We start from the raw sequence: 101,377 nt of genomic DNA on the forward strand, positions 1-101,377 counted from the left end.
CGGGAACGACGCCGACGCCGACCGGCACGGCATCGTGACGCCGGACGCCGGGCTGATGAACCCGAACCACTACCTCGCCGTCGCCATCGACTACCTGTACGCCCACCGGGAGCGGTGGCCGGCCGCCGCGGGAGTCGGCAAGACGCTGGTCTCGTCGGGGATGATCGACCGGGTCGCCGCCGGTCTCGGCCGTCAGCTGGTCGAGGTGCCGGTCGGCTTCAAGTGGTTCGTGGACGGTTTGGTCGACGGCTCGATCGGGTTCGGCGGCGAGGAGTCCGCCGGGGCCTCGTTCCTGCGCCGCGACGGTTCGGTGTGGACGACCGACAAGGACGGCATCATCCTGGCGCTGCTCGCCTCGGAGATCCTCGCGGTGACCGGCAAGTCCCCCTCCGAGCACTACGCGGCGCTCACCGCCCGGTTCGGTGAGCCCGCGTACGCCCGGATCGACGCTCCCGCCGACCGTGAGCAGAAGGCGGTCCTCGCGCGCCTCTCCCCCGAGCAGGTCACCGCCGACACACTGGCCGGTGAGCCGGTCACGGCCGTGCTGACCGAGGCGCCCGGCAACGGCGCGCCGATCGGCGGCATCAAGGTGACCACCGAGAACGCCTGGTTCGCGGCGCGCCCCTCGGGCACCGAGGACGTGTACAAGATCTACGCGGAGTCGTTCCTGGGCGCCGGTCATCTCGGCCGGGTGCAGGAGGAGGCCAGGGCCGTGGTCTCCGCGGCGCTGGGGTCCTGATCCGGGCCGGGGCGGCCGGCGGGCCGCCCCGGGCGCGACCGCGCGGGGTTCACCGGACGGGGGTGTTCACGGCGTGACGATGGCGAAGCCGGGGTCGGGCTCGCCGAGGTGGCCCAGCAGTTCGTCCACCTTCGCGAGGTCGCCGTCGGCCTTCGCCCTCCCCTGCTCCACCAGATCGGTGACGGGTGTCTCACCGAGGAGCAGTTCGCGCAGTGCGTCCTCGTCGAGCGTCACCTCGACGTCCGGCTCGCAGGACGCGGGACCGGTGCCCGTCACATGCGTGAGCACACCGTTGCGCAGCCGCATGCCGACGGGGTCCTGGTCCTTCACGTTCCAGCGTACGCAGATGTCGGCGTCCCAGCTGCGGGGTCCGTCGACGCGGACGGCGAGGGCGTCGAAGAGCTGGTCGAGCGTCAGGGCGCGCAGCAGGTCGGGGGCCGCGGTGGTGGTCGGGGTGCCGACGGGGCCATGGCGCAGTTCCCGTGCACCGGTGAGGTAGAAGTTGCGCCAGGTGCCGTTCTCGCTGCCGTAGCCGAGCTGCTCCAGTGCGTCGGCCTGCAGCTCGCGGGCCTCGGTGTTGTCCGGGTCGGCGAACACCACATGGTTGACGACCTGGACCACCCAGCGGAAGTCCCCGGCCGCGAAGGACTCGCGCGCCCGGCGCAGCACCTCGTCGGCGCCGCCCATGAACGCGACGTACCTCTCGGCGCTCCCGACCGGCGGGTGCTCCCACAGGTGCGCGGGGTTGCCGTCGAACCAGCCCAAGTACCGCTGGTAGACGGCCTTCGTGTTGTGGCTGACCGATCCGTAGTAGCCGTGGGTGTGCCAGGCCCGTTCCAGGGCGGGAGGCAGCTCCATCGCCTCCGCGATCTCCAGGGGGGTGTGGCCCAGGTTGAGCATGCGCAGGGTCTGGTCGTGCAGATAGGCGTAGACGTCGCGCTGCTCGGTGAGGAACTCGACGGCGCGCTCGCGGCCCCAGACCGGCCAGTGGTGCGAGGCGAACGCCACATCGGTGCTGTCGCCGAAGAGGTCGACGGCCTCCGTAAGGTAGCGGGCCCACTCCCTCGGGTCGCGCACCTCGGCGCCGCGCAGCGTCAGCAGGTTGTGCAGATTGTGGGTGGCGTTCTCCGCCATGCAGAGCGCCGCGTGGTCGGGGAAGTGGATGTTCAGTTCGGCGGGGGCCTCGGTGCCGGGCGTCATCTGGAAGACCATCCGGATGCCGTCCACCGTCTCCGTCTGGCCGGTGCGGGTGACGTCCAGCGTGGGCGGGATCAGGCCGACGGAGCCCGTCGACGTGGTCTGGCCGAGCCCCGCGCCGATCTGGCCCCGTTCGCCCTTCGGCAGCGCGGCGCCGTACATGTACGCGGCGCGGCGGGCCATCGCCGTACCCGCGTAGACGTTCTCGCTGACGGCGTGCACCAGGAAGCCCCTGGGGGCGATGACCGGAACCCCGCCCGCGATGTCCTCGTCGCTCACCACGCCCCGTACGCCGCCGAAGTGGTCGACGTGGCTGTGGGTGTACAGGACGCCGGTCACCGGGCGGTCCCCCCGGTGTTCGCGGTACAGGGCGAGGGCGGCGGCAGCGGTCTGGGCGGAGATGAGGGGGTCGATGACCAGGACGCCCCGTTCGCCCTCCACCACCGTCATGTTGGACAGGTCGAAGCCGCGTATCTGGTAGATGCCCTCCACCACTTCGAACAGCCCGTGTGCGGCCGAGAGGCGGCTCTGGCGCCACAGGCTCGGGTTGGCCGTCCCGGGGCAGTCCCCGGTCAGGAACCCGTAGGCCCCGAGGTCCCAGACCGTGCTGCCGTCGGCGTCACGGATCACCGTCTCGGTGGCGGTCCCCATGAACCCCCGGCGCGCGTCGTCGAGGTCGCGGGTGTCGTCGAAGGGGAATCGCCGCAGGATCGCGGAATTGCCGTCCACTACGGGCTGCTGTGCGGGCTTGGCGTCCGGGTTCCGGGTCATCTTCTCGGTCTCCCTCTCGCGTGATCCTGCCGGTCCGCGTACGCGGACGCGTCCGGCCCACCCTCCTCCGGCATGCGGCGCGGCACGATCGGGCCTGCTCCGAACGGGGGACGGCCCTCGGGGCGGTACCGGAACCCGGTGCCGTAGCGGGCGTCGTCGCCCGACCGGAGCTTCGCGGCTTGTGGGACCCGGGGCGAAGTTCCACGATGGCGGTCCTGGATGCGACGGCATCGGGGACGGACATGGCTGACGGGAGGGGCATGAGCAGCGTCGCACCCGCACCCCGCCCCGCGTGCTCCCCGCGCGTCCCACGATGACGCCGCCCGTCCGCGCCCGGGGCCCCCGCCGCAGCAGGGGCTCCCACCGGGCCCGCAACCTGCGCAGCCGCGCCGCGGCCGTTCTCCTGGTCGTGCTCGGCGCCGTCCTCGGGTGGGCCGTACCCCTCTGGGAGCGGCATCTGCCGACGGCAGGACTGGGGTTCGACGCGTCCACGGCGCAGGCGACCCTCGCCGCCATCGCCGGCGGCATGATCACGCTCGCCGGTTTCATCGTCACGGCGATCACGCTCGTGATCCAGACCGTCCAGTCGATGTCTCCCCGGCTGGTCGCGGCGCTGGGACACTTCAGCCGGTACCTCGTGCTCTTCGGACTCCTGATCGGCACCGCCCTGTACGCGCTCGTGGCCCTCAGCCAGGTGCGGGAGTCCCATGTCCCCCGGGGAGGCGTCACCTTCGCCGTGGGGCTGGTGCTGGTCGACTCCGTCGTGGTGCTGCGCCTCCTGGCCTCCCTGCGGCACGCGGTGACCGGCGGCGGGCTCTCGCGCGCGGTCGGGGAGCGGCTCCGCACCGTCATCGACCAGGCGTATCCGCCGGGGCCCGCGGTGCCCGCGCCGCCCACCGGTGATGCCGACCGTGCCGACCGCGTACCTGTCATGCGCGGGGGCAGGCCGGCCGTACTGCTCTCCGTCGACGAACCGAAGCTCGTACGGATCGCCGCCCGCCACGATCTGCGGATCCGCTTCGTCCACACCATCGGGGACTTCGTCGGGGCCCACGACACGGTCGCGTTCCTGGAGCCGGCCCACGACCGGGGCGTCGGCGCGGGCACCCGCCTGGCGAAGCACGTCGCCGCCTGCGTCCGGTACGGCCCCAGCCGCACCGTGGAGCAGGACGCCCCGTACGGGTTCCGGCTGCTGGCCGACATCACGGTCAGGGCCCTCTCTCCGGCCGTGAACGACCCGACGACGGCGGTGCAGTCCCTGGACCAGATCGAGGACGCGCTCCTGAAACTGTCGCAGCGCTCCCTGGGCGACGCCTGGCTGCTCGACGCGACCGGCGCTCCCCGGGTGTCGTACCCCTCGCCCGGCTGGGCGGACCTCGTCTCGCTCGCCCTGGACGAGACGCTCATGTACGGGTCGTCCAACCCGCAGGTCGTCCGGCGCCTGCGGGCGTTGCTGGAGCGCGTGAGCGCTGCCGCGCCGCCGTCGCGCCGAGAGGAACTCGCCCGGCGCACGGCCGCGTTGGAACGCCTGTCCTCGGCGGCCCTCCCCGATCCGCTGCTGTCGGCGGTGGCCGATGTACCCGATCGCCAGGGGCTGGGCGGATCGTCGCCCCGGGGCGGTTCCCCCGGCTGAGGCCGAGGGCGGACGATCACCCGTCGGATCACGGGGCCGCCGGCCGGCTGTGGCCGTCCATGGTGTCGTCCGGAACCAGGGAGCGGATGCGGGGTATCGGCGAGGGCAGCAGCCAGAGCAGCGACAGGGCTCCGCCGACGGCCGCGACGAGGAGGGTCGCCCGCAGGCCGATGAAGGTGGCGAGCAGCCCGCCGACGACGGCGCCGACCGGGCGTACGCCGTAATTGATCGTGCTGTACGCGCCGGCCACGCGACTGCGCATGCCGTCCGGGATCACCGTGGCCTGGAGGGAGTTGAGGTTGACGTCGAACAGCATGACGCCGAAGCCCGAGAGGAACTGGGCGGCGGCCAGGGCCCCGGCCCGGAGCCAGAGCGGGCCGTCCGCGGCGGCGGCGATGGCGATCGGCGCCGGGAACAGCACCGAGCCCATGACGATGCCGCGCCCCACACCGAAGCGTCGCGAGAGCCTCGGGGCGAGCACGGCGCCGAGGAGGGAACCGGTCGCGCCGGTCCCGAACGCGATGCCGATCACCGCGGCGGAGAGCCCGAGGGTCCGGTCCGCGAACAGCACGAACAGCCCGCTGCCCGCCACGAAGGTGAAGAAGTTGACGGTTGCCGCGCAGCCGAGTCCGGCCCGCAGCACCGGGTGCCGGACGACGAAGGTCAGGCCGTCCCTGGCCCGCCTCAGCAGCAAGGACGCCTCCGTGGCAGCGGGCGGTGGTTCCTCGACCGGAACCCTGCCGATCAGGACCGCCGACACCAGGAAGGTCAGGGCGTCCACCACGACGGCCACGGGCGCGGTGAGCACCTGGACCAGGGGGCCGCCGACGGCCGGGCCGACGACGTACGAGGCGGACCGCGCGGCGCTGAGTCTGCTGTGGACATCAACGTAGGACGCGCGCGGCACGAGACGCACGAAGAAGGGCGGCCAGGCGGTGTTGAACAGCACCCCGGCGGCACCGGTCAGCAACGCCACGACGTACAACTGCCCCAGTGTCACCGCGTCCAGGAGGTAGGCCGCCGGGAGGCTGAGCAGCACCGCGGCCCGCGCCAGGTCGGCGAGGATCATCAGACGGCGTTTGCGGGTCCGCTGGTCGACCCAGGCGCCGAGGACCATGGCGAGCAGGTTCGGGGTCCAGACGAGCGCGGTCAGCCACGCCACCTGGTTGGCCGTGGCGTCCAGGGCGCCGACAGCGATCAGGGGCAGGGCCAGTTCGGTGATCCGGTCACCGAACTGGGAGACCGACTGACCGGCCCAGAAGCGGCGGAACCGCAGGTCCCGCCACAGCGATGGCGGGGCGCTCCGGTCCGGGGCGGTCACGGTGTCCGTCCGGTCTGCTCCTCGGCGCCTTCCGGCAGGACGTAACGCAGCAGCCGGACACCGCGGGCATCGGCGGGCCGCTCGTCCACGTCACGGGTGACGTACGGCGCGAGCACGCGCTCGATCCCCTCCTCGATGGCGGCGAGCTCCTCGGCGGAGACGACGACGCGGGTGTTGGCCAGCCCGGCCTGGCCGAGCCACGCCGGATCGAGTGCGGGTTCGACCTCGGCGGCCCACCGGGCCGGGAGGTCGGCGGAGCGCCGGAACATCTCCTGCGACAGCGCCCGTGCGGCCGACCGGCCCTCCTCGTCGGCCGGGTCCTGCGGCGTCCTGAACCGGAAGCCGCCTGCCGCCGCCTCCCATCGCCGTTGCCGGCGGTCCGGGCCCGGCTCGCTGTCGCGGACCAGTCCGAAGCCCGCCAGATGGCGCAGATGCCAGCTGGTCACGGACGGCGTCGCGCCCACGTCGGGCGCGAGCTGGGTTGCGGTCGCGGGCCCGTGCCGCCGAAGGCGGTCGAGGATGGCCAGCCGCACCGGGTGCGCCAGCGCCCGCATGGCCTGTGGATCGGTGATCTCGATATCGCCCAGGCGATCAGGGGAATCCATGACGTGAGAGCTTCCTCTCATATTTTGTGAGAGTCAACTCTCACATCTTGCTCCGCAGGCCGCGGGCGGTCCTCCGGTGGCGAAGTCCGCAGGGTGCACCGACGCTTGTCCCTACCTGCCGATCCCGGTAGGGGCGGAGTCTGATAGGGGTGAATGCGTGTCGGATTCCGGTGCACCCGTCCCCGAGTCGGAAGGGACCGACGCCATGGGGGCGGCGATCCTGCACACCTTGTTCGCCCAGTCCGCCGTGGGGCTGCATGTACTGGACACACAGCTGCGGGTGGTCCGGGCGAACCTCCTGCCCGACGACGTTCCCGCCGAGCTCCTCGCGGGGCGGTACTTCACCGACGCGTACCGGCTGGAACGGCCGCACGAGGCGGAGCGGGTGCTGCGCGACGTGCTGGACAGCGGGGCGGCCGTGCGCGGTCTCGTGGTCCGCGGCCGGCTCGTGGACGGGGCCGGGCCCGACCGCAGCCTGAAGGTGTCCGTGAACCGGCTGGACGACGCGCGGGGGCGGACGCTCGGGCTGCTGGCCACGGTCGTCGATGTCGACGAGCAGGAGAAGGCGCGCACCCGGTCGGCGTGCCTGGCGGCGGTGCGTACCCGGGTGGGCAGGTCGCTCGATGTGGCGGCCACCTGTGAGGGGCTGGTCGCGGCCGTGGTGCCGGTCTTCGCCGACCTGGCCGTCGTCGAGGTGGTGGACGAGGTGCTGCGGGGGTCGGATCCGCCGCCGGGGCCGCTGGGGCACGACGTGCCGCTGCGCCGCGTGGCCCTACGGGGGCACGGTGCGGACGGTCACCGCGACGGGCTCGTCGGCGAGATGCGCCGGCTGCCCGCCCGTACGCCCTACGCGCTGGCCGTGTCCGACCTCCGGCCCCGCCTGGTCCGGCTCGGCCCCCGTACACCCTGGCTCTCCACGGCCCCCGAGAGCGCGCGGCTGATCGAGGCGACCGGGGCCCACTCCATGATCGTGGTGCCGCTGAAACTGCACGGCGCGGTCCTCGGCCTGGTGAGTCTCTACCGGTGCCGGGATTCGGAACCCTTCGTGGAGGACGATCTCCCGATGACGCTGACGGCCGCCGCCCACGTAGCCCTCAGCATCGACAACGCACGGCAGTACGAGCGCGACCATGTGATCGCGTCCACGGTCCAGCGCCGGCTCCTGCCGCAGCGCGACAACGGCAACGTCGCCCTGGACACCGCACATGTCCTGCTGCCCGGACGCAACAGCGGGTCCTGGTTCGACACCATCGGCCTCTCCGGTGCCCGCACCGCCCTGATCGTCGGCGCCGTCGACGGACCCGGGCTCCAGACGGCCATCACCATGGGCCAGCTGCGGACCGCCCTGCACGCGTTGGCCGGACTCGACCTGGAGCCCGACGAGGTACTGGCCAGGCTGGCCGACACCACCGAACGCCTCGCCAGGGAACGGGAGGCACTGCCGCCCATGGACCGGCTGCTCGGACAGACCCTCACGGGCACGTGCATGTACGCCGTCCACGACCCGTTCGCCGGTACCTGCACCATCGCGCGGGCGGGGAACGCGACAGCGGGCCTCATCACCCCCGACGGCACCACGGCCCCCCTGGACGTACCCGAGGGGCCCCGGCTCTTCTCCGGCGACAGCGCCCTCTTCGCCACCGCCACCTTCGCCCTGGACGAAGGCAGCGTCCTGGCGTTCTTCTCCGGCACCCCGATACCCACGGGCCGGCAGCCCGCCGGTCTGCGCGAGGCCCTCGCCAGGCCCGGCCGCAGTCTCCAGGACCTGTGCGACGACGTGGTCTACAACCTGCCGGCCGACGCGCACCCCGAGGGCGCCGCCCTCCTCCTGGCCCGCACCGGCGTCGTTCCGCCGGACCGGTTCTCGACCTGGGACCTGCCCAGCGACCTGACCTCGCCGGGCGTCGCCCGCACGCTCATGCGCGACCGGCTCGACAGCTGGCACCTCGACGAGGAGACGATCGAGGCGACCGAACTCATCGTCAGCGAACTGGTCACCAACGCCGTCCGTCACGGCGCCCCTCCGCTGCGGCTCCGGCTGATCCTGGACCGCACGCTCACCTGCGAAGTGCACGACGGCAGCTCGGTCGCGCCCCATCTGTACCACGCCCGCACCGTCGACGAGGGCGGGCGCGGGCTGTTCATCGTCTCCCAGCTCGCCGCCCACTGGGGCACCCGGTACGGCGCCGACGGCAAGACCCTGTGGACCGAGCAGGAGATCGGCTCCGCCACGGACGACCACTGACCGGCGCGGCACGGCCGGGCCCGTGCGAGGCGCCGGGCCCGTGCGAGGCGCCGGGCCCGTGCGAGGCGCCGGGCCCGTGCGAGGCGCCGGGCCCGTGCGAGGCGGCTGGGCGCACAACGGGTGCGCGCCGGGCCATTGCCCCCGGACAGCAACAGTGGTTGGCTGGACAACAAAAGATATGAATCGGGGTTCAGACCATGGCCTACCGACCCACCGCCCGTACGGAGGCGACCCGGCTCGCCCACCGTGAACGGCTGCTCGACGCCGCGCGGGAGCTGCTGGCGGAGGGCGGATACTCGGCGGCCGGCGTCTCCGCGCTCGCCCGGCGGGCCGGCGTGGCCACCGGCAGCGTGTACAACCACTTCGCCTCCAAGCAGGAACTGCTCGCCGCGGTCTTCCGGCACGTCGCGGGCCATGAGCTCGACGCGGTACGGGAGGCGGTCCAGGCACGGCGCGGCGCCACCGATCAGCTGCGCGCGCTCGTCGAGGTCTTCTCCCACCGCGCGCTGCGCAGTCCGCGCACGGCCTGGGCGCTGCTGGCCGAACCGGTCGACCCGCTCGTCGAGGAGGAGCGGCTCACCTACCGGCGCGGCTACCACATGCTCGCCGAGACGGTCATCGTCGCCGGGATCGAGGCAGGCGAACTGCCCCAGCAGAACGCCCGGTTGTCGGCCGCCGCCGTGATCGGGGCGGTCGGCGAGGCGCTGCTCGGCCCGCTCTCGCCGGTCGGCGCGCGCACCGACCCGGGGCCCGTCGTGGAGAGCATCACCGCGCTGTGTCTCAGAGCGGTCGGGGCCGGCGGTACCTGACCCGGGCCGCCCACCCGCCGTACCGGCCCGCCCCGGTTCGCTTCCCTCGCCGCCCCGACCGTCTACCAGGACAGGATCACCCGCCATGACCGTCACCCCGCACCGGACCGACCTGCGGCCCGGGGCCCCCGCTCCGCACCCCACCCACGAGGTCACCAACCAGGCACCGCCCCGGGTGGACCTGGACGAGTACGGCACCAACCTGCCGCTCGCCGAGGCCGTCCGCGCCTTCGGGGCGGCCTGGCACGAACCGGAGCTGCACGAGATCGGCGCCCTGGTCGGCTCCGAGCGCTTCCAGACCGCCACGGAGCTCGCCCACGGCTCGCCGCCCGTCCTGCGCACCCACGACCGGTACGGCAACCGCGTCGACGAGATCGAGTTCCACCCCGCGTACCACGAGATCATCGGCAAGGCCGTGCACCACGGCACGCACACCGCGGGCTGGGCCGACCCGAAGCCCGGGGCTGCCGTGGCACGGGCGGCGTCCTTCATGCTGTTCGCCCAGATCGAGCCCGGCCACGCCTGCCCGATGTCCATGTCTCATGCCGTGGTCCCGGTGCTCCAGCGCGATCCGGAGGTGGGCCGGGACTGGCTGCCGGGTCTGCTCAGCCGTGCGTACGACCCCCGGCTGATCGCCCCGGGCGAGAAGTCCGGGCTCACCTTCGGCATGGGGATGACGGAGAAGCAGGGCGGCTCCGACGTACGCGCCAACACCACACGGGCCGTCCCGCTGGCCTCCGACCCCGAGGGCCGGGCCCATCTGCTGACCGGGCACAAGTGGTTCTTCTCCGCCCCGCAGTCGGACGCCTTCCTGGTGCTCGCCCAGGCCGAGGCCGGACTCACCTGCTTCCTCGTGCCGCGGGTCCTGGCCGACGGCACCCGCAACACGGTCCGGATCCAGCGGCTGAAGAACAAGCTCGGCAACAAGTCGAACGCCTCCTCCGAGGTGGAGTTCGACGGCACCTGGGCGGTCCGGGTCGGCGAGCCGGGCCGCGGAGTCCCGACCATCATCGAGATGGTCAACCACACCCGGCTCGACTGTGTGCTGGGCACCACCGCGGGCATGCGGCAGTCGGTGTCCGAGGCGATCTGGCACGCCCGGCACCGCAGCGCCTTCGGTGCCCGGCTGGCCGACCAGCCGGCCATGACGGCGGTCCTCGCCGACCTGGCGCTGGAGACGGAGGCCGCGACCTGGACCTCGCTGCGCCTGGCCCGCGCGTACGAGAACGGCAGCGGCGAGTCGGAGGAGATGTTCCGCCGGCTGGCCACCGCGGTGTCCAAGTACTGGATCTGCAAGCGCGGCCCGCACCACGCCTACGAGGCGCTGGAGTGCCTGGGCGGCAACGGCTACACCGAGGACTGGCCGCTGGCCCGGCGCTACCGCGAGCAGCCGGTGATGGCGGTGTGGGAGGGGTCGGGCAACGTGATCGCCCTCGATGTGCTGCGGGGCATCGGGCGTACACCGCAGTCGCTGGACGCCTTCTGGGCCGAGCTGGAGACCACGGCCGGTGCCAGTTCCGTACTGGACGCGCATGTCCGCCGGGTGCGCCGGGAGCTGGCCGACGACCTGCGCGACCCGCTCGCGGCGCAGACCCGGGCGCGGGCCTCGGTCGAGGGCATGGCGCTGGCCCTGCAGGCCTCGCTGATGCTCCGTCACGCTCCCGCCGCGTCGGCCGAGGCGTTCGTGGCCGCCCGGCTCGGCGAGGGCCGCGGCCACCAGTACGGCATCCTGCCGCGCGGCACCGACGCCGCCGCGATCGTGGAGCGGCACTTCGGCGCCGCGGACTGAGCCGTCGGGGGTGTGCGCGGGCGGGCGGGCCGGGGCCGGGCCGGGCTCCCGCCCCCCGCTTGCCGGCCGGTCTAGGGTTGGCCGCATGGAGTCGAGACCCCGCACCCTGTGGCTGCGTACCGAGCCCCTGCACGCCGTGCTCTACTTCGACCAGGAGTGCCGGGGCATCGGGAGGTCCGTCGGTCTCAAGGGCTTCTGGATGGGGTACTTCGCCACCCGTACGGCCCCCATGGGGCGGATCCGCCCGGAGGCCGCCACCGCCGTCCTGGGTGTCTTCGCGCCGGGCATGGTGGCCCGTGCGCTGCCCGACGCCTGGCGGGTCGTCACCCCCGAGAAGCTCACCGACCTGCGCGCCCGGCTCGCCGCGAGCGCGCTGCGCAGGTTCGTCCCGGAGATCGACGCCCTCGCCGGCCCGCTCATCCCGCCGCTCACCGCGATGGTGGCCGACGCCTCCCCGCAGGCCCGCCCGCTGTTCGCCGCCAACCGGCCGCTGTGCGACCGCACCGACCCGGTGGAGAGCCTGTGGCAACTCACCACCGCGCTGCGGGAGTTCCGGGGTGACGCGCACAACGCAGCACTCGCCGACCACGGTCTCGACGCCCCCGAGGCCCTGGTGCTCGCCGCTGCCACGGGCCGTGTCCCGCGCGAGGGCATCCGGCTCGACCGCGGTTGGAGCGAGGCGGAGTGGGCGGACGCCGGGGAACGGCTCCGCTCCCGCGGCCTGATCGACGCGGAGTCCGCTGCCACGCCACGCGGCCGTCGGGAACGGGAGCTCGTAGAGGCCACCACCGACCGGCTGGCCGCCCGGCTGCTGCGTCCCCTCGCCGAGAGCGCGGTGGACGAACTGCTCGCCGCCCTGGAGCTGCCGGCCCGGCAGGTACTGGCCGCGAATGTGCTGCCGTTCCCCAACCCGATCGGCCTGCCCGGGACGGTCTGACGGCTGTCGTCGCACGCCCGCCGGGGGCTGTGGAACAGCCTCGAAGATCTGACGGCTGTCGTCGCACACCTGCCGGGGGCTGCGGAACAGCCCTCAGGCACCTCCGGTCGCCGGGTCCGGGCGGGGCCGGGCCAGCAGGATCACCGAGCACACCGCCGCGAAGGCGCACCACGTCGAGACGAATTCCAGCCGCCACAGTGCCGCACAGACGGCGGCCCCGACGGCGGCCAGCGCCCCGAGCCGCCTCAGCACCGGGTCCCCGGCCAGGAGCAGGGCGCCGACCGTGGCCAGGAGGTAGCCGGCGACCAGGATTCCGGGGCGGGGCAGGTCGAGGGCGTAGCCGAGGGTGTGCCCACGGATCTCGGCGGTCACCGGACGGGTCGCCAGGGCGTACGCGAGGGCGACGGCGGTCACGGTTCCGGCCGCGAGCGGGGCCAGCAGGCGGCGCCGGGCACCCGGCCGGGCGGCGCACAGCGCCCCCAGCGGGACCCACAGCGGCAGCACCGGCAGGGCGATGACGGCCCAGGCGAGGGTGGCGGGGCCGGTTCCGCCGCCCGAGCTCCAGATCACCGACTCGATGATCTGGTGGGCGCCGAGCAGCAGCGGCAGCGCCGCGAGCGGCAGATCGCGCACCCGGCGCACCCGCGCCACGCACACCACCCCGATGGCCGCGATGCCCGTTCCGGCGACGAGGTCGGCGGTCGCACTCCAGCACATGGTGTCCCCCAGGGACCCGGCGGTACGCAATCGTTCACTTCCGCGACGACGTTACCGTTCCGGGGCGCGGCGATGGATCGCCCCGGCCGTGTCCGTGAGCGGGCTGCCCGTGCCGCCCCAGCGCAGGGCGACGATCTCCGCGGCGATCGAGACGGCCACCTCCTCGGGGGTGCGTGCCCCGAGGTCGAGGCCGACGGGGGAACGCAGCCGGGCCAGTTCCGCTTCGCCGAGACCCGTCTCGCGCAGCCGGGCCAGCCGGTCCTCGTGGGTCCGGCGGCTGCCCATGGCGCCGATGTAGGCGGCCGGGAGACGGAGCGCCACCTCCAGCAGCGGGACGTCGAACTTGGGGTCATGGGTGAGTACGCACATCACGGTCCGCCCGTCGGTCTGCGTGCCGCGCAGATACCGGTGCGGCCAGTCGACGACGACCTCCGCACCGGCGGGGAAGCGCCGGGCGTCGGCGAAGGCGGGGCGGGCGTCGCAGACGGTGACCCGGTATCCGAGGAACGCGCCGATCCGGGCCACCGCCGCCGCGAAGTCGATCGCGCCGAAGACCAGCATCCGGGGCGGCGGGGCGAACGACTGGAGGAACACGGCGACATCGTCCTCGCGCCGTTCACCATGGGGGCCGTAGTGCCGCAACCCCGTTGCGCCCTGGGCGAGTTCCCCGCGTGCGTCAGCGGTCACGGCGGCGTCCAGGCCGCTCGCGCCCAGCGACCCCGACACGGTGTCCGGCCGGACCGCGAGGGCGGCACCGCGTGGGGCGGGTCCATCGGTCACGGTGGCGACCACCACCGGGCGGTGCCCGGCGACCGCCGCCGCGACCTCGCCGAAGGTGGGGTCGGACGCCGCCGTCACCGGGCGTACGAGGAGTGTGATCTCGCCACCGCAGGTCAGTCCGACGGCGAAGGCGTCCTCGTCGCTGTATCCGAAGGTCTCCAGTCCGGCCCGGCCGGTCTCCACGACCTCCTTGGCGAGTTCGAGGACCGCTCCCTCGACGCAGCCGCCGGAGACGCTGCCCACGACCTCGTCGTCCGGCCCCACCGCCATCGCCGCGCCGGGGCCGCGCGGCGCGCTGCGGCTGACCGCGACGACGGTGGCGAGCCCGAACGGCTCGCCCGCGGCGTACCAGCGGCCGAGCACCGGCAGGATCTCGCGCATCGCGGGCCACCTTGCTCCCGGATGCTCAGGCCGTGCTGTCGGTCCACGCGTAGGGCGGGGTCACCGGGCCGCTCGCGGGTCCGGCGCCCATGTTCTCCAGGTCCGTGTCGGCGGCCTTCATCAGCTGGGCGGCCACGTCCTTCATGGCACGGCTCGCCGCGAGTTCGTCGCCGATGGCCGGTACGTCCACGTCCTGCGGGTTGCAGCGGGCGACACCGTGTCCGGTGAGTTTCGTGGAGCCGGTGTCCAGCACCGCCTCCGCCCTGGTCGTCCCGTCGTCCTCGGTCAGACCGAGGCGCAGCCTCCACTCCAGTGTGCGGGTCATCGCGCACCTCCTGCGGCCGCGTCCGGTCGCGATGCGCCGCCTCGACGCGGTCCTGCCACCAGCATCCACCCGGCCGGGCGGGTTCGCGCGTTCCGGCCCGTCCCCGGGGATCGAACCGCCGGAACTCGCCCTGCGGGGATCGCATCGCCGAAATAGGATGCGGGGTGTCGAATTCCACCGGCGGCGGGCGATGCCGCCGCCCGGAATCCGGTCCGTCGGCGCCCCGGCCGGCCCCGTCGCGGCAGGCCCCGTGCCGTGCGGACAACCGCAGTGCGGAGCGGCCCATGAACCGGCGTCGTCCTCCCCGTTCGGCGAGCGCCGAGGAGTTGCTCACCACGCTGCAGCAGCTCACCTCCCGGGCCCGCCGCGAGGTGGAGCTGCACCGGGCCCGGGTGGAACTGGCCGAGGTGCTCCAGCGCGAGATGCTCCCGGCGGCGCTGCCCGCGCGCCCGGGGCTCCAGACCGCTGCCCGGTACACGCCCGCCCGCAACGGGCTGGACATCGGCGGCGACTGGTACGACGCCTTCGTGCTGCCGGACGGTGCGCTGGCCTTCGCCATCGGGGACGTGCAGGGCCACGACGTCGAGGCCGCCGCGTTCATGGGGCAGGTACGCATCGCCATGCGGGCGATAGCCGCCACCGCCCCGGACCCCGGCGAGGTCGTGGGCCGGACCAACGACCTGCTGGTCTCGGTGGGCTCCGGCCTCTTCGCGACCTGTACGTTCGTCCGTCTCGACCCGGTGTCCCGGGAGCTGCAGAGCGCCCGCGCCGGGCATGTCGCCGCGGTGTGGGCCACGGCCGACGGGCGGTCCGGGGTGACCAGTGACGAGGGTGGGCTGCCGCTCGGGATCCAGGCGGGCGAGCGCTATCCGGTCACCCGGCGGAGGCTGACCGCGCCGGGCGCGTTCGTCCTGGTCACGGACGGGGTGGTGGAGGGGCCTTCGTTCCCGATCGACCAGGGTCTGGACGCGGTGACCCGGCTGGTGCGGGCACGGGTCGGCGCCGACGCCGGCGAGCTGGCCGACGTGGTGCTGCGGGCGGCGGAGCAGACCGGTCACCAGGACGACGCCGCCGTGCTCGTGGTGCGGCACGGAACCGTCCCCGGCCGGTGCTGAAACCGCGACCTTCCGGGTGAAGCGTGTCAAACAGTCGCCACCCGTCCGGGGCAGTGTCTGATGAGATGCGTGATCCGCAGCGAAAGAACCAGACGTGCGGCCGCGGCCGCGCCCCGTGTCCTGGCCGTGACCGCTGCCTACTACGCGGCCGGGGGGCTCGGCCTCATCCGGGAGGTGTCCGTCCATGGCGCGGTCGTCACCCCGCTCTGGGCGCCGACGGGCATCGCACTGGGTGCCCTGATCCACCTGGGTCTGCGTGCCTGGCCCGGGATCGCGCTGGGCTCCCTCCTCGTCGTCGCCACGCTCACCGGCTCGGTCACGCCCTCCACCTTCGCCGTCGTGGCGGGCAACACCGCGGCCCCGGTGTGCTCGTACCTGATACTGCGCAGAGCCGGCTTCCGCAAGGAGCTGGACAGGTTGCGCGACGGGGTCATGCTGGTCTTCCTCGGCGCGCTGGCCGGGATGGTCATCAGCGCGACCGTGGGCACGGGCATGCTGGCGCTGAACGGGAAGCTGCCGCTGAACGGGTTCTGGCCGGTCTGGGCCGCGTGGTGGTCGGGGGACGCGATGGGGGTGCTCGTGGTCACCCCCGTGCTGCTCGTGCTGCACAGGCTGCGGATGCCCCGGGCCACCGACCGGTGGATCGAGGCGAGCGCGCTGCTGATCGTCGCCGTCACGGTCTCCCTGGTGGCGACCCGGAGCTCACTGTCGATGATCTATCTGGTCTTTCCGGTGCTCATCTGGGCGGCCCTGCGTTTCCAGCTGGCGGGAAGCGCGCCCTGCGCCCTGCTGGTGTCGGTCCTGGCGGCGGTCGCGGGAACGCAGGGGGTGGGTCCGTTCGAGGGGCGGACGCTCCTTCACGTGATGATCAACCTCACCGTGCTCAACGGCTGCGTGGCGCTGACCGCGCTGCTGCTCGCGGCGGTCGTGACCGAGCAGAGCAATATCCGGCAGAGGATCGAACGCGCCTGCGAGGAACTGGCCGAAGTGGTCGATCATCTGGCACCGGGAAGGGCCGCGGCCGCGTGGCCGTCCCGGCCCGAGGACGAACCCGACGGCCACTGAGCACCACACTTCCCCGGCACCACTGACGGAAACAATCCGGCCAGTGGCCGTCACCGCATGCGTCCTCGCTCGTTTGTTGGCCGGGGATGGTCTCCCGACAGCGCGCTGTCGCGGATGAACCTGGTGGACACGCCCAGCAGTTGACCGGCGTACATGTCCGCACACAACCCGATTCAGGTGCATTCCAAATGCCAACACTTACTCACAGACCAAGAGATCCGGCGCGGAACGGGACGAGATCCGAGTCAGTGCGCATGTCTGAATTTCACGAGAACTCCAGCGAAATGGCACGTCTGTGGATATCGTGCACCGAGCGAGGGCGCATCCGTCAGTCCATGAGATCGGCGGATGCGCCCCGTTTGTGACGATGCGACTGTGACTGGGGGGTTCATGGGGCATGTCGAGCTACCCGATTCGGACAGATCAGGACCCGTGGGACTGGCGGGGGCGCCACGTCCACGCACCGTCTCGAATCGGCCTCGCAGCAACGGACTCGATGAATTGTGGAGGGCACCGGCCGCACCGCGCGAGCGGTCCGGAGCGGCACCCGCGAAGAGCAGGGCGACCCGGCGCGTGCCGGTGGTCGTCGGCGCCGAGTTCCTCGGCCTCGGGGTTCCGGCCCTGCTCGTCCTGCGTACCGGCGGGCAGCCCCGGGCCGTGCTGGCCGCGGCCGTGGCCGCGCTGGCGTGGTCCGGTCTGCGGGCCGTACGCGGCAGGTACGCGGAACGGTCCCCGGGCGGACCACCGGGGGTGCTGAGCACGACCGGCGACTGGCTGCTGCTCATAGGCGTGCTCGCCGTGCTGCACACGGCGAGCGGCGCTGCGCTCGACCCCGCGACGGCCGTGGTGGCGTTACTGCCCGGCCTGCCGGCGGGCATCGCGGCGCAGGCCCTGCGGCGGCTGCCGTGGCCGGGTCGCCCGCCACGGGCGGTCCGGCGGGTGCTGGTGGTGGGCGAGGCTCCGGGCGTGGACCGCGCCGTCCGACTGCTCGCGTCCCGTGCCGACCATCCGTACGCGGTCGTGGCCGCGGTCCCGGTGGGGACCGCACCGCTGGAGTGCGGGGTCCCGGTGCCGGGCCGGCTCGCACCGGCGCCGGCCGACGACGACGTGTCGACCGTCCTGGGCGGGGCGTTCGCGCAGGACGCGGACCTGGCGCTGGTGGTTCCCGGGCCCCAGCTCTCCGAGGAACGGCTGTGCCGGCTCTCCTGGGGGCTGCACGACGGCGGGCTCGCGCTGTCCGTGCTCCCGGGGCTCTCGGGCATCGCGGCCGGCCGGGTCCGGGCCACCGCCGCCGCCGGGCTCACCCTGCTGCACATCGCGCCCCCGCTGCGCCGTGGGCCGCAACCGGCCCTGAAGGCCGTGGTGGACCGCGTCGGCGCCGCCCTCGGCCTGCTGGTGCTGACGCCCCTGCTGGTCCTGATCGGGGCGGCGGTGCGGTTCGGCTCCGACGGGCCGGTGTTCCACCGCCAGATCCGTCAGGGGCAGCACAACCGGCCATTCACGATGTGGAAGTTCCGCACCATGGTGACCGACGCCGAGAGCCACAAGCAGCGGCTTCTCGCCACGAACGAGATCGACGGTCCGATGTTCAAGATGCGCCGCGATCCCCGGGTGACCGGAATCGGCCGTCTGCTCCGCCGGACATCCCTCGACGAGCTCCCGCAACTGCTCAATGTGCTCCGCGGCGACATGTCGCTGGTCGGCCCACGCCCCCCGCTTCCGGAGGAGGTGTCCCGGTACGACGAGCGCGAGTTCCGGCGGCTCGCCGTGAAACCGGGACTGACCGGGCTGTGGCAGGTCAGCGGGCGCTCCGACCTGTCCTGGCAGGAGACGGTCTCGCTCGATCTGTGGTACGTCGACAACTGGTCGGTGGCCACGGACCTGGGACTCATGGCCCGTACACTGCGCGCCGTCACCGACGGCCGCGGGGCGTACTGAGAGCGGCGGCCGTCGATGCCAGGAGTGCCAAGTACCCGTCCGTGCAGAGCTGTTCGGCCGGAACCACGGTCCGGATCAGCTCTGCGCGGGCTGCCGTTCCAGCCACCACGCGTAGGTCTGGGCGATCCCGTCACGCAGCGCGACCCTCGGTGCGAAGCCGAGCGAGGCGAGCCGGGAGACGTCGAGCAGTTTGCGCGGGGTGCCGTCGGGTTTCGTCGTGTCCCACTCGACCTTTCCCCGGTACTCCGTCACTTCCTGTACGAGAGAGGCGAGTTCACGGATCGTCAGATCCTCGCCGCAGCCGATGTTGACCGGTTCGTCGCCGTCGTAACGCTCCAGCAGCAGGAGGCAGGCGGCGGCCAGGTCGTCCACGTGCAGGAACTCCCGGCGCGGGCTGCCGGAGCCCCAGAGCGTGACCGTGGGCGCACCGTCCCGGCGCGCCTCGTGGAAGCGGCGGATCAGCGCGGGCAGTACGTGCGAGGACTCCAGGTCGAAGTTGTCGCCCGGTCCGTAGAGGTTGGTGGGCATGGCGCTGATGTACGAGGCGCCGTACTGCCGGCGGTAGGAGCGGGTCTGCACGATTCCGGCGATCTTGGCCAGTGCGTACGCCTCGTTGGTCGGCTCCAACGGGCCGGTGAGCAGGGCGCTTTCGGGGATCGGCTGCGGGGCGAGCCTGGGGTAGATGCAGGACGAGCCGAGGAAGAGCAAGCGCTCGACCCCGGCCGTGTGCGCCCCGGCGACGACGCTCAGCTGGATGCGCAGATTGTCCTCCAGGAACTGGACCGGGTACGTGCTGTTGGCCATGATCCCGCCGACCCTGGCGGCGGCCAGCACCACGGCCTGCGGACGGACCTCGCGCAGGAACGCCTCGGTCCGTGCGGCATCGCGGAGATCGAGTCGGTCGCGATCGCGGGTGATCACCTCGTGCCCCTCGTCGGTGAGGCGGCGCACCACGGCCGAGCCGACCAGGCCGCGGTGGCCCGCGACGAACACGCGGGCACCGGATCGTAGGAGGGAACGAACGGATTCCTGGGGAGGGCCGGGGAGATCAGTCGTCATGGCCCGGATTCTGCCAGCACCGGCGGACCGCGGTGATGTTTTGCCGCAGAACGCTCAATCCCGATATTTCGGCGGGAAGTATTCGGTGCGGAACAACAGCCACTGAAGTGATCAGAGAGCGACCAGAGAAGGGGGAGTCGTGGCGAAGACCGCGCTCATCACCGGTGTGACCGGACAGGACGGCTCGTACCTGTCCGAGCTGCTGCTCGACAAGGGGTACACGGTCCATGGCCTGATACGCCGCTCGTCGAGCTTCAACACCGAGCGCATAGACCACATCTACCAGGGACCGGAGGAGGAGAACCGCTCGTTCGTCCTGCACCACGCCGACCTCGCCGACGGAGTCGCGCTGGTGAACCTGCTGCGCGACATCCGGCCGGACGAGGTCTACAACCTGGGTGCGCAGTCGCACGTCCGCGTGTCGTTCGACGCACCGCTGTACACGGGTGACATCACCGGTCTCGGCACCATCCGGCTGCTGGAGGCGGTCCGTGCCAGCGGGATCGACACCCGGGTATACCAGGCCTCCTCGTCCGAGATGTTCGGCGCCACCCCGCCGCCGCAGAACGAGGGAACGCCGTTCCATCCGCGCAGCCCGTACAGCGTCGCCAAGGTGTACTCGTACTGGTCCACGGTCAACTACCGTGAGGCGTACGGCATGTTCGCGGTCAACGGGATCCTCTTCAACCACGAGTCACCGCGCCGCGGCGAGACCTTCGTGACCCGGAAGATCACGCGCGGGGTGGCCCGGATCAAGGCGGGTCTGCAGACCCATCTCCACCTGGGCAATCTCGACGCCGTACGCGACTGGGGGTACGCCCCCGAGTACGTCGAGGCGATGTGGCGGATGCTCCAGTGCGACGTCCCGGACGACTATGTGGTGGCCACGGGCGAGGGCGTCAGTGTGCGGGAGTTCCTGGAGTACGCCTTCGCGCACGCGGGCCTGGACTGGCGCGAGCACGTCCGCCACGACGCCAAGTACGAACGCCCCAGCGAGGTCGACGCCCTGATCGGGGACGCCACCAAGGCCGAGGAACTACTCGGCTGGAAACCGGTCGTGCGCTCGCGGGAGCTCGCCAGGATCATGGTCGAGGCCGACATCCGCCAGCTCTCCGACCAACTGGCCGGAGCGGCCGTGCGAGTGGACCGATGACACCGCCGCGCACCCACATGACAGCCGGCACCACCGCACTCCCGGTGGAGCCGTGCGCCGCGGCGGTCCGGCCGCGGCCCGTACTCACCTTCGGAGCCGAATGATGAAAACCACCACGGGCCGCAGACCCGTACGCCGCGGCCGGGTACGTGCCGCCGCCGCCGCGCTCTGTCTGCTGGCCGGAGCACTGTCCGCCGCCGCGTCCGGGGGCTCCCCGGCCGCGGCCCTCACCCCGCCGGTCTCGCTGACCGCTGACGACCTCACCACCTGGCAGACCAACGGCATCGTCTGGTCGATGGCCGCCTCGGACGCCGGTGTCGTCTACGCCGGCGGCACCTTCTCCACCGTACGGCCGCCGGGCGCGGCAGCCGGCACCTCGGAGCAGCCCGCGGTGAACTTCGCCGCCTTCGACGCCGCGACCGGTGCGCCGACCGGCTGCAGCCTGTCGTTCACCCTCTCGTCCGGCACGGCGACCGTACGGGCGCTTGCCCTCTCGCCGGACCAGAAGACCCTGTACGTCGGAGGGCAGTTCGGGTCGGTGAGCGGTGTCGCGGTGAGCAACATCGCCGCGATCGACACCGCGAGCTGCACCCCGCGCCAGGACTTCAAGGTCTCCGTCTCCGCGACGGTGCGGGCCCTCGCCGTCACCGCCGACACCGTGTACCTGGGCGGTGACTTCAACACGGTGGCCGGACAGACCAGGAACAAGTTCGCCGCGGTCACCACGGGCGCCGCGCTGAAGCCGTGGAAGGCCGACGCGGACGAGATCGGCCGGGCCGTCGAGCTGACGCCCGACCGCAAGCACGTGCTGCTCGGCGGCAACTTCTTCAAGGTCAACGGCGCCACGTCGCACGCGCTGGCGGTCGTGGACGCCACCACCGGGGCCGTGACCAAGAGCTATCCGGCCGGGTTCATTCCCAACACCTCCACGGTGCAGGACCTCACCACGGACGCCACCGGCTTCTACACCGCCAACGAGGGCACCGGGGGCGGTGTCTTCGACGGCCGGATCGCACTGGACCTGAGCAGCTTCGAGCAGCGCTGGCGGGACACCTGCCTCGGTGCCACCCAGGCCGTCCTGGTGCACGACGGCGTGCTGTACAGCGGAAGTCACGCCCATGACTGCGCCACCATGGGCGAGTTCCCCAACCAGCCGCGCAAGCATCTGCTGGCCCAGTCCGTCGACGACCCGAAGCTGTTGCCCTGGTTCCCGGACACCAATGACGGCATCGGGGAGCCGGTCGGGCCCCGGGTGATGGCCCAGACCGACAAGGGCGGGCATCACTACCTGTGGGTCGGCGGCGAGTTCACCACCGTCAACGGCGTCGCGCAGCAGGGCCTGACCCGGTTCGCCGACGGTCCCGACACCGGTGCCCCGTGGGTGCCCAACGTGACCCTGTCCACCATCGCCCCGGGGAAGGTGGTGGTCGACTGGCAGACCAGTTTCGACACCGACGACGGGGAGCTGACCTACCGGATCTACAAGGACGGCGCGAGCACCCCGGTGCACACCACGACCGGCTACTCGCTGTTCTGGGACCGGCCGCAACTGAGCTGGACCGACACGGACGTGGCGGCGGGCGAGACCCACTCGTACCGGATCAGCGCGAGCGACGGCACCAACACCAGCGCCAAGTCGGCCGCGGTGTCCGCCACCGTGACCTCCACGGCCGAGAAGTATCCCGCCAAGGTGCTCGCGGACGGCGCTTCGCTCTACTGGCGGTACGACGAGACCGCCTCGACCCTCGCGGGCGACAGCAGCGGAGCGCGGAACAACGGGTTCGTCCGCAACTCCCCCACCCGGCGGGTGACCCCGGCCGCCGTCCCGGGCCCCTCGACCGCGATCGGCCTCAACGGCTCGACGCAGTACGTCTACAGCAACAGGCGCCATCCGCAGCCGACCAGGTTCTCGGTGGAGACGTGGATCAGGACGACGACCACCAAGGGCGGGAGGATCATCGGCTTCTCCAACCTGACCATGCAGAACAGCACCCAGTACGACAAGCACGTGTACATGCGTGACGACGGCCGGCTGGTCTTCGGGGTGCACAGCGGCAGCGTCCGGACGGTCACCACGCCCGCCGCCTACAACAACGGCGCCTGGCACCATGTCGTCGCCACCCAGGGCCCCGGCGGCATGGCGTTGTACGTCGACGGGCAGCTCCGCGCCTCCAGCGTCCTGTACACCGGCAACGAGAAGTACGACGGCTACTGGCGGGTGGGCGGGGACAACCTCAACGGCTGGCCGTCCAAGCCGACGAGCAACTTCTTCGCCGGGCAGATCGACGAGACCGCCGTCTACCCGACCGCGCTGAGCAGCGCGCAGGTAAGTGCCCACTACGCGCTGAGGACAACCGGATGAGGCATCCGTTCCGGGCCGGTGCCGCCGCCGTCGTACTGACGGCGGCGCTGGCCGCCTGCGGCTCGTCGTCCGAGAGGCGGGCCGGTGCGAGCGGAGCCGGACCGGCGGTCACGCGGACCCCGCTCGCCGCCGCGTCGGTGGGGCCCGGCGCCACCGCCGGCGGTGCTCCACCGGCCCCGCGCACGAGTGAGCCGCCCAAGCTGCCCAGCGATCAACTCACCCCGGCCACCGGTTCGTTCACCCGGAAGCAGAAGGAATACCTGGTCGACCGGGTGCCCCGGGGAATGGACCCCGCGGCGGTGCTCCAGACCGGCCAGGAAACCTGCGACCGGCTGCGGTTCCTGGTGAAGGCCGACCGGGACGTGGCGGTCGGTGCGATCGTGACGGGCGAGATCGCCGACGCGCGACCCGCCGTCGAGCACCTCTGCACCCAGCACCGGGATCTGCTGCGGGAGGCCGACCGGGGGTACGCGGACGGCACGTACCGCGACGAGCGGATCCGGCCGGGCCGCTACCGCGACGTCTCCCCCACCGGAGACTGCACCTGGCGGATCACCGGAACGGACGGCAGGACCCTGGCCTCCGGCTCCGGCTCCGCCGGGAAGCGGACCACGATCACCGTGCCCCGGCAGGCCCGTGTCTTCACCTCCACAGGCTGCTACGCCTGGCTGCCCGAAGGAGACCTCGGATGAGCAAGCTGCCGATAGCCGTGGCGATCCCCACGAAGAACGAGGGGCTCAACATCGCCGAGGCGGTGACGTCGGTACTCGGCCATTTCGAGGCGGTCGTCGTCGTCGACTCGCACAGCACGGACGAGACGGTGAAGATCGCCGAGGAGTGCGGCGCCGAGGTGGTCACGTACACCTGGGACGGCGGTCATCCACGCAAGAAGCAGTGGTGTCTGGACCATGTCCGCACGGACCTGGACTGGATCCTGCTGCTCGACGGCGACGAGCGGATCGGTCCCGGTCTGCTGGCCGAACTGCGGCAGGTCTTCGCCGACCCGGCCGCGCCGAAGCCCGCGGCGTACGACATTCCGCTCGGCTACTGGTTCTCCGGGAAGCGGCTGCGGCACGGCTACACCATCCGGAAGCGGTCACTGACCGACCGCACCCGCTGCCGGTATCCGGAGGTGGGTGATCTGGACGCGCCGGGCATCGGTGAGGTCGAGGGCCACTACCAGCCAGTCGCCGATTCGGTCGGCTCGCTCCGTAATCCGATCGAGCACCAGGATCTCGACCCGGTCACCGCCTGGTTCGAGCGGCACAACCGCTACTCGGACTGGGAGGCGTGGCTGGAGCACCACCCCGAGGTCAAGGAGCAGGTGCGCAGGGTGAAATCGCGCCAGGGGCAGCTGTTCCACAAGGCACCGTTCAAGCCCCTGGTGTCGTTCGCCTACATGTATCTGTACCGGCGGGGGTTCCTCGACGGGCGGGCGGGGTTCGACTTCGCGCTGGCGATGAGCTTCTACCGCTGGCAGATCGCTCTCAAGTCCCGTGAGGGGAAGACCGTTTGACCCTGCCGCTCCTCCGGCGGACCACGTCCTCGTAGGTCCGCCGGAGGGTGGCGGTCACGGCCTCGATGGTGAAGTCCTCGTTCACCAGGTCCCAGGCGGCCCTGCCCGTACGGGTGTTGGTCTCCGGTTCGAGGAGTTCCAGGACGGCGGCGGCGACCTTCAGGGCGTTCTTCCCGTCCTCGCCGACCCGGCTGTCGATCACCCGGCCCGCGCCGGCGCGCGCCACATCGGGGCCGAGTCCGCAGGTGCGGGTGATGACGACGGGGGTACCGACCGACATCGCTTCGAGGACGGACACGCCCAGGGGCTCCTCGATCGACGGCAGTACGTAGACATCGGCCCGCCGTCCCGCCGCCAGGACCTCCTCGTGACCGAGCGGCCCCACATGGTCGAGCGATCCCGTCACCCCCAGCCTGCGGGCGAGTTCAAGGGTCGCGGGCAGCGCGCCGGTGTCGGGACCGGCGAGCACGAAGCGGGCGTCCGGATGCCGGGCCAGGACCGCCGGCATCGCGGCGACGAAGTCCTCCGGGCGCTTGCGCTCCTGGATCCGGGCGAGGAAGAGGACCGTCGGCGGCCGCCCCGGTTCCCGGGCGGGCTTGATCTCCTGCGGGCGCACTCCGTTGACCAGCCGTACGGTCCGGGTCAGCGGGACCGGTGCGGCGACGGCGTTCACGTCGAGGCGTTCCGTCTCGGTGAGGTGGAGTACGGCGTCGGCCCCGCGCAGCACCCTGCGCACCGCGAGGAGGTCGGTGAGCCGGGCGAACCGGTTCTCGGTGGGATCGACCATGCCGTGCGTCTGGACGACCAGGGGGGTGCGGGCCGCCAGGGCGAGCAGCGCGGCGGGCAGTGTCACCAGGTCGCGCATCAGGTGGACATGGACGAGGTCGGCGCCGCGCATCATGCGGTACGCGGCGTGCAGGAGCGCACCGGAGGTGATGCCGCTGACCTCGAACGCGGGGAGCAGGTGGCGGGCCGGGAAGAGATGCGCCGGCACCGACTCGATCTCACGCGGCAGGGGGCCGTCGAAGCCGTCGCCCAGGGCCATGATCCTGGCGTCGTCGCCGGCGGCCCGCTGGACCTTCGACAGGTTCAGCGCCACCCTGGTCGGGCCGCCGAACGCGTGGTCCGGGGTGTGCAGTGTGACGACGTGCAGGATCTTCACCAGGGTTCCCCTCAACCGCGGCCGACGTTTCACAGACTAGTCATCCAAACCCCCCAAGTGGGTTGATTCGTTAGAGTGTTCACAGGTCCACGGAAACGGGGAGCACATGACGTCCGTGCACGAGGCGGCGCCGTCCGCACCCGTACCGGAGCACGGCCCGCGGGAGCCGGGCCACGCGCAGGCCGGGCCCGGGTCGTGGGCGATGCTCTCGCGCGCCCTGGCGGTGCCGCTCATCCTCGCCCTGGTCTGTTTCCTGCCCGCGGTGATCGCCGCGCAGCCCGGCACCGGGGTCCGCGACACCGCGTACTGGCTGCAGCTGGTGCTGACCTGCTATGCGGGGATCCGGCTCGCGACCATGGTCCTCTCCACCCGGCGGCGCCTGTTGCAGGGTGTCTTCTGGATGTTCGTGTACATCGCGATGGGCGTGGCACCGTTCGCCCAGGCCGTCATCGGGCAGACACCTACGCCGATGGTCGGGCCGCGGTCGGACCTGGTGACGGCCGTCGCGCTGGTCCTGGTGGGCTGCGCCGCCTTCGACCTGGGGGCCCTGCTGGCGTCGCGTCGGCCGCTGCGGCGGCGGGTCGCCGCACGTTCCGGGGGGCGTCCGGCGGTCGCGCACCCGGGGCGGCTCGGGCTGCTGGTGCTGCTGGCCTTCGCGGCGAGCGGCTACTACATCCTGAAGGTCGGCGGTCCGGCGGTCTTCTTCACCAGCCGTCAGGAGATCAGTGCCTCGGTCGCGGGGAGCGGGGTGGGATCGGACGGGTCCCAGGTGGGGGCGGCCTTCCTCAAGGGCTTCGGCACGGTGCCCGCGCTGCTGGCGCTGCTCTTCCTCACCCGCCGTCTGGTGACCTCGCGCGCGGCCCGGCGCTCCCCGTCGGCGGTGCTGGTCTGGGCCGGTCTCCTCGTCCTCAACGTGATCGTCAACAACCCGTTGTCCAACGCCCGTTACTGGTTCCTGACGGTGCTGGTCTCGCTGCTGTTCACCGCGTTCCCCACCAGTGCGGCGATGTACCGTTCGGTGCTGGCCCTGGGGGTGGTCGGGGCGCTGGTGCTGTTCCCCTACGCGGACCGGTTCCGGTACGACAGCGCCGGGTACCGGCCGGTGGACTCGTCGTCGGTGTTCGAGCCGCTGGCCACCAAGGACTACGACCAGACGGTGATGTTCGCCAACACGATCACCTGGGTCGACACCCGCGGCCACACCTACGGCCGTCAACTGGCGGGTTCCGCCCTCTTCTTCGTGCCCCGGTCGGTGTGGAGCGGCAAGCCGGAGGACACGGGGGTGCGCGTCGGTCAGTGGATGGGGATGAGCATGACCAATCTGTCGGCGCCGCTGTGGACCGAGCTGTGGGTCGACTTCGGTGCGCCGGGCATGGTCGGCGGCCTCGCGCTGATCGGGTACGCCGCCGCCCGTACCGACCGGCGGTACGCGCGGGCCGTCTCCCGGGACGGTCCGGGGCCCGGCAGCGTCCTGGCGGTCACCGCGCCGCTGGTCGCCGGGTACGCCTTCATCCTGTTGCGCGGTCCGCTGTTGCAGTCCGTCGGCAAGCTGGCCGTCGCGGCGCTCTGTCTGCTGCTGGTCACGAGCTTTCGCCGGGCCGGGCGGCGCCCGCGCTGAGGGGTGCCCGCGCCTCGGCGGTACGGTTCCTCCCGAGCCGGACCACCCTGGTCCAGGTGGCCACCGCCTTGCACCCGGAGCCCAGGCACAGGCCCCAGGCCGCGCCCGGGACCCCGCCCAGCGCATAGCCGCCGGTGAGGAAGGCGACGGAGGCGAGGGAGAAGACCACCTGGATGGCGAGCGTGGTCCGCGGGTCGAGCATCCGCAGCGCCAGCAGCCCGCAGGTGCCGACGGCCATCGCCGCGTACTGACTGGCGGTCGCCGGGAGCAGGGCGGCCGCCGTGGGCCAGGTGTCCCCCAGCAGCCGGCGTCCGGCCGGGTCGGGCAGCAGGGCCAGTACGGTGCCCCAGGCGGCCGCGACCGCCGCGAGGACGGCCGCGAGCACGGCGGCGGCCCGTACCCTGCGCCGTTCGCCGTCGAGCCTGCCCAACAGGGGCGGGCCGAAGCCGGTGGCCGAGCCGAACAGCACGTTCAACGGCCCGAACAGGGTGGTCGCACCCCGCAGCGCGCCGACCACCAGCGGGCTGCCGACCGCGCCGATTCCGAGCACGGAGAGCTGGCCGGTGGCGTTGCCCACCGCGAACTCCACCACGAAGCGCCGCCCGAGATGGCCGCGCCGCAGCAGAACCCTCGGCCGTACCGGTGCCCCGGCCACCCTCCGGTGCAGCAGGGCGGCCGACAGGAGCAGGGCCGGCAGCGCGGCGAGCCCCCACACCACGACGAGCCGGGCGGCCGGGGCGCCGTGCGGTTGCAGGCCCAACGCGCCCAGCACACAGCCCAGTCGCAGGACGTCGCCCGTCAGCGCCAGATGCGGCAGGTGCAGGGTGGAGAAGGCATAGCGCATGGTGTCCTGGCCCAGCACCACCGGCAGGACGAACCCCAGCGCCACCAGGGCCTTGGCGGTGGCGCCCGGCACCAGCAGGCAGACTCCGGCCAGGGCGGCGCCGAGCAGTGCCGCGGCGAGCAGGGTGAACGCCACCGCGGACCGGCAGGCGCCGCGCACCTCCTCGATGCCGCCGCGCCGCAGCACGAGCGGCTGCCCGGTGTAGGCGCCGGACACGCCCAGCAGCACCGTGAAGACGAGGTAGACCGCCGAGAAGCGGGCGAACTCCGTCACGGTGGAGAGCCGGGCGGCCGTCACCAGCACCAGGATGTTGGTGAGCGCGGCCACGCCCTGGTCCGCGACCGAGCAGACGATCGCGGTACGTGCCCTCATCTGTGTCCGGCGGTGGAGTCGAAGGGGCGCAGCCCCAGCGTCTCGGCGGGGTCACCTGTGTGTTCCGGCCCGTGGCCCGCTTCGTCCCGGGCCGGCCGGCCGCCGCCCGGCCGGCGCTTGGCGGCCTTCCTGCGGGCCCGGCGCTCGGGGCGGCTCAGGCCGGGGTGCAGCAGGGCGCCGAGCACACAGCCGCCCGCCGCCCCGATGATCTCCCGGATCCGCTCCAGGTCGCTGCGGTGCACCTCGCGCGGGTCACAGACCACCACGACGCCCTCGACCCGGTCGATCAGTGCGACGGCGTCGGCGTACGACAGCACGGGCGGGGCCAGCACGATGACGACGGCGCCGGGCCGGTCGCCCTCGGCGACGATCCGGCCGACGGGTGCCGATGTCAAAGCACGCGGCACGTTGTCCGTACGTCGGCCCGCTATCAGGGTGAAGGCGCCCGACCCGGGTACGTCCACGTTCATCTGGCTGTCCGACGGCCAGGCGCGGCGGCCCCGGGTCGCCCAGCGCGGCCGGGAGCCCTGCGCCGCCGGGCCCAGGTCCCTGGCCAGTGCGGGGGTGCGCAGATCGGCCTCGACCAGGATCACGTCGCGTCCCATCTCGGCGAAGGCCGCGGCCAGGTTGGCCGCGGCGGCGGCCGCGGCCGCGCCGTCCCCGCGCGGGGCGGTGACCAGGAGCCGGCGGCGCTCGGCGAACGACGGGTCGTAGGCGAGCCGGAAGGCGACCGCGCGGTACTCCTCCGCGAGCCTGCTGCCGCTGCGCCCGATGGCCAGCGGCGAGCCGCCGTACGCACGCTCCCTGGGCAGGGTGCCGAGCAGGGGCGCGCCGAGCGAACGGACCAGCTCCCGGGTCGAGCGCACGGCCGGGTCGAAGACCAGGCGGACCCAGGACAGCAGCAGCCCCAGGGCGAGACCGACGGCACCGCCGAGCCCCAGCAGCAGTGGCAGTCCCGCCCCGGTGGGCTCGGTCGGGGCGGCGGGCTTCTTCGTCAGGTATCCGGGGGTGGTGTCCAGTGCGCGCAACTCGGAGATCTTCCGGCTGAGTTCGGAGATCGCGACCACCAGGTTGGCCCGTGCGCTGGTCACGTCGTTGCTGTTGCCGGTCTGCGCCGCCAGCTGGTCGCGCTGTTCGGTGAGCGGGGTGAGCTGGGCGCGGTAGCCGTCGACCATGTGGGCGATGCTGTTCTCGGTGCGCTGGCGGCGGATCTCCAGGTAGGCGTCGGCGAGCGCCTGGGCCCGCGCCCTGGCCAGTGCGGGGGTGCGGCCGGTGTAGGCGAAGCGGAGCACAAGGGTGTTGGGCGGGTTGGTGACCTGGAGGCCGGAGAGCAGCCGCCCGACCGCCACCCGGTCGCCCTGTCCGGCGAGGGTCGTGACGGCCAGGGTGCCCACGGTGTCGCTGACGGCGGTCTGCCGCTCGGAGCCGATGTTGATGCCCTTGTCGGCGGAGGCACCGGCGGCGAACGGGTCCGAGGCGGCGGAACGTACGACGACCTCGCCCGTCGATGTGTAGCTCTCCTCGCCGCTCAGCGCGAGCCAGCCGCCGCCGACGAGCCCCACGAGCACGCCGGCGGCGAGCAGGGACCGGTAGCGCAGGAGCTGACGGAACTGGTCCCTCAGCAGCGCGGGTTCGTCCTGGTCCTCCAGGGCGCGGATCGGCTGGTTCATCGGCGTGGTCTCCCTTCGGTGTCCGCGAGGACCTCGGTGAGCAGGGCGTCGAAACGGGCCAGGCCCGCCTCGCGGCCCAGGTGGCGTGCGACGTACTGGGGTCCGTTGGCCCCGAGCGCGTCCGCCCCGGCCGGTGCCTCGACCAGCTTGCGGACGGCTGACAGCAGTGCCGCGGGGTCCTCCGGGGCGACGAGGAGCCCGGCGCCGGAGCGCTGGACCTCCTGTGCGGTGCCTCCGCCCTCGGCGACCGAGGCCACCACGGGCCGGCCCGAGACGAAGTAGGAGGTGAGCTTGGAGGGGACGCTCATGTCGAGCACGGAGGCCCGCTGGGTCACCGCGAGCACGTCGGCGGCGGCGAGGACGTCCGGGAACTCGCCCGCGTCGGCCGGGGGCAGGATGTCGAGGTTGCGCAGACCCGCCGCGCGCGCCAGCAGCGCCTCGCGCTGATTCCCGTCGCCCATGAGCACCACGCGGATCTCCGGCGCGAGCCGGGCCGCGTCGACGAGGACCTCCAGACCCTGCTTGAGCCCCATGTTCCCGGAATGCAGGACCACCGGGGTGCCCTCGCTCCAGCCGAGGCGCGCCCTGGTCCCGGCCCGGTCGGCGGAAGGGGCCCGCACATGCGACCAGTTGGGCACGGTACGGATGCGACCCGGGTCCACCCCGTACGCGGTGACGCGGGGGACGAAGCTCTCGTGGATGACGCCGACGAGGGCCGCGGAGCGCAGCGCGTACCGCTCGGCGGCCGAGGCGACGGCTGCCGCACGGCCCCCGCCCCGGATGCCGCTCTGCGCGGCGGCGGCGCCCATCAGATCCTGCACGACGGGTATGTACGGGACCCGGTGGCGGCCGGCCAGCCGGGCACCGATGACGCCCCCGGCGAGGCTGGGCATCTGGGAGAACACCGCGTCGGGCGGCCGGGAGGCGGGCGGCGAAAGCAGCCCGTGCCCCAGCACCGTCGCCTCGAACGTCGCTCTGCGCAGGGCGGTCTGACGGGACGGCACATAATGTCTTCGCCGGTGCACGGTGACCCCGGCCCGCTTCTCGGCGACCCGCCACACCCCCCGGTACTCCGCCTCGGTCCGCCAGGACGGGTAGTGCGGCATCCCGGTCAGTACGTGGGTGTCCGCCCCGTACGCCGCCCAGTGCTCGGCGAGCTGCGCGGCGTACGGGCCGATGCCCGTCAGCTCCGGCGCGTAGTTCGTCGAGACCACCAGCAGGGTACGGCCCTCGAACGGCTTGTGACGATCGGCATCGGACATGGGCGCTCGCCTTCCCCCCGGAACATTCGGTGTTCCCCCAAGAAACAGCCCCCGGACTCCCCCCGGGGAACAGCCCCAAAAGCGAGCTTATCCGTTCACGAGATGCGCAAGTGGTCTTCACAGTAAGGTCGTTGCTCCATCAACACCGATACCGATATCCCACCGCACCGGATGGCATGTCCGGACAACTGCTGCGGGACACGGACATCACGCTCACCGTGGGGGGAGAGAACGGATGGTGCACAGGGTCGGCTACGCGCCGGGGGTCTACGACCTCTTCCATGTGGGGCACCTCAATATCCTGCGGCACGCCCGCAGTCAGTGCGACTACCTCGTCGCCGGGGTCGTCTCGGACGAGATGGCCGAGCTCGCCAAGGGCCATCGGCCGGTGATTCCGCTGCCGGAGCGCCTGGAGATCGTGCGCAGCGTGCGCCACGTGGACGCGGCGTTCGTCGAGACGGTGCCCGACAAGGTCGAGACCTGGCAGCAGGTGAGGTTCGACGTGATCTTCAAGGGGGACGACTGGCGGGACACGGAGAAGGGCAGGCGGCTCGAACGCGACTTCGCCGAGGTCGGCGTGGAGGTCGTCTACTTCCCGTACACCGTGCACACGTCCAGCACCCAGCTGCGCCGGGCGCTGGACACCCTCGTCAGTCCGCAGTCCGGAGCGCTCTGAGCTCCGTGAACCACTTGGCGAGGAACACCACCAGGAACAGAGCGTGCACGGCGGCGAGCACCGCATAGCCGGTGCGGAACGCGGTGCGGTCGCCGAGGAGCAGGAACACCAGGCAGAACACCCCGTAGTCGGCGGGCAGCAGCGCCACGGCCCGCAGCCGCGAGACCGGGACGGCGCCCCCGGCGCCCGCCGCGGGCCGGGCGGCCGCCTTTCCCAGCTGCTCACGCAGCAGACCCGCGCAGAACGTCAGCACCGCCGTGAACAGGAAACCCAATGGCAGGAGCAGCCAGCCCTCGCCAGGCAGTCCGGCGAAACGCTGGAACGAGATCAGCACGGCGGTGTGCACGAGGATCATCTTGGCGCAGTCCACGACATGGTCCAGCCACTCGCCGTCCGGACCTCCCCCGCCGGTGAGCCTGGCCAGCTGCCCGTCGGCCGAATCGAGGGCGAAGCCGATGGCGAGCCCCGCGTACACCGCGACCGCGAGCCCCGGGGAGGGGCGGACTAGCGCCACCGCGGCGATCGCGGCGAACGTGAACGCCGCACTGATCAACGTGACTTGATTGGGCGTCAACCCCATCCGGTACGCACCTGCCGCGAGGACCCGGCCGGCCGGCCGGTTCACGTACCGCGAGTAGAGCGACACCCCCTTGGCCGTCTTCTGCGCACCGCGCAGCTCACGCAGGACCGTACCCTTGCTCCCCATCCGCCCCCCAGCGTCCCACGGTCGTGGTAAGCGTCGGCATCGGCCCAGGCATGCGCGGACACCGCCACCGGATCCGCATCATGGCACGCGGACCCGGTCGCGCGGGGGCACCGGGCGCGTATCGGGTCGTGATCGTGTGGTTCACAGGGGGACCTCGGTCCGGATCACGAAGGCTCGGAGACTCGGAGACTGGGCGAGGAGTCCGGCTCGGCAGCCCTCGGCCGTAGCGACGCCATCGGTCCACAACGCAAAGAAAGCCCCCGCGAATGCGCGATGGGGGCGTGATCTACTGACTTCTCAGGGTCTCCCCTCCGTGCAGGATCACTGACGCGGAGGGCAGTTCAGGTACGTTGGCTTTCCCAGTCAGGTACTGGGCATCTCAGAAAACGACTTCATCAGAGATTTTACTGGCCGAGTGCGGCAGCTCTGATCTGCGTATTCATAGACATAGCAATGGTCGCAAGCAAAATCGCACTTGCTGCATACTCATCGGACTCTCGGGGCTGAAGGCAGAGGCTCATTCAGTCCTGAGTGGATCCCAGAGGGAGGATCTGAAGTTCTAGCCGGCGGATTTCCGGTCGCCACCTGGGGCTACATCCGGAAGTTCCTTTGTGTGGTCCGGAGTTGGCTCCAACTGATCTCCTTGAGTGGACTTGGGCCGATGAGACCGCTTCGCGCGGTCCAGTTCATCCCGAACCTCCACGAAGGACCGGATCATCTTGATGATCCCTTCCTTCAATGACTCGACTCCGTCGAGTACTCGACCGAAGCCGAGCAAGGCCGCAAGGATCATCGTAACGATTGCGGTCGTGTTCAACTGTTTTCCCGAATGGCGCAGTTCTGACAGGACAACTACACCAGCACCAGCACCGTTGCTGAGTGCTGGATGCTCAACATTACGAACAGGCATGGCCCATGGCAAGAGTTGAACGGTGATCCTTTCGGAAATCACAGCCTGCGGGAATCAATGCGAGCCCACCCCGCCCGCGTCGGGCCGGACACCTTTCCACTTGAACCGAATATGGCATGAGCATGGAAACATTGATTCCCTCGCTCCCATCCGGTTCCGCTGCCGGCCCGGCCATCTCCCGGCCCCGACCTGCGTTGGGGGGGGGCGAAATCCCTCACACCCTTGCGGGTGCCTGTCCTGTCCTGTCCGGCCCGGCCCGAACCGCCGGACGGGCGCTGCCCCTCCCCGGCAGTGCCCGTCCGGGCCGCGATGCTCCTCAGGCGGAGGTGGTTCGGCACTCCGGGTGGCCCCAGCCGTTGGGGTTCTTGGCGATCATGTCCTGTGCCGCGTAGGGCTTTCCGCAGTGGCAGCGACCCGCGAACCTGGCCTTGATGGTGCCGCCGGAACGGGCGGGACGCGCCGTCCCCGCCGCCTTCTTCGTCGCCGCGCCGCCGCGCCGGCCCTCGGTCGCCCGGGCGGGGGCCGGGGTCGGCAGCTGTGTGGAGCCGTGCGCGGTTCCGGCCGGCCGCTGGGCCACCGCGGCCTCGCTGGCCGCCTGGTCGGCGAGTGCGTTGAGCGGGTCGCCGTCCACCTGGTGGGCCGGGACGTAGGTGAAGCGCACGGTCCGGCCGGCCAGCCGGTCGTCGATGGCGACCACCAGGTCACGGTTGGCCACCGGCTTGCCCGCCGAGGTCTTCCAGCCGTTGCGTTTCCACCCCGGCAGCCACTTCGTCACGGCGTTCATCGCGTACTGCGAGTCCATCCGTACCTCGATCGCCACGGCGGGGTCCGTCGACTCCAACAGCTCTCGCAGCGCGGTGAGTTCGGCGACATTGTTGGTCGCGGTGCCCAGCGGTCCCGCCTCCCAGCGCTCGGGCCGGCCCTGTGCGTCCGCCACGACCCATGCCCAGGCCGCAGGACCCGGATTGCCCTTGGACGCCCCGTCACACGCGGCGATGATGCTCTCGTTCATGCCCTTGATCATGCCAGCGTCGCGACACCCCCCGGAGCTCGTCACCCTGAGTGACGATTCGAGGTGCGGTGACCCGGCGGCGCTGGTTCTCTGATGGAGCCCGCTCTTCCCAACCGCACAAGGAGCGATGATGAGCGTTGCACGTGAATCCGGTGACCGTGCGCAGCAGCTGCGTGAAAAGGCCCGGCACATGACCGAGGCCGCCGAGCGCACCACCGACCCTGAGCAGCGCCAGCGGCTCCAGGAGAAGGCCCGGAAGCTGCAGGAGCAGTGCGACCAGCAGACCGGCATGGGCGGCGGAGGCAGCCGTCCGCCCAAGTAGCACCCGCCGCAAGCCGACGGCCGACGTCTTGCCGCTCTTCCATGAGTGTGCGGCAAGCCGTCGGCCGCCGTGCCGGGCCGGCTCCGCAGCCCGCCCGGCATCCCCTGTTCCCCGGTCCTCGGTCCTCGGTCGCTGGTTCTTCAGTAGGGGTGCTTGTTCGCCCTGTCCGCCCAGGCCCGGTAGGACCTGTTCCCCAGTTCGGGATGGATCTGTTCGAGTGTGATGCTGCGCCGGTCCGGGGGCTTGGCGAAGTCCTCGTACTGGAAAGCGTCGTCGAAACCGATCTCCTGGGTCGCCTTCCAGTCACAGCTGTAGTAGACGGCGCCGATGCGGGCCCAGTAGATGGCACTCATGCACATCGGGCACGGGGCACCGCTCGTGTAGATCGTGCACCCCTGCAGCATCCGGGCGCGCTCCGGCACGAGATCGGGCGAACCCTCGGGGCGCGGCACCAGTTTGAGCGTGTACCGGTCCAGGTACGCCTCGGAGATGCTGGGGGCCTCGGGATTGAAGACCTGAATGGCCTTGCGAATGGCCTCCACCTCGCCGTGAGCGGTCGGATCGGCGGTGAGCAGTACCCGGTTCTGCCCACGTGCGATGATCTCGCCGTCCTTGGTGATCACGGCACCGAACGGCCCGCCCCAGCCCTCCTCGACGGACTCGGTGGCCAGCCGCACGGCTTCGGCCATGAATTCCTTGTGCCCCATCACGGCAAACCCCTCTTCATCGGCGCCCGCCCTCCTGGCGCGACCACCTTTCGGGGACTAGAGTGACCCTATTTGTCCGATAACTCCCTTTAGAACTAGACTACTCCGCATGAGTACCCGTGCAAGCCCCGACTCCGGCGGCAGTGCCACGGTCGTCATCTCCCAGAGAGTCCGGGCCGGCCGGAACGACGACTACAGACGCTGGCAGGAGAAGACCAACGAAGTCGTGCGGGGTTTCGACGGGTTTCAGGGGACGGAGATGTACCCACCGACTGCCGGTGACGAGAACGAGTGGGTCGTGGTATTCCGTTTCTCCCGCCTCGACCAGCTCACGCACTGGCTGGAGTCCGCGGCACGTCGGCAACTCCTCGACGAGGGCCTTCCGTTGTTCGACGGGCCCGCCACGCAGGAGGTGCTCTCCGGCGGGACACCGACCGACGATGTCGTCACAGCCGTGGTCTCGCACGATGTGCGGCCGGGCCACGAGCAGGACTTCCTGCACTGGCAGGCCAAGATCCTCAAGGAGCAGGAGAGGCAACCGGGTTTCATGGGGTCCGAGTTGTTCAGACCGGTGAAGGGCATCCAGGACCGCTGGGTGGTGGCCTTCCGGTTCGACACCCGGGAGCACCTGGAGGCATGGCTCGCATCCGATGCCCGCCGACGGCTCGTCGAGGAAGGGCGCGGCCATTTCGACTCCTACGACGTACGCAAGATCGGCTCGGCGTTCGGCGGCTGGTTCCGCTTCGGCCCGGACCCGCAGGAGGGCGTGCCGCCCAACTGGAAGCAGGCCATGTCCGTGGTGCTGGCGCTGTATCCGACGGTGATGGTCCTGGAGTTGACGGCGGGCGACTGGTTCAAGGATCTGGGGGTGCCGGGGTACATCGCACTGTTCCTCAGCAATGTACTGAGCGTAAGCATCCTGACCTGGCTGCTGATGCCGCTGGTCAACCGGGTCCTCGCGTTCTGGCTGCTGCCCGGCCGCGCGCGGTCGGTCCGGGTCCATGTGGCCGGGGCCGCCGTCGTGACGGTGTGCTACCTGGTGATCCTCACCGTCTTCGGCCTGACCACCGGCTGACAGTCGCCCACGGCCCGCGTTCCTGTTGACGTCCCTCCGGCGCAGGCCCTAGGTTGCGGTAAGCGCTTTCCAGCCGCATCCAGGAGACTCGGGACATGAGCAGCCCACTGCGCATCACGCACGCCCACGGCGACCGGATCACGGTCACGGAGGAGCGCGGCGGTATCGACCTGATCAGTTACGTCTATCGTCCGGAAGCGGCCTGGGAGGCCCCCAAGCCGTACATCCACCCCATGCGCACACTGACCGACAACGTTGTCACCGATTATCGGCCCCACGATCACCGCTGGCACAAGGGCCTCCAGATGACGGCCTCCCACCTCTCCGGGCAGAACCTGTGGGGAGGGAACACCTATGTGCACGGCCAGGACTACGTGCCGCTGCCCGAGCGGGTCGGGTCAATGGCGCACCTCGGATTCGACGAGGTGACGGCGGACGCCGGACGCGCGGTCATCGCGGAGCGGCTGAGCTGGCGCCACAACGACGGCACGCACTGGGCGGACGAGCTGCGCCGGGTCGAACTGCACGACGTCGAGCACGACGGATCCGGATCCGGGTCCGGACCCGGCAGCGCCGCAGGGACGGGCACCGGCGGCAGCTGGACGCTGACCTGGTCCAGCGCGATCACCAACCGGCGTACCGAAGCGCTGCTCTTCGGCAGCCCGACGACCCACGGCCGGGAGGCGGCCGGCTACACCGGCCTCTTCTGGCGCGGGCCGCGCGCCTTCCGCGGCGGCCGGATCCTCGGCCCGGACGGGGAGGGCCCGGCGCTGATGGGGACGCAGGCACCCTGGCTGGCCTACAGCGGCGAACACGACGGCGCCGACGGTCACGCCACGCTGATCTTCCAGCACGCCCCGGAGAACGATCACACGGGAGCGGGCGGCACCCATCCGGCGCACTGGTTCGTCCGCGACGAGCCTTTCGCCGCGGTCGCCCCCTCCTTCGCGTTCCACGAGGAGCTGGAGCTCGCCCCGGGCGACACCCTGGCCCGCCGCTACCGGGTCACCGTCGCCGACGGGCGGTGGGACCGGGAGCGGATCACCGAGTACCTCGCGGAGCACCCGTGGTGAACCCGGACGAGAACCGTGGCGGCCTGTACGTGGAGCTGTCGCTCACCGCTGCCGAGCGCGCCCGTCTGTGTGAACTCGTCCCCGGACCCGTGTGGTTCGCCGAGCCCGGAACCACTTCGAAGTCGGATGCCCGCGCCCTCGCCGAAGCCGGCACGGCGCTCGGCAATCCGCGGGCGGACCGGGTGGCGAACGCGCCCCGGCTGAAGTGGCTGCAGCTCGCCTCGGTCGGGATCGACGACTACCTGGGGCTGGACTGGCCGGTACTCGGCCGACGGCTGACCGTGACCAACCTGGGGGATGTCTTCGCCGACCCGGTGGCACAGTCCTGCCTGGCGGGAATCCTGGCGCTGCATCGCGGCATCGACCTGCTCTGCGGGCTGCGCGCCGAAGGCAGCTGGGCGAAGTCCGCCGTGCGGCCCCGGCTGCGGCTGCTGACCGGGGCCCGGGTGCTCGTCCTGGGCCGGGGGTCCATCGCCCGGCGGTTCGCCGAGCTGCTCGGCCCGTTCGGCTGCCCCGTCACGCACTTCGCGCGCGGCTCCGGGGACATCCGCACGCCGGCCGAGCTCGATGAGCGACTGCCCGGATTCGACGTGGTGGTGGGGCTGCTGCCCGGGACGCCCGGGACGAGCGGGCTGCTCGACGCGCGGCGGCTGGCCCTGCTGCGGCCGGGAGCCGTACTGGTGAACGCCGGGCGGGGATCGCTGGTGGACGAGGAGGCCCTGGTCTCCGAGCTGGCCTCCGGGCGGCTCGGCGGAGCCGTACTGGATGTCACCGGGGAGGAGCCGCTGCCCGCCGGTCACCCCCTGTGGACCTGCCCCGGTGTCGTCCTCACCCAGCACACCGCGGGTGGTTCCACGCACGAGAGCGCCCGGGTCGTCGACCTGTTCACCGACAACTGGCGCCGTTTCCATGCCGGTTCACCACTGCGCAACCCCGTGCAGTGGTCCAGAGGATTCTGAGGACCCGACGCAATGTCCGAACCCCCCGCCCCGCACCACGGCGCACCGATCGGCGACGGAGTGCGCATCGCGGCGATCCGGCCGGTGCTGCTCAGCGCACCGTACGCGGATCCGGAGAACCTGGAGGTGCGTCTGGCGCTGCCGACGGGGTGGCGCACGACGGGTCTGGTCGAGGTCACCCTGGACGACGGCACGACCGGGCTCGGCGAGGGCTATCTCGCCGTCTTCGCACCGCAGGTCTTCGTGTCGACGATCGATCTGATCGCCCCCTACCTGATCGGCCGTCCGGCCGGGGACCTGGAGGAGCGGTACCGGGACATGGTGCTGGTGACGGGCTACTGGAGTCTCCAGGGGGCGGCCCGCCACGTCGTCTCCGCCGTGGAGGCGGCCCTGGTCGACGCCCTCGGGAAGCGGGCGGGAGTGCCCGCGTACGAGTTGCTGGGCGGCCGTCGCACGGACGCGATCCGGCTCTACGCCAGCGGGGGCGACTCGACCTCCCCGTCGGCGATGGCCGCCGAGATCGCCGCCGTGGCGGCCCTCGGCATCGACACCTTCAAGATCAGGTCGCGGGGCCACGAGGCGGACAAGGCGGTGTGGACGCTGGAGCACGCGGCCGCGCACGGAATCGGCGTCGCCGTCGACATGGCACAGAACCTCGCGGACCCGGGCCAGTCGGTGGCGCAGACGCTGGCGTTCCTCGACGCGGTCGGGACCGGCACCCGGCGGCCGGTGCGGTTCCTGGAGGAGCCGCTGGGGCCCGCCCGGACCGCCGGGTATCCCGCTCTGCGGCGCGCGGCGGGCTGTCCGGTGGCGGGCGGGGAGACCGTCACCACCGCACGGGAGCTGCTGGAGCGCATGGCCCTCGGGTACTACGACCTGGTGCAGCCGGACGCCACGGTCGTCGGCGGGCCGCGCCAGACGCTGGCCGTCTTCGCGGGCGCGGCGGAGCACGGGGTCGACGTGGTGGTCCATTGCTGGGGCAGCGCCGTGTGCCAGGCGGCCAACTATCACGCCGCCTTCGCGGGCGGCGGACGGCTGGCCGAGTGGCCGATGCCCCGGTATCCGCTGCGGTCGGAGCTGCTGGTCGAGCCGTTCCGTCTGGAGGACGGTTGCCTGCTCGCCCCGCAGGCCCCGGGGCTCGGTGTCCTGCTCACTCCGGAGGCCGAGCGGCGGTACGCCTTCCGGGACGATGCCGTCTACCGCTGTGCGACCCCGTTGCCGCCGGCCGTCCCGGGCCGGTGGTGCACGGGCTGACCTCGCGGGCGGGAGGGTGCCGGTGGCCGGTTTCCTATGGCGTGCGCAATGGGAAAACGCTTTCAGTGCGGCTATCGTAGCCCCATGCAGAGCCAGGTCAATCGACGTGTCGCCCGTCCCCGCCCGTCGTCCGCCGTGACGCTCCAGCAGGTCGCGCAGGACGCCGGGGTCTCTCTCGCCACGGCCTCACGCGTCCTCAGCGACAGCGACCGCAACGTCACCCAGGAGCTCCAGGAGCGTGTCCTGGAGGCGGCCGCCCGGCTCCGCTACGTGTCCAACGCGCCGGCCCGCGCGCTCGTGCAGTCCACGACGTCCATCGTCGGTCTGGTCGTGCACGATGTGAACGACGCGTACTACTCCGCCATCGCGGCCGGTGTCATGGAGGTCGCCCGCGACCACAAGCTCCTGGTGATGCTGGCGGGCACCTTCCACGAGCCCGGACTCCAGGCGGAGTACGTGGCCCGGCTGCGGGCGCAGCGGGCCCGCGCCGTGGTCCTCGCCGGATCCGGCTTCACCGGCGGGAGCCCCGCGCTCACCCAGGAGCTGGAGGCCTTCGCGGCACAGGGCGGCCGGGTGACCGCCGTAGCGCACCAGGACCTTCCGGTGGACACCATCGTGCCGGGCAACCGCGAGGGCGGCCGGGCGGTAGCCGAGCACCTCGCGGGGCTGGGGCACACCGAGATCGGCGTCATCTGCGGACCGCTGGCCCTGGTCTCCGTACAGGAACGGCTGCTCGGCTTCCTGGAGCGGGCCGCCGAGCTCGGCGTCGTCGTGCAGGAGCACCACCGCGTGGAGGCCGACTTCACCCGCGAGGGCGGGCGGACCGCGGCGGTGCGGCTGTTCCGCAGATCGCCGGGGATCACCGCGCTGTTCGCACTCAACGACGCCATGGCGCTGGGTGCGCTCGCCGCGCTCCGTGACGACCTCGGCCGGAGCGTTCCCTCCGACGTCTCCGTCGTCGGCTTCGACGATCTGCCCGTGGCCTGCGACGTCACCCCCGCGCTGACCACCGTACGGCTGCCGCTGGAGGAGATCGGCCGCCGGGCGCTGCTGCTGGCCCTCGGTGACGCGCCGGCTTCGCCGCGCACGCTCGCCGTGCCTTCGCGCCTGGTGGTGCGGGCCAGCACGGCACCGCCGCCCCGCGCGATCGGCTGATCCCACGGTTCAAGCGGCCTGCCAGGGAATCGACTTGACGCGTTAAAGCACCGAACCCTTGGCTTGACGCACCAAGTTGCCGATCCTTTCCCTGCAACCCCCTTGAAATAATGCATTAACCCCCACCACACTGAGGTCAACGCCGATTGACGCGTCAAATCCGAGGGGGTGGTGGCTGGATGGGTACGTCCGGGCCCAAGTACCAGCGCATCAAGGACGAGTTGCGGGCCGAGGTGGCACGTGACGAGTACGAAGCCGGTGCTCCGTTCATCACTCAGAACCAGCTGCGCGAGCGCTTCCAGGTCAGCTCCACCACCGCCGTCCGGGCGCTCAACGACCTCGTCGCGGAAGGGCTGTTGGTGCGCCGACGGGGTCAGGGGACCTTTGTCGCCTCCCCGGAGGACCGGGCCGCGGAGCCCGCCGCGGGGCACCGGTCCGGGGTGATCGCCTGCATCATCAGCGGCCAGGGTCCGTACCAGTCGGAGGTGCTGCGCGGGATCGAGTCCGGTTGTTCGGAGCGCGGGATGCGGCTGTTCTTCTCCGACTCCGCCGTCCATATGACCGAGACGGGACACGCCTCGCACGAAGCCTCGCTGGCCCGTCAGGACCAGGTGCTGCGCCAGGCCGTCGAGGACCGGGTCGAGGGAATCATCCTCTACCCCGTCCAGGGCGCTCCCGATCCCGGCGTGCTCTCCGAGATCAGGCGCCTGCGCATCCCCATGGTCCTGGTCGACCGGTATTTCCCGGGCCACGCCATCGACGCGGTCACCGCCGACAACTACGACGTCGGCTACCGGCTCACCGAACACCTGCTGGCGGACGGCCACGAGCGGATAGCGACGCTCTGGGGCGAGACGCAGTGCACCAGCGTCCACGACCGGATGACCGGGCACAAGCAGGCGCTGCGCGCCCATGACCAGCCCCTGCGCCCCCAGTTGACCGCGCTGCGTTCGTACACGGCACTGCCCGAGGACGACCGCAAGGAGCTGCTGACCGAGCTGCTGGGCTCGCCCGAGCCGCCGACCGCCCTGCTGTGCGCCCATGGTTTCGCCGTCGCCACCGCGGCCGCCGACCTGGCCTCGCTCGGCGTCGCCGTGCCCGACGAGATCGTGCTGGCCGGTATGGACGACGCCGGCCCCTACGACCTGCTGCCGCTCACCAGCTTCGCCGCCCGGCTCCCCGCCAGGGAGATCGGCCTGCGGGCGGTCGAGCAGCTGGTCACCCGGATCGCGGAGCGCGCGGCGGGCGAGGACCCGTACCGCAGCGCCGAGCAGATCGTGCTCCCTGTCCGGATCAGGACGCGTGAGTCCGTGCCGGTCCGGCTCCGTACCGTCGCCGCCCGCCGGCCCTGAGGGAGGAGACTCCTGTGTTCGCCGCCCCCACCCCCCGTACCCGCGAACTCGGGACCGATGTCCTGGTGGTCGGTGCCGGTCTCGGCGGTCTCGCCGCCGCGCTGACCGCCGCCCGGTTCGGACACCGCGTCGTGCTCACCGAGGCGACCGACTGGCCCGGTGGCCTGTTCACCGCGCAGGCCGTGCCGCTCGCCGACGGCCACCGCATCGAACTGGACCCCGTCTCCCCCGGCTACCGCGATCTGCGCGAGCGGATACGCGACTTCTACCGGCGCAACTACCCGCTGTGCCCCGAGCCGTTCGCCGATCCCCTGCTCGACCCCGGTCTCAGCACCACCGGCCATCTCAGCCACGAGCCGCGCGCCGCACTCGCGGTCGTCCAGGAGCTCCTGGCCCCGCACCTCGCCTCCGGCAGGCTCACCCTGCTGCTCGGCCACCGCCCGGTCGCGGCCCAGGCGGACGGGGACCGGGTGACCTCGGTGACCCTGGCGGGGGCGGACGACCGGCCACTGACGGTCGGCGCCCGCTACGTCGTCGACGCGACGGACCTCGGCGAGCTGCTCGCCCTCGCGGGCGTCGAGCACGTCACCGGCGCCGAGTCCCGCGAGGAGACCGGTGAGCCGCACGCGCCCGCCGTCGCCGATCCGCTGGACCAGCAGCCGGTGTCCTGGGTCTTCGCCCTGGACCACCGCCCCGGCGAGGACCACACGGTGGACCGGCCGGCCGGCTACGACCGGTGGTCCGACGCCTTCTCCTGGGACACCGCGGAGCCGGGCGGCGGACCGGCCCGCTCCGTGCCGCTGTTCCTGCACGAGCCGGACGACGTCCCGCCCTGGGCGGCACCGCCCAACGACCGCTGGCACCAGCTGCGGGCACTGGCCCGGAGCCGCTGTCTGCCCGGTACGTTCGACAGCGACATCACCCTGGTCGACTGGGAGCAGACCGCGTACAGCGGGCTCCCGCTCACCGGCTCCGGGGACGAGGTACGGGCGCGGGCCGAGCAGGAGGCACGCGAGCGGGCCATGTCGTTCCTGTACTGGATGCAGACCCGCGCGCCCCGGCACGACGGCGGTCACGGCTACCCCGAACTGCGGCTGCGACCCGATGTCACGGGCACCGACGACGGGTTCGCCAAGGCCGCGCACGTACGCGAATCCCGGCGCATCCGGGCCGAGTTCACCCTCCTCGAACACCAGCTGACCGCCGAGGCACGGGCCGGGGCACCGGGCGCCGAGACGTTCACGGACAGCGTGGGCACCCTGCGCTCCCGGATCACCCTGCACCCCGGGACGGGGGGCGGCGCGGGGCTGGACCTGGAGTGCCTGCCGTTCCAGCTTCCGCTGGGGGCGCTGCTGCCGGTCCGGGTGGAGAACCTGCTCCCGGCCGGGCGGAACATCGGCGCCACCCATCTCAGCGCGCCCGCACTCGGCGGGCACGCGGGTCAGTGGAGCATCGGCGAGGCGGTCGGCGCACTGGTCTCCTACTGCCTGGAGCACCGGCTGCCGCCACGTGCGGTCCGCGCCGGCGAGCACCGGCTCGCCTCCTTCCAGGACCGGCTGAGCTCCTCGCTCGGTCTCGCCCTCGACTGGCCGGACCGGCTCCGCACCGGACCCGTGACCAGTGCCGGGGCGCTCTACGCCACCATCTGACCCGGCCCACTGCCCTTCCTTCGGGGAGGGCACACTTCCGACCTGCTGGAAAACGCTTACCAATCCCTGCGACTCACGCCCTCAGCCTGGACGGCCCTCTGTGACTGCGACTCCTTATCGTGTACTGCTCGTCGGCGCGGGCAACATCGCCCGCGCCGTCCATATGCCGGCGTTCCTCGAACTTCCCTCGGACTTCGCGGTGATGGGGGCCGTGGACGCCGATCCCTCGGCCGCCCGTTCCTTCGCCACCGACTTCGCGCTCCCCCACCACTCCACCGATCTCGCCGCGTCGCTGGGCGAGCTCCGCCCCGATCTCGTCGTCATCGCCTCGCCCCCTGTCGCCCACCGGGAGCAGGTCGTCGCCGCGCTGACGGCCGGGTCCTGGGTGTGGTGCGAGAAGCCGCCGGCGCTGAGCCTGGCGGAGTACGACGCCATGACCGCCGCCGAGGGCGAGCAGGGCCCGTACGCCCCGATCGTCTTCCAGCACCGGTTCGGTTCGGGGGCCGAGCACGCCAAGGCGCTCATCGCCTCCGGGGAACTGGGGGCGCCGCTGGTCGCCCACTGCCAGACCACCTGGTACCGCGACGACGCCTACTACGCGGTCCCGTGGCGCGGGAAGTGGGCGACCGAGGGCGCGGGCCCGGCCATGGGGCTCGGCATCCACCAGATCGACCTGATGCTCGAACTGCTCGGCGACTGGGCGGAGATCCGCGCCATGGCGGGCCGGCTGGCCCGTGACGTGGAGACCGACGACGTCACCACCGCCACCGTGCGCTTCGCCTCGGGCGCGCTGGCCACCGTGGTCAACAGCGCGCTCTCACCACGCCAGCTGAGCCATCTGCGGATCGATCTGCGGGACGCCACGATCGAGCTGAACCATCTCTACGGCTACGGGAACGGGGACTGGACCTACACCCCGGCGCCCGGTGTCGACCCCGGCCGGGCGGGCGGCTGGAACGCCCCGGCCGAGTCGGTCCCGAGCTCGCACTCCGCGCAGCTGCGTTCCCTCCTGGCCGACATGCGGGCGGGGCGCCGGCCCAGGGCGAGCGCCGGGGACGGCCGCCGCTCCCTGGAGCTGATCACCGCGATGTACAAGGCGGCGCTCACCGGTGTCCCGGTCCGGGCCGGCGAGATCGTCCCGGGCGACCCCTTCTACACGGCGCTGCACGGCTCCGTTCCCGGCTGGGCACCGCAGGGGTCCGGGCGATGACCGACCGCCCGGGAGTCCGTCCGGACAGCGGCGTCGACCGTGCCGTGCTGCTCACCTTCGACGACCGGCACGTACGCGAGTGGGCCGCGGCCGCGCCGCTGTTCACCTCGTACGGCGCGCGGGTCACCTTCTTCGTCTGCGAACCCGACCGGCTGGACCGGGACGAGGTGCGGCTGCTGCGCCGGCTCGCGGACGACGGCCACACCATCGGCTGCCACGGCCTGCGGCACGAGCGCGCACCGGAGTTCGTCGCCGCGCACGGCGCGGGCGCCTACCTCGACCGCGAGGTGGTGCCCGCCCTCGACGCGCTGCGCCGCCTCGGCTTCCCCGCCCGCAGCTTCGCCTACCCGTGCAGCGCCCGCGACGAGGACACCGACCGGCTGCTCCTCACGCTCTTCGAGCGGCTGCGCGGCGGCGTGCCGGTCGCCCGTCGCGCCGATCCGTCCCTCGCGGCCGAACTCCACGTCCCGGCCGGTGACATCGCCGCCCGACGGGTCCTGCCGGGCTGCTCGGTGGATTCCGGGCGCGGGAGCGTCGCGTACGGGGCCGACCTGAGCGGCATCGAGGCGGCACTGCGCCGGAGCGCCGAGCACGGCGGCGTGACCACGCTCTACGCCCACTGCGTCGCCGACACCCACGAGGCCAACCATGTGACCCCGGCCCGGCTGGAGATGCTCCTGGCCGCGGCCGACGGGATGTCACTGCCCTGTGTGGGCTTCGACGAACTCCCGTGAACCACCGAAGCGTTGCACACATTTCCTCCAGAGGGGCCCTTCACCCATGCATGACGACCGCACACTGACCGAGGAACGGCTCGGCCGCGCGCTGCGCGAGCGCATCCGCCCCGCCGTCCACCCCCGGACCGTGGAGCTGGAGTTCGAGGTCTGGCACGCCCCCGGCGAACCGGTGCCCTTCACCGAGGCGGTGGCCGCCCCGTACAGGCCGGGCACCATCGGCGACGACTGGGGACCGGCCTGGGGCACCAGCTGGTTCCGGGTGACCGGCCGGGTCCCGCGGGACTGGGCCGGTGAGACCGTCGAGGCGGTGATCGACCTCGGTTTCGCCAAGGACCGGCCCGGCTTCTCCGCGGAGGCGCTGGCCCACCGGCCGGACGGGAGCGTGGTCAAGGCGCTCAACCCGCGCAACACCTGGCTGCGGATCGGCGAACCGGTCGCGGGCGGCGAGGAGTTCACCTATCTTCTGGAAGCCGCCGCCAATCCGGAGATCCTGGACGGGGTCAGTGCGCTGGGCGACCGGGAGACTGCGGGCAGCGAGCCGCTGTACCGCGTCGAGCAGATGGACCTCGCGGTCTTCGACCAGCAGGTGTGGGAGCTGGTCCAGGACCTGGAGGTGCTCGATCAGCTGATGCGCCGGCTGCCGCTCGGATCGGCGCGTCGCTGGGAGATCCTGCGCGCGGTGGAACGCTGCCTGGACGCCCTGGACCTGGACGCCGTGGGAGCGAGCGCGCCCGCCGCCCGGGACCGGCTGCGGGCCGTGCTCTCCTCCCCCGCGCACGCCTCGGCGCACCGGCTGTCGGCGGTGGGGCACGCACACATCGACTCGGCGTGGCTGTGGCCGCTGCGGGAGACGGTGCGCAAGGTCGCCCGCACCACCTCCAACGTGGTGGCGCTGATGGACGACCGCCCGGAGTTCGTCTTCGCGATGTCGCAGGCGCAGCAGCTGGACTGGCTGCGCGAGCACCAGCCGGTGCTGTACGCCCGGGTGAAGGAGAAGGCGGCCGCCGGTCAGTTCGTGCCGGTGGGCGGGATGTGGGTGGAGTCGGACACCAACATGCCCGGTTCGGAGGCGCTGGCCCGGCAGTTCGTGCTCGGCAAGCGGTTCTTCCTGGAGGAGTTCGGGGTCGAGACCCAGGAGGTGTGGCTGCCGGACTCGTTCGGCTACTCGGCGGCGCTGCCGCAGCTGGTGAAGCTCTCCGGTTCGCGCTGGTTCCTCACCCAGAAGATCTCGTGGAACACGACGAACCCGTTCCCGCACCACTCCTTCCTGTGGGAGGGGATCGACGGCACCCGGGTGTTCACGCACTTCCCGCCGGTGGACACCTATGTGGCCGAACTGTCCGGCGAGGAGCTCGCGCACGCCGAGGAGAACTTCCGGGACAAGGGCCGCGCCACCCGCTCGCTGGTGCCGTTCGGCTGGGGCGACGGCGGTGGCGGCCCCACCCGCGAGATGCTGGCGCGTGCCGAGCGGCTCGCGGACCTGGAGGGCTCCCCCCGGGTGACGATCGAGACGCCTTCGGACTTCTTCGCGGCCGCCGAGGCGGAGTACGAACGGCCGCCGGTGTGGCTGGGCGAGCTGTATCTGGAGCTGCACCGCGGTACGTACACCTCGCAGGCACGGACCAAGCAGGGCAACCGGCGCAGCGAGCATCTGCTGCGGGAGGCGGAGCTGTGGGCGGCGACCGCCGCGGTGCGGACCGGATTCCCTTATCCGCACGAGGAGTTGGACCGGATCTGGAAGAGCGTGCTGCTGCACCAGTTCCACGACATCCTGCCGGGTTCGTCGATCGCCTGGGTGCACCGCGAGGCCGAGGCGACGTACGCCCGGATCGCCGATGAGCTCGAAGCGGTGATCGGGGCGGCGCAGCGGGCCCTGGCCGGTGCGCCGGAGGGCGGCGGCACGGTGGTGTTCAACTCCGCGCCGCACGGCAGGGCCGGCATCGCAGCGGGGGGCGCGGCGCCCGCCGGGCGGGACCATGGACGGCCGGCCGTGGAGGTCGCGGAGCACGGCTCCGGGTTCCGGCTGGACAACGGGGTGCTCCGGGTGACCGTGGACGGGCGTGGGCTCGTGGTCTCCGTCGTCGATCTGGTGACCGGGCGCGAGACGGTCGCGCCGGGCTGCGCGGCGAATCTGCTCCAGGTCCACCCGGATCTGCCCAACCGGTGGGACGCGTGGGACGTCGATGCGTTCTACCGCAACACGGTGACCGATCTGACCGAGGCGGACGTGGTGCGGCGCAGCGGTGACGGCGTCGAGGTGGTGCGCAGCTTCGGCTCGTCCCGGCTCACCCAGCTGCTGACGCTGCGGCCCGGTGCCCGGCGCCTGGACATCGACACCGAGGTGGACTGGCACGAGCAGGAGAAGTTCCTCAAGGCGGCGTTCCCGATCGATGTGCGCGCCGATCACTCCACGGCGGAGACCCAGTTCGGGCACGTGCAGCGGCCGACGCACGCCAACACCAGTTGGGACGCGGCCAAGTTCGAGATCTGCGCCCATCGCTTCCTGCATGTCGGCGAGCCGGGCTGGGGTGCGGCGCTGATCAACGACTCGACGTACGGGCACGATGTGACCCGTACGGTCCGCGAGGACGGTTCGACCACGACGACGGTGCGGCTCTCGCTGCTGCGGGCGCCCCGCTATCCCGACCCGGCGACCGACCAGGGGGTGCACCGGCTGCGGTACGCGCTGCTGCCGGGGGCGACGATCGGTGACGCGGTCCGTGAGGGCTGGTCGTTCAGTCTGCCCGAGCGCCGGGTGCCGGGGAGCGCCGAGGTGGCCCCGCTGGTCTCGGTCGACGACGACGCGGTGGTCGTGACGGCGGTGAAGCTCGCCGACGACGGCAGTGGGGATGTGGTGGTCCGGCTGCACGAGGCGCACGGCGGGCGGGTCTCGGCCCGGCTGACGGCGGGCTTCGCGCTGGCCGGGGCGAGCGTCACGGATCTGCTGGAACGTCCGCTCGCGGGCGAGCGGGCCGAGGTGGACGGTGATGCGGTCCTGCTGGGGCTGCGGCCCTTCCAGATCGTGACGCTGAGGCTCGCACCGGACCACGTGGAATGAGAGGCGTACCGGGCGGGTGCGTCCTGTGTCGGACCCGCCCCGTAGTCTTTTTTCCATGAACGCTGGGGGGCCTGTGCGCCGTGTGATCGACGACCGTTTCGAGCTGGTGAGCCGGCTCGGCAGTGGCGGGATGGGCATGGTGTGGCGCGCCCGTGACCTGGCGCTCCACCGCGATGTGGCGCTCAAGGAGGTGCGGCCGCCGGACCCGGCGCTCGCCGAGAACGATCCGGAGTCGGCCCGGCTGCTGCGTGAGCGGGTTCTGCGCGAGGCCCGTGCGCTGGCCCGGCTCGACCACCCGGGGGTCGTCACGGTCCACCACATCGTGGACGGCGGCGCGGGGACGTACCCGTGGATCGTGATGGAGCTGGTGCCCGGCGCCTCGCTCGCGGAGCGGCTGGCCGAGGGGACGCTCTCCCCGGTCGAGGCGGCCGGGCTGGGCCGCGGGGTGCTGTCCGCGCTGCGGGCCGCCCATGCCGCCGGGATCCTGCACCGCGACGTCAAGCCCGCCAACGTACTGCTGCGGGCCGACGGGAGCCCGGTCCTCACCGACTTCGGCATCGCGGCGATCCGCGAGTCCACCAGTCTGACGGCGACCGGTTCCATCATCGGCTCCCCCGACTACATGGCGCCGGAGCGCATTCGCGGCGAGGAGGGCGATCCTTCGTCGGACCTGTGGTCGCTCGGCATGATGCTGTACGTCGCCGTGGAGGGCCGGCATCCGCTGCGCAAGGCCACCACCCTGGCGACGCTGGCGGCCGTGCTCGACGAGGAGATCCCGCCGCCCGCGCAGGCCGGCCCGCTGGCTCCGGTACTGAACGCGCTGCTGACCCGGGACACGGCCGCCAGGCCCGGTCCCGAGGAGCTGGACCGGATGCTCGCGGCGGTGAGCGGGCAGGCGCCGGCGCCCGGACCGGTCCGGGCGGCCCCGCAGGACGCCGTGCCGCCCCGTCCGGCGGCGCCCACCCGGCAGGACGCGGTGCCGCCCGGCTTCGGCCAGGCCGGCCCGACCACCGTCCTGCCCACCGCCCCCGTGCGACGTCCGCCCGTCACCGCTCCCCCGCGCCCGCAGCCCGCGACGCTGGGCACCCGGGAGATCCGCCGCCGGGTCCGGCGGGGCCGTGCCGTCGCGATATCCACCGCCCTCGCGGGCACCGCCCTGACCGGGGTGCTGGTGTGGTCGCTGCTGCCCGCCGAGGACACGAAGGCCTCCGGCGGCACCCCGTCCGCCTCCGGCCGGGCCCCGGCCCCGGCCTCCTCGGGCGGGCCCTCTCCCGCCGGGAAGAAGGAGAGCCCGCGGCAGACCGCCGCGCCCGAGAACCTGCTGACGCCCTCCGCCGCGCGGTCCGTCATCGCGGCGCTCAAGCCGGTGATGGGCACCACCGAGGTCACGTCGTTCACGCTGTACGACGTGCACGCGAGCGCCGAGGCCCCGATCGCGAAGAACAAGGCCCTGTACGACGTCTTCTCCTACCGGGACGGCAAGGCCACCCGGGACCGGGCGGGCGGCACCCTCATGTCGGGCGCCAAGTCCGTGGACCTGGAGAAGTTCGACTGGGACGCCCTGCCGGGGCTGATCCGCCGGGCGGACAAGGAGCTCGGCGTCGCCGAGCCCACCACCCACTACGTGGACATCGACCCGGCCTCGCCGTTCGACAACTACCAGCCGACGCTCAGCGTCTACGTCTCGGACGAGTACGGCGGCGCCTATCTGCGGGCCGACATCAACGGCAAGGTGCTGAAGAAGTACCCGCGCAACGGCTGAGCCCGCGGCGGCTCAGCCCAGTACCCGTACCAGTACCAGCAGCACTGCCGCGATCACCACGCCCGACGCCAGCGCGCGGAAGCCGGCCGGAACACCGCCGGTCCGGCGCTTCACCTCGCCGGCCGGCGGGACGAGGGTCGCCGCGCGGGCCAGCCACTCACGCGGCGGGTTGTCGGGGATGACGACCCGCCAGGGCTGCTCGGGGTCGTACTCGACGACCGCCCTGGGCCTGTGCAGCAGCCCCTGCAGGTCGAGGGGGTGACGGACCTCGATCCGGTACGGGGGCAGGTCGTCGGCCATCACGGTCAGGTCGAAGGCGAACACGGATTCCACGGCCTGCCCGTCGACAGCGGTCCGGCCGTTCTTCTTGTTCACCGCCCTCACCCCGTTGACCACGGCGGGCGCGAAGGCGCGCGGGCCGCCGGAACGCAGCTCGGGGGCGACGCCCGACGTCATGTCCTCGGCCGCCCTGCCGTACGCCGTCAGGGCCAGGGCCGTCGCCGGCAGCCCGACGATCAGCAGCCAGCGGGGGCCGTCCAGGGCGCCCTGGACCACCGCTGCCAGCGCGAGGCCGGTGCCGGCCGCGGACACCACGGTGAGCAGCCGGGCGGCGTTTCGCAGGGGGGACGCGGGAGAGGTCGACGTGGTCATGAGATGCGCAGCAACTTCCGGCGAGGGATGGCGACCCTGGTGAGGGCCGGGTCGCCGGGGCGGTCGACGTCGTACACGGCGAGGGTGTCGCGTCCGAGGGCGACGCGTTCCACGACGGCCGGGACCTCGTGGCGCACCCCGTTCTCGTCGTCGAACACCGCGGTGACCTCGCCGTACTTGCGGCCCACCGACCGCCAGCCCTCCAGCACCGCGTCGGCCGTGCGGTAGCGGCGGGACAGCCTGCGCAGCCCCGCGGTGCGCCGCAGGCTCACCGCCGCGCCCCACCAGGCGGCGAGGCAGCCCACGCCCGCGGCGGACCACAGGAAGGTGAGCCACTGGGAGACGGTGAAGTCGCCGAGCGGAAGGAGGATGTGGAAGCTGGTGACGGTGTCCCGTCGGACCCGGCCCTCCGCCAGCGCGTCGTACCAGCCGACCGCGGCCGCGACGGCGGAGAGTGCGATCATCGCGCCCGGTGCCGCCCGGTGCAGGTACCGGGCGCAGAGCAGGCCGAGGACGACGGCGAAGGCGATGCCGAGCATCGGGGACATGGATGCGAGCTGGTCACTGGCGCAGCCACCGGCCAGGTCGCAGGACCATTTCACCCCCGCCGCCTCGTGGCTGGCGATGTACCACATCATCCAGACCTGCCACGCCATCAGCGCGCACGCGATGACGCGCATCGCCTGCGCATAGGCTCTCTGCCGCACTGTTCGCCCTTGTCCTCGCATGTCACGGGGCATTGACGTACCCCGTTGGACCATATACATGGGGTCCACACCCTGTCCGTGATCCACACCACGCCGGCTGCGGTGCGACGGTGTTCAGGCCGCTCGGTCCAGTGCCTTCGGCACCCAGCGGAGCTGGGCGGCCTCCTGGAACATGGCACCGCCCTCGTGTCCGTTGAACGGGTAGACCTCGATCTCCTTCTCGCCGCGGTAGGCGTTGTGGGCGGCGAAGACCGTGGACGGTGGGCAGACCTGGTCCATCAGGGCGACGGAGAAGAGCGCGGGGGCGGTTCCCCGGGCGGCGAAGGACACCCCGTCGAAGTACGACAGGGTGCGCAGGGCGGTCTCCTCCTTGCCGCGGTGCATCTTGAGGTAACGGGCTATCTCCGCATACGGGTTGGCGTCGGTGAGGGTGACGGCCCGGCCGAAGTGGCAGAGGAACGGGACGTCGACGGCGATGGCCGCCAGGTCGGGGACGAGCGCTCCCATCGCGAGGGTGATGCCGCCGCCCTGGCTGCCGCCGAGCGCGACGGTGCGGGCGGGGTCGGCGAGCGGGTGCGACCGGGCCGCTTCCACGGCGCGTACGGCGTCGGCGTGGACGCGGCGGTAGTAGTAGCTCTCCGGGGCCTCGATGCCCCGGGTCATGAAGCCCGCGTGGGAGGGGCCGGAGCCGACCGGGTCGGGGGTGTCGCCCACGTTGCCGCCGCTGCCCTGGCCTCGCACGTCCATGATGAAGTGGGCGAATCCGGCCATGGGCCACAGTCCCCAGCAGTGCGGGAGGCTGCGGCCGCCGTTGTAGCCGTGGAACTGGACGACGAGCGGGAGCGGGCCCTCGGCGTGCGCGGGGGCGGTGAACCAGCCCTTGACCGGGTGGCCGCCGAAGCCGGCGAAGGTGACGTCCCAGGTGCGTGTGCCGGTCAGGCCGGTCTCGACGGGTTCGAAGGAGACCGCGGGGTCGTGGGCGCGGGTCTCGGCGAGGGTCTTCGACCAGAAGGCGTCGAAGTCGTCCGGTTCGTCGATCTGCGGCCGGTAGGCGCGGAGTTCGGGCAGCGGCATGTCGAACAGGGCCACGGAGTGTTCTCCTCACGGTGGGAATCGGAACAGTGTGCCGTGCGGCGGCACGGCATGAAGCGGCGGGGCCGGACGCTGTCAGGTGCGCCCGGCCCCGCCCGTTCCCTGGGGGGATCAGTCGGTCAGCTGGACGGCCCGCAGGCCGGCTGCGCTCTTGGAGTTGTTGGCGATGGATCCGCCCCACTCCGACCAGCCGCGGGCCCGGCCGTCGTTGTCGCTGTCGTTGACGACGAAGCCGAGTCCGATGGACGCGGGGGGCTTGCCGGCGAGGCCGAGCGAGGCCCACGGCACCGTCACCGTGTAGTGGGTGGTGGTGCCGTCACGGGTGATCTGCGCGGTGGCGCCGGGGGTCGGGCCCGTGGACTGGCCGGAGGGCGCCCGCCAGGTGTGGACCTGGGGCTTGCCGCCCACGAGCGAGGCGCCGAACTCGACGTACTGCTTGCTGCGGCCCGGCACCTGGGGAGTGACGGCGAACTGGATGCTGTCGCCCTGCCACATGTTCTCGGCGGTGGTGGCGGGCTGTGCCAGGGCGTTGTCCGTGATCGCGCCCTTGAGGACGAGCCCCGCGTCGGTGTACTGGGGCCGGACGACGCCGGACAGGTCGGCCGCGCCGTTGTAGCCGCCCTTGTAGCTCACCGCGCCGTCGGCGATGACGTCGATGGGGGTGGTGGTGTCGGTGCCGGCCGGCTGGACGGAACCCCAGCCGTTCCAGGCGCCCACCGCGGTCCTGGCGCCGTCGGGGGTGTTGATGTGGGCGGCCGTCCAGTAGCGCTTCCACTGCTTGATGTTGCGCGCGTCCACGGTGTACGAGGCGCTGGAATCGGCGCCCACCTCGATCGGTCCGTCGATGGTGCCCCGGTCCAGGTAGGTGTCGCCCGAGTTCACCTGCCAGTCCAGCTCGGTGAGTTCGAGCGGGCCCCGGACGCGGTTGTTGGTGACGGTCACCTTGAGTGCGGCGGCGAACGGGGCCGCCTGCTTGACCACCGGGTCGAAGGTGACCTGGGTGGGCGGCACCACCTCGGTGTCGGAGGTGAGGCGGGCGAGGTTCACCGGCCCGAGTCCGACCGTGCCGCTGACCGTGCGCGGGCCGGTGAGGGCCGAGGTGGGCAGTTCGATGGTCCGGCGCACGACCTTGCCGGGCTCGGCCGTGACCCGGTATTTCTCCCCGGCGATCCGGAAGTCGTAGGGCAGCGGCAGCGTCCGGCCCTTGGTGCCGTCCACCTGGAGCACCGCGTCGACGGTCTCCTCGGTGTTGGAGTGCTCCGGCAGCCGGAGCGAGAACACGGGGCCGCTCACGCTCTTGACCGCGCTCACCGCGCCCTTGACGTAGAGCACCTTGCCGTCGATGCCGATCTGCACCTTGCCCCCGACCGGGAGGTAGGTCTTGTCGTGGCCCATCTGGTCCGTGACGGTGACCGGGCCGGTGGCCGACAGTTCCGCCGTTCCCGGTGTCGCGGCCGTGGTGTACAGCGCCCGGACCGTGCCGGTTCCGGTGCCGAAGCGGTACGAGCGGACGTCGGCGGAACCGGCGTCGTCACGGCCCGCGTAGGCGCGGCCCGCGAGCTGCCGGATCAGCACGCCCTCGGTGACCACGGACGGCTTGGGCTGCCAGGCCCTGACGTCCGCGGTGGGGCGCTTGAAAGCGCCGAAGTTGTGTTCCTTGTTGGTGGCGTCGGTGCCGTCGTTGGTGAGGTCGTACCAGTAGTAGCGGTCGACGCCGGAGGCGAACGAGAAGATCTGGGCGCGTGGCACGTACGCGGCCTGCTGGGCCGGGGTGACACCGTCGCTGTGGGTCGGGTAGCCGTTCTCGGTGATCCACAGCGGGAAGTCCTTGCCGCCTGCCGCGTCCAGGTCGGCGCGTACCTGCGGGAGTTTCTCCAGCGCGGTCTCCGGCGGGTTCGGGTAGCCGTAGTGGTGAACGCTGAGCGCGTTCATGTACTTGAGGCCGCCGATCGCGTACAGCCGCTTCAGCCAGTCGGTCTGGAGACCGGCGAGGCCGCCGCCGACCACGGTGGCGTCCGGGACCTTGGCGTGCACCTTGCCGTAGCTGGCCTGGAGCAGCTTGAGGTAGCAGTCTGCGGTGATTCCGCAGGTGCCGTTGTTGAAGCCGGTCGAGTTGTACTCGTTGTAGATCTCGATTTCCTTCGAGTACTGCTGGTACTTCTCCACGGCGGCGGCCGTGAATTTTCCGTACGCCTCCAGCGCCTCGGCGGAGGCCGGAGTCCGGTTGCCGTCGTAGTTGGCGTTGCGGTAGCCGGAGATGGGCAGGGCGGTCAGCCCCTGCGACTTGGCGTACGGGATGTGCTGGTCGGTGGAGTAGGTGCTCCAGGAGTACGTGCCGGGGGTCTTCTCGATGGCGCCCCAGTTGATGTCGGAGCGGATGCCGTGCATGCCCATCAGCTTGACCGAGCGCAGCAGTTTCTGGTCGTCGCCGTCGTTCCATCCGTAGTGGATGCCCGTGCCGAAGCGGGTGTCCTGCTGTTCCTTGCCGGTCAGCGCGGTCAGTACGCCGAAGTCGGCGGTACGGGTGGTGGTGCCGGCGGTCGCCGTGAGCGTGTAGTAGCCGCTGCCGAGCGTGGTGACGTCGACGGTGGCCGTGCCGCCGGAGACCGGGGCGGTGCCCGACGCGACGGTCAGGCCCTGGTCGTCGATGGCCTTCCAGGCCACGGAGGCCTGGTCGGAGGTCAGGGTGATCTTCGCCTGTCCCTTGACGAAGATCAGGTCGGGCGAGGTGACGGCGAGGGCGCCGGCCGCGTGGGCGGCCGGGGCCGTGCCGGGCAGCGGAGCCGCCACCAGCAGGCAGCCGAGCAGGGCGGCGGCTCCGCCCCATGCGGCGGGCCGCCGGGAGCGACCCCTTATTCTGGCCGGAGCCAGAGGACCTGGCCGGATCGTGCCGTTCTGTTCCATCGAGGCAACCTCTCGATCGGATCGGCGCGGTGCGCATCGGTGGTTCCCGGGTGGGGGTGTGCTCCGTCGGCTGTACCCCGGCGGAGCACACCGGCCCGTATGCCGTCGGCGCGCACCGCTGCCGCCGTCGGCCGGCGCGGACGGGGGTCCGGCGCCGGTGCCCGGGTGTTCTCACCCCTTGAGGCCGGTGAAGCCTCCCCCGCCACGGACGATCTGCCGCTGGAAGATCAGGAACAGCACGACCGGGGGCAGGATGGCGAGCAGCATCCCGGCGATGAGCAGCGACTGTTCCGCTGTTTCCGCGAGGCGCGGCAGTGCGGCGGAGATGGGCTGCTTCTCGGTGTCCGGGATGACGATCAGCGGCCAGAGGAAGTCCTTCCAGGAGTTCATGACCGTCAGCAGGGTCACCACCGCGAGGATCGGCTTCGACATGGGCAGCACGATCCGGCGGAAGATGGTGAACGGCCCCGCCCCGTCGACCTTGGCGGCCTCGAAGAGTTCGCGGGGGATGCCGTCGAAGAACTTCATCACGATCAGCACGGTGAAGGCGCTGGCCGCGTGCGGCAGCCAGACGCCCCAGGGGCTGTTGGCGAGGGAGATGCCGAGGCCCGGCAGGTCGAGCACGGTGAGGTAGAGCGCCACCAGGGAGATGGAGCCGGGGATGAACAGGGTGGCGAGCACCATCCACCGCACGGGCGCCGCCCACTTGGGGCGCAGCACGGACAGGACGTAGCCGCCGGTGGTGGCGACCACGAGGTGGGCGACGACCGAGCCGGTGACCAGGACCACGGTGTTCCAGAGGTACTGGCCGACCTGGAGTTCGTTCCAGGCGCGGGAGAGGTTCTCCCACTGCGCGTGGTCGGGCCAGAGCGCCAGCGGGTCGCGCAGCAGTTCCTGGGTCGGTGAGACGGCGCCCTTGAACGTCCAGTAGAGGGGTGCGGCTCCGAAGGCGAGCAGCAGCAGGAGCGAGAGGGTCTGCACGGAGCGGAGCGAGAACCGGACGGAGGTGCGCCGCCGGTCGGCACCGGAGATGAGTCCGCGCGCGTTCTCCTCGGAACGGCTGACCCGGCGGGTGCGGAGGGGGGTCTGTACGGCCATCAGTTGCTCCAGCTCCTCGTCGCCCGCAGATAGACCGCCGAGAGCACGCCGAGCACGAGGGCCAGCATCACACTGAGTGCGGTCGCGGCTCCGAAGTCGCCGTTCTGGAAGGCGTAGTCGTAGATCAGCATCAGGATGGTGAGCGTGGAGTCCTCCGGGCCGCCGTCCGTCATCACGAAGGGTTCGGTGAAGATCTGAAGGGTGCCGATGATCTGGAGCAGCAGCATGATCAGGACGACCCCGCGCAGTGACGGCAGGGTGATGTGCCAGACCCGGCGCCAGATGCCCGCGGCGTCGATCTCGGCGGCCTCGTAGAGTTCGGTCGGCACGGAGCCGAGCGCCGCCAGATAGATGATGACCGTGGAGCCGAAGCCGGCCCAAGTGGCTTCCAGCACGATCGACAGCATCGCGGTGTCGGTGGACTGGAGCCACGGGTACGGGCCGAGGCCCACATGGGCCAGCAGTTGGTTGAAAAGCCCGGCGTCCGGGTCGTAGAACACCTTCCACAGCAGCACCGAGACGACCGGCGGGATCGCCACCGGGAGGTAGGCGAGGATCCGGAACAGGGTGCCGCCGCGCCGGAGTTCGGAGATGAGCACGGCGAGGAAGAGCGGTACCGGGAAGCCGATCACCAGGGCGAGCACGGCGAACAGCGCGGTGTTCTTGACGGCCTTCCACAGCAGCGGGTCGTCCAGCACATGCCGGAAGTTGTCCAGGCCCACCCAGGTGGCGGGGTCGACCAGATTGGTCTGCTGGAAACTGAGCTGCACGCTCTGGACGATCGGCCACCACGAGAAGTAGGCGAAGCACAGCACCATCGGCAGCCCGAACAGGATGGTGGTGACACCTCCTCGCCCGACCCAGCGCACGAACCGTTCCGCCGGGCCGCCGCGGTGCGGGGAGACGGTGCGCGGCGGCCCGTCGGGGTTCCGCGGACCGGCCGCGGACGGGTCGGCGGAACGTTGTTTCCTCGTCCGGTCCTTCTGGGTGCGGTTCCCGGCGGGCGCCGCAGGCGCTTGCGACCTGCTCATTGACGTCTCCTCGCCTCTCCTCGTGCTGTGCTCACTGCCTGATGTACCGGGCGCCGGGCCGCGGGGCCTGCTGTCAGTTCTGCGCCCGCTCCACCTGGGACCCGACCTGCGCCGCGGCCTTCTTCAGCTGCTCCGCCGGGTCGGCGTCCTCGCGGGTCAGTACGGCCTGTACGGCGCTGTCGAGGGCCTTGTAGACGTTCTGCGCCTCGACGGGCGGCTCGATGGCCAGTTCGTAGTCGCCGAGCGTGCTGCTGTACGGGGCGAAGTTCCCGACCGGCACATTGGCCTGCTCGTCGACCGCGGCCTGGACCGGATCGGCGATGGCCGGCTTGTAGAACGGCACGGTCGGCACACCGATGGCGGCACCGTCCTTCTTCTTGGCCACCGCGTCCTTCTCGGCGAGCCCGGCGTCGTACTTGGTGGACAGGTAGTAGAAGTCGATGAACTTCGCCGCAGCCTCGCGCTGCTGCTCGGTGGCCCTGGGGCTGATCACCGCGATGGTGCCGCCGGCCAGGGTCCGCTTGCCGCTGCCGTCGACGGGCATGGCGCCGAGGCCGATGGTCTTCGGGTCGCCCTTGTACTGCTGGATGTAGTGGCCGACCATGCTCGGTCCGGCGATCGTCATGCCGATCTTCCCGGCGGAGAAGTCCTTCTCCATGTCGGTGATGTTTCGCAGTTGGTTCTTGCCCATCGAGTCGTCCGTCCAGCGCATCTCCTTCAGCGTCTTCAGCGACTTCTCGGCGCCGCTGCCGGAACGGTCGAAGGTGTTGGCCCACTTGCCGCCGGACTCCTCCTGCATGCTGTCGCCGAAGGAGTACGCCATCGCGGTGAGCATCCAGCCGCCGGTGTTCTCCTTGGTCATCTGCGCGTATCCGGTGGCGTCGGTCTTCTCCGAGATCGCCTTGGCCGCCGCACGGACCTCCGACCAGCTGGTCGGCGGCTTGTCCGGGTCGAGTCCGGCCTTCTCGAACAGGTCCCGGTTGTAGACCAGACCGAGGGCGTACTCCTCGGTGGGAATGCCGTAGAGCTTGCCGTCCACTCCCTTCGCGGGCCCGAGGGCGACGTCGTTGAAGTCCGCGCTGTGCTTCAGCTTCTTGAACTCCGAGCTGAGATCGGCGATCTGCCTGCGCTTGATCAGGCCCGACATCTCGGTCAGCGGCACCCGTACGACCGTCTCCAGACTGCCGCCGCCCACCTTGGTCTGGAAGCTCTGCTGGTCGTACTGGTACTCGTTCGTCCTGATCCTGATCTTGGGGTTCGCCTTCTGGAACTCCGCGACCCGTGCGTCGAACGTCCTGAGCGCGGCCGCGTTGGTGGCGGGCGGGCGCCCGGAGACGGTGATCGTCACCGTGCCGTCGGCGGCCGTGTCGCTGCCGGAACCGGAACACGAGGCAAGCACGCAGACGAGCGCACCCGCGGTGACGCCCGTCAGGGCGATGCGCAGGGAGGGTCTCATCGGGGACTCCATTCAGGGGCAGACCGGAAACCGGCTGGAAAGCGTTTTCCAGCCGGGGTCACCTTGCACCGCCCGATATCGCCGCGTCAATGGGTTCGGTGCGGGCATCCGACCCGGAGCCCAACGAATGCCCCTTGCCGCAGCGTAGATGGCGGCTTAGCCTCTGGAAAACGTTTCCCAAGCGTTTTCCCGAGATCGTCGGTCCGACGATCGCGAGCTGGAGGACATCCCGTGCACCCTGCCTGGTCGGCCGCCGAGTACGACCGCGCCCTGCTGCGAGCAGCCCTTGCCGAGGGCGACCGCTGCTGGGACTCCGAGGCGAACCTGCTGCAGGTCGAAGCCCCGTACAACCCCATCCACACCCACATCAAGGGCGGTCTCGCACACCCCACGCGCAACTCCCTGCACTACGCCCTCCTGTTGCTGGAGCGGGGCGGCGAGGGCGATGCCGAGCGGGCCCATGCCGTGATCCGGCGGATCGCCGGGCTCCAGGACCGGTCGCCGGAGAACGCCACCTACGGCATCTGGGGCTACTACGCCGAGGAACCGGCGGCCGAGATGGACCCGGCCGACTGGAACTGGGCGGACTTCCTCGGCATCGCCCTGCTGCTGGTGGACGCCCGCCACGGCGACGGTCTGCCGGCCGATGTGCGGCACGAACTGCGGGAGTCGCTGCGGCACGCGGCCGCGTCGATCGTCCGCAGGAACGTGCATCTGACGTACACCAACGTCGCCGTCATGGGCACCTTCGTGACACTCGCCGCCGGGAAACTCCTCGGCGACGAAGAGCTGTTCGCGTACGGCAAGGACCGCATGGTGCGGCTCTCGCAGGCCATCGACGGCACCGGCAGCTTCACCGAGTTCAACAGCCCGTCCTACTGGGGCGTCGTGCTCCAGACCCTCACCCTGATCAGGGAGCACGTCGACGACGAGGAGGTGCTGGAGCTCAACGACCGGCTGCACGACCGGCTCTGGCTGCACTTCCTGGCCCGCTGGCACCCGCCGACCCGCCAGCTCTCCGGCCCGATGGCCCGCTGTTACAGCAACGACCTGGGGGTGCCGCCGTTCCTGGCGAAGGCGGTGCGCGGTGAGCTCGGCGCGCCGGTGCCCAGCCCGGTCCGGGGCGAGATGGCGACCGGGGTGGAGTCCTGCGTGGACTACCGGATGCCCGACTGGGTCCTGCCCCGGCTGCGGGAGCTGCCGAGCGAGCACGAGCACCGGGAGCTGTTCACCCAGGCCCCGTCCCCGGAGACGGGCACCACCTGGCTGGACGCGGTCACCACGCTGGGCAGCGTGAACCACCAGGACACCTGGCTGCAGCGGCGCCCGCTGTTCGGCCACTGGGTCCGCCCGGACGGGACCGCAGGGCATCTGCACGTCCATCTGATGAAGGACGACGGGGCGGAGGACTTCGATTTCGCCTCGGGCGTGCTCTCCACCGTGCAGAGCGGTCCGCACGTCGCCTGGCTGGCGGGGTTCGCCTGCCCGGCAGGCGACCGGCATCACCACCTCGACATGATCGGACCGGGCGACCGGTTCCGGGCGCGGTCGCTGCGGCTGGTGGTGGACGCGATCGGCGCGCCGCCCGTGACGGAGGCGTCCGCGATCGACGGAGGGCTCGAACTCGACCTGGGCACGGCCCGGCTGGACTTCCGGCTGGCCGGCGGCTCGTTCGGCGGCCGTACGCCGACGGCCCGGCTGGTGCCGCGCGCCGACGGGGTACGGATCGAGGTGGTGCTCTTCGAGAGCGCGACCCCGGCCGAACTGGACTGGGCGGCGCTCGGCGACACCTTCGCGGCGGGGGCCCTGTCCCTGGTGCCGTCCGGCGCGCGGCGGGGTGCGGAGCCCGGTCCCGAGGTGACGGTGGCCGGTGACCACGCCGAGGTGCGGTGGACGACCCCGCGGGGGCACCGGCTCACGGTGCGCGGCGGCCGGTCGGTCGTCTCCCGCGAGGTGCACGCCGCGCTGCACTCCGCGACGCTGGACGGCGCGGCGCCGCCGTCGCCCCGCCTCTCGGATTCGCCGCTCGTTCCGTAGGACACCGGACCCGGTCGGCCGCGGGCTGCCCGCGGCCGGCCGGGCGGCGCCGCGACGTGAGCGTTCAGCCGGCCGGGCCGGTGGTCGCCGGCGCACGAGGGGCGGGAACGGGCCGGGTGAGGTATCCCGGAAGCATGGCTTCCCCGCGCTTCCTGCATTCGGTCCGTGAGTCCCGAAGGCGCAGGAACGCGCTCCTGGCGATGCCGTTCGTGCTGATCGCCGTCGTCACGGTGGTCGACCTGCTCGCACCGCCGGATGTCCATCTCGGCCCGTTCCTGGTGGCCGCGCCCGCGATGACCGCCTCGTTCACCGGTCCGCGCATGACCGCCTTCGTCGGCCTGGTCGCCGTGCTGGCACAAGTCCTGGTGGCCGCGCGCACCAGTCTCATCGACCTCAACCACACCTACCAGATCATCGCGCTCGTGCTCATCTCCGTCATGGCCACCTTCTTCGCCCACCTGAGGGTCCGCAGCGAGCGGGCCGTGACCCAGCTGCGTTCGGTGGCCGAGGCGGCACAGCACGTGGTGCTGCGTCCGCTGCCCGGACGGAGCGGCCCCCTGCGCATCTCCTCGGTCTATCTGGCGGCGGAGGAGGAGGCGCAGATCGGCGGCGACCTCTATGCCGCCGCCCGCACCACGGGAGGCACCCGCGTGATCATCGGCGACGTACGTGGCAAGGGGCTCGCCGCGATCGGCGAGGCGGCGAGCGTCCTGGGCGCCTTCCACGCGCTCTCCCGCCAGCGGTGGCCGCTGCCCGAACTGGTGGGTCAGCTGGAGACGAGCATCGCGCCGTCCCCCGACGACGCGGCCGAGGCGGGCATGGACGAGGACGACGACCCGGACCTCGCGGAGTCGTTCGTCACCGCGGCCGTGCTCGACATCCCCGACGACGACGCCGAGATCCACCTGGTCAGCTGCGGTCATCCGCCGCCGCTCCTGCTGCGGGCGGGCGGGGTGATCCCCCTCGATGTCCGGACGCCGGCCCCGCCGCTCGGCCTGACCCGTCTGGTGATCACCGAACACGCGGCGGAGACGTTCCGCTTCGAGGCCGGTGACACCCTGCTCCTGTACACCGACGGCGTCATCGAGTCCCGGGACCGGTCGGGGCACTTCTATCCGCTGCGGGAACGGGCCGCTTCACGGTCCGGCACCGGCCCCGAAGCGCTGCTGGAATCCTTGTGCGCCGACCTGTTGCGGCACGCGGGAGGCAGCCTGGGGGACGACGCGGCGCTGGTCGCCATCGAACGCCTGCCCGCCTCCGCATGACGGCCCCCGGCGCCCCCCGCGGGGCTCACGGTGCGAGGGTGCCGAGCAGTTCCGCGACCGTGGCGGTGGACCGCATCTCGTCGGCCAGGCGCTCGGCACGGGCACGGTAGGAGGGTTCCTGGAGAACCCGTTCGGTGGCCGCGCGAATGGCCCGTACGTCGTCGGCGCCCAGCACCGCCGCCTCGTCCGCCGGGCCGCCGGTCGGGGTGACAGCCGCCCCCGCCCCCGCGTCGGCCACCAGCCGGGCGTTCACCGGCTGGTCCGCGAAGAGCGGGACGCAGACCAGCGGGACACCGGCCGCCAGGGCGCCGAAGACCGTCCCGGAGCCGCCGTGGCAGACCACCAGGGACGCACTGCGCAGGACGTCCGCCTGCGGCACCCACTGCTCCGCATGGACCTGGGACGGCAGCGGTCCGAGGTCCGCCGCCCCGATGAGGTGTCCTGTGGTGAGCAGTACCCGCACCGGCAGTTCGCTCACCGCCTCGACGAGCGCCCGGTACAGGCCGACCGCGGTCGGCATCGCACCCGCCTCGGTGCCCAGGGTGAGATGGACCAGCGGTTCCGCGGCCCCGCCCCATCGGTCCGGCAGCGCGCCCGGTCGGGGGGTTTCGTGGTAGCGGTGGGTCACGGCGTACGACGAGGGGTCCAGGGAAGCCGGCAGGCGGGTCAGATACGGGGTGGCGAGGAGACGTTCCGTGATGCCCGTGCCGTACGGGGCGAACACGGGCGTGAGCAGGGTGTCGGTGGACCGGGTGAACCGCGCGGCCGAGACCGCGACCCGGAGCCGCGGGATGCCCAGCCGCTCGGCGGCCACCACCGACGCGAACTCGTACGCCTCGTGCACGACGAGGTCGGGCCGCCAGTCGCGGCACGCCTCCTCCAGCGCGGGAAGCATCGCGGCGATCCCGAGCCGGCCGAACACCTCCGTGACCATCACCGCGACGCCGTCGTCCGGGGGCAGCGCCAGAGCGGGCTCCATGGCCCGCGCGATCTCCTCCTGGGGCGGTTCCCCGCCGATGCGGTAGGGCTGTTTCCGGGTCGCCAGTAACGATTCGAGTGCCGGTGGAGCGACGACGAGGACGTCGTCACCCCGCTCCGTGCACGCGTCGATGAGGGGGACGAGGGGGTGGAAGTGGCCCGGTCCGCGAGTCGAGGCGAAAAGTACACGCATGGGACAGAGCCTAGGGATGTCCGCCTGCCGCCCACAGGACCGGTTTCCGCCTGATTGTGCGCGTTACCGGCGTGTTCTTGATGTTTGTGCGCCGCGGGCGCGGCCCGCGAGCACGGCGGCCAGGACGCCGGGCACGAGCAGCAGCCCGAAGGCTGCGGCGTAGCCGACGTGGTCGTCGGATCCGCCGCCCAGGAAGGCGTTGAAGACGGCGGAGGCGATGCCCAGAACCAGGATCTGGCCCAGATTCTGGGTGGTCTGCATCGCGCTGCTGGCGTAGCCCTGCCGGCCCGCCGGGGCGTGGGCCAGGGACAGCACGGTGAGGGACGGGGCGAGCAGGCCCATGCCGACCGCCGCGACGACCATCGAGGACGCGGCAGTGATCGCCGGCATCCCCGGCAACGACCCCACGGAGGCGATCACGATCGCCACCACCTGCACCGACGCCCCCACCACGACCAGCCTGTGCCGGGGCGTCCGCTCCGGCAGGCGGCCCTGCACCCAGGAGGCGGCGGCCCACGCCAAGGCGGCGCCGGTGAAGGCCAGCCCCGTCACCACGGGCGCCACGTCCCGGCCGGTGACCAGCATCAGCGGCACGAACGCCTCCAGCGTGAAGAACACTCCCGAACTCAGCCCGCGCAGCAGCACCGTGGCCGGCAGCCCGCGCGCGGCACGCCAGGTGCCCGCCGGCAGCAGCCGGAAGGCGAACAGCACCATCAGTGCGAGTCCCGCCACCGCGAACAGCAGATGGCGCGTGTCCCAGCCCGAGACGCCGTACTGGCCCAGCGCCGCGCCCACGCTCACCGCCACCGCGATCGTCACGGCGGGGCGCGGGGTCCGCTCCTTCGACGGCGCGGGCACCGCCTTCCAGGAACGGCCGTTCAGCAGGGCCACGACCGCCAGCGCCGGAAGCGCGGTGAGCGCCGCCAGGCCGTAGAAGACCGCACGCCAGGACCACCACTCGGCCACCAGCCCGGCCAGCGGAGGACCGACCAGTGACGGGATGATCCAGCAGGCGCTCATCAGCGCCAGGGCACGCGGCTGGAGCCGCTCGGGATACGCCTGGCCGATCGCGGTGTTGATCGCCACCGCGACCATCCCGCCCGCCACGCCGTCCACGAAGCGCCCGGCGGCCAGTTGCCAGATCGAGGTGCTGCTCGCCGAGACCAGCAGGGTGACCACGGCGAGCACCATGCCCGCCGCCAGCGGACGGTTCGCCCCCGCCCGGTCGGCCCAGTGACCGCCCAGCACTCCGCCCAGCAGGCTCGCGGCCACGAAACAGCCCGCCACCAGCGGGAAGAGCGACACCCCGTCCAGATCCCGGGCCGCCGTCGGGAGCGTGGGCACCACGGCCAGTGCGGCGAGGCCGGTCAGGAACATCACCGCGGCGAAGCTGGAGGTGGCCGCCGCGTACGTCCGGGAGAAGATGCCCTCTGCGGACTCGGATCCCAGGGGCGGCAGGCCGGCTGTCGTCGTCCGTCGGCCGTCTTCCCCGGTGGGCGGTTCCGCGGACGTCGTACGCGGTTCGCGCGAGGGGCTCTTCGGGGCATCGGTCACGGGCGCACAAGCTATGTCGGCCCCATGAGCGCGTGCCACTGGTTTTCCGCGCACACCGCCGTCCCGGAAACCGCCCGGGGCACGGACCTGACGGCCACCGCGGGGCCTCCCCCGGCGGCCGGGAAGCGGACCGGAGCGCCGGGGAAGGGGGCCGGCCCTCGGAGGGCCGGGGCGCAACCGGGCCACTGCCCGTACCTTGATCCTCGCCCCGGACCGCGTGTCGCGCATCCTGGCGCGGACCGGTCCTGAGTCGACGCGGACGAACCGGCCGGTGGGCCGTGCCCCGGCCGTGCGGGGCACGGCCCACCGTGAAGCGTCGGCCGCTGTTGCCGCTGTCGGCGCGGATTCACCGACAGCGGGCGGTCACAGGGTGCGTTCGAGGCGGTCGGCCATCAGCCTGACGAAGCGCGACGGGTCGCCCAGTTCGCCGCCCTCGGCCAGCAGCGCCAGGTCGTGGAGCAGTTCTGCCGTCTCCTGGAGTCCGGTGCCGTCGTCCGCGCCGCGTTCGGCGTGTGCCCGGTTGAGGCCGCTGACCAGCGCGTGCTCCGGGTTGAGTTCGAGGATGCGCTTGACCTCGGGAACGGGCTGGCCCATGGCGCGGTACATGTTCTCCAGGGCCGGCGTCAGGTCGTGCGTGTCCGAGACGATGCAGGCGGGCGAGACGGTGAGGCGCGAGGAGAGCCGTACTTCCTTGACGGTGCCGCTCAGCCGGTCCGTCATCCAGCCGAGCAGATCCGCGTACTCCTGCTGCCGGCCCTCGCGCTCGGTCGCGGCCTCCTTCTTCTCCTCCTCGGTCCCGAGGTCGACCTCCCCCTTGGCCACGGACCGCAGCTTCTTGCCGTCGAACTCCGGCTCCGCCTCGACCCACACCTCGTCGACGGGGTCGGTGAGCAGCAGCACCTCGACGCCCTTGGCGCGGAACGCCTCCATGTGCGGGGAGTTCTCGATGGCCTGACGGGACTCGCCCGTCACGTAGAAGATGTGCTCCTGGCCGTCCTTCATCCGCTCCACGTACTGCCGCAGCGTGGTCGGCTCGTCCTTGTCGTGGGTGGTGGCGAAGGACGCGATGCCGAGGATGGTCTCGCGGTTCTCGAAATCGCTCAGCAGCCCTTCCTTGACGACCCGGCCGAACTCCCGCCAGAACGTGGCGTACCGCTCCGGCTCGGCGGTCATCATGTCCTTGACCGTCGACAGCACCTTCTTCGCCAGCCGACGGTGCATCAGCTGGATCTGGCGGTCCTGCTGGAGGATCTCCCGCGACACGTTGAGCGACAGGTCCTGCGCGTCGACGACACCCTTGACGAAGCGCAGGTACGGCGGCATCAGCGCTTCGCAGTCGTCCATGATGAAGACGCGCTTCACATAGAGCTGGATGCCGCGCTGGTACCCCTGCATGAAGAGGTCCTGGGGCGCGTGCGACGGGATGAAGAGCAGTGCCTGGTACTCGAAAGTGCCTTCCGCCTGAAGACGGATGGTCTCCAGCGGGGCACTCCAGTCGTGGCTGATGTGCTTGTACAGCTCGTGGTACTCGTCGTCGGTGACCTCGTCGCGCGAGCGCGCCCACAGCGCCTTCATCGAGTTGAGCGTCTCGGGCTCGCGCGGGGCGTCGTCGGCCCCTTCCGCGCCGTCCGCGCCCTCCGCGGCCTCGGGCACCATCCGGACCGGCCAGGTGATGAAGTCCGAGTACCGCTTGACGATCTCCCTGATCTTCCATGGGGAGACGTAGTCGTGCAGCTGGTCGTCGGTGTCCTCCGGCTTGAGCCGCAGCGTGACGGAGGTTCCCTGGGGAGCGCTGTCGACGGTCTCGATCGTGTACGTGCCCTCGCCGGAGGACGTCCACCGGGTGCCCTGGCTCTCACCCGCGCGCCGGGTCAGCAGTGTGACCTCGTCGGCCACCATGAAGCTGGAGTAGAACCCGACACCGAACTGACCGATCAGGCCGTCGGCCGCGGCGTTCTCCTCGGCCTCCTTGAGCTCCCGCAGGAACTTCGCGGTGCCCGAGTTCGCGATGGTCCCGATGAGCTGGACCACTTCGTCGTGAGACATCCCGATGCCGTTGTCCCGCACGGTCAGCGTGCGGGCCTGCCGGTCGGTCCCGATGGCGATGTGGAGGTCGGACACATCCGCGTCGAGCGAGTCGTCGCGCAGTGCTTCGAGCCGCAGCTTGTCGAGCGCGTCGGAGGCGTTGGAGACGAGTTCACGCAGGAACACGTCCTTGTTCGAGTAGATCGAGTGGATCATCATCTGCAGAAGCTGGCGCGCTTCCACCTGAAACTCGAACGTCTCAGTGGGCATAATCCGTGATTCCTTCTCAGGTCCGCGGTACGGAAATCGGCCTGAGTACTTTAGATCAGCCGGCCGCGTCGGCGCGGCGCCGCCCTGCCTCCGGTCGGGCCGGTGCCACCGCGTAGCCGTCGGCCGTCCAGCCGCCGTCGCTGACCATCACCTGGCCCGTGATGTTCGCGGACACCCCCGAGGACAGGAACAGGGCGAGGTGCGCGATGTCCTCGGGGCTGCCGAGGCGGCCGCGCGGGGTGCGGCGGCGCAACGCCCCGGTGTCCAGGCGCCCGGCGTCGGAGAGCCGGGTCAGCAGGTCGGTCTCGACGTACCCCGGTGCGAGCGCGTTGACGCGGATGCCGAACGGGGCCCACTCGACGGCCAGGACCTTGGTGAGGGCGGCGACGGCCGCCTTGGTCGCGCAGTACGCCGCGCGCTCGGGTCCGGCCGTCACCCCGTACATCGACGAGGTGGTCAGGATGACGCCCCCGTCGCCCTCGCGCATGAGGCGGGCGGCGGCGCGTGCGCAGACGAAGGCCCCGGTGAGGTTGACGTCCAACGCGGTGTTCCAGCGGTCCAGTTCGAGATCGAGGGACGGTGCGTTGGCGGACACTCCGGCGTTGGCGACCATGACGGACAGCTCTCCCGTCCGGGAGGTGAAGGCGGTGAGGGCCGCCGTCACGGCGTCCTGGTCGCTCACCGGGGCGGTGGCCGCCGCGATCACCTGGCCGGGGTGGCGCGCCTCCATCGCGGGGCGGACCCGGCCCAGTTCGTCGCCGTCGATGTCGAGCAGCAGCACATGGCAGCCGGCGCGTGCGAAGGCGTCGGCCATCGCGAGTCCCAGGCCGCGGGCGGCGCCGGTGACGCATACGGAGCTGCCGCTCAGGTCGGGGTAGATCGCCGCTTCGCTCGTCATGTCCTGTTCCGTTCCGTTCCCGCCCGCACTGCCGCTCTCTTCATCGGTGTTCTCGCTCCTGCTCAGATCATGTGCATGCCGCCGTTCACATGGATGACCTCGCCCTGTACGAAGCTCGCCGCGGGCGAGCAGAGGAAGGCGACGACGGAGGCCACTTCCTCCGGCCTGCCCAGGCGGCCCAGGGGCGTGGTGGCGAGAGCGGTGTCGCCCCGGTCGGCGACGTAGTCGCGGGTCATGGGGGTCTCGATGATGCCGGGCGAGACCATGTTGATCCGGGCCCTGGAGCCGAGTTCCCAGGCGAGGCTGCGGGAGAAGGCGAGCAGTGCGCCCTTGGTCGCGGCGTAGTGCGCGTGCCGGACGCTGCCGCGGTGACCGGCCATGGAGGTCAGATTGACGATGCTGCCGCCCTCGTTGAGGTGGGGCAGCACGGCGCGGGTGAGGTAGAAGACACCGTTGAGGTTGACCGAGATGACGGTGTTCCACTGTTCGTCGGTCATGTCGGCGACGGCCTGCTCGGGATAGATCCCGGCGGCGGGTACGAGGAAGTCGACCGAGCCGAACGTCTCGACGGCTGCGGCGACGAAGGCGTTGTTGCTCTGGGGCGAGGCCGCGTCCAGGGTGCGGGTGATCACGGTGGCGCCCGTGGGGTCGAGTGTCGCGGCGAACTCCTCCAGTGCCCCGGCGTTCAGGTCGCCGAGCACCAGGTTGGCGCCTGCCGCGTGGAACTGGCGGGCCACCTCGCGGGCGATTCCGCCGCCCGCGCCGGACAGGAGGAGGGTCCGGCCTTCGAAGGGGCCGGCGTCAGTCTGCGGGGCCTGCTGCGTCTGCTGCGTGGTCACTGTCATGGTCTTCCTCTGTGAACAGTTCGGGATGCTGGGCCAGTTCGAGCCGTGTGCGGCGGATGTGGCCGGTGAGAAAGCGTTCGGCGTCGACGGTGTCGCCCCGCTTGATCGCGTCGATGATCAGGCGGTGTTCGGCGTGGATCAGTTCCCAGCCGGTGTCACCGGCGAGCCGGGCGAAGGCGCGGCGGTAGTGCTGGGTGGTGTTCCAGAACCGGTCGACCATGGCGGTGATCTGGGCGACGCGGCATCCGGCGTAGGTGAGCAGGTGGAGACGGCCGTCGAGGGCCAGGAATCGGTCCACGTCGGTGGTGAGCTCGATCTGCCGCGCGATCGTCTCCAGTTCGGCGATCTGCGCGGCGGACAGATGGGGGATGCTCTCGCCGAGGGCGAGCGGTTCCAGGCGTTCGCGGATCTTGTAGACGCCCTCGCACTCCGCCATGTCCATCCTGGAGACCCACGCGCCGCTGTTGGACTTCACGACGGTCAGGCCCTCGGCCGCCAGTATCCGCAGGGCCTCGCGTACGGGCAGTCGGCTGGCGCCGAGCTGCGCGGCGACCTGCTCCTGCATGATCCGTGCGCCGGGGCGCAGTTCACCGCTGAGGATGGCGGCACGCAGATGGTCCGCGACGCGCTGGCTGGCGACGGCGGCGCTGGAGCCGGGCGTGTCCGATCCGGTGGTCGGCTTGCGTGACATGGTTCTCCCTGGTGCGGTTGCGCGGCGGCGGGTGGGGCCTGTGCGTCGTGGGCGTCGCTTTCAGACGGAAGGCTGCCACAGCAGTACCGGTGAGTCGGCCTCGTACCGCTTGCCGCCCGGATAGGAGACCAGCTCCAGCTGCATCCCCCAGGGCGTGAGGAAGTAGACCCAGCGCTGCCCCTCGCTCGGGCCGGAGCTGGCCGTGGGTTCGCCCAGGATCCGTACGCCGTGCCGTCGCAGGTGTGCCACGGCGGCGTCGAGGTCGGTGACGTAGAAGGCGAGATGGTGGCCACCGACGTCGCTGTTGCGCGGCGGCCGCGTCTGCTGTCCGGGGGCCTCGTACTCGAAGATCTCGAAGTTCGGACCGCCCGCGCAGCGGAAGAAGCGCAGCTCGCGCATCACGGCGCGCGGGTGGACGCCGAGGTGGTCGCTCATCCAGGTGCCGTCGGAGCGGAACGGGCCGAGCGAGTAGACGTGCTCGCAGCCGATCACCTCGACGAAGAACCGGGTCGCCTCTTCGAGGTCGGGAACGGTGAAGCCGATGTGCTCGACGCCGGCCAGCCCGGGAAGTCCCCGCTCCCGGTCATCTGTGGAATGGATCCATCTATCCGCCATGCGTCTCACCTTGCGCCGTCACATACGCGGTAGTCAATGGACACTCCCGAAATCTGAACGTCACGTTCCGGTAACGAGGTATTGGCTATGGATCCATTCACTGCGACAGTGCTCACCGAATCACACAGGAGAGTGCTCATGCCCACACATCGGAAACTGGCCCCCGCCGCACCCTGGACCGAGGTGACGGCGACCAAGAAGGACTGGCACGGCGCGGACCCCGGGCTGCTGACCTCGATGTTCACCCAGACCCTGCTGATCAGGACCTTCGAGGAGTACGTACTCGACCTCGCGGGCCAGGGACTGGTCCACGGCCCGGCGCACTCCAGCATCGGCCAGGAGGGCGGCGCCGTCGGCTCCGTGCTGCCGCTGACCGGCGCCGACTTCGTCGGAGGTTCGCACCGCGGGCACCACCAGTTCCTCGCCAAGGCACTGGGCTACGTCGCGCCCGACGGCATCGATCTGCGCCGCCCCGTCGACACCGGCGTGCGCACCGTCCTGCAGCGCAGCCTGGCCGAGATCTGTGGCCTGGCCAGGGGCTTCTGCCGGGGACGGGGCGGATCCATGCACCTGCAGTGGCGCGAGGCCGGAGCCATGGGCACCAACGCGATCGTCGGTGGCGGCGTGCCGCAGGCCGCCGGGTTCGCCTGGTCGGCGCGGCAGGCCGGCACCGATGCCGTCTCGGTGACCTACTTCGGGGACGGCGCGGTCAACATCGGTTCCGTGCTGGAGACGATGAACCTCGCCGCCGCCTGGAAGCTGCCGGTCTGCTTCTTCATCGAGAACAACAAGTACGCCGTCTCCACCCACGTGGACGAGGCGACGGCCGAGCCGCGGCTGTCGGCGCGCGGTCTGGGCTTCAACATTCCCAGCTGGCGCGTGGACGGCATGGACCCGCTCGCCACGTACCTCGCCATGAGCGAGGCCGTGGACCACATGCGCGCGGGCCACGGCCCGACCATCGTCGAGGCCGAGGTCTACCGCTTCTTCCACCAGAACGGTCCGTTCCCCGGCAGCGCGTTCGGCTACCGCACCAAGGACGAGGAGAAGGAGTGGCGGGCCCGCGACCCGCTCGCCCTCCTCTCGCGGCAGCTCGTCGAGAACGGCGTCCTGGGCGCCGACGAGATCGAGGAGTGCACGGCGCGGGCCGAGGCGGTCATGGCCGCCATCGGCGACGAGCTGCTGGAGCCCGACCCCGAGGGCAAGCCGGGCACCCGCCGCATCAGGCCCTCCGAGTGGCCCGACCCGTCCTTCCGTGACGTCGGCGTACGCGGCGACCTCAGCGAGTTCGACGACGTACGCGTAGCCGACATCGGCACCGGGCCGGATGCCTTCCAAGGCCGCCTGGAACAGCGGAAGTTCATCGACGTCGTGGCCGAGGTGATGAGCCGGCGCATGGCCGAGGACGAGTCGGTCGTCGTCATGGGCGAGGACGTGCACCGGCTCAAGGGCGGCACCAACGGCGCCACCAAGGGCCTGGCCGAAGCCCACCCGGACCGTGTCCTGGGCACCCCGATCAGCGAGAACGCCTTCGCCGGGCTGGCCGGCGGCATCGCGCTCGACGGCCGGTACAAGCCGGTGGTCGAGTTCATGTACGCCGACTTCATGTGGGTCGCGGCCGACCAGATCTTCAACCAGATCGGCAAGGCCCGGCACATGTTCGGGGGCGACGGACAGGGATCCGGCGTCCCGCTCGTCCTGCGCAGCAAGGTCGCCATGGGCACCGGCTACGGCTCCCAGCACTCCATGGACCCGGCGGGAGTCCTCGCCACGGCCCCGGGCTGGCGGATCGTCGCCCCGTCCACGCCCTTCGACTACGTGGGCCTGATGAACTCCGCGCTGACCTGCAAGGACCCGGTCGTCGTACTGGAGCACACCGACCTGTACAACTCGGTCGGTCCCGGCCCGGTGGACGATTTCGACTACTGCCTGCCGGTGGGAAGGGCGGCCGTGCGCCGCACCGGATCACGGATCACCATCGTCACATACCTCGCGATGACCAACTACGTGCTGGAGGCCGTCGAGCAGCTGGGCCTGGACGCCGAGGTCATCGACCTGCGCTGGCTGGACCGCGCCAGTCTCGACTGGGACACCCTCGGCGCGAGCATCCGCAAGACCAACAACGTGCTCATCGCCGAACAGGGCCCCATCGGCACCTCGTACGGCGGCTGGCTGTCCGACGAGATCCAGCGCCGCTGCTTCGACTGGCTCGACCAGCCGGTCGAGCGCGTCCAGGCCGGCGAGTCCTCGCCCAGCATCAGCAAGGTGCTGGAGCGGGCGGCGATCGCACGGACCGAAGAGGTCGTGGCCGCGCTCCAGCGGGTCACCGGGAACTGACCCTCCCCGTACGGGAGAAGACCCAGGAGGGTTGATCATGGCAGAACTGTTCCGAATGCCCGCCGTGGCCGCCGACGCGGCGACGGCCGTGCTGTCCGCGTGGCAGGTGGCGGAGGGAGAAGCGTTCACGAAGGACGACGCGCTGGTCTCCATCGAGACCGACAAGGCCGAGGTGGACGTCTCCGCCGAGCGGGACGGCGTACTGCTCAAGGCGCTGTACGAGGCCGGCGTCGAGATCGAGGTCGGCGATCCGATCGCCGTGCTCGGCGCCGTCGGCGAGCAGGCCGGTGACCTCGACGCGCTGCTGGCGGAGCTCGGTGTCGGCGTGGCCGCGCCCGGCGAGGCCAAGCAGGCGGTGCGCCGCGACGTACCGGAGGAGCCGGTGGCTCGACCCACGGCCGCCCCGGCGCCCACCGGGCCGGATCGCGGCGGGCGGATCTTCAGCAGTCCGCTGGCCCGCAGGCTGGCCCGGGAGGCGGGCCTCGGCATCGAGACCCTCACCGGCACCGGGCCCGGTGGCCGCGTCGTCCGGCGTGACGTCGAGGCCGCCGTCGCGGCCCGGCAGCCGCAGGCGGCTCAGCCGCCCTCGGCTCCCGTACCCCCGGCAACCGCCCCCGTGCCGGAGTTCGCCGCACCTGCCGTTCCCGCCGCACCGGCCGGCACCGGCGACCACGAGGACATCCCGCACACCCGGATGCGCCGGGCCATCGCCAGGCGCCTGACGGAGAGCAAGCAGCAGACCCCGCACTTCTATCTGCGGGCGACCTGTGCCGTGGACGAGCTGCTCGCCCTGCGGCAGCGGATCAACGCCGTCAGCCCGGTCAAGGTCTCGGTCAACGACCTGCTGATCAAGGCCGTCGCCACGGCACACACCCAGGTGCCCGGGATGAACGCGGTGTGGCAGCCGGAAGCCGTCCGCCGGTTCCGTTCCGTCGACGTCTCGGTCGCCATCGCCACCGACACGGGCCTGGTGACCCCGGTGCTGCGCGGGATCGAGAACCTGTCGGTGTCGGCGATCGCCACGCGGACCCGCGCGTTCGCGGAGCAGGCGCGCTCCGGGGCGCTGCGCCCCGCCGACCTCGAAGGCGGCTCGATCACCGTGTCGAACCTCGGCATGTACGGGGTCGAGGAGTTCGCCGCCATCATCAACCCGCCGCAGGCCGCGATCCTGGCCATCGGCGCCGCACGTGACGAGGCGGTGGTCCGCGACGGCTCGGTCACCGCGGCGAAGGTGCTCGGCGTGGTCCTGTCCGTGGACCACCGTCCGGTGGACGGCGCCGTGGCGGCGCGCTGGCTCGCGGCCTTCACCGAGGCCGTCCAGAACCCGGTCCGGCTCGTCGTCTGAAACCACCCCGGCGGCCGGGCGGCCCGCGACGTCACCGTCGCAGGCCGTCCGGCCCCGCCCCCCCAAGCCCTGTCGTCAAGTCCTGTCGTCCGCATCCGACGGCTGCCAGAGCACACCAAGAGGACACCGATGTCTTTGATCCGCGGTTCCCGCACGTCCAGTGCGCCCACACCACACGAAACCCCGCGCGATGCGCTCGGCGAGCTGGACCAGCGCAATCTGCGGCGGCTGATGCCGCTGCTGCTGGCCGCCTACATCATGTCGTTCCTGGACCGGACCAACATCGGTCTGGCCAAGGAACGCCTGGAGGTCGATCTCGGGATCTCCGCCGCGGCCTACGGGCTGGGCGCGGGGCTCTTCTTCCTCACCTACGCGATCTCCGAGGTGCCCAGCAACCTGATCATGTACCGGGTGGGCGCCCGTTGGTGGATCACCCGGATCATGCTGACCTGGGGCGTCATTTCCGCGTGCATGGCCTTCGTGCAGGGCGAGAAGTCCTTCTACGCCATGCGGCTGCTGCTCGGTGCCGCCGAGGCCGGGCTGCTGCCGGGCATCCTGCTCTACTTCACCTACTGGTTCCGCTCCGAGATCCGCGGCAGGGCCATCGGACTGCTCCTGCTCGGTGCCTCCATCGCCAGCGTCGTCGGAAATCCGCTCGGCGGGCTGCTGATGGAGATGGACGGGATCGGCGGCTGGCACGGCTGGCAGTGGATGTTCGTCATCGAGGGGGTCCCCTGCCTCTTCCTGGCGTTCGCCATCTTCCGCTTCCTGCCCGACGGCCCGGCCGAGGCGCCCTGGCTGACGGCGGACGAGGCCCGGCTGGTCCAGGACGCGGTCACCCGTGAGCAGACCGAGGGCGCCGAGGCGGCGGGCAACGGCTCCGGTTCCGGCTCGCTGCTGACGGTGCTGCGCGACAAGCAGATGCTGCTGGCCATCTTCGCCAACTGGACCCATCAGGTCGCCCTGTACTCCGTCGTCTACTTCCTGCCCGGCATCATCGGTGGCTGGGGCGATCTCTCGCCGTTCACCATCGGCCTGCTGACCGGACTGCCCTGGCTCACCGCGGCCGTCGGAGCCGTACTGGTGCCGCCCCGCGCGACCACGCCCCGGCGCTCCCGCAACTTCGTGGTGGTCGGCCTGCTGATGATGTTCACCGGCCTCGTCGTCGCCGCCGTCGCCGGTCCCGTGATCGCCCTGCTCGGCTTCTGCTTCACCGGCCTGGCGTTCTTCGTCGTCCAGCCCCTGCTGTTCAACTTCCCCGCCACCCGTCTCTCGGGCAAGACCCTCGCCGGCGGCCTGGCGCTGCTCAACACCATCGGCATCACCGGCGGCTTCGTCGGCCCCTACATCATGGGCTACGCCGAGGACGCCACCGGCAACCACCTGTCCGGCCTGTGGGTCTCCATCGTCCTGCTGGCCCTCGGTGCGCTGGCGGCCACGCGGCTGCGCTTCTCCCCCAAGTCCGCGTCCTGACGCACGCATCCCGTGGCGTGGACCCCGTGGGCCCCACGGGGTCCACGGGGTCCACGGGGTCCACGCCATGGGGTGGCCCACTTCCGGCGCTGCTGCCCTCGATTCGTTGGATACGGTATGTGTGACCGTTCACGGCACACTTGCCTTCCAGAAGAGTTGCATCACAGCTTGAATCCCGATACGAGGACCATCAGCCGCGAGCCGCGAGCCGCGAGCCGCGAGCCGCGAGCCGCGAGCCGCGAGCCGCGAGCCGCGAGCCGCGAGCCACGAGCCACGAGCCACGAGCCACGAGCCACGAGCCACGAGCCGCGAGGGTAGCTTCTGGGGGTGGCCATGAACGCTGGGCAACCCCTCCGAGTTCCCGTCGGGCCGGACGCTCCGCGCTGGAGCACGTTTCATGGCGAGAAGACCCTGGTCGTAGCCGCCCGCACCGTCACATCGACCGCGCGGGTCCTCGAATGTCTGCCCGCGCTGCTGCGCGGTGACAGCCGGGTCGCCGTCGTCTTCGCCCACGACCCCACGTCCGCCTTCAACGACGGGGTGCTCGACCTGCTCCACGACTCGGGTTGCCGGGTGATGGAGTGGGAGCAACTGGCCGATGCCGCGCCCGATCTCATCGTCTCCGCGAGTGAGAACATCGACGTGCCGGAGGGTGACTGTCCTGTTCTGGTGCTGCCCCACGGAATCGGTTTCCAGAAGCACGTGCCGGATTCGCGGGCACCGCGCAGCCGCCTGTCCGGTGTGGTGCCGGACCCGCTCCTGGAGTCCGGACGGGCCTGGCTCGCCATTTCGCACCCGGGCCAGGAAGAGCAGTTGCTCGCCACGCATCCGAAGGCGGCCGGACGCACCCTGCTGGTCGGCGACCCCTGTTTCGACGAGCTGCTCGTCAGCCTCGATCAGGCCGGAAGCTATCGGGCCGCCCTGGGCGTCCCGGACGGGCAACGACTCGTGGTGCTCAGTTCCACCTGGGGCCGCACGTCCCTGGTCGGGCAGAACCCCGACCTCCCGGCCCGCCTGCTCGCCGCGCTGCCGTACGACGAATTCCGGATCGCCGCGATCATTCATCCCAACGTCTGGTCGGGGCACGGCGCCTGGCAGATCCGCACCACTCTGGCCGCCGCGCTGGACGCGGGGCTGATCCTGGTTCCCCCCGTCCACGCCTGGCGGCCGGCGCTCGTGGCCGCGGACGCCGTCATCGGCGACCACGGATCGGTGACCCTGTACGGGGCGGCTCTCGGCAAGCCCGTGCTGCTCGCCTCGTTCGGGAGCGATGCCGTGCCGGGTACCGCCGCGGACAGTCTCGGACGGGCCGCACCCCGGCTCGATCCGCTGGGCGACATGGTGCGGCAGATCAGGACCGCCGTCGGCGAGCACACCTCGGAGCGCTACCGAACGATCGGCGAGCAGGCCTTCGACCGGCCGGGGCAAGCGCTCGCCCAACTGCGAACCGCGCTCTACCACCTGATGGGGCTGCCCGAGCCGTCCCCCGGGTTCCCGCCCCGGCTGATGCTGCCCGCACCGGAAGAGGCGGCGACCACGGTCTCCTCCTGGGCCGTGACGACCACGGCCTCCTTCGACGACGAACGGCCGGTCGTCACCGTGCGGCGTCACCCCGCGGCGGTGTCCGGTGCGGAACACGAGACCGGGCAGACCTTCGCCCACCTGGCCTGTGACGACCACGAACGGGACCGACGTCTCATCGAGAGTGCGTCGGTCCTGATCCGGCGGCATGCCCTCCCGACAAGCGCCGCGGCGCTGCGCTGGATCGGGGAGACCCTGCACCGCTGCCCCGGCTGCCGTCTCGCCGCTGTCGCCCTGGACGGGGGTGGCTGCTTGGTGGGGCTGCGCGACGGGCGGGTCGTCGAAGCGGCGATCACCGGTCCCGCGGCCGATCCCGGCCTGCCGGCCGCGGCCGTGTACACCCTGCTGCGCGCGGGAGCGGCGCTGGAAGACGTCATGGTGACGTTGCGCATCGGTGAACTGCGCGACGAGGACGTCTTCCTGCGGCTGCGACCGCGGAGCTCGGCCGGCCCGTTCCTCTGAGGCGTTCCTGCCCCCTACTCCGCTCTGTCGATTCCTTCGATCCGAAGGCGGAGTTCTTCGGCCTGCGGGCTGCCGCCCGCCTCGTAGATTTCCAGGGCCCGCGCCAGGTCGGCTCGTACCGCTTGCGGATCGGCGGCCGAGCGCTCCTTGATTCCGGCCAGGACCACCAGGGCCTGGGCCTCGTAGTGCGTCGCCCGCTGCTCCCGCAGGACGCGGGCGGCTTCGTCCAGCGTGCGGATCGCCTCGTCGTGCTCGCCGAGGTGCTCGTGGGCGAGGCCCATGGCTGCCAGGACCCGCGCCGCCATCCGCGCATCGTGTCGTGCGGTCAGCTCCGTGTGCGCCCCTCGCAGGGTGTTCAGCGCCTCGCCGTGGTCGCCGGCCGCGTCCTGGGCGCAGCCGAGGAAGTAGGCCGCGATGGCAGCGCCCCGCCCTTCGTTCGCCGCGGAACTGAGTTCGAGCGCGCACCGGTAGGCGTCCATGGCGCGGGAGAGGTCGAAGCGTTCCCAGTACCGGCCCGAGAACTCCTGTACGGAGGCCCGCACCACGAGGTCGCCCGATACTGCGGCACAGGCCAGAGCGGTATCGAGTTCCCGACGCGCCGCCTCGTACTCGCCCTGGTCCATCAGCGGGCGCGACAGCAGGCTGCGCAGCCTCGCTTCGGCCGCCGGCTCCAGTGCCGCGGCCGCCGCCCCCAGTTCGAGCGACTCCCGCCAGTCACCGAGGTGCCGGTTGTGGAAGAACAGCGCGGTGAACGCTTCGGAAAGCTGCCACACCTCGGTGCGCAGGGTCTCCTCGCGGCCGGCGGCCCGCAGCACGTCCAGGATGTTGCGGTGTTCCGCTTCCAGCCAGTCCAGGGGCGCCGGACCCCCCTCGGCCGCGAAGGGGTCGGGTGCGGTGGCCAGCAGTGCCGTGAGATCGGCGATACGCAGCCGGTCCTGCCTGATGGAGCGGTCCGCGAGCGCGGTCAGAGCGAGGTAGTGCGTCGTCACCCGCCCCGTCAGGGCGAGCCGTTCGCCTTCCGGTTCCTCCTGGGCGGCGCGTTCCCGGGCGTGGAGGCGTACCAGGTCGTGGAACCGGTAGCGGCCGTCCCCGGCCGGTTCGAGAAGGCTCGCCCGTACGAGCTCCTCCAGCATGGTCCCGGTGCTCGACGTGTCGATGCCGGCCGCCACCGCGGCGACACCCACGTCGAACGTGGCACCCGGCAGCCAGCCCAGGAGCCGGTACAGCCGGGCCTTGTCCGGGGAGAACGCCCGGTAGCCGAGATCGAGCACAGCGGACACCGACCGCTCCTTCCCGAGGGACATTCCCGCCAGCCGGCCGGACTCGTCGGCCAGCTCTCGGGCCAGCCCGGACATCGTGAGCCCGGGGTCGACCAGCAGTCGGGCCGCCACGATGTGCAGGGCCACCGGCAGACCGCCGCACAGGTCCACCAGCCGCCCGGCCGACTCCCGGTCCGCCGCGATCACCGCCTCACCGCAGCGCTCGGTCAGCAACTCCAGCCCACTGCTGCGGTCCAGGGGCCCCACCGGCATCATCCGCGCTCCGTCCAGTGCCAGTTCCCCGAGCAGGCCGCCGCTCGTGACCAGCAGGGCGCTGCCCTCGCCCTTGGGGATGAGGGGGGCCGCCTGGGCCGGCCGGCTCACGTTGTCGAGGACCACCAGCAGCCGCCGGCCCGACGAACGCGACCGGAACAGCCCGGTGCGGTCGGCGAGCGAGGCGGGGATGGTCGACTCGTCGACCCCCAGGGCCCTGAGGCACCGGCGGACGGCTTCGGAGACGTCCCCGCCCTCCGGCTCCTCCCGCAGCGTCGCGAAATCGACGTAGAGCTGGCCATCGGGAAACAGGTCCCGCCTGTCGTCCGCCCAGTGCGACACCAGCGCGGTCTTGCCCACACCCGACATGCCGTACAGCGCGCCGAACCCGACCTTCACCGACCGTGAGCGACCCGTTCCCAGCCAGGCGTCCAGCTCCGCCAGGCGCTTCGAGCGGTTGACGAACCGGAACGGAAGCGGCGGAACCTCGTCCGGCCTGATGTCCGGCCCGACCCCGGGCTGCGCCTGGACGTTGAAGGTGATTCCGCCATGGATCCGCTGTGCCTGGATGCTGTGGCCGTGGATCTCCCCGGACAGGTCGTTGCTGACGTGCGTGGATTCCGTACGGGCGGCGGGTTCCTCGCTCTTCACACCCGCCCCTGGCCGTGAAAGGTCAGACCGGAGAAATTCTGCCCCTGGTTGACCACGTTCCCCGTGCCCCCGCTGACGTTGTTGTTGACCGTCACCGTCGACACACCCGCTGTCCGAGGGGCGATTTCGTCCAGCAGCAGTCGCAGTTCCTGCGCGGCGGCCGGGTCCGCGCGCAGCGCTCGGCGCATCCTGAGCCGCCACTCGTCCTCGATGTCCGCCACGGCATCCGGGTCGTCACCGTCACGGGCCGCGATGAGTTCCGCCCGGGACGCTTCGAGCTCTTCGTCCACACCACCGGTCTCCTCGCCCCGCGCGAGGAATCGTGCCACTCGGTCCCGCGTATGGGTCCAGGCGTCCGAGACCATGTGCCCGAGCAGGGCCGTCGCACCCGATGCCGCAAGCGCCGCCAACTCCGCTTCCACGATGCCCCCGTTGTCTCGCCGTCGTACTGCGCGCGTATGAAGTCACTTCTACCGTAGAGAGCGGACGAGTACTTCGGAAGCGCAACCGGGGGCGCGGCGCGGCGGAGAATCAGCCATTGCGCGACGCCGCGGCCCCGATGGCGAGCCCACCCAGGACGAGGCGACCACGGCGCCCGGACGCGGTTGAGGACGGGCCGGCGGCCGCGGTGCCCGGGAGACGGAGCGAAGCCGGTGCCGGTGGCGCCACCCGCACCGCGCGGCGCCCGCTCCGCCCCGCGCCCGCCGGGCTCAGGTGGCGGGCCGGCTCGCCAGGTACTCGGTCAGGCCCTCACCGGTGAGCGGGTAGTAGTCGGAGAGCCGGCCGCCCGCGTCGAGACGACTGCGCGCGAACTCCTCCCGGTCCTGGTGCAGCAGGGAATCCTCGGAGAGCGGGATCGCGTTCCGCTGCGGCACGACGACGGCGCCGTCCTCGTCGGCCACGATCAGGTCGCCGGGGGTCACCAGGGCGCCGCCGACACCGACGGGCACGTTGAACGCGGACGGGAACAGTTCGGTCTGCGAGGCGTAGTGCGGGGTGACGCCGGTGCACCAGATGGGCACGCCCAGCGCGCGGACCCGGGCCGCGTCCCGTACTCGTCCGTCCACCACGATCCCGGCACCGCCGCGCAGCTTGAAGTAGCGCACGAGCATGTCGCCGAGGCAGCCGGTGAAGTGGCTGCCGTAGGCCGAGACGACGAGCACGTCACCGGGACGGATGGATTCCAGGACACCCCACAGCGCGGTCTTGCGCTCGATGTCCTCCTGCTCCGCGCCGTTGAACACGTCCTCGCGCTGCGGCAGGAACTGCAGTGTCACGGCACCGCCGGTGACCTTCACGTCCGGTTCGCGGTGCAGCGGCACGGGACCGTCGATGAACGTCCGGGTGATTCCCATCTGGTGCAGTTTCGCGCAGGCCGTCGCCGCGCTCACGTCCTTGAGGGCCTCCACCATCTGTGAGGTGGGCCGTACGTAGTCCGCGGTGTGGACCGGCGCTCGCATCGATTCGTAACGACGCCTCTCTCCCGCCCCACTGACGCGGGTCTCCCCCGTCGACGGCGTTTCCTGATCCCCTGTCGGGTTCATGCACTTGCCTCTCCGCGCGCTCGTCGCGCACAACGCCAGTGACATCATCGCCTATCGATGGTAGATAACAGCCAATCGATTAGTGATGTCAATGCGTCAGGAGTCTTCCGTGACCGGTGCTTCCACCGAATCCCCTGATCCCGCCGGGTGGTTCGAGGCCGCCCGCTTCGGACTGTTCGTCCACTTCGGCCTGTACAGCCTGGCGGCCCGGCACGAATGGGTGCGCAGCCGGGAGGCCATGCCGCAGCAGGCGTACGACCGTTACCTGCACCGCTTCGATCCCGATCTCTTCGACGCCGCGCAACTGGCCCGTACGGCACGCGAGTCGGGCATGCGATACGCGGTACTGACCGCCAAGCACCACGACGGATTCTGTCTGTTCGACTCGGCACTGTCCGACTACACCTCGGTGCGCGCGACGGGCCGGGACCTGGTGCGCGAGTTCGTCGACGCGATGCGCGCCGAGGGGCTGCGCGTCGGCCTGTACTACTCGCTGCTGGACTGGCACCACCCCGACTTCACGGTCGACGAGCACCACCCGCTGCGCGGCACCGCGGCCGAGCGGGAGCCGCGTGACATGGCGCGCTACCGCGCGTACATGGAGGGGCAGATACGCGAGCTCCTCACCGCCTACGGCCCGATCGACCTGCTCTTCTTCGACTTCACGTATCCGCAGAAGGGGCCGAAGGAGTGGGGTGCCGAGCAACTCCTCTCCGTAGCCAAGGAGTTGCAGCCGGACATCGTCGTCAACGACCGGCTCGGCATTCCCGGCGACTACGTGACGCCCGAGCAGTACCAGCCCGACCGGCCGCTGGAGCGCGGCGGCGAGCGGGTGAGGTGGGAGGCCTGCCACACGCTCAACGGCTCGTGGGGATACGACCGCGACAACCAGGACTACAAGGATCCCGCTCTGCTGGTCCGCATGCTGGTGCAGTCCGTCGCCTGCGGCGGCAATCTCATCCTGAACGTCGGACCCACCGGCCGCGGCGCCCTGGACCCGCGAGCCCGCGCCACGCTCGGGGCCATCGGCGAGTGGACCCGGCTGCACGCGCGTTCCGTGCACGGCGCGGGGCCGAGCGCGTTCGAGGCGCCGGCGAACGCCCTGTACACGCAGGTCGGCCGCCGTCTGTATCTGCACCTGCTGGCCTGGCCGCTCAAACACCTCCATCTGCCGGGACTGGCCGGGCGGGTGCGCTACGCCCAGCTCCTGCACGACGGTTCGGAGATCCGGTTCCAGGAGATGGACGGCGCCCGGCACGAGCACAACAACCTCGCGCCGCCGAACCAGCCCGCGGGCACCCTGACCCTGACCCTGCCGATCGCCCGGCCGGACGTGCTGCTCCCGGTGATCGAGCTGGAGCTGGACGGGCAGGAGTGATCCCCCCGGCACCCAAGGTCTCGTCGCCGTGCGGTGGTTGCTCGCCGACGGAGCGCCGGCGGGAACCGGGGAAAGGAACTCAGAGCTTTGCCGCAGCACTCTTGAACAAGCGAGATGCAGCCCTTTAGCATCAGCAATCGATAGACGATAGACACAGAGGTGAGGGCACCGCCCCGCCTCTGCCGCATCGCACCACCCCTCCGGGCGACCGTACGATCGGCCGCCCGCGACCCCCTCCCATCGCTGCACCACCGGGAACTCTGCGGCTGAACACCAGCTATCGATTATTCACGACTACGCAACGGAGCGTGTCCCGATGAAGAAAATGTGGCGCCGTACCTGCGGACTCGCCGTGGCTCCCCTCGTGATGGCATCGGCCGTCGCCTGCGGCAACGGCTCCGACCAGGCCTCGGAGGGCACGACCCTCCGCGTCATCGTGAACATCACGCCGAACCTGACGGAGAAGTACTGGAACGATCTCTTCGACACGTACGAGAAGTCCCACCCCGGCGTGACGGTCGAGCTCGAACTGACCGGCACCATCTCGGCGGACGCGAAGCTGAGGCAGGACCTGGCGGCGGGCGATCCGCCGGACGTCGCCCAGCAGATCACGCCGACCCCCGAGACCGCGTCGCTCTTCGCCGACCTGTCCGACCAGCCCTGGACCGCCAAGACGCCGCTGGCCGACCAGTACGCCATCGACGGCAAGCACTACGTGGTCGGTGTGGGTGAGCAGATCCAGTCGCTCGTCTTCTACAGCAAGGCCGCTTTCGAGAAGGCCGGGATCGACGCCACGAGCATCCGGACCATGGATCAGTTCACGGCGGCCATGGGCAGCTTGAAGGGGGCCGGCTTCAAGCCGCTGCAGACCGCCGGTCAGTGGGTCACCGGCTCCCAGTTCTCCATGATGGCCGACGCGGGCGTGCTCACCGCCGACCCCGAGTGGACGGCCAAGCGCAAGGACAAGAAGACCTCCTTCGCGAAGAGCGACTACCTGCCCTACCTGGAGCACTACAAGAGCTGGATCGACAAGGGCTACCTGGACAAGAGCGCGCTCGGCCTCACCTACGCGGACGGCCAGACGGCCTTCCTGAACGGCAAGTCCGCGATGTACATCATGGGTTCGTACTTCGTGCCCGCCGCCGACGCCGCGAAGAAGAGCGACGACATCGGCGTGTTCACCATGCCGACCGACGGGGCGTACCCGTCCGGCCAGTTCGGCAACATCTCGAACCCGTACGTGGTGGTGAACAAGTCGCGCCACAAGGCCGAGGCGATCGAGTTCGTGAAGTGGGCGACCACCGACCCGAAGGCCATCAAGAGCCAGCTCGCCTCCGACGCCAATCTGCGCGAGGGCTTCACGTACCCGATGTCCAGCCTCGGTTCGTCCGTGCAGAAGATCCTGGACAAGGCGCCGTCGGTGATCGTGAAGTCCGGCAAGAACCAGCCGATCGCCGGGTTCAGCGACGAGCTCAACAAGCAGATCCAGTCCCTGTACACGGGCTCGTCCCCCGCGGACGCGGCCGACGGATTGGACAAGTGGTGGAACTCGCAGAGCTGAACGCGGGACTGAAGCACCGGGGACGACGCCGGGCCAGGCTGCGGGACTCGGCCGTCACCCTCGCGATGATGGGCCCGGCCGTACTGCTCTACACGGTGATGACCGTCGTGCCGGTGGGCGTCGCGGTGTATCTCAGTCTGACCGACTGGGACGGCTTCTCCACCGCCACGTTCACCGGGCTCGACAACTACAAGCACCTGTTCGACGACCCGAGTTCGTCGGACGCCTGGTACGTGACGGCTCTGGTCGCCGTGGCCGGCACGGTCCTCATGGTGGGACTGGGGCTCGTGTACGCGCTGGCTCTCAAGGGCCGTTCGCGCGCCAACTCGTTCTTCCGGGCCGTCGCCTACTTCCCGCACGTCATCAGCGCGCTGATCCTCGGCTACCTGTGGGCGGCGATCCTCGGCACCAACGGCGCCATCAACAACACACTCGCCAAGTTCGGGATCGAGCCGCTGGGTTTCCTCTTCGACGAGCAGTTCGCGCTGATCTCACTGATCGCCGTGATCGTGTGGGCCGGATTCGGCTTCAACGTCGTCCTGTTCGTGGCCGCCCTGCAGACGGTGCCCGCCGAGCTGCTGGAGGCCGCGGCGATGGACGGCGCCTCCAAGCGGCAGATCAACACACGGATCGTGATCCCCATGATCGCGCCCGTGGTGACCGTGGCGACGGTGCTGAACCTGGTGGGGCTCGTCCGGGCGTACGACATCGTGGTCAGCCTCACCGGCGGCGGTCCGGCCGGGTCGACGCAGACGTTCACGTACCTCATTCTCGCCCGTTCCTTCGAGGGCACCAAGGTCGGGTACGCGACCGCGCAGGCGGTGTTCCTGATGGTGGTGTCCGCGGTGCTCGCCCTCGTTGTGACGGCGCTGCGCAACCGTCAAGACCAAGCCGCTACAGGGTAGTTAGGAGCCGTTGGTGGTGGTACTAGAGGCAGAGGTCCGCGAGAAGCCGGAGACCTTGCCGGCCAGGAGCGGGAAGGTGCGGCGCACGGAGCGCAAGGAGGCCCGTTCACCCGTGCGGTGGGCCCTGCTCGGCGTGCTCTTCGTCGTCATGATCGTGCCGGTCTATCTGCTCGTGGTGAACGCCTTCAAGTCGCAGCAGGACATCCTCGACAACCCGTTCTCGATTCCTCTGAGCGGGCTGACCTTCGAGCACATGTCGGCTGCGATCAGCAGCCCGCAGTTCAACGTCATCGGCGGCTACGGCTTCACGCTGTTCCTCGTCGTGCTCGTGGACGTGCTGTGCATCCTGCTCGCGGGCCCCGCCGCGTACGCGATCGCGCGCAGTCTCAAGCGGCGTACGCAGCTGGTGCTGCTGTACTTCCTGGCCGGCACGTTCATCCCGGGTGCCGCCGTGATCATCCCGGTGATCTATGTGCTGCGCGAGGTCGGTCTGGCCAACACCGTGACCGGTCTGGTCGCGCACGATGTGGCGTCCACGCTGCCGGTGAGCATCTTCCTGTTCGTCGGCTTCATCCGCACCATCCCGGTGGACATCGATCACGCGGCGACGATCGACGGCGCGGGCCGGTACCGGACGTTCTGGTCCATCATCTTCCCGCTGATGCGTCCGGCCGTCGTCACGGTGCTGATCCTCAACTCGATCGGGATCTGGAACGACTTCGTCTCGCCGCAGATCCTGCTCAGCCCGTCCTCCGGGCACTACACGGTCACGACGGCGATCTACGCGGGCATCAGCCAGTACTCGACCGACCTGACGAAGGTGTTCCCCAACCTTCTGCTCGCCATCGCGCCCGTCGTCATCTTCTTCATCTACATGCAGCGCCACATCATCAGCGGTCTCACCGTCGGCGCCGTGAAGGGATGAGCCGTCGTGAAGGGACGAGCCGTGGTGGGACGACCGGGCTCGCCGTTCCCCGTCCGAGCAAGAGCCGAGAGAAGAGAAAGGACCACGCAGTGCTGAGGAGTTCGATGCCGCGGTCCCGCAGGGGATCGTGGCCCGCAGCCGCCCTGCTCGCAACCCTGACCATGGTGGCGGCCGGTCAGCCCGCCACCGCCGATCCGGTCGGGTTCCGGCAGGGAAGGACCTACTACGTCGCGCCGTCCGGCAAGGACACCGCGGGCGGCCGGAGCGCCATGGCCCCGTTCCGGCACATCCAGAAGTGCGCCGATGTGATGGTGCCGGGCGACACGTGCCTGGTGCTGTCCGGCACGTACGAGGAGACGGTCGTACCGGCCCGTTCCGGCACCGCCGAACTGCCGATCACGTATCGCGCCGCGCCGGGCGCGAAGGTGACGGTCAGCGGTTCCTCCAGGATCGGCGGCTTCGAGCCGGTCACCGCCGCCGATGTCACCGAGATCGCCAGGACCGACCCGTTCGCCGCCAACTCGCAGTTCAGCGACGCGGTGGCGGCCGGGCACATCTACAGTACGGCCGTCGACCTCGGCCCGGACGTGAGCACCGTGCAGGTGTTCACCGACAAGAAGATGGGCGTCGAGGCCCAATGGCCCTACCCCGGGCTCGATCTGCTCGGCCCCACGCTCCAGTACGCCGGTGCGGGCACCGCGGACGCCACGATCGTCGACGCGGACCTGACCCGCCCGGCCGGTTACTGGGACGGCGCGCGGGCCCTCACCGGCTACTGGTACGTCTCGGCCACCGGCAAGGTGAAGAGCTCGGCAGCCGGCTCGGTGACGCTCGACGTGGCGCCGCCGTGCGTCCACAAGGTCGTACCGAAGGAGACGCGGTACGCGCTCTCCGGCAAGATCGGTGAGCTCGCCCACCCCGGCGAGTGGTTCTACGACCCGGCCGCCAAGCGCCTGTACATGTACAGCACCGACGACCCCGGTACCCACACCGTCGAGGCCAAGCGCCGCACCCTCGGCTTCGACCTGACGAGGACCAGCCACACCACGGTCGCCGGCATCGGTCTGTTCGCCACGACGATCCAGACGGGCGCCACCAGCACCGGTGTCACCCTCGACGGCATCAAGGGCCAGTACCTGTCGCACTACACGGACATCACCCGGGGCGCGACGGACTGCGGCAGCACGGTGACCCGGGGCGTCGGCGACACCGGCATCATCCTCGACGGCACCTACAACAAGATCGTGAACAGCGATCTGTCGCTGAGCGCCGGGAACGGCATCGCGCTGCGCGGGCAGAACAACACCGCCACGGACAATGTGATCCACGACGTGGACTACATGGGCACCTACGCGGCCGGCATCGCCGTGCAGGGCAACAGTCAGACGGTCACGCACAACACCATCTCCCGCGTCGGCCGCAGCGGCATCAACCTCCAGTGGAACGAGGTGGCCGGCCTCACCCCGGGCAAGGACCTGATCGCGTACAACGACATCTCCGGGTACGCCCGGCTGAGCCTGGACGTCGCCGCGATCTACACCTGCTGCAGCGCGTACATGATGGGCTCGTCCATCGACCACAACGTGCTGCACGACCCGGCGCCCACGACGACCTCGACCACGTTCGGCATCTCGGGCGTCTACGCGGACAACGGCCAGAGCGATCTCGTCATCGCCAACAACGTGGGCTGGGGCAACCGCGAGGGCACGGTGATGCTCAACGGTCTGGGCACCGGATCGCACGACAACAGCGTCTACAACAACACCGGTGGGATGACGCTGTTCTACGTGAAGGAGCCGCAGGCGTCGACCGGCACGAAGATCTACAACAACATCGGGACGATCCGGGGTCTGACCGACGCCACGAACGGCGGTCTCGTGCTGTCCAACAACCTTCCCGCCGAGACCGATCCGCTCTTCGTCGACGCGGCGAATCACGACTACCGGCTGACCGCCGATTCCCCCGCGCGCAATGCGGCGATCCCGCTGCCGGGGATCAATGACGGTTCCACGGACGCGACACCAAGTCTGGGCGCGTATCAGTACGGGGCGCCGAAGTGGACGGCGGGCGCCCGCCGATAATTCCCTGATTCACCAGCCTCTCTGCAAGTCACATGCAAAACAAAGGGGGCCTGATGCGGATTTCGCATCGGGCCCCCTCGCTGGTGGATCAATTCGACTTCGCCGCCGTCTTCCTGGCCGCCGTGCGCTTCGTCGCGGCGGCCTTCTTGCGGGGTTTCTTCGCCTCCCGGGCGTCCGGCACGGGCCCGCGGCCGGCGGCATGGTCGGCGAAGGCCTGCGCCGCCCTGTCGGGCTCCCCGGACCGCAGCAGGTCGACGAGACGGCCGTGTTCGTCGGCCATGGCACACCAGTCGCCGTCGAAGAGCGGGTCGGATATGGCCCGCAGGGTGCGCAGGCTCGGCTCGATGACCTCCCACATCCGGGCCAGGAACGGATTGCCCGCGAAGTGGCTGACCAGGGCGTGGAACTCTATGTCGGCGTCGCGGAAGCCGCTCACGTCGCTCGCGGCGACCGCCTCGTGCATCCGCTCCACCAGCGCGTCGAGCTCGGTGAGCTGCTCCTCGGTGATGTGCTCGGCGGCGAGCCGGGCGGCGAGGCCCTCCAGCGGTTCGCGCACCTGACGGGCGTACTCCGCGTCCTGCGAAGAGATCTCGACCACGAAGTGGCCGCGGCGCGGGACATGCGTGAGCAGGCCCTCGCGGGCGAGCCGCTTGACCGCCTCGCGCACCGGGGCCTGGCTCACGCCGAGCCGCCGCGCGATCTCCGACTCGACCACCCGGTCGTTCGGCGCGAGATCGCCCTCGACCACGGCCTGGCGGAGCAGTTCGTAGACCTGGTCCGAGATCAGGGTCTTGCGGAACCGGTCCTTGTTGGTGGCCAGCGTGGAGACGAATCCACCCGACGCATTGGATGCCATGAATTCCCAATCCTGCACTGGGGCACGTAAGTTGCGACATAATACGCGCCCATCGTCTCTCGATGAAATCACACCGAGGTTTCCAGCTGCTTGGACAGCCATTCCAATTTGACGACCTCATGGGCGGGCCCGCCGCCTTCGTGATCATTGAACGGATAGGTCCGTATCTGCTTGTCGGCCTGGTCCACATTCCGCTGGGCGCCGTAATGGTTGAACGCCGCGTACACCGTGGAGGGCGGGCAGACGCGGTCCATCAGACCGACCGAGAACAGCGTCGGCGCACTGGCCCTGCGGGCCAGGGCGGCGCCGTCGAAGTAGGACATGGTGCGGGCGACCGTGGCCGCGTGCTCGCGGTGCAGCTTCACGAACCTGGCGACCTCGACGTACGGCGGCAGGTCGGTGATCGTGGTGGCGCGCGGGAAGTGGCACAGGAAGGGTACGTCCGGCATGACGGCCACGAGGTCGGGCACGAGCCCCGCCGCGGCGAGCGCGATCCCGCCGCCCTGGCTGGTGCCGGTGACCACGGTGCGGGCCGGGTCGACGTCCGGGTGCGTGCGCGCGGCGGCGACGGCACGCACCGCGTCGGTGTACAGGCGCCGGTAGTAGTAGCGGCGCGGATCGAGCACGCCGCGGGTGAGGAAGCCGGGCGCGGCGATGTCACCGGCGGCCGGGTCGGGGTCGGGGGTCTCGGCGCCCTGGCCCCGGGTGTCCATGACGAGGTGCGCGTAGCCCGCGTCCGCCCACAGCCGCTTCTCGTGCGGGGCGCCCCGCCCGCTGCCGTAGCCCAGGTACTCCACGACGACCGGCAGCGGGCCGGTGCGGGTCACCGGCAGGTGGAACCAGCCGCGTACGGGGTGGCCGCCGTAGCCGGCGAAGGTCACGTCGAAGGTGTCGATCGTGGCGAGCCCGTTGTGCACCGGCTCGAACGTCACGTCGAGGCCGAACTCCTCCTGCCGGCCGAGCGTCTCCCGCCAGAACGTGTCGAAGTCGCCCGGTTCGGTGAGGGACGGCCGATAGTTCTCCAGCTCGTCCAGGGACAGGTCGAAATGTGCCATGGGGCATCTCCGCCAAGGTCGGGACCGACTCTCGGCGAGGCGGAGTCGGTCACTTTTCATCGCCTATCGATCATCGAGAGAATCGAAGCAGGGGCGTTCGAGCACTGTCAACCACGCGAGGAGTCACCATCGAGTCCGTACACCCGGACCGCGGTCGTGTGCAGCACCCGGTGCCGCTGGTCCGTCGTCAGATGGGCCAGGCCGGGCGCGGACGCCGTGAGCGAGTCGGCCCGTGAGCCGCGGGGCAGGCAGATCGGCCAGTCGGAGCCGACGAGAGTGCGGTCCGGGCCGAGCACGTCCACAACGTGTCGCACCATGTGCGCGACGCGCCGCGGCTCCACCCCGTGCTGCTGGGTGAGCAGCCCGGAGATCTTCACCACCACGTACGGGCTCGCGGCGGCACGCTCCACGTCGCGGTACCAGTCCCCCGCCGCGGGGGTGCGCGGGTCGGGTGCGTTGCCCAGGTGGTCGACGACGACGGTCAGGCCGGGGTGCCGGTCGGCGACATCGGCCGCCGTCGTCAACGCGCCCTGGTGGAGGTTGAGTTCCAGCACCGTACCGGCCTCGGCCAGCACCGGGACGAGCGCGCGGGCCGACTCGGGGGTGTCCGCCCACGTGGCGCCGCCGAGCCGCATCCCGTTGGGGCGGAGGGCACCGAGCTCGTGCAGGAGGGCGCGGAACGGGTCGGGGCCGTCGGCGCCGTGGACATGCAGGTTGGCCACGTAGCCGGCCACCAGGTCCGGCCGGCGCAGGCGCAGTTCACGCAGGGCGAGCGTCTCTCCCGCGTCGCCGCGCGACGCCTCGACGAGGATCGCCCCGGCCAGGTCGAGCCCTTCGGCCGACCGCTCCAAGTCGGCCTCGCCGAAGGCCCGATGGAGCTCGCTGCCCGGCCGGATCCACGGGAATCCCTGGGCCGGATCCCACAGGTGGACATGGCAGTCGATCACGGTGCGCCTCCCTCTCGGGGCTCGTCGGGGCCGCTCCGGAGTATTGACACGTCGGCTCCCTGCCCGTGAGTCTAACCATCGGCTATCGATGGGCGATTATTCAATCCGTACGTGACGAGGGTGCAGGTGTTCTCGATGCTCAGGCCTGAACGAACCGGTGGCACGCGCACAGTGGGCGAGCCGCACGGACCTCTGCTGACCGCGTCCCGGCGCGTCACCGAGGTCCCCCGGTGGGCTTACCTGGAGAGGGAGTTGTTCGCCGCGCAGGACAAGGCGTGGCGGCTCTTCGCCGACCGCTACACCGAGGGCGACGGCCGTCTCGTCTTCCGTGACACGCTCGGCCGGGGAATGGACGGCCGGGACGGTGTGGACGACTTCTACGAGCCGTTCTTCAACTGGCCGACGCTGTATCTGCTGGGCGGCAGCGCGGAGTTGCTGACCGCGGCGCGGCGGCACTGGCGCGGAGTCACCGCGCAGCTCACCGAGATGGGCATGCTCGTCGACGGCCTGGAGCGCGGCTACGACTGGTTCCACCAGGGTGAGGGCCTGCTGCTGTTCTACGGCCTGTGCCTCGCCGACCCCGATGACCCGGAGCTGCGCGAACTCGCCCTGCGTTTCGCCGACTTCTACCTTCCCGGCGGCCCCAACTACGATCCTGCGCACCGGCTCCTGCGCGCTCCGCACAACGGCTCGGCGGGACCGCGCTTCGGCTTCAGCGACGAAGAAGCGTACTTCCCGTGGAGCCTGGCCCTGCGCCCGTACGGCCTGCCGCTGGACGGGGTCGACGACGTCACGTCCTTCGACGAGCTGGCCGCTTCGCCCGAGCGCGCCCGCGCGTACGGCCGCGCGATGTGGGACCGGATGGGCCGCGGTGACACGATCGTGAACCTGGCCGCCACCGGTCTGGCCACCAACGCCTTCCTGCTCAGCGGGGAACAGCGTTACGCGGACTGGGTGGCCGAATACGTCGCCGGGTGGCAGGAACGGCTCGCGGGGCGTGACGTCGTACCCGACAACGTGGGCCTGAACGGTGCGGTGGGCGAGTACCTGGACGGCCGCTGGTACGGCGGCCACTACGGATGGTCGTGGCCGCACGGCCTGTCCCCGGTCGGCAGCGCCACCGTCATCGGCGCGGCGAACGCGACACTGCTCACCGGTGACCGGGGCTTCCTGGACCTCGCCCGCAACCCGCTCGACGTGGTGCTGCGCCACGCCGAGCAGCGCGGAGCCGACGGGATGGGCACGCTCGGCGAGCGCTGGGAGCCCCACCTGAGCGCGATGGCGGCCGAGCGCACCCTCATGGTGCCCCAGCGGCACAACGACTCCGGCTGGTTCGACTTCACCGTCATGCCGGGCCAGCTCCCGCTCGCGCTCTGGCACTTCAGCCGCGAGCAGGCCGACCACGACCGGATCGAGCACCTGCGCGCGGAGTCCCGGTGGGACTGGAGCACCGTGCACACCCAGCGCATCAAGGACGAGGCGGGGCACGAGGAGCCCTGGTACGAGTTCCTGCACGGACGCAACCCGCACTTCCCCGAGCGGATGCTGCGCAGCGCACTCGCGAGCTGCGCCGAGCGGGTCGAGGCCATCGAGAACGACACGGTCGACCCGGCCGTCGGCCCCGACGCCCTGGACATCCACCACTGGCAGCACCTCAACCCGGTCGTGACGGAGGCGCTGCTGCAGCTGACCACCGGCTCCCCGCAGGTCCTCTACAACGGCGGCCTCGCCCAGCTGCATCTGCGCTACCACGACGCGGACGCCCGCCGTCCCGGCCTTCCGGCGGACGTCGCCGCGCTCGTGTCGGACATCCGCCCGGACCACACGGTGGTGGAACTGATCAACCTCGGCGACACGGCGCGCTCCCTGCTGGTGCAGGCGGGTTCGTTCGCCGAGCACCACGTCGCCACCGTCCGCGTGGACGACGGGCCCGAGCAGCCGGTCGACGGACCGTACTGCCACGTCGGACTTCCAGGGAACTCACGGATCCGGCTGACCCTGACCATGACGCTGCGCGCCGGCCGCGCGGCCTGTGCCTCCCCGTGGGAGACGGCATGACCGACACCGCCGCAGCGAAGCGGCTGCCCTTCACCCTGCCCCGCATCGGCATCGGCACCGCTCCCCTGGGCGGGCTCTTCGAAGAGGTCACCGAGGAGGACGCCGCCGCGACCCTGAAGGCCGCTGCCGAGGCCGGGATCACGTACTTCGACACCGCGCCCCGCTACGGACACGGCCTCGCCGAGCAGCGCCTGGGCCGCCTGCTCGCCCCGTCCGGGGTCACCGACCCGGTGATCTCCACGAAGACGGGCTGGCTGCTGCGCCCCCGGCCGGACGGCTCCCCCGGTGAGGTGATCACCGACTGGACGGAGCGCGGCATCCGCGAATCCCTGGAGGCGAGCCTGACCCGGCTGGGCCGCTCCAGCGTCGACATCCTGTACCTGCACGACCCGGACGACTACCCGGACGAGATACGCCGCACGGCCTATCCGGCGGTGCGCAAGCTCCGTGACGAGGGGCTGATCCGGGCGATCGGGTTCGGGATGAACCACAGCGGTCCGCTCGCCTCGTACGTGTCGGAGTTCGAGGTCGACGTCGTGCTCGTCGCGGGCCGCTTCTCGCTCCTGGACCACGAGGCGCTCGCCACCCTGCTGCCGCTGTGCGCCAGGACGGGCACCGCGGTGGTCGTCGGCGGCGTCTTCAACACCGGCCTGCTGGCCGATCCTTCTCCCGGCGCCATGTTCAACTACCGGCCGGTTCCCGCGGAGGCGCTGGAGCGGGCGCGCCGGTGCCGGGCGCTGTGCGAGGCGTACGAGGTGCCGCTGCCCGCGGCCGCGATCCAGTTCCCGCTGCTGCACGCCGGCGTCGACTCGGTCGTCCTCGGCTGCCGTTCGGCGGCCGAGGTCACGGCGAACGCGGCGGCCGCCCGCTTCCCGGTCCCGGACGAGCTCTGGCAGCGGCTCGCCGAGGCCGGGTTCGTACCCGAGCAGTTGCTGGAGGGGCGCGCCGGGTAGCCACGGACGACCGTCCGCCGCCGCGCACCGGCGGCGGGCGGCGTCCGGTCCGGGTACGCCCGTCATGGTGGCCCCGCGCACACCCGGGCCGAGAACTGTGGTGTCCCGCCACATACGCCCCTGACCTGCCCCTTCCTACGGTATGGCGACGCACGCACGTCCCCGCCCACCGTCCGGAAGTGGTACCCATGGCCGCCCCGGCAACCTCTCCGCCAGCCCCGTCGAACCTCAAGCGCATCGTCGCCGCAAGCCTCGTCGGGACCACCGTCGAGTGGTACGACAACTCATCCCATCAGAGCTACCACCTGCTGTTTTCCCGCCACTGACCCAGCGAAGCCAGCACCGGACCAGCACCGGAGATTCTCGTGCTGGGTGAGGGATCGAGAAAAGTACGCTCAAGCCGGTTGGGAACTCGGCCACAGCCACTGAAGAAGGTCACTTACCGTAGCAAGCTCACCCAGTCAGACGCCGAACCGTGCTTGGACGACAACATGGAGCAGGCCCCTACTCGGCGATCAGGCTTGGACACCACCGTCTACGCGTGATCCGCCCGCCCCGAGCAGTGGAGACGCATATGCTCCTAACACAAATCGCGCATGTCGATCCGACATGCGATCCGATACACCCCCGACACGGGGCCTGTCAAACGAGCGACATGTCCAGGGTGGTTGGGTTTGGTCCAGCGGGCCTGGCCCTTGCTGGTGGGGTCCAGGGACATGGGCCGTCGCACGGAACTGGCGCAGCGCGTCCCTGGCCGCACAGGAGTCACTCCCGCCGCACGGCCCGATTCTGCTCCGTGTTCCACCCGGAGACCGCCGCCCCGCCTTCCCGGACCGCCTGCCAGACGGCCCGGGAAGTGCCAGTGTCTCCGGCGGCTCCCCTGTCCCGGGCCGAGGTCCATGCGCCATCACTGGTCCGGGCAGGGGCAGACTGTTAGCTCTCGGGCCGGGAATGGCTGCTGAAGTACAGCCAGCAGTCAGGGCGTCCCTCAGTTCGCCTGCGCCAGCCCTGCTCAGCTGTGGGCCCCGACGGAGCTGGGCGGGGGGACCCCGGCGCCGGTGCCGGCCGCGGTCCGCTCCGTCAGCCCACGGACTGCGCCTGCTCTCAGGGGCTCGTCATCGCAGAGCCGCAGGGCACATTGCCATGCAGTCAGATGCTCATCTGGAGAGCATGCCCGCGCGGGGCCGCTCCCGTGTTCACGGAAGGCTGCATCGATGGTATGACCCGTTGCAGGTCTCGTTCTATCCGCTGGGCCTCTCCACGAACCTCGTCAGGGACATTGCCTTCTTCCCGGATAAGCCGGTCGAAGATCGGAGTCTCTTGAAACATGGGCAATCCACTCTTTCGAACTTGTCTGCGAGTGCAGAATAGATTGTTGTCCTGGCCGAAGACGCCTCATCAGCCTGGCCTTCGCTGCGGAAGCCGGTTCATCGGGATCCAGCCGGTCCGTGGTGTCCGTCCTGCGCTCCGGACGCATATCACTTGCGGGAGACGAACCCCCACTGGTCGACGGGCTCATCCCCTTCTTGCCCCGGGCCCGGACGCCACATGGAGATGGATCCGAATCCCGGGTCGACCAGGTCCATGCCGTCGGCACTGGCGAGGATCTCCTCGGGCTGGCGCACGAGATAGGGCGGGGTGTCCCCCGAGGCGTACGCCTCCTGGGCGGCCAGCGTCTGTGGCGTGGCGACCGTGTCGCAGAGAACCAGGTGGCTGCCGGGTACAACGGCCCGCATGTACTGGCGTGTGAGCTGGATTCCGGCTTCGGGCTCGACGTGTCCCAGGGTTGAGAGGATCAGCACCGCTATCGGGCGTGTCATGTCCAAGGTCCGTGAAGCTTCCCGGATCACCAGCTCGGCGTCACGCAGGTCTGCATGGATGTAGTCCGTCATGCCGGCGGGTGCGCTGGTGAGCAGGGCCCGGGCGTGGGCCAGGACCAGGGGGTCGTTGTCGACGTAGACGATGCGTGCCTTCGGCTGGATGCTCTGGGCGACCTCGTGGGTGCTGTTCTGGACGGGGAGGCCGGTTCCGATGTCGAGGAACTGGGTAATTCCTGCATCGCGTGCCAGGTACTGGACGGCGCGGGCCTGGAAGGCCCGTGATGCCAGGGCGAGATCTCGCGTCTGCGGATAGGTTGCGATGACCTGGTCTCCCAGTTCCTGGTCGACGGGGTAGTGGTCCTTGCCTCCGATCCAGTAGTTCCACACTCGGGCCGAGTGGGGTATTCCGCTGCGGATTGTGGCTTCGAGTTCAGTGTTGGTGTTCACGTAGGGCCTCGCTTCTTTCGCGAATATCGCTGTTGGATCTGGTTCAGGTTGATGACCAGAGGGGTCGGATGACTCCGTGTTGCAGGGTGCCGATGCGGAATTCCAGTTCCTGCAGGGCCTGGGCGTCGCCTCGGTCGGCCCGCTTGATGTAGGGGCCGAGAGTGTGCATGTCGCGGATCTGTGTGAGTACGGGCAGGCCGGGCCAGGCGGCGATGTCGTATCCGTAGCTGTCACGGAAGGCAAGCAGTTCGCTCTTTGTCCGGCCGAATCGAACGCCTTGATATGTGTTCGCGAGGTCGACTTCGCGGGGCCCTGTTGATGCCTCGTCCCAGTCACCGAGGCGAACGGTTGACGTGGCTTCGTCCCAGAGGCAGTTGCCCGGATACGCATCGCCGTGCAGCGTCCCTTCACCGAGCGGGAAGTCCAAGTGTTCGTACTGCGAGCATAGTTCGTGGCGCTTATGGCAGTAGCCACTCCATCTGGCTGGAGCGCAGCGCTGTGCTGCTTTGGTTCCGGCGCCAGGTGGTCGCGCGCGGGGCGCCGTCGGCGTCTCGGCCAACCTCCGTTCCCTGCGCTCCTGTTCCAGGAGGCGAGTCGATGCATTCTTCACCCATCGCCGCGCGCTCCATCCCGGGATTCCGAAGCGGACAACACATTCAGGAGGACCACGTTGACCTCGGCCTCACGAAGGATCAGCGGCACGCCGCGCCGCCTCCGCCACGTCCCGCGGAGATCACCTACAGCGGGCAGTACTCCGTCAATCCGCTCGCCGAGGCCTCCTTCCGGCGAAGCGCGCTCAGATCCCGGCCGTCCCGGGCCGGATCGCGCGGCTGTCGTGGCGTACCGACCGGTTGGGCGCCCATAGCTGGTCGGCGTCGCCGGCGGCGAGTCGGCCTCGGTAGACGTCGACCTTGCGAGCGATGAGTTTCAGGTTCTCCTGGAGTTCGGCAATCTTGGCGAGCACCTGGTCATGATGCGATTCAAGCAAGTCCAATCGCTCGTCTTCGTTGCCTCGGCCCGCCGCGACGAGTTCGGCGTAGCGGCGGATGCCCTTGATGGGCATGCCGGTCGCCCGGAGCCTGGTGCAGATGGTGATCCACTCCAGGTCGAACTCGCGGTAGCGGCGCCGGCCGCCGTGGGTGCGGTCGACGGGGGTGACGACCAGGCCGGCGCGTTCGTAGTAGCGCAGGGTGTGCGTGCTCACTCCGGTACGGCGAGCAGCCTCGGCAATACTCAGCCCCGTCTCGGGCACGGGCTCGGGAAGTTGTTGGTTGACTTCGACCACGCTCTAAAACTTAGCGTCCCGGACATGCCCGAACCCATACCTGTACTCAGTCCTCGCCGTCGACTCCTGGTGCTCGCGATCTGCTGCGCCAGCGTGATCGTCGTGGTGATGGACATCTCCATCGTCAACGTCGCGCTACCGTCGATTCGTCGTGATCTGCACGCCTCAGTGTCCGGCCTGCAGTGGACGGTCGACGCCTACACCCTGGCGCTGGCCAGCTTCCTGGTGCTGGCCGGGTCCACCGCGGACCGCGTCGGCCGTCGGCGCGTGTTCCAGATCGGCCTAGCCGCCTTCGGGCTCGGCTCGTTGCTGTGCGGCCTGGCGCCGAGCATCAGTTGGCTGATCGTGGCGCGTACGCTGCAAGCCGTCGGTGGCACGATGCTCAACCCGGTGGCGATGGCGATCGTCGCCAACACGTTTTCCGACCCGGCTGAACGGGCCCGGGCGATCGGCGTGTTCGGGTCGATGACCGGCCTGTCTCTGGCGCTCGGTCCGATCATCGGCGGTGCCCTGGTCGATGGCCTCGGCTGGCACTCCGTCTTCTGGATCAACGTACCGATCGTGGCCGCCGCGATCGTGTTCGCCACACTGTTCGTACCCGAGTCCCGCGCCCCCCGGGCGCGCCGATTCGACCCGGTGGGCCAGATCTTGACGATCCTGGTCCTCGGCAGCGTCGTCTTTGCGATCACCGAATCCAAGGAGTTGGGCTGGTCCTCACCAGTCATCCTGGGCCTGCTCGCTGTGGCTGTGCTCGGCGTGCTCGGCGTCCTGGGCTACGAACCACGCCGCGTCGACCCGCTGCTGGAGCTGCGCCTGTTTCGCAGCGTGCCGTTCAGCTCGGCGATCCTGATGGCGCTCTTCGCACTGTGTGGGTTCGGCGCGTTTCTGTTCGTGACCACCCAGTACCTGCAGGACGTGCGCGGCATGTCGGCGCTGACGACCGGGCTATGCCTGCTCCCCGTCGGGGCGCTGGTCATTGTGCTCTCCCCGTTCACAGGACGGCTGGTCGTCACACACGGTCCCAGGCTGCCGCTGGTGCTCGCCGGGGGTGCGCTGGCGCTGGGCGGCGGCGCGTCGGTCTGGCTCGGACCGGCCACCCCTCTGCCGACCGTGCTCTCGATCTACCTACTGTTCGGCATCTTCCTGGGCACCGTCAACCCGCCGATCACCAACACAGCGGTTTCCGGAATGCCCCGCTCGATGGCCGGAGTGGCTACCTCGTTGGCCTCCGCTGGCCGGCAGACCGGCACCACCCTGGGCGTCGCGATCTCCGGAACGATCGTGGGGTCGGCCTTGCCTCGCGGTGGGACAACGTTCAGCAGCACGGAGCGCGGAGTGTGGTGGATGGTGGTCGGGTTGGGCCTGGGCATTGTGGTCTTGGGACTGTTCAGCACCGGGGGCTGGGCCTTGGGCACCGCAGTGCGAGCTGCGGCACTGTTCAAGGAGGTGGACCGTGGCTCGGATCTTCGCGCCGCCTCTATCGGCCGCCGTTGATCGGCAAAGCGGCACGCCACATACCAAGGACCCCCGCGGCCAACGCTGTTGACCTCAGTGAGCTCCGAAAGCGGACGGCACCCCCGCCGCGAGCAACGCCGACCTCATCCAGCAGGCATTCGGAGAGTTCCAATACCCGACTCCACCATCAGCTCGCCCCGGTGGCTCCCAGCGACTGTTCCATGCCGAGATCGAGGAAGCTGAGGAGGCCCATCACGTGCAGCTGACGGTGGAGGCATTCCGGGATGTCCAGGCGGGCCTGATGCCCGCCGGTCCCGGTGCGCGGAGCCTGATCGAGGCGTTCCACCACGTGGACGCTCAGTTGAAGGACGCGGCCCGTACGGACCCGAAGATCCTCAAGGACGACCGTCACCTGGAGGGTCTCCTGCGCAAGCAGGCCAAGACGCTCCACGTCGGGCCCGCCAACTTCTGCTGGTTCCGCGACCCGTCCAAGGCCCTGTGTCTGCGCCTGGCCGGCACACCCAATGCCACGAAGCCGCTGGTGGGGATATGTGACTCGGCGCGCTGCCCGCAGGCCACCCACCATCCCTGTCACCGCCCGGTGTGGGCTGGCCAGGCCGGAGCCATCGAGGTGTTCATCGAAAGCCCCCGGGTCGCCAAGGGCGAGAAGGCACGGCTGGCCCCCGAACGCGATCGCGCCCTACGAGTCGTCGCCGAGATTGACGCCGCCCAGACCGCTTTCATTGGAGAAGACTGAGATGGCCCGGCTCACCGAGGAGTCCAAGACCCGTAACGAAGCCGCGATCCGAGCCGCCATGGAACGGATCCTGAAGGGAGACCTCCCGCCCGGCGGCAGGGCTGACCTGAAGACCCTCGCCGCCCTGGCCGGCGTGACCCGCACCGGTTTCTATTCCAAGAAGAACCGCGACGGAACCGCCCGGCCTGGCGCCTACCAGCACCTCGCCGAAGAGTTCGAGCACAGGTTGAGCGAGCTCCGCCACGCCGGAGAGATCGTCGATCCCCGAATCGCGCAGATTGAACGGCTCAAGACACAGAATGCCGAGCTCAAGGAGCGCGTCGTCACCCGCGACGAGCAAATTGCGCAGCTCGCCGAGTTCAGAACCCTGGCGATCTCTCGCCTTGCGGCTCAACACGACGAGATCGAGCGTCTGCGCAGGCAAGTTACCGACAGCGGCATCGTGCGACAGCTGCCAGCGGCCAGGACGAACCGCGTCGCGCCCTTCGGCTCGTGCAGCTAGAAGGGGGATCTCGACGAGGCGCTACTGAACTTGATTGAGTGATGTCAGGGCATTTGCCTGAGCTTGACGTTTAACGTCGCAGGTCACCCGACCTGCTGACCTGCGGTTCTTTCCGGGACAGCGGAGGCGGCCGTTCTCCACGCTTCGAGATGTCG

At 71.0% G+C, this 101,377-nt stretch carries 81 protein-coding genes (1 of these 81 cut by a window edge); 43 read left to right on the forward strand and 38 right to left on the reverse strand.

Going from position 1 to position 101,377, the window contains the following annotated elements; translation table 11 throughout:
• Positions 1-739 carry the final stretch of a phosphoglucomutase (alpha-D-glucose-1,6-bisphosphate-dependent) gene (gene pgm, locus ACFYY1_RS23195; RefSeq protein ID WP_388588466.1) on the forward strand. 902 nt of this gene lie to the left of the window's left edge, so 739 of the gene's 1,641 nt are visible here — the last part of the coding sequence; its start codon lies off the left edge, out of view; the stop codon is at positions 737-739.
• Positions 740-805: 66 nt separating this feature from the next.
• On the opposite strand, the gene ACFYY1_RS23200 is transcribed toward pgm, so the two are convergent.
• Complete coding sequence (locus ACFYY1_RS23200) at positions 806-2,707, reverse strand: alkyl/aryl-sulfatase (RefSeq protein ID WP_388588469.1); 1,902 nt, start codon at positions 2,705-2,707, stop codon at positions 806-808.
• 313 nt (positions 2,708-3,020) lie between these two features.
• Here ACFYY1_RS23200 and ACFYY1_RS23205 point away from each other — a divergent pair, with 313 nt between their 5' ends.
• Entirely contained in the window at positions 3,021-4,340 is a 1,320-nt protein-coding gene (locus tag ACFYY1_RS23205) for a DUF2254 family protein (RefSeq protein ID WP_388588472.1), read from the forward strand.
• Between the two features lie 28 nt (positions 4,341-4,368).
• Here the strand turns inward: ACFYY1_RS23205 and ACFYY1_RS23210 are convergent, their stop codons facing one another.
• Positions 4,369-5,661 carry an MFS transporter gene (locus tag ACFYY1_RS23210; protein WP_388588475.1) on the reverse strand — a complete coding sequence of 431 codons (1,293 nt, stop codon included), beginning with the start codon at positions 5,659-5,661 and terminating at the stop codon, positions 4,369-4,371.
• On the reverse strand, positions 5,658-6,266 hold the full coding sequence (locus tag ACFYY1_RS23215) for an ArsR/SmtB family transcription factor (protein ID WP_388588477.1): 609 nt from the start codon (positions 6,264-6,266) through the stop codon (positions 5,658-5,660). The genes ACFYY1_RS23210 and ACFYY1_RS23215 overlap by 4 nt, the downstream gene beginning before the upstream one ends.
• Positions 6,267-6,423: 157 nt before the next feature.
• Here ACFYY1_RS23215 and ACFYY1_RS23220 point away from each other — a divergent pair, with 157 nt between their 5' ends.
• The 4 genes from ACFYY1_RS23220 to ACFYY1_RS23235 all read left to right on the forward strand — a co-directional run bounded on the left by ACFYY1_RS23220 (position 6,424) and on the right by ACFYY1_RS23235 (position 12,046).
• The gene (locus ACFYY1_RS23220) at positions 6,424-8,511 is read left to right on the forward strand and encodes a SpoIIE family protein phosphatase (protein WP_388588479.1); all 2,088 of its coding nucleotides are present in this window, start codon (positions 6,424-6,426) and stop codon (positions 8,509-8,511) included.
• A 197-nt stretch (positions 8,512-8,708) separates the two neighbouring features.
• Positions 8,709-9,320 (forward strand): TetR/AcrR family transcriptional regulator, encoded by a 612-nt coding sequence (locus tag ACFYY1_RS23225; RefSeq protein WP_388588481.1) that lies wholly within the window; start codon positions 8,709-8,711, stop codon positions 9,318-9,320.
• Positions 9,321-9,405: 85 nt separating this feature from the next.
• A complete protein-coding gene (locus ACFYY1_RS23230; RefSeq protein WP_388588484.1) occupies positions 9,406-11,109 on the forward strand; it encodes an acyl-CoA dehydrogenase family protein in 1,704 nt (567 codons plus the stop codon).
• 85 nt (positions 11,110-11,194) lie between these two features.
• Positions 11,195-12,046: a hypothetical protein gene (locus ACFYY1_RS23235; RefSeq protein ID WP_388588487.1), complete on the forward strand. Its 852-nt coding sequence runs from the start codon at positions 11,195-11,197 to the stop codon at positions 12,044-12,046.
• A gap of 93 nt (positions 12,047-12,139) precedes the next feature.
• On the opposite strand, the gene ACFYY1_RS23240 is transcribed toward ACFYY1_RS23235, so the two are convergent.
• Genes ACFYY1_RS23240 through ACFYY1_RS23250 form a run of 3 tightly spaced genes read right to left on the reverse strand, consistent with a single transcriptional unit; the run spans position 12,140 to position 14,249 of the window.
• On the reverse strand, positions 12,140-12,763 hold the full coding sequence (locus tag ACFYY1_RS23240; protein ID WP_388588490.1) for a DUF6629 family protein: 624 nt from the start codon (positions 12,761-12,763) through the stop codon (positions 12,140-12,142).
• Positions 12,764-12,814: 51 nt separating this feature from the next.
• Positions 12,815-13,924 (reverse strand): XdhC family protein, encoded by a 1,110-nt coding sequence (locus ACFYY1_RS23245; protein WP_388588492.1) that lies wholly within the window; start codon positions 13,922-13,924, stop codon positions 12,815-12,817.
• A gap of 25 nt (positions 13,925-13,949) precedes the next feature.
• Entirely contained in the window at positions 13,950-14,249 is a 300-nt protein-coding gene (locus tag ACFYY1_RS23250; protein WP_388588494.1) for a DUF1876 domain-containing protein, read from the reverse strand.
• A gap of 284 nt (positions 14,250-14,533) precedes the next feature.
• Here ACFYY1_RS23250 and ACFYY1_RS23255 point away from each other — a divergent pair, with 284 nt between their 5' ends.
• The 3 genes from ACFYY1_RS23255 (at position 14,534) to ACFYY1_RS23265 (ending at position 18,367) form a co-directional block, all read left to right on the forward strand.
• Positions 14,534-15,364 carry a PP2C family protein-serine/threonine phosphatase gene (locus ACFYY1_RS23255; RefSeq protein ID WP_388588496.1) on the forward strand — a complete coding sequence of 277 codons (831 nt, stop codon included), beginning with the start codon at positions 14,534-14,536 and terminating at the stop codon, positions 15,362-15,364.
• Between the two features lie 69 nt (positions 15,365-15,433).
• A complete protein-coding gene (locus tag ACFYY1_RS23260) occupies positions 15,434-16,429 on the forward strand; it encodes an MASE1 domain-containing protein (protein ID WP_388588499.1) in 996 nt (331 codons plus the stop codon).
• Positions 16,430-16,819: 390 nt separating this feature from the next.
• A complete protein-coding gene (locus tag ACFYY1_RS23265; protein WP_388588700.1) occupies positions 16,820-18,367 on the forward strand; it encodes a sugar transferase in 1,548 nt (515 codons plus the stop codon).
• Between the two features lie 75 nt (positions 18,368-18,442).
• Here ACFYY1_RS23265 and ACFYY1_RS23270 read toward each other — a convergent pair whose 3' ends face one another.
• Positions 18,443-19,426: a GDP-L-fucose synthase family protein gene (locus tag ACFYY1_RS23270; RefSeq protein WP_388588501.1), complete on the reverse strand. Its 984-nt coding sequence runs from the start codon at positions 19,424-19,426 to the stop codon at positions 18,443-18,445.
• Positions 19,427-19,565: 139 nt separating this feature from the next.
• On the opposite strand from ACFYY1_RS23270, the gene gmd reads away from it, so the two are divergent.
• From gmd to ACFYY1_RS23290, 4 genes are all read left to right on the forward strand, one after another.
• The gene (gmd, locus tag ACFYY1_RS23275; protein ID WP_388588504.1) at positions 19,566-20,579 is read left to right on the forward strand and encodes a GDP-mannose 4,6-dehydratase; all 1,014 of its coding nucleotides are present in this window, start codon (positions 19,566-19,568) and stop codon (positions 20,577-20,579) included.
• Between the two features lie 100 nt (positions 20,580-20,679).
• Positions 20,680-22,941, forward strand: a complete 2,262-nt coding sequence (locus ACFYY1_RS23280) for a LamG-like jellyroll fold domain-containing protein (protein ID WP_388588507.1) — start codon at positions 20,680-20,682, stop codon at positions 22,939-22,941.
• Entirely contained in the window at positions 22,938-23,633 is a 696-nt protein-coding gene (locus ACFYY1_RS23285) for a hypothetical protein (protein ID WP_388588509.1), read from the forward strand. Before ACFYY1_RS23280 ends, ACFYY1_RS23285 begins: the two co-directional genes overlap by 4 nt.
• The gene (locus ACFYY1_RS23290; RefSeq protein ID WP_388588512.1) at positions 23,630-24,457 is read left to right on the forward strand and encodes a glycosyltransferase family 2 protein; all 828 of its coding nucleotides are present in this window, start codon (positions 23,630-23,632) and stop codon (positions 24,455-24,457) included. Before ACFYY1_RS23285 ends, ACFYY1_RS23290 begins: the two co-directional genes overlap by 4 nt.
• Here the strand turns inward: ACFYY1_RS23290 and ACFYY1_RS23295 are convergent.
• On the reverse strand, positions 24,429-25,619 hold the full coding sequence (locus tag ACFYY1_RS23295; protein WP_388588515.1) for a glycosyltransferase: 1,191 nt from the start codon (positions 25,617-25,619) through the stop codon (positions 24,429-24,431). The two genes, ACFYY1_RS23290 and ACFYY1_RS23295, sit on opposite strands and share 29 nt — an antisense overlap.
• Positions 25,620-25,725: 106 nt before the next feature.
• On the opposite strand from ACFYY1_RS23295, the gene ACFYY1_RS23300 reads away from it, so the two are divergent.
• Positions 25,726-27,237, forward strand: coding sequence for a hypothetical protein (locus tag ACFYY1_RS23300; protein ID WP_388588518.1), 1,512 nt, complete (start codon positions 25,726-25,728; stop codon positions 27,235-27,237).
• Here the strand turns inward: ACFYY1_RS23300 and ACFYY1_RS23305 are convergent.
• From ACFYY1_RS23305 to ACFYY1_RS23315, 3 genes are read right to left on the reverse strand one after another with little or no spacing between them, the layout of a single operon-like run.
• Positions 27,200-28,453 (reverse strand): hypothetical protein, encoded by a 1,254-nt coding sequence (locus ACFYY1_RS23305; protein WP_388588521.1) that lies wholly within the window; start codon positions 28,451-28,453, stop codon positions 27,200-27,202. The genes ACFYY1_RS23300 and ACFYY1_RS23305 overlap by 38 nt on opposite strands.
• Positions 28,450-30,123, reverse strand: a complete 1,674-nt coding sequence (locus tag ACFYY1_RS23310) for a lipopolysaccharide biosynthesis protein (RefSeq protein WP_388588523.1) — start codon at positions 30,121-30,123, stop codon at positions 28,450-28,452. The genes ACFYY1_RS23305 and ACFYY1_RS23310 overlap by 4 nt, the downstream gene beginning before the upstream one ends.
• On the reverse strand, positions 30,120-31,385 hold the full coding sequence (locus ACFYY1_RS23315) for a glycosyltransferase (RefSeq protein WP_388588526.1): 1,266 nt from the start codon (positions 31,383-31,385) through the stop codon (positions 30,120-30,122). The genes ACFYY1_RS23310 and ACFYY1_RS23315 overlap by 4 nt, the downstream gene beginning before the upstream one ends.
• Before the next feature lie 235 nt (positions 31,386-31,620).
• On the opposite strand from ACFYY1_RS23315, the gene ACFYY1_RS23320 reads away from it, so the two are divergent.
• Positions 31,621-32,061 carry an adenylyltransferase/cytidyltransferase family protein gene (locus ACFYY1_RS23320; protein ID WP_388588529.1) on the forward strand — a complete coding sequence of 147 codons (441 nt, stop codon included), beginning with the start codon at positions 31,621-31,623 and terminating at the stop codon, positions 32,059-32,061.
• Here ACFYY1_RS23320 and ACFYY1_RS23325 read toward each other — a convergent pair.
• The 3 genes from ACFYY1_RS23325 to ACFYY1_RS23335 all read right to left on the reverse strand — a co-directional run bounded on the left by ACFYY1_RS23325 (position 32,036) and on the right by ACFYY1_RS23335 (position 34,689).
• Positions 32,036-32,767, reverse strand: a complete 732-nt coding sequence (locus ACFYY1_RS23325) for a CDP-alcohol phosphatidyltransferase family protein (protein WP_388588532.1) — start codon at positions 32,765-32,767, stop codon at positions 32,036-32,038. The two genes, ACFYY1_RS23320 and ACFYY1_RS23325, sit on opposite strands and share 26 nt — an antisense overlap.
• 559 nt (positions 32,768-33,326) lie before the next feature.
• Positions 33,327-33,677, reverse strand: coding sequence for a hypothetical protein (locus tag ACFYY1_RS23330; RefSeq protein WP_388588535.1), 351 nt, complete (start codon positions 33,675-33,677; stop codon positions 33,327-33,329).
• 316 nt (positions 33,678-33,993) lie between these two features.
• Entirely contained in the window at positions 33,994-34,689 is a 696-nt protein-coding gene (locus tag ACFYY1_RS23335) for a ribonuclease H (protein ID WP_388588538.1), read from the reverse strand.
• 130 nt (positions 34,690-34,819) lie between these two features.
• Between ACFYY1_RS23335 and ACFYY1_RS23340 the strand changes: the two genes are divergently transcribed.
• The gene (locus tag ACFYY1_RS23340) at positions 34,820-35,011 is read left to right on the forward strand and encodes a DUF6381 family protein (protein ID WP_388588541.1); all 192 of its coding nucleotides are present in this window, start codon (positions 34,820-34,822) and stop codon (positions 35,009-35,011) included.
• Positions 35,012-35,151: 140 nt separating this feature from the next.
• Here ACFYY1_RS23340 and ACFYY1_RS23345 read toward each other — a convergent pair whose 3' ends face one another.
• A complete protein-coding gene (locus ACFYY1_RS23345) occupies positions 35,152-35,718 on the reverse strand; it encodes a nucleoside deaminase (RefSeq protein WP_388588544.1) in 567 nt (188 codons plus the stop codon).
• 109 nt (positions 35,719-35,827) lie between these two features.
• Between ACFYY1_RS23345 and ACFYY1_RS23350 the strand changes: the two genes are divergently transcribed.
• The 11 genes from ACFYY1_RS23350 (at position 35,828) to ACFYY1_RS23400 (ending at position 51,002) form a co-directional block, all read left to right on the forward strand.
• The gene (locus tag ACFYY1_RS23350) at positions 35,828-36,793 is read left to right on the forward strand and encodes an antibiotic biosynthesis monooxygenase (protein ID WP_388588547.1); all 966 of its coding nucleotides are present in this window, start codon (positions 35,828-35,830) and stop codon (positions 36,791-36,793) included.
• A 95-nt stretch (positions 36,794-36,888) separates the two neighbouring features.
• Positions 36,889-37,866, forward strand: coding sequence for a PmoA family protein (locus tag ACFYY1_RS23355; RefSeq protein WP_388588550.1), 978 nt, complete (start codon positions 36,889-36,891; stop codon positions 37,864-37,866).
• Positions 37,860-38,825: a D-2-hydroxyacid dehydrogenase gene (locus ACFYY1_RS23360; protein ID WP_388588553.1), complete on the forward strand. Its 966-nt coding sequence runs from the start codon at positions 37,860-37,862 to the stop codon at positions 38,823-38,825. The genes ACFYY1_RS23355 and ACFYY1_RS23360 overlap by 7 nt, the downstream gene beginning before the upstream one ends.
• Positions 38,826-38,837: 12 nt before the next feature.
• Positions 38,838-40,079: a mandelate racemase/muconate lactonizing enzyme family protein gene (locus tag ACFYY1_RS23365; RefSeq protein ID WP_388588555.1), complete on the forward strand. Its 1,242-nt coding sequence runs from the start codon at positions 38,838-38,840 to the stop codon at positions 40,077-40,079.
• A gap of 84 nt (positions 40,080-40,163) precedes the next feature.
• Positions 40,164-41,234, forward strand: coding sequence for a LacI family DNA-binding transcriptional regulator (locus tag ACFYY1_RS23370; RefSeq protein ID WP_388588557.1), 1,071 nt, complete (start codon positions 40,164-40,166; stop codon positions 41,232-41,234).
• A 179-nt stretch (positions 41,235-41,413) separates the two neighbouring features.
• A complete protein-coding gene (locus ACFYY1_RS23375; protein WP_388588559.1) occupies positions 41,414-42,586 on the forward strand; it encodes a substrate-binding domain-containing protein in 1,173 nt (390 codons plus the stop codon).
• Positions 42,587-42,600: 14 nt separating this feature from the next.
• A complete protein-coding gene (locus ACFYY1_RS23380; RefSeq protein WP_388588562.1) occupies positions 42,601-44,235 on the forward strand; it encodes an FAD-dependent oxidoreductase in 1,635 nt (544 codons plus the stop codon).
• A gap of 100 nt (positions 44,236-44,335) precedes the next feature.
• A complete protein-coding gene (locus ACFYY1_RS23385; RefSeq protein ID WP_388588565.1) occupies positions 44,336-45,445 on the forward strand; it encodes a Gfo/Idh/MocA family protein in 1,110 nt (369 codons plus the stop codon).
• Positions 45,442-46,179 (forward strand): polysaccharide deacetylase family protein, encoded by a 738-nt coding sequence (locus tag ACFYY1_RS23390; protein WP_388588568.1) that lies wholly within the window; start codon positions 45,442-45,444, stop codon positions 46,177-46,179. The genes ACFYY1_RS23385 and ACFYY1_RS23390 overlap by 4 nt, the downstream gene beginning before the upstream one ends.
• A gap of 46 nt (positions 46,180-46,225) precedes the next feature.
• Positions 46,226-49,240 carry an alpha-mannosidase gene (locus ACFYY1_RS23395; RefSeq protein ID WP_388588570.1) on the forward strand — a complete coding sequence of 1,005 codons (3,015 nt, stop codon included), beginning with the start codon at positions 46,226-46,228 and terminating at the stop codon, positions 49,238-49,240.
• 55 nt (positions 49,241-49,295) lie between these two features.
• Entirely contained in the window at positions 49,296-51,002 is a 1,707-nt protein-coding gene (locus ACFYY1_RS23400; RefSeq protein ID WP_388588573.1) for a protein kinase, read from the forward strand.
• Between the two features lie 12 nt (positions 51,003-51,014).
• Here ACFYY1_RS23400 and ACFYY1_RS23405 read toward each other — a convergent pair whose 3' ends face one another.
• The 7 genes from ACFYY1_RS23405 to ACFYY1_RS23435 all read right to left on the reverse strand — a co-directional run bounded on the left by ACFYY1_RS23405 (position 51,015) and on the right by ACFYY1_RS23435 (position 59,941).
• Positions 51,015-51,653 (reverse strand): hypothetical protein, encoded by a 639-nt coding sequence (locus ACFYY1_RS23405; RefSeq protein WP_388588576.1) that lies wholly within the window; start codon positions 51,651-51,653, stop codon positions 51,015-51,017.
• Positions 51,650-52,333 (reverse strand): hypothetical protein, encoded by a 684-nt coding sequence (locus ACFYY1_RS23410; protein WP_388588579.1) that lies wholly within the window; start codon positions 52,331-52,333, stop codon positions 51,650-51,652. The genes ACFYY1_RS23405 and ACFYY1_RS23410 overlap by 4 nt, the downstream gene beginning before the upstream one ends.
• Before the next feature lie 141 nt (positions 52,334-52,474).
• Complete coding sequence (locus ACFYY1_RS23415) at positions 52,475-53,449, reverse strand: acetylxylan esterase (protein ID WP_388588582.1); 975 nt, start codon at positions 53,447-53,449, stop codon at positions 52,475-52,477.
• A gap of 114 nt (positions 53,450-53,563) precedes the next feature.
• The gene (locus ACFYY1_RS23420) at positions 53,564-56,356 is read right to left on the reverse strand and encodes a hypothetical protein (RefSeq protein WP_388588584.1); all 2,793 of its coding nucleotides are present in this window, start codon (positions 56,354-56,356) and stop codon (positions 53,564-53,566) included.
• Between the two features lie 171 nt (positions 56,357-56,527).
• Positions 56,528-57,454: a carbohydrate ABC transporter permease gene (locus ACFYY1_RS23425; RefSeq protein WP_388588585.1), complete on the reverse strand. Its 927-nt coding sequence runs from the start codon at positions 57,452-57,454 to the stop codon at positions 56,528-56,530.
• Positions 57,454-58,485, reverse strand: coding sequence for a carbohydrate ABC transporter permease (locus ACFYY1_RS23430; RefSeq protein ID WP_388588588.1), 1,032 nt, complete (start codon positions 58,483-58,485; stop codon positions 57,454-57,456). Before ACFYY1_RS23430 ends, ACFYY1_RS23425 begins: the two co-directional genes overlap by 1 nt.
• A gap of 73 nt (positions 58,486-58,558) precedes the next feature.
• Positions 58,559-59,941: an extracellular solute-binding protein gene (locus tag ACFYY1_RS23435; RefSeq protein ID WP_388588590.1), complete on the reverse strand. Its 1,383-nt coding sequence runs from the start codon at positions 59,939-59,941 to the stop codon at positions 58,559-58,561.
• Between the two features lie 231 nt (positions 59,942-60,172).
• On the opposite strand from ACFYY1_RS23435, the gene ACFYY1_RS23440 reads away from it, so the two are divergent.
• Both ACFYY1_RS23440 and ACFYY1_RS23445 read left to right on the forward strand, forming a co-directional pair.
• Complete coding sequence (locus ACFYY1_RS23440; RefSeq protein WP_388588593.1) at positions 60,173-61,978, forward strand: hypothetical protein; 1,806 nt, start codon at positions 60,173-60,175, stop codon at positions 61,976-61,978.
• 134 nt (positions 61,979-62,112) lie between these two features.
• A complete protein-coding gene (locus ACFYY1_RS23445) occupies positions 62,113-63,243 on the forward strand; it encodes a PP2C family protein-serine/threonine phosphatase (protein WP_388588595.1) in 1,131 nt (376 codons plus the stop codon).
• A gap of 25 nt (positions 63,244-63,268) precedes the next feature.
• On the opposite strand, the gene ACFYY1_RS23450 is transcribed toward ACFYY1_RS23445, so the two are convergent.
• The 7 genes from ACFYY1_RS23450 to ACFYY1_RS23480 all read right to left on the reverse strand — a co-directional run bounded on the left by ACFYY1_RS23450 (position 63,269) and on the right by ACFYY1_RS23480 (position 71,312).
• On the reverse strand, positions 63,269-64,414 hold the full coding sequence (locus ACFYY1_RS23450; protein ID WP_388588598.1) for a glycosyltransferase: 1,146 nt from the start codon (positions 64,412-64,414) through the stop codon (positions 63,269-63,271).
• A 63-nt stretch (positions 64,415-64,477) separates the two neighbouring features.
• Positions 64,478-65,968, reverse strand: a complete 1,491-nt coding sequence (locus ACFYY1_RS23455) for an MFS transporter (protein ID WP_388588601.1) — start codon at positions 65,966-65,968, stop codon at positions 64,478-64,480.
• 363 nt (positions 65,969-66,331) lie between these two features.
• Positions 66,332-68,263: a molecular chaperone HtpG gene (gene htpG, locus ACFYY1_RS23460; protein ID WP_388588604.1), complete on the reverse strand. Its 1,932-nt coding sequence runs from the start codon at positions 68,261-68,263 to the stop codon at positions 66,332-66,334.
• Between the two features lie 55 nt (positions 68,264-68,318).
• Complete coding sequence (locus ACFYY1_RS23465) at positions 68,319-69,161, reverse strand: SDR family NAD(P)-dependent oxidoreductase (protein WP_388588606.1); 843 nt, start codon at positions 69,159-69,161, stop codon at positions 68,319-68,321.
• A gap of 62 nt (positions 69,162-69,223) precedes the next feature.
• Positions 69,224-70,006, reverse strand: coding sequence for an SDR family NAD(P)-dependent oxidoreductase (locus ACFYY1_RS23470; protein WP_388588609.1), 783 nt, complete (start codon positions 70,004-70,006; stop codon positions 69,224-69,226).
• Positions 69,963-70,697, reverse strand: a complete 735-nt coding sequence (locus ACFYY1_RS23475) for a GntR family transcriptional regulator (protein WP_388588611.1) — start codon at positions 70,695-70,697, stop codon at positions 69,963-69,965. The genes ACFYY1_RS23470 and ACFYY1_RS23475 overlap by 44 nt, the downstream gene beginning before the upstream one ends.
• 60 nt (positions 70,698-70,757) lie before the next feature.
• Positions 70,758-71,312, reverse strand: coding sequence for a VOC family protein (locus ACFYY1_RS23480; protein WP_388588614.1), 555 nt, complete (start codon positions 71,310-71,312; stop codon positions 70,758-70,760).
• Positions 71,313-71,450: 138 nt separating this feature from the next.
• Here ACFYY1_RS23480 and ACFYY1_RS23485 point away from each other — a divergent pair, with 138 nt between their 5' ends.
• From ACFYY1_RS23485 to ACFYY1_RS23500, 4 genes are all read left to right on the forward strand, one after another.
• Positions 71,451-73,649 carry a thiamine pyrophosphate-dependent enzyme gene (locus tag ACFYY1_RS23485; RefSeq protein WP_388588617.1) on the forward strand — a complete coding sequence of 733 codons (2,199 nt, stop codon included), beginning with the start codon at positions 71,451-71,453 and terminating at the stop codon, positions 73,647-73,649.
• A gap of 37 nt (positions 73,650-73,686) precedes the next feature.
• Entirely contained in the window at positions 73,687-74,994 is a 1,308-nt protein-coding gene (locus ACFYY1_RS23490; protein ID WP_388588619.1) for a dihydrolipoamide acetyltransferase family protein, read from the forward strand.
• A 129-nt stretch (positions 74,995-75,123) separates the two neighbouring features.
• Positions 75,124-76,467, forward strand: coding sequence for an MFS transporter (locus ACFYY1_RS23495; RefSeq protein ID WP_388588621.1), 1,344 nt, complete (start codon positions 75,124-75,126; stop codon positions 76,465-76,467).
• A gap of 333 nt (positions 76,468-76,800) precedes the next feature.
• On the forward strand, positions 76,801-78,510 hold the full coding sequence (locus tag ACFYY1_RS23500; RefSeq protein WP_388588703.1) for a hypothetical protein: 1,710 nt from the start codon (positions 76,801-76,803) through the stop codon (positions 78,508-78,510).
• Positions 78,511-78,524: 14 nt separating this feature from the next.
• On the opposite strand, the gene ACFYY1_RS23505 is transcribed toward ACFYY1_RS23500, so the two are convergent.
• The 3 genes from ACFYY1_RS23505 to ACFYY1_RS23515 all read right to left on the reverse strand — a co-directional run bounded on the left by ACFYY1_RS23505 (position 78,525) and on the right by ACFYY1_RS23515 (position 82,153).
• Positions 78,525-80,693, reverse strand: coding sequence for a hypothetical protein (locus tag ACFYY1_RS23505; protein WP_388588624.1), 2,169 nt, complete (start codon positions 80,691-80,693; stop codon positions 78,525-78,527).
• Positions 80,690-81,115 carry a hypothetical protein gene (locus ACFYY1_RS23510; protein WP_388588627.1) on the reverse strand — a complete coding sequence of 142 codons (426 nt, stop codon included), beginning with the start codon at positions 81,113-81,115 and terminating at the stop codon, positions 80,690-80,692. Before ACFYY1_RS23510 ends, ACFYY1_RS23505 begins: the two co-directional genes overlap by 4 nt.
• A gap of 288 nt (positions 81,116-81,403) precedes the next feature.
• Positions 81,404-82,153, reverse strand: coding sequence for a ribonuclease activity regulator RraA (locus tag ACFYY1_RS23515; RefSeq protein ID WP_388588629.1), 750 nt, complete (start codon positions 82,151-82,153; stop codon positions 81,404-81,406).
• Between the two features lie 169 nt (positions 82,154-82,322).
• Here ACFYY1_RS23515 and ACFYY1_RS23520 point away from each other — a divergent pair, with 169 nt between their 5' ends.
• From ACFYY1_RS23520 to ACFYY1_RS23540, 5 genes are all read left to right on the forward strand, one after another.
• Positions 82,323-83,615, forward strand: a complete 1,293-nt coding sequence (locus ACFYY1_RS23520; protein ID WP_388588631.1) for an alpha-L-fucosidase — start codon at positions 82,323-82,325, stop codon at positions 83,613-83,615.
• Between the two features lie 316 nt (positions 83,616-83,931).
• Positions 83,932-85,176, forward strand: coding sequence for an ABC transporter substrate-binding protein (locus tag ACFYY1_RS23525; RefSeq protein ID WP_388588633.1), 1,245 nt, complete (start codon positions 83,932-83,934; stop codon positions 85,174-85,176).
• A complete protein-coding gene (locus ACFYY1_RS23530) occupies positions 85,155-86,081 on the forward strand; it encodes a carbohydrate ABC transporter permease (protein WP_388588634.1) in 927 nt (308 codons plus the stop codon). Before ACFYY1_RS23525 ends, ACFYY1_RS23530 begins: the two co-directional genes overlap by 22 nt.
• 13 nt (positions 86,082-86,094) lie before the next feature.
• Positions 86,095-87,006 carry a carbohydrate ABC transporter permease gene (locus tag ACFYY1_RS23535; protein ID WP_388588637.1) on the forward strand — a complete coding sequence of 304 codons (912 nt, stop codon included), beginning with the start codon at positions 86,095-86,097 and terminating at the stop codon, positions 87,004-87,006.
• Positions 87,007-87,110: 104 nt separating this feature from the next.
• Positions 87,111-89,087 (forward strand): right-handed parallel beta-helix repeat-containing protein, encoded by a 1,977-nt coding sequence (locus ACFYY1_RS23540; protein WP_388588640.1) that lies wholly within the window; start codon positions 87,111-87,113, stop codon positions 89,085-89,087.
• Between the two features lie 88 nt (positions 89,088-89,175).
• On the opposite strand, the gene ACFYY1_RS23545 is transcribed toward ACFYY1_RS23540, so the two are convergent.
• The 3 genes from ACFYY1_RS23545 to ACFYY1_RS23555 form a co-directional block, all read right to left on the reverse strand.
• Positions 89,176-89,943: a GntR family transcriptional regulator gene (locus tag ACFYY1_RS23545; protein ID WP_388588643.1), complete on the reverse strand. Its 768-nt coding sequence runs from the start codon at positions 89,941-89,943 to the stop codon at positions 89,176-89,178.
• Positions 89,944-90,011: 68 nt separating this feature from the next.
• Entirely contained in the window at positions 90,012-90,998 is a 987-nt protein-coding gene (locus tag ACFYY1_RS23550) for an acetylxylan esterase (protein WP_388588646.1), read from the reverse strand.
• Between the two features lie 107 nt (positions 90,999-91,105).
• Positions 91,106-91,945, reverse strand: a complete 840-nt coding sequence (locus ACFYY1_RS23555) for an amidohydrolase family protein (RefSeq protein WP_388588649.1) — start codon at positions 91,943-91,945, stop codon at positions 91,106-91,108.
• Between the two features lie 111 nt (positions 91,946-92,056).
• Here ACFYY1_RS23555 and ACFYY1_RS23560 point away from each other — a divergent pair, with 111 nt between their 5' ends.
• Positions 92,057-94,003, forward strand: a complete 1,947-nt coding sequence (locus ACFYY1_RS23560) for a hypothetical protein (protein ID WP_388588651.1) — start codon at positions 92,057-92,059, stop codon at positions 94,001-94,003.
• Entirely contained in the window at positions 94,000-94,956 is a 957-nt protein-coding gene (locus ACFYY1_RS23565; protein ID WP_388588653.1) for an aldo/keto reductase, read from the forward strand. Before ACFYY1_RS23560 ends, ACFYY1_RS23565 begins: the two co-directional genes overlap by 4 nt.
• Before the next feature lie 1,478 nt (positions 94,957-96,434).
• Here ACFYY1_RS23565 and ACFYY1_RS23570 read toward each other — a convergent pair.
• The 3 genes from ACFYY1_RS23570 to ACFYY1_RS23580 form a co-directional block, all read right to left on the reverse strand.
• On the reverse strand, positions 96,435-97,223 hold the full coding sequence (locus ACFYY1_RS23570) for an SAM-dependent methyltransferase (RefSeq protein WP_388588656.1): 789 nt from the start codon (positions 97,221-97,223) through the stop codon (positions 96,435-96,437).
• A gap of 43 nt (positions 97,224-97,266) precedes the next feature.
• Positions 97,267-97,650, reverse strand: a complete 384-nt coding sequence (locus ACFYY1_RS23575) for a phosphotransferase family protein (protein WP_388588658.1) — start codon at positions 97,648-97,650, stop codon at positions 97,267-97,269.
• 369 nt (positions 97,651-98,019) lie between these two features.
• Complete coding sequence (locus ACFYY1_RS23580; protein ID WP_388588661.1) at positions 98,020-98,508, reverse strand: MerR family transcriptional regulator; 489 nt, start codon at positions 98,506-98,508, stop codon at positions 98,020-98,022.
• Between the two features lie 24 nt (positions 98,509-98,532).
• Here ACFYY1_RS23580 and ACFYY1_RS23585 point away from each other — a divergent pair, with 24 nt between their 5' ends.
• The 3 genes from ACFYY1_RS23585 to ACFYY1_RS23595 all read left to right on the forward strand — a co-directional run bounded on the left by ACFYY1_RS23585 (position 98,533) and on the right by ACFYY1_RS23595 (position 101,222).
• Positions 98,533-100,002, forward strand: a complete 1,470-nt coding sequence (locus tag ACFYY1_RS23585) for an MFS transporter (RefSeq protein ID WP_388588664.1) — start codon at positions 98,533-98,535, stop codon at positions 100,000-100,002.
• Positions 100,003-100,219: 217 nt separating this feature from the next.
• Positions 100,220-100,720: a hypothetical protein gene (locus ACFYY1_RS23590; RefSeq protein ID WP_388588666.1), complete on the forward strand. Its 501-nt coding sequence runs from the start codon at positions 100,220-100,222 to the stop codon at positions 100,718-100,720.
• 1 nt (position 100,721) lies between these two features.
• Positions 100,722-101,222, forward strand: coding sequence for a hypothetical protein (locus ACFYY1_RS23595; RefSeq protein WP_388588669.1), 501 nt, complete (start codon positions 100,722-100,724; stop codon positions 101,220-101,222).
• The last annotated feature ends 155 nt before the right edge of the window (positions 101,223-101,377 follow it).

The sequence above is a fragment of the Streptomyces sp. NPDC001890 genome (assembly GCF_042891445.1).
Classification (GTDB): Bacteria; Actinomycetota; Actinomycetes; order Streptomycetales; family Streptomycetaceae; genus Streptomyces.

Excerpts from the sequence above, each read along its gene's own strand:
- ACFYY1_RS23200 (WP_388588469.1), bottom strand. The coding sequence starts at position 2,707 with ATGACCCGGAACCCGGACGCCAAGCCCGCACAGCAGCCCGTAGTGGAC.
- ACFYY1_RS23430 (WP_388588588.1), bottom strand. The coding sequence starts at position 58,485 with ATGAGCAGGTCGCAAGCGCCTGCGGCGCCCGCCGGGAACCGCACCCAG.
- ACFYY1_RS23240 (WP_388588490.1), bottom strand. The coding sequence starts at position 12,763 with ATGTGCTGGAGTGCGACCGCCGACCTCGTCGCCGGAACGGGCATCGCG.
- ACFYY1_RS23520 (WP_388588631.1), top strand. The coding sequence starts at position 82,323 with ATGTCAATGCGTCAGGAGTCTTCCGTGACCGGTGCTTCCACCGAATCC.
- htpG (WP_388588604.1), bottom strand. The coding sequence starts at position 68,263 with ATGCCCACTGAGACGTTCGAGTTTCAGGTGGAAGCGCGCCAGCTTCTG.
- ACFYY1_RS23465 (WP_388588606.1), bottom strand. The coding sequence starts at position 69,161 with ATGACGAGCGAAGCGGCGATCTACCCCGACCTGAGCGGCAGCTCCGTA.
- ACFYY1_RS23345 (WP_388588544.1), bottom strand. The coding sequence starts at position 35,718 with ATGGGGCACAAGGAATTCATGGCCGAAGCCGTGCGGCTGGCCACCGAG.
- ACFYY1_RS23545 (WP_388588643.1), bottom strand. The coding sequence starts at position 89,943 with ATGGCATCCAATGCGTCGGGTGGATTCGTCTCCACGCTGGCCACCAAC.
- ACFYY1_RS23495 (WP_388588621.1), top strand. The coding sequence starts at position 75,124 with ATGTCTTTGATCCGCGGTTCCCGCACGTCCAGTGCGCCCACACCACAC.
- ACFYY1_RS23485 (WP_388588617.1), top strand. The coding sequence starts at position 71,451 with ATGCCCACACATCGGAAACTGGCCCCCGCCGCACCCTGGACCGAGGTG.
- ACFYY1_RS23395 (WP_388588570.1), top strand. The coding sequence starts at position 46,226 with ATGCATGACGACCGCACACTGACCGAGGAACGGCTCGGCCGCGCGCTG.
- ACFYY1_RS23540 (WP_388588640.1), top strand. The coding sequence starts at position 87,111 with ATGCCGCGGTCCCGCAGGGGATCGTGGCCCGCAGCCGCCCTGCTCGCA.
- ACFYY1_RS23250 (WP_388588494.1), bottom strand. The coding sequence starts at position 14,249 with ATGACCCGCACACTGGAGTGGAGGCTGCGCCTCGGTCTGACCGAGGAC.
- ACFYY1_RS23270 (WP_388588501.1), bottom strand. The coding sequence starts at position 19,426 with ATGACGACTGATCTCCCCGGCCCTCCCCAGGAATCCGTTCGTTCCCTC.
- ACFYY1_RS23425 (WP_388588585.1), bottom strand. The coding sequence starts at position 57,454 with ATGGCCGTACAGACCCCCCTCCGCACCCGCCGGGTCAGCCGTTCCGAG.
- ACFYY1_RS23525 (WP_388588633.1), top strand. The coding sequence starts at position 83,932 with ATGAAGAAAATGTGGCGCCGTACCTGCGGACTCGCCGTGGCTCCCCTC.
- ACFYY1_RS23500 (WP_388588703.1), top strand. The coding sequence starts at position 76,801 with ATGAACGCTGGGCAACCCCTCCGAGTTCCCGTCGGGCCGGACGCTCCG.
- ACFYY1_RS23420 (WP_388588584.1), bottom strand. The coding sequence starts at position 56,356 with ATGGAACAGAACGGCACGATCCGGCCAGGTCCTCTGGCTCCGGCCAGA.
- ACFYY1_RS23325 (WP_388588532.1), bottom strand. The coding sequence starts at position 32,767 with ATGGGGAGCAAGGGTACGGTCCTGCGTGAGCTGCGCGGTGCGCAGAAG.
- ACFYY1_RS23330 (WP_388588535.1), bottom strand. The coding sequence starts at position 33,677 with ATGCCTGTTCGTAATGTTGAGCATCCAGCACTCAGCAACGGTGCTGGT.
- ACFYY1_RS23470 (WP_388588609.1), bottom strand. The coding sequence starts at position 70,006 with ATGACAGTGACCACGCAGCAGACGCAGCAGGCCCCGCAGACTGACGCC.
- ACFYY1_RS23255 (WP_388588496.1), top strand. The coding sequence starts at position 14,534 with ATGAACCGGCGTCGTCCTCCCCGTTCGGCGAGCGCCGAGGAGTTGCTC.
- ACFYY1_RS23550 (WP_388588646.1), bottom strand. The coding sequence starts at position 90,998 with ATGGCACATTTCGACCTGTCCCTGGACGAGCTGGAGAACTATCGGCCG.
- ACFYY1_RS23340 (WP_388588541.1), top strand. The coding sequence starts at position 34,820 with ATGAGCGTTGCACGTGAATCCGGTGACCGTGCGCAGCAGCTGCGTGAA.
- ACFYY1_RS23230 (WP_388588484.1), top strand. The coding sequence starts at position 9,406 with ATGACCGTCACCCCGCACCGGACCGACCTGCGGCCCGGGGCCCCCGCT.
- ACFYY1_RS23405 (WP_388588576.1), bottom strand. The coding sequence starts at position 51,653 with ATGACCACGTCGACCTCTCCCGCGTCCCCCCTGCGAAACGCCGCCCGG.
- ACFYY1_RS23475 (WP_388588611.1), bottom strand. The coding sequence starts at position 70,697 with ATGTCACGCAAGCCGACCACCGGATCGGACACGCCCGGCTCCAGCGCC.
- ACFYY1_RS23480 (WP_388588614.1), bottom strand. The coding sequence starts at position 71,312 with ATGGCGGATAGATGGATCCATTCCACAGATGACCGGGAGCGGGGACTT.
- ACFYY1_RS23585 (WP_388588664.1), top strand. The coding sequence starts at position 98,533 with ATGCCCGAACCCATACCTGTACTCAGTCCTCGCCGTCGACTCCTGGTG.
- ACFYY1_RS23335 (WP_388588538.1), bottom strand. The coding sequence starts at position 34,689 with ATGAACGAGAGCATCATCGCCGCGTGTGACGGGGCGTCCAAGGGCAAT.
- ACFYY1_RS23445 (WP_388588595.1), top strand. The coding sequence starts at position 62,113 with ATGGCTTCCCCGCGCTTCCTGCATTCGGTCCGTGAGTCCCGAAGGCGC.
- ACFYY1_RS23565 (WP_388588653.1), top strand. The coding sequence starts at position 94,000 with ATGACCGACACCGCCGCAGCGAAGCGGCTGCCCTTCACCCTGCCCCGC.
- ACFYY1_RS23375 (WP_388588559.1), top strand. The coding sequence starts at position 41,414 with ATGGGTACGTCCGGGCCCAAGTACCAGCGCATCAAGGACGAGTTGCGG.
- ACFYY1_RS23235 (WP_388588487.1), top strand. The coding sequence starts at position 11,195 with ATGGAGTCGAGACCCCGCACCCTGTGGCTGCGTACCGAGCCCCTGCAC.
- ACFYY1_RS23595 (WP_388588669.1), top strand. The coding sequence starts at position 100,722 with ATGGCCCGGCTCACCGAGGAGTCCAAGACCCGTAACGAAGCCGCGATC.
- ACFYY1_RS23390 (WP_388588568.1), top strand. The coding sequence starts at position 45,442 with ATGACCGACCGCCCGGGAGTCCGTCCGGACAGCGGCGTCGACCGTGCC.
- ACFYY1_RS23490 (WP_388588619.1), top strand. The coding sequence starts at position 73,687 with ATGGCAGAACTGTTCCGAATGCCCGCCGTGGCCGCCGACGCGGCGACG.
- ACFYY1_RS23410 (WP_388588579.1), bottom strand. The coding sequence starts at position 52,333 with ATGCGCGTCATCGCGTGCGCGCTGATGGCGTGGCAGGTCTGGATGATG.
- ACFYY1_RS23300 (WP_388588518.1), top strand. The coding sequence starts at position 25,726 with ATGACGTCCGTGCACGAGGCGGCGCCGTCCGCACCCGTACCGGAGCAC.
- ACFYY1_RS23320 (WP_388588529.1), top strand. The coding sequence starts at position 31,621 with ATGGTGCACAGGGTCGGCTACGCGCCGGGGGTCTACGACCTCTTCCAT.
- ACFYY1_RS23450 (WP_388588598.1), bottom strand. The coding sequence starts at position 64,414 with ATGCGTGTACTTTTCGCCTCGACTCGCGGACCGGGCCACTTCCACCCC.
- ACFYY1_RS23310 (WP_388588523.1), bottom strand. The coding sequence starts at position 30,123 with ATGAACCAGCCGATCCGCGCCCTGGAGGACCAGGACGAACCCGCGCTG.
- ACFYY1_RS23370 (WP_388588557.1), top strand. The coding sequence starts at position 40,164 with ATGCAGAGCCAGGTCAATCGACGTGTCGCCCGTCCCCGCCCGTCGTCC.
- ACFYY1_RS23285 (WP_388588509.1), top strand. The coding sequence starts at position 22,938 with ATGAGGCATCCGTTCCGGGCCGGTGCCGCCGCCGTCGTACTGACGGCG.
- ACFYY1_RS23350 (WP_388588547.1), top strand. The coding sequence starts at position 35,828 with ATGAGTACCCGTGCAAGCCCCGACTCCGGCGGCAGTGCCACGGTCGTC.
- ACFYY1_RS23290 (WP_388588512.1), top strand. The coding sequence starts at position 23,630 with ATGAGCAAGCTGCCGATAGCCGTGGCGATCCCCACGAAGAACGAGGGG.
- ACFYY1_RS23225 (WP_388588481.1), top strand. The coding sequence starts at position 8,709 with ATGGCCTACCGACCCACCGCCCGTACGGAGGCGACCCGGCTCGCCCAC.
- ACFYY1_RS23245 (WP_388588492.1), bottom strand. The coding sequence starts at position 13,924 with ATGCGCGAGATCCTGCCGGTGCTCGGCCGCTGGTACGCCGCGGGCGAG.
- ACFYY1_RS23265 (WP_388588700.1), top strand. The coding sequence starts at position 16,820 with ATGGGGCATGTCGAGCTACCCGATTCGGACAGATCAGGACCCGTGGGA.
- ACFYY1_RS23205 (WP_388588472.1), top strand. The coding sequence starts at position 3,021 with ATGACGCCGCCCGTCCGCGCCCGGGGCCCCCGCCGCAGCAGGGGCTCC.
- ACFYY1_RS23355 (WP_388588550.1), top strand. The coding sequence starts at position 36,889 with ATGAGCAGCCCACTGCGCATCACGCACGCCCACGGCGACCGGATCACG.
- ACFYY1_RS23365 (WP_388588555.1), top strand. The coding sequence starts at position 38,838 with ATGTCCGAACCCCCCGCCCCGCACCACGGCGCACCGATCGGCGACGGA.
- ACFYY1_RS23305 (WP_388588521.1), bottom strand. The coding sequence starts at position 28,453 with ATGAGGGCACGTACCGCGATCGTCTGCTCGGTCGCGGACCAGGGCGTG.
- ACFYY1_RS23400 (WP_388588573.1), top strand. The coding sequence starts at position 49,296 with ATGAACGCTGGGGGGCCTGTGCGCCGTGTGATCGACGACCGTTTCGAG.
- ACFYY1_RS23215 (WP_388588477.1), bottom strand. The coding sequence starts at position 6,266 with ATGGATTCCCCTGATCGCCTGGGCGATATCGAGATCACCGATCCACAG.
- ACFYY1_RS23280 (WP_388588507.1), top strand. The coding sequence starts at position 20,680 with ATGATGAAAACCACCACGGGCCGCAGACCCGTACGCCGCGGCCGGGTA.
- ACFYY1_RS23515 (WP_388588629.1), bottom strand. The coding sequence starts at position 82,153 with ATGCGAGCGCCGGTCCACACCGCGGACTACGTACGGCCCACCTCACAG.
- ACFYY1_RS23435 (WP_388588590.1), bottom strand. The coding sequence starts at position 59,941 with ATGAGACCCTCCCTGCGCATCGCCCTGACGGGCGTCACCGCGGGTGCG.
- ACFYY1_RS23315 (WP_388588526.1), bottom strand. The coding sequence starts at position 31,385 with ATGTCCGATGCCGATCGTCACAAGCCGTTCGAGGGCCGTACCCTGCTG.